An 84,223-nucleotide genomic window follows, 5' to 3' on the forward strand; every position below is an offset into this window, starting at 1 on the left:
CAATCTTTGCGATTGCCGAGTCGAAAGGCAGATCCCACATTGCACCATGTCCTCCGGCGTAGAAGATGGCTTTATATTCTTCAGGTTTTACCTGAGAAGGTTTGAGTGAATGGCTGATTTTATTGTGGTAGTATTTATCCTCCCAGAATTTTTTGTTAATGGGATCATTCAGGTCAAATCCATCCACAGGTGGATTACCGCCCTGTGGGCTAAGGAAATCAATCTCATATCCAGCCGCTGTTAAAACCTCCCAGGGATGTGAGACTTCACCGAGATAATAACCTGTTTTTTCGCCTGTATTACCTTTTATATTGTGGCTAGTAACTACAAATAAAATTTTTGGTTTTCGATTTGTTGCATAGGAATGCATCACCACTAGGGTTAATAAAGCCGAAAATATTACTATCTGTCTAAAGAGTTGTTTTGCTTTCATATCGTTTTGATTTTCTTTTTGTTGGAACAAATTTCTTGATTTCGTATGGTAATTTGCCGTGACCTACATCACAAAATTAAAATTCACCTCCCCATTCCCACCATTCACCGAGTTTTCCAGTCCGTTAATCTAAAGCCCATAGGCTAGGGGCGTATTGTGTTGTAGTTTTGAGTCAACAAATAAGAACAACAGAACTAACACTATAAAATAAAGACATTATGAAAACGCTAGTAAAAACATTCGTAGCAGCAGCCCTAATCGCAGTATCAACCTTCGCTATGGCGGCAGATAAAACAGTTTCAAAAACTGAAAAAGTAACCGTTAATCTTTCCACAGCAGACTTTGCTCTTGAGCATTATGTTGCTGTAACTACTGAAGGCGAGTCGGCAGGTGTAGAGCAGTTATTCGCGACAGATTTCAATCAAAAAATCCAAGCTTCCAACGCACAATCTAACGGTCGTAGTGCAGTTGTCAAATCCTTGAAAAAGCAAAAAGGGGAGAAACTAAACTGTGTAGTAAGCACCAATATCCTCGAAGAGTCAGGGGATTACATGATTGCTAAGGTGACTTTGAAATTTGAAGACTTCACCAAGACTGATTTGGTGACTTTGGTACGTGAAGGTAATCACTGGAAAGTATCTAGTTCAGTCAACTCCTATAAATAGTCTCTAATAACTAGTGGTGAGTCCAGTCAACTCAGGGCTGACCAAAGTGAATCATATGTTTATTTAAGGCCACCTCGTGAGACGTGGCTTTTTTACGTCAAAAGGGCCTGATTCTCATCAGACCCTTTCTCTTAGCGTTTAATTATACAGTAATTTTTATGTTTCCTATCGTTTCCTCTTTTTTGTTTCGTCATCCAATGTTTTTGAAGACAATTGGATTTTCACTGTACGACGCCAATTTTTATGTTGAACCTTTCTTTCGAAAGGCAGCTTGTAGCCGTTTTGTATAGTAATAACAATAGCTGATTTGAAATAGTTTTATTGGAGTAGATTTTTTTGAAAAAGATCCGACGCTAATGCATATTGTGCTATAGTCTGGAATGGTGTAAAGATAGAAGCGCTCAGGAAAGCTTCATCACAAATGAAGAACCGACACCGATATCCAATTTTTGTACAAAAACGAACCATTTCTGAACAAATCAATACCATAGCGGAAAACTGCGGTGGCTATTTTTGTGTCGTACCCAATAAATCAATTTGATTAAACAACACCAATATCCAATATAGGATAAACTATAGGAGGGGCTGTTGCAATAGACTTAAAAATTATGTTCAGATACGAAATGATAAACAGACAGATAATATCAAATAGGATAATTAAAAGTATTTTTATCCTCTTATTTTGTGCTTCCGCGTCGCCTGGTTTTTCTCAAAAAAATAAAGTTCAAGGCAGTTCGCGCAACTCGGGGTATATCTTATTAAAGCCAAAATACGATGGTCATTCAGTCTTGCGCAACCCTTTAAATGGTTGGGTAATGTATGCGCCCCGCAATGCAGACGATTCGTATTGGGATATCGAATACTTTGTACCCGCATTGGGTAAAAAGGTAAAGGTCATCGACTATGCTTCGGCATGTTATGTACGCACAAGCTGGTCTTCTCTGAATCCCAGTGATGGTGTTTATGCCTGGGATGATCCCAACTCTAAAATAGGAAAGCTGATTAAAGGTGCGCAAAAGAGAGGACTTCCCATTGCACTGCGAATTGTGGTAGACGGTCGCGACCAGGGTCAAAATACGCCCAAATTTGTGTTTGACCACGGTGCCAAATATTATCTGGAAAATGAAAAACATCCCGATAGACAAACACCCTTTCCCCAAGATGCGGTATTTAGAAAATACTACAGCAAATTTATCACAGCCCTGGCCAAAGAATTTAATGATCCTGTAAAAACTTCTTTTATTGATGCCTATGGCTTGGGAAAGTGGGGCGAAGCACACTTTGTTGTCTATGAAGATCCAAAAGTGGCAACTTCCGAAAGTACTGAAAAAATAAAGGCAGAAACCTTGGATTGGGTAACCAGTTTATATGCTAACACATTCAACAAAGTACCTTTGGTTATTAATTACCATCGTTTGGTAGGGCATCCCGAAAGCTGGGGATCTGTAAACCCAAACAGTGAACGCTTATTGGAAAAAGCTATTGATAAAGGCTATAGCCTGCGCCAAGATGCTTTTGGCATGACCGGCTATTACCAGGACTGGGAAAAGAATTTTGCTAAAAAATGGAATTTTAAACGCCCTATAATTATGGAGGGCGGTTGGATTATCGCTCCAGGCAAGCACCGTTATTGGACCGATCCGAGTGGAAAATATAGAGAAGGGCACGATGAGGATGTGAGGAAAGGAGAGTTCGACCTCTCGGCTGAGGCCCATGTCAATATGATGGATTTTCGAGCGGGTGGAGAAACTGAATCCTGGTTTAAATCCTTTGACCTTGTCCAACGGTTTAATACAGAAGGGGGGTATCGCGTGTACCCAGACCAGATCAACTTGCCTCAAGATATCAAATCCGGTGCGATAGCGCTAATTTCCCATCGTTGGCAAAATACAGGCTGGGGTTATTTACCCAATAATATTCCACAGTGGAATTTCAAATATAAAGTGGCCTTTGCCCTGTTAGATGCCAAAGGGAATGTGAAAAAGGTCTTTGTAGATCATCAGAGTGAACCATCGGCATGGTTGAAAGGTGCTCCGAAGAGCTATGAACTTAACACAAAAATAGATCTACCTGCCGGAATCTATAGCTGGGCAGTCGCTATTGTCGATACGACAAAGGATAATAAACCGGCAATTCAGCTAGCCATTGACGAGGCTCCAACGATTCAGGGGTGGACAAAACTGTTAGCATTGCGGGTAAAATAACTTGACGAAAATTGTCACGATTGCTTTTTCGCCGCGCAATAATAATCGTTATGTATTTGATCAATACAGCATTTTGAAAACGAGGAAATTTAGTTGCTGAGCACATGCGCTTAGCATTTTATTAAGAATTAACACCTAATTATGATAAAACTGATCAATGTATATTTGGTATTGTCCCTGTTTTTTAGTCTGATCGCCGTTAACGTTGTCGCTCAGCAAAATATGACCAACGTTTATAGTAGGCGCCTGCAATCATTAAATGGAAAATGGGACGCTATTGTAGACTTATACGACCAGGGAAGAAAAAACCAAATCTACCTGAATAAAAAACCGGAAAACAAAGTCGATTTTTATGAATACGCTTTCGAGAATGGTCTCCGTTTAAACGTGCCTTCAGATTGGAACAGTCAAATGGCCGAACTTAAATATTACGAAGGTACCATCTGGTATGGGCGCAAGTTTGATGTGGTGAAAGAAAGTAACGAAAGGCTGTTCTTGTATTTTGCTGCTGTAAATTACCGTTGTCGCATATATCTCAATGGACAAGAGATCGCACAACATGAAGGTGGGTTCACCCCATTTCAGGTTGAAATAACGGATGTTGTTAAAGAGAACGATAATTTTTTGGCCGTTGAGGTCAATAATACCCGTCGGGCAGATGCCATTCCGGCAATGGCCTTTGATTGGTGGAACTATGGCGGCATCACCCGCGATGTCTTTTTAGTCAGCACGCCAAAAGTTTTTATCGACGATTATTTTGTTCAATTAGACAAAATCCAAGCAGATAAAATCAACGCCCATGTAAAGCTTTCGGATAAGTTGGCCAATTCCTCCATTACCATCGAAATACCGGAACTACGACTAAAACAAACGCTCAGGACAGATGCTCAGGGAGAAGTAAATACCTCATTTACGTCAAGAGAAATTAAACGCTGGTCGCCTGCTGCACCTAAGCTGTATAATGTGAAGATTTCAACGCAAGATGACCAGATAGAGGAGGAAATAGGTTTTCGCAATATTTGGGTAAAAGGGGAAGATATCTTTCTGAATGGCGAAGCTATTTTTCTCAAGTCCATTTCATTTCATGAGGAAATACCGCAACGCAAAGGTCGTGCTTTTTCACAGGCAGATGCGGTAATGCTGCTTTCGGAAGCTAAAGCTTTGGGCTGTAATATGATTCGTTTGGCTCATTATCCGCAAAATGAACATATCGTGCGAACGGCCGAAAAAATGGGTTTCTTGTTGTGGGAGGAGATCCCGATATGGCAGGGTATCGATTTTGAAAATGAATCGACCAAACAAAAAGCAGGTAAAATGATCCGTGAAATGGTCGCTCGTGACAAAAATCGTTGCGCACTCGCCTTTTGGGGAGTAGCCAACGAAACCCAGCCGTCCGAATCTAGAAATGCTTTCATCAGACATTTGATTGCAACATGCAGAGCCATGGACACGACACGACTTATTATCGCTGCATTTGATCTGGTGCATTTTAATAAGGAGAAAGAAATGTTTGTTATGGACGACCCCTTTATTAAAGAACTGGATGTGGTAGCCGTCAACAAATATTTGGGTTGGTACCACACCTGGCCAGTTTCTCCTGACAGAGCTGTATGGGATGTGGCAAAAGGGCAGCCTTTAATTATTTCTGAATTCGGAGGCGAGGCCCTGTATGGCAAAACGGGCGAAAAAGATGTTGTCAGTTCATGGAGTGAAGATTACCAAGCGACCTTGTACAAAAACAACCTGGAAATGTTTAAGCATATCCCAAACTTGCGCGGAACTTCACCTTGGGTATTATTTGATTTCCGTTCGCCATTCCGTTTTCATCCGACCAATCAAGATGGCTGGAACCGAAAAGGACTGGTCTCGGATCAAGGCTATCGCAAAAAAGCCTGGTATCTAATGAAAAAATATTATGAGAATAAATAAAACGTCAATCCTGGCGCTTCGAAAACAGTCCTTAAAGAAGATTTCACAATGATAATAGCTATTCGGCCTGGCGCGCAAAAATAGGTTACTGAAGAGAATGAAAACACATAAAAAATCGAAATATAAAATGCACGAATACAAGATAAGTATATACAAATACGTTAAAATGATATGCGTACTGGGGCTCTTAGTGCAAGCAACGTTGTTAAAGGCGCAAGATGTCATCGATTTATCGGGTACTTGGGGCTTCCAGACCGATGTAATGGATTTTCGCAGGGGGTCGCTGTCTCCCCGTTATAATCACGTTTTACAAGGAACAATTAAACTTCCCGGTATTACCGATGATTATCAGATAGGATATCAAAATCCCTATAAATATATTGACCGTCTGACCCGAAAGTACGAATATATGGGGCCGGCATGGTACCAGCGTGATATCGAAATCCCTGCCGACTGGAAAGGGAAGAAAATATTTCTATATTTTGAACGTACCCACTGGTTAAGTTCAATTTTTGTAGATACCAAAGAAGTTAGCAGCATCGATTATGTGAGTGTACCCCACAACCACGATCTAAGTAGTTTTTTAAAACCCGGAAAGAAGCATCGCATTACCATTTGTATCGATAACCGATTTCAGTACAACACGCATAAATGGAACCATGCACATACTGAATTTACACAGATTAACTGGAATGGTATCTTGGGAGACATGAAACTGCTGGCCATAGATCCAGTTTATGTGGAAGACCTTCAGGTATACCCAGATATCACCGATCAGTCCATAAAAGTAAAATTACGGGTAAATAATGCGACTAAAAAACAAGTAAAGGGCAAGATTTCTTTTGCTATCGCCGGAACAAACTACAGCCTTAAAAATGAAATCGCTTTGGCAAGTACCGATTCGGTTACGTATGTAGAGACGAATATTCCCTTAGGTAAACAGATTAAACTGTGGGATGAGTTTAACCCAAATCTCTATCGGATCAGCTGCCAGTTGACTACGTCCGATGGCAAAAACAGCTATCGGCATGAAAAATCGACCACCTTTGGCATGCGTGAAGTGAAACAAGGGAAAAACCATGTGCTGCTCAATAATCGCCCCATCCATTTAAGAGGCAATGTAGAAAATGCAGTGTTTCCAAAAACAGGTTATGCTCCGCTCGACGATGCCTCTTGGGAACGAATTATGCTGCTCATGAAGGAATACGGCATGAACCATTTACGATTCCATTCCTGGTGTCCTCCGGCGGCGGCCTTTCGCATGGCTGACAAGCACGGAATATATTTTGAGGTGGAAATGCCTATGTGGGGCAAAGATGCCGAACCCGACGAAGCCAGATATAACTTCTTCCGCCGGGAAATTAAAGCTATTTTAAAAGAATACGGCAACCATCCTTCCTTTGTTCTGTACTGCAACGGCAATGAAATTACTGGCAACTTCGACTTTATCGAGGAATTGACCGCCGAAGGCAGAAAGGCTGATCCCCGCCATCTTTATAGCGGTTCTACGGCACGAACGCGGGTTAAATCAGATCAATATTACGTGTCCCAGCAAACCAACAAAGGGGCAGTAAAGGTTTACGAAGGCCAGCCGGGAACCGATTGGGACAAGAATGTGGAATCTGATGTTGATGTGCCCGTCATTTCACACGAGTCAGGACAACGTTGTATCTACCCAAATTTTGATGAGATAAAGAAATATGCCAACAGCCCCGTAGAAGCACGCAATTTCGAGGTATTTAGAGATCTATTGCAGAAAAATGGCATGCTGGACCAGGCAAAGGATTTCTTCAGGGCATCTGGTGCGTTGACCGTCCTGGAGTACAAAGCGGTGATCGAAGCCTTGTTGCGATCAGGTAAATCTGCCGGTTTTCAGCTGTTGTCGATGAACGATTTTCCGGGACAAGGATACGCTCCCGTAGGCATTTTCGATCCTTTCTGGGACTCCAAGGGTTTGGTTACCGCTGAAAAATTTAGGCAGTTTTGTGCGCCAACTGTCACCTTATTGCGCTACGATAAAAGTAGTTTCTTCAACACCGAAACATTTAGAGGTAAAGCCGAAGTATATAATTTCAGCAATTCCGCTATTGAAAACGCAAAAATTAAATGGTGGTTGACCGATACCGCTGGCAAGGTATTGCAAAAGGGAACCCTGAAAAAGCAAACCATTGCCAACGACAGTGTATCGCCGGTAGGTAAATTTGAGATTCCCCTAAAAAACATCAGTAGCCAAAAGGTTACGGTTCATCTCGCGGTAAATGATACTATTAAAAATAGTTGGGACATCTGGGTATATCCCAAACATCAAGATCTGATGCAGTCTACAGCTAACGTATTGTACACCGATGTTTACGATGATGTTGCAAAAAGGCAGTTGGCCCAGGGCAAAACCGTGGTTCTTTATCCTTCGCCAGATAAGATAAAAGGACGGAAATCACTATTTCACAATCATTTTTGGAATCCTATTATGTTTGCTTGGGCACCCATGACGATCGGCAATCTGGTCCATCATAAGCAGGCCATGTTTAAGGATTTCCTTACTTCATACCATACCGATTGGCAATGGTGGGATATCCTGAACCATGCAAAAGTAATCGAAATGCAACATGCACCACAACAACTGCGTCCCTTTATACAGGTCATCGACAGTTACGACAATAACCAAAAATTGGGTATAGGTTTCGAAGCCAAACTGAACGGTGGGAAACTGTTGGTAATGGCATTGGATACCAAAAATGATATGGATAACCGTCCCGCCACCCAACAATTGTTGTACAGTATCGATAATTATGTGAAAAGTGCGAAATTCTCGCCGCAAGTGGCCGTGGATGAAACTTTTATTCAGTCATTTTTAACAAAATAAAAAGAGATTAACGATGGTAAAAGCAGTTTTATGGCCTATAGTGGCTTTTTTTTTAAGTCAAACCCTAATGGCGCAGGAAATTAAGGTAGAAGGGAAAGCCTCTGTATCGCAGGTTTATAAAAAAACTGTTGAGGCCGAAAGTGCATTATCTTTTAACGATTTGGACATCGAATCGGGCTATGTGCTTTATCAGACCGAGATAAATACCGATACCGAAAGCGAAGAACTGGAATTGGAAAACGTACGTGATTATGCCGTGGTCTATGTGGACGGCAGGTTACAGGGGACCCTGAGTGATCAGGACAAAACATTGACCATCATAGCAGAGCCGGGCAAACATACGCTCCAATTTTATGTAGAGAACATCGGACGAATCACCTATGGGCCAGAGATTACAGACAATTCAAAAGGACTGTTTGGTACCGTTAGTTTAGCCGGAAACGAACTTCAAAACTGGAAAATGATCCCATTAGATGTGCGTAATTATCCACTGAAGGATTTGGTTTTTGAACAAAAGGCAGTGAACGGCGGTCCCGGTTTTTACCGAGGTCGGTTTGAACTCAATCCGTCAAGCAAGAGCTATCTCAATATGACAGGTTGGGGAATGGGAGAGGTCTGGTTAAATCAAAAATATTTGGGGTCCTACTGGGAAGAAGAAAAACAACAGTCGATATTAATCCCTTCGGAACATTTAATATCCGGTCAAAATGAGCTAGTGATCTTCGAACTCAAAAACAATCAGCAAAAGAAGATAAGTTTGTCCCCAATACCTGTTTTTAAATAAATTGGCCCCGTGGGCTTCAGTTGGATCTGACTTGTCCAAAGGAGCTTAAACCGAAATTTCAACGCAGCTCTTTGCGTAATAAAAAGAGAATCGTAGCTTAAAAGAAATATTGTCAAAAAAAAAGCTCGGTGTTGACAACAACCTGGCATGCACAGAAATCTTTGATTAATCTAAATAGCTTTAGTAGCATCGGTAAATGAAAAAATACAGTCTGATCATTTGTTTTATCGTTTTTTGGGGGCAATCTGTTCTCGGTATTGATCTTTCGAGGTACAGGTTTCATCTGATGCCCGAAACTTCGTATTATGGCGGTATACAAAGCATTGCAAAAGACAGTATAGGACGTATCTGGTATACCGGACCCGATGCACTTTTTATGTACGATGGCAATAGTTTTTATCAGTTAAACGAGATTGTTTCTGCTATGAGACCAAAGCAGAAATGGGGCTATGGTTCTTTAATTCGGGATAAAAAAGGAAATCTATTTTTAGCTTCAGGACAGGGATTATTAAAATTCGATTACGAACGCTTTTCTTTTCATGTGGTGGTTCCTGGAATGATCCGTTCGGTTTGTGCACATAGCGATGGTCAGGTTTACATGCTGTCGGACAAGAGTATACTGCGCTATAATCCACAAAATGAACAAACGGAAAGCTTTTTATTGCCCAAAAACAAGTCTTTTCAAAATATATTGAGTACCCAAGACCAGGTGTTTTTAACCCAAGGCGCAATTGTGCATAAGGTAGAGATGACTAAAAAACGCCTGGCTCAGTTCGCCGATTTCGGAGGTTCGGCAAATCAGGTGAACGATGCCGTTGCATACCAGGGCTTATATTATTTTTTAACACAACGGGGCGGAATCCATGTAACAGATCTGACAGGTACCTTAAAGCAGAAGATCCCGGTAAGCGTGGCGGCAAATTCATCTGTTTTAACCAAAAAACTGTATCTGGATCAAACCGGCGTGATCTGGGTGGCTACACAAGCCGGATTATTTTTTTATGACCCTGCCAATAAAAGCAGCAGCGCCTTACGGATGAATCTGAACGATCCCTATTCATTACCTAATAACTCAATATGGACAATTTATCCAGATCCGGACCAAGGGGCATGGATAGGTACCTACGGTGGTAAAATAGCCTATTGTTCACTTTACGATTCCAGAGTGCGTTACTTTAAGCCTAGTCCGGGAGGCCTAAATCACCCCATTGTCAGTAGTTTTCAGGAAGATCATCTGGGAAATATATGGATTGGCACCGAAGGGGGCAGCCTGAATTACTGGAATAGAAAAAAAGATCAGTTTATTCGGCCCGAACAATCGCAGCGTAGTTCGTCAACTCCCCAAATGATTAAACGCCTGAAATTTGATGAAGCGAGCAAAAGACTATTGATTTCTGCCTATAATGGTGGTATCGGCGGTTATGATGTAGACAATCAACGTTTCAGCAGTTTTAATTTCCGTTCGCCAGAAAGCCAGCAACCGCTGACCGTTTATGATTTTGTAAACGATAATGAAGGCACCTGGTGGATGACAGATCCCGATAAGTCATTTTTATACCGCAAAAAGCGGCTAGGCAATATCGAAATGGTAAACGTCATCGACGCCAAGGGTAAAAAATTGAACCTGGAAGTCGAAGCCTTATATTTGAATAACCAAAATCAGCTCTGCTTAATTAGTCATCAAGGATTTTTTATTGTAAATCCCCATACGTTAAGCGTGTTGAAGCATTACATGGTTAACGATACTTCCTATTCCTCAAATTACCTGTGTAGCTATATATTGACCTCAAATGGTGAAGTATGGCTGGGAACATTGGGCAAAGGCGTAAATGTGCTCAAAAAAGATGGAACCTACATCAATTATAGTACAAGTAACGGATTCCCGGCCAAAATGGTATTTGGTATATTAGAAGATAACGCCACGAAAAATGTCTGGTTAAGTACCAGTGAGGGTCTTTTTTGTTTCAATAGGAAATCCCGACAATTTGAAAAAGCACGATTCTATCAGGAAAATAACATTGGTTCATTTTATATTCATGCCGCTTACAAAACTTCCAGGGGTGAAATGCTTTTTGGTGGCACCAATGGGTTTTTACTTTTCGATCCTGCATACCTCAAGAAAAATCCGCAAAAACCAAAGGTTTTTTTTACAGGATTTCTGGTCAATAATAAACTCGTGAAACCAGATGACGGCTCATCAATCTTATCGAAAGACATTGGTAGCCTTTCCAATCAAAAAGGAGATAAGATAAGGCTTTCCAGTAGCCAGTCCAATGTCGAAATTAAGTTTTCGGCAAATAGTTATCTATCTGCGGATAAAAATCAGTTTGCTTACCGGATGTTGGGGCTTGGCGAAGATTGGCAAATTAGTCATCCCAACCAGAAATCCGTACAGTTTCTTAATCTTCCGGGTGGAGATTACACCTTTGAAATCAAGGCTTCCAACAATGATGGACAGTGGGGCGATCAAATATCCAGATTGTACATCCACGTCGATCCCCCATTTTTCTTGTCCTGGTGGGCCTATTGTTTCTATGCAGCTCTTGTGTTTGCCTTGCTCTTTTTTATTATGCGATATTATAGCGATAAAAGAGTGTTTAAAGAGCGGCTGGCACTCGAGCGTTTAAAAGAGCGGAATATGCAAGAGCTGAACCAGGCACGCACCGACTTTTTTACCAATATCTCGCACGATTTAAAAACACCGCTAACTTTGGTGTTACAGCCGCTTAAACAACTCAAAGCAACGATTGAGGCTAATGATACTGCTTACGTTTACATGGATTTAATAGAACGGAATGTCTCCAGAATACAACGTATGATTAGCCAATTGCTGCGCTTTCGCGAAATTGAAAGTCAAAAAATAACGCTCAATCCGCAGATTGGCGATTTTATCAATTTTGTAAGGGATATATTTGGACTATTTGAGCTATATGCCAATAAAAAGGGCGTTGAAACCAATATTTCAGCCTATAAGGACAAGCTTTATCTCGCTTTTGATTACGATATCATCGAAAAAATATTGACCAATCTGTTTTCCAATGCTTTAAAATATACACCTGATAACGGGTATGTGGGGGTACGTATCTATAACGCCACGGCAGAAGAAAAAGAACGCTTATCGTCCTTAGATACGACAGATATTGAATACATCTCTATTGAAGTTTTAAATACCGGTGATTGTTTTTCGGAAGAACAGATTGCGACACTCTATACTTCTTTCAACCGCTTGACTTCCCATCGGCCTACTTTTGAAGAAAGTTCAGGACTTGGCCTTGCCATTGTAAAAGAACTGGTGGATGTGCTGGGAGGTAAAATATGGATGGTCAATAAGACCGATAAAATTTCATTTACCATTACCTTACCGTTAAGAAAGCAGGCCGGTTCAGGAGATATGCAGTCTAATGTGTATGATTATACCGTTTCTGAAATCGATGAGATCATCACCCAGGATACAGCAGCGCCTGAAAGAGGAACCGTCAGTATCAAAAAGACAGATAATATCCTGCTCATAGAAGATGACCAACAGCTTCGCGTCTACTTGGAGCAGCGTCTGGCCGAAAAATATAATGTATATACTGCAAGTGACGGAGAAGAAGGTTTAATTAAAGCTGAAAAAATATACCCGCAACTTATTATCACTGATCTAATTATGCCAAATCGGAGCGGTTTGGAAGTCTGCCGCAGCCTTAGACAAAATTTTAAGACCAGCCATATTCCTATTATCATGATTTCAGGTACCGGAGATGATAACCAGAATAAAATAAAGGCATTGGAATATGGGGCAAATGTATTTATTGATAAACCCTTTCATGTCGACTATCTACTGCAACAGACTGAAACCATTCTTAGAAATCAGCAGGAACTAAAAGAAAAATACAGCAAACATATTCAGGTGGATCCCTCCAATGTTACCGTCACCTCCATGGACGAGGAACTGTTGATTAAGGCCATTCAGGTCATTGAAGAAAATATTGACAATGCCAGTTACTCCGTGGAAGATTTTGTAGCAGATATGAATGTGGGAAGAACCATTCTCTATCAAAAAATTAATGATATTGTAGGCATGTCGATCAAAGAATTTATTTTGAATATGCGCCTGAAAAGAAGTGCTTACCTGTTGGAGAAATCGGACTTGACCGTAGCGGAGGTTGCTTACCAAACTGGGTTTAACAACGCCAAATACTTTAGTGTCTGTTTCAAAAAACAGTTTGAATTAAGTCCTTCGGAGTTTAAGAAAAAGGTTTCCAGTGGAAAGAAATAAGAAAAATAACCAATAATCGACCGATAAAGCCTTTCTGACTAGGTAAAGGCAATCCATATTTTTAAAAATCCTAACGATGATGAAAATTAAAATTTTTAGAAAAGTACTTCTGCTCACCTGTTTTATTTGCTTGTGTAATGTAATTTATCTGGCAGCAGCCGTCACCCACAAAGGGGATGAGACTTTTATCAGTCCCAATAAATATAAAACAGGTACCCAATCAGAACGCATTCAAAAAGCCATAAATGAAGCAAAAAACACGACTGGAAAAGTAGTCATCCCTAAATATGATGCGGTAGCGAAAAAAAGTGTCTGGCTCATTGATCAGGCCATTTTGCTTCCCGGTGATTTTGAACTCGAATTGAATAACTGTACCATTAAGCTATCGGATAAATGTCGGGATAATTTTATTCGTTCGGCAAATGTCGGACTGGCAATCAAAGACATAACCCCCTCAAAGAATATCAGGATTATTGGAAAAGGAAATGTCCTTTTAGAAGGAGCTGATCATCCCAGAGCTACAGGTGACCATAATAAAACCTTGTCCCTCAATCCCAGCGGATTTGGGCAATCTTATGGTACCGATGCAGGTAAGCCCGGAGAGAACCAAAAAGGCGGATGGAGAAACCACGCCATTATATTGGCTCACACCGATGTATTTGAGGTTAGCGGCATTACATTAAAGGATTATCATGGGCATGGGCTGGTATTGGAACGCTGTACAAACGGTAAGGTAAGCGATATTACGTTTAACGTGAGGCAGGCAGTAACTGTTGATGGAGCAGACAAACAGATCTTGAACCAGGACGGCATAGGCATACGTTTTGGCTGTAAAAATATTCTTATTGCGAATTGCAGAGGTAAAAGCGGTGACGACTTTATTAATATAGGGTTGACAGATACTGGAGTGGGAGCAGGTGAAGAAAATGTAAATGTGGTCAGTGGGTCGATATATCGGGGCGCAATCGACAACATTTCGACTATTTATCTCCAGAACTGGCAGGACTTCTACTCCATCTCACATCGATCCATACGGATTATGCCTGTGGGAAAACTTCGGATAAGCAATGTTTTTATCGAAAATATGGTCATCAGTCCGCTAGCACAGCAAGGTTTGGTGGTCGAGTATGGCGAGCACGTGCAGGGCTTATTTGTACGAAATTTAATCAGTCATCAGCCTATAAAAGCCAAAGGGGTCGCGCAGGCCAGTTTCCGTGATATCATTTATAAAGGCCGGGGTGAAGCTATCGATGTGCAACCAAGTGATATGGTTATCCTAGATCATCTAATGCGTATAAAAAACGAATAATAAAGTGCTCCTAATCTCCATTTTAGAGCGAAAAACACCTGTTTTTGCCTTTTGTACAAAATCAAACCATTTTCGTACAAAAACGAACCCTTTGAATTGGTGACGATTATAGTTTTGTCTTAACCAATTTTAAAAAGGAAAATATGTGTATAAAAATTCCTCCCGACCACGTGATCAGGCTCACGCAGGGTAATCCGAACTTTACAAAAACCAATAGCAAGGCTCAACGGAATTTTATGTTTCGTCACTAAGTCCGAAGACGAAGTCTTGCCATCAGCATTGCGCATGCATTTATAGCAATGAGATGTTATGTATCACAAAAATTTAAATTAAAAAAGCCTATTGAAGCAGACCTATTTTAAAATCATATTCTTTACGAGAAAGGGAAAGTAAAGAACGCAAGTAAATTTTAAACCAACCATTATAAATCAATGATACAAAAAATACATATCTGGCTCAGGAGCTGGATAATGAGCGCCACCCTATCGGTGGTAGCGACCAATTACGTTTATTCGCAAGCAACAGATCAAATAAATGTCAAAGGTCAGGTGACCAATGAGGCAGGAGAAGGACTTAAGGGTGTTTCGATTATGATTAAAGGGGCGAAAAACGGGGTACAGACAGATGCAAATGGTCATTATACCATTCGGGCGTCACGCACGGCTACGCTAGTATTCACCTATATCGGTTTCAATAACCAGGAAATAAAGGTCAATCCATCGGGAGTCAATGATGTAAAATTGTCGGGAAATAATGTTCTGGATCAGGTTGTTGTCGTCGGTTATGGTACCGCCAAGAAAAAAGATTTAACAGGAGGCTTGGCTGTCGTCGGAAAAGAGCAGCTAAGCATGGTATCTACCTCCAACCTGATGGATCGTTTGGTGGGACAGGTGGCGGGCTTCTCCATTACGACCGGCGAAGCTGCACCGGGAGCATCACAAACCCTATTGATAAGGGGAGAAAATTCAATATCGGCCAACAATAGTCCATTGATTATCCTGGACGGGATTCCCTACAGCGGATCCCTGGCAGATATCGATCCAAACAACGTCGAAAACCTTTCGATCTTAAAAGATGCCTCGGCTTCGGCTATTTACGGTTCGCGTGCGGCCAATGGGGTTATTCTGATACAAACCAAAAGGGGTGCATTGGGTAGAGCGCAGGTAAATTACAAAGGTTTGATCGGCATGGCCGAGCCCATGCAACGCATCAATGTCATGGGCCCAAATGAATACATCCGCTTTCAACAAGACATTGCCCGTATCAGGCAGGGATATACCGGTGCTTTGTTGGATCCTATTGCAGGCGATATTATTAGCGTAACGGAGCGTGGCAATTATGCGAAAGGTATTACTAACAATTGGCAGGATTACGTCTTTCGGAAAGCCATGACCATGGATCATCAGCTGAGCATTTCCGGTGGTACAGAGAATACAAAATATATGGCTGCTCTGGCAGCTTTAGACCAAGAAGGTGTGGTGTACAATTCCAAGTTGTCACGTTTAAATATAACCACAAATGTAGATCAGACTTTTAATAAGTGGTTAACGACTGGTGTTGGCCTGCAATATACCCGGAAAAGCGACGGTGGTATTACGCCCAATTTGGAACATGCCATAAAACAAAGTCCTTATGGCAGCTATAAAGACGAATCGGGAAAGTATGTGCCCGAGCCCATGGAGTATTCATTGATTGTCAATCCGATGCGCAACGTCAATGCCATTCAGGATAGGTATAATAACAACTTCTTTCTTTCTGGCTATGCCAATATTTTGCTACCTGTAGAAGGGCTCTCCTTACGATCAAATTTTGGTTATAATTACCGGAACGGATTTACCGGAACCTATTACGGGCGCAATACCTTTGAAGGCAGGGATCAAGGTACGCAAGCCGGAGGTAGTGCTTCTATTAACAATTCCAATTATAACGATTATACCTGGGAAAACCTGCTCAAATACGAGCGGCAGATCGGCGATCATCGTTTTGATGTGACGGGTTTATTCAGTATGCAAAAAACAAAAAGCTGGTCAACAGCCCAGAGCGGAGCAGGTTTTGTAACCGATGATACCGAATACTTTATGATCGGTTCGGCCAGCCGTCTAGTTTCCAACAGTGCTTCTTTATCGGAATCTGCGATGCTGTCATACATGGGCAGAATAAATTATGCCTATAAAGGTAAGTATCTATTGACCCTGACAGGACGTACAGATGGGGCCTCGGTATTTGGTATCAACAATAAATACGCATTCTTCCCAGTTGCCGCTGCGGCATGGCAAATTGGAGAAGAGCGATTTCTGAAAGATAATGCCAAATGGCTGGATATGCTGAAAATCCGTCTTTCTTATGGCGCCAACGGTAACCAGGCGATTACACCATACCGTACTTTAGACCGCCTATACTCCAATGTAAAATATATCTGGGGCGATGATGGTACTGCCGTTACGACAGCCTATTTGGCCGGTGATGGTGTGGGGAATCCTAATTTGAAATGGGAAACCACCTATTCGACCAACCTAGGGCTGGACTTTCAGTTATTTAATAACAGACTGGGGGGAACCATTGATGCTTATCTCTCTAAAACAAAAGATTTACTGATGACCCGCACTGTACCTATCATGAACGGGTATAACCGAATTTGGGACAATATTGGTGCGACTCAAAATAAAGGGATTGAGGTCACCTTAAACTCAGCGAACGTGAAAGGAGAAAATTTTCAATGGAATACAACGGCTGTATTTTCCTTAAATAGAGACAAAATTGTCGAATTGAGAGGGGATGGTATTGATGATATTGCCAATAACTGGTTTATTGGTCAACCATTAAGAGTATTCTACGACTATAAAATGATCGGCGTATGGCAAAATGGAGAAACCATTACTGTTGATGGGGCAGCGCCCGGAGCAGCCAAGCTGTACGATCGCGATGGTAACGGCAAGATAGAAGCCAGTGACCGAGTGGTCATCGGATCTAAAAATCCACGTTATACAGCTTCTTTAGCCAACCGGTTTTCCTACAAAAATTTTTATGCATCCGCGTTGGTTACAGGTGTTTTTGATGTATGGCGCGATGATCACATGGCCAATCTAGGGGCCTGGACTTTCGGAATTACCAACTATGTACACGATGCCAATTATTGGACACCGGAGAACCCCAATGCGACAATCGTTTCTCCGGGCTATCTCAATCCATTGGGGCACGGCTATTATAAAAAGGTGAGCTACGTACAGGTGAAGAACATCACCTTTGGTTATAAATTGCCACACAAAATTGCTAAAAAGATAGGTGTTAATGGTATTGATATCAACGCCAGCGTCAACAATCTCAATACGATTTCTAATATCAGAGAGGTACTCAACTACGACAACACCTGGATGGCCTCTTATCCAACAGCACGTTCGTATATGTTTGGCTTAAATGTAAACTTCTAATCGAATAGGACATGAAAATGAAAAATATTATCACAACAAGTTTGGGGCTTATCGTATTGGTTACCTTAGGAGGCTGTAAGAAGTTTCTGGAGGAAGAGCTGAAAACTGAACTGGCGCCGTCCAATACCTATACAAGCACCTACGGTTTCGAGGTGGGGAGCGCAGGTTTATATACGCTCACGCGATCAGAATACAATACCTATGGTGAGGGTGGCGCCTTTATCCACAATGGTGCCTGCCCATACGAAGCCTTGCAAGTCTCTACGGATATCGCCGATGCCATCAATAGCGATGGCTCGCTGACGGCTTTTGCCAACCTTACACTTACGGCCTCAGAGCGGTTTGTGGGAACCTACTGGAATTGGGCTTACAATCTTATTTCATCGGCAAACCTGATGTTGGTCTATTCCGAAAAAAATACCAATTGGGATACGCCGGAAGATAAAGCACGCTTTCAGGCTGAGGCCCGCTTCTTTCGCGCTTATGCCTACCGTACCCTGGTTTATCTCTACGGCGATGTCCCTTATGTGGAAACCATTCTGTATGATTTTCAGCTTAATTTTACCCGTACACCAAAAGCCGAAGTCATCAGACATATGGTAGACGACCTGAAGTTTGCCGTGGATAACCTACCTACCAATCCCGACGGTGTCAAAGAAGGGAAGCTGACCAAATGGGCGGCAAGCCATTTGCTGAGCGAAATCTATCTGTTGCAGGGCAATCATGCCGAAGCCGAAAAAGCCGCATTGGCGGTCATCAATAGCGGTTATTATACCCTCATGAAAAGCAGGTACGGTGTCAATGGCAGCAAACCGGGCGATGTATTTAGCGATCTATTTCTGGAAAATAATCAAAATAGAAAAAGTGGCAATAAAGAAAGTATATGGGTATTGCAATTCCAGTTTAACACAATCGGTGGTGGTACCAATTCGGATGACTGGACCCGCAGGGCATGGATACCCAATTATTCGACCATTACAGGATTTGTTCTGGCTGACACCCTGGGCGGCCGTGGTATCGCACAATTAGTGCCCATGAAATGGTGGGTAGGCACTACGGGTACAAATGCTTCAGGCAACGTGGCCGGTATTTTTGAAACAAATGATATCCGTAATTCAGGTTATAACATTAAACGCAACTGGTATTACAACAACGCGAACGAGGCTTCACTATACGGCAAGAAAGCTAATATTACCGAACAGACCTGGTTTACGACAAAAAGTTTATTTCCGGCGATTACCAAATTCTTTTACGGACGTACTGAAAATTTAAGTTTGACCGGTAGTTATAAAGACCGCATGAAATTCCGTTTAGCGGAAACTTACCTGTTGCTTGCCGAAGCCTATCTGGGGCAAAATATGCCTGATAAAGCTGCGCAAGCCGTCAATGAGGTGCGGAAAAGAGCCGGAGCATCCGAAATCACGGGCGCACAGATGAACATGGATTTCCTGCTCGATGAGCGTATCCGCGAATTAGTTGGCGAAGAAAGCAGAAGGTTTACCCTGGTGCGTACCAATACTTTGGTGGAGCGTGTCAAAAAGTATAATAATACGATCAAAGATAAAATCACGGACAACAATATCCTGTGGCCTATACCACAGGTGATCAGGGATGCAAATACAGGAGCGCCATTCCCTCAGAATCCGGGTTATAATTAATGGTAGTGGGAAGCTGTCTAAATAGTATTCGTATTTTCGGCAGTTTCCCCATCTGATGACAAATAGTAGCTGCGCCAGTCAGGCGAAAGATACGAACCAAATGTTAGTAAACATATAAACCAATGAAAATCATCAATTATTTATACAAAGTTTTATTTTTCATAGGCATGGTACTATGTCAGTTATCGTGCAAACAGGAAATACAGGATATACCCAAAGTCAATGAAACGATGGAACTTCAGCCCTCGTCCGAAATTATTACGCTGGACGAGGTCAATATGACCAAAGATATTGTCACATTTAACTGGAAGCCCGCCAGGGCGCAGTCAGATGATCATTTGGTCAGCTACAGTACGATGTTGGATGTGGTGGGAAACAATTTTGGGACCGGTACAGCCATATTCAACTACGAAGACGATAATGTATTCAGCAGAAGCTTTACTTCTGAACAATTACAAAATTGGGCAAACGAAAAGTGGGGCATATCCGCAAATAAGAGCTTTACGCTAGAGTTTAGAGTCGTTGCCCAATGGGAGGGCGGCGCTACTTTTGAGGCCCCCGAAGTACGGACCGTAAGAATTACAATAAACCCGATCAAGACAGTTGTTTTTGATGCTGATAAAGTGTTCTTGAGCGGAAGTGCCGTTGGTGAGAGCAAGGTGGAAATGCCAAAAACATTGGAAAATCTGGATCAGTATGCCTATGTATTGAACTTGCAGCCGGGCGAACTCGAAATTCCGGTCGAATTTAATGGAGAGACCAATTATGTCGTAACCTCCGATGGAAGCGGTGAACTAAACGATGGAAATGCCGTTGGTATTAAGATGAGAGAACGTGTATTCTCCTGGAAAATAGCAACTGCTGGAGAATACCGTGTCGTGGTCAACATGCAGAAGGCCACAGCAACAATCTATTCACCGGCAAAAGCGCTTGCTCCCAAAATAGTGACATGGACAGGAGACCAGCCTTATACAACTACTGTAGCCGATTTGTGGATGCACGGAAGTATCAATGGCTGGGGAACTCCTGTAAAAATGGATTGTCAGGTAAGTTTGGCCGATCCGCAGGTTTTAGTCTATACCGGTGGTAAAGTTGGGACTACCAAGTTTATCGTGACTGGAGATAACAGTAATAACAAAAACCTGGCTTACGCATTTAGTGCTCCGCTCACGTCTGCGGGTGTGGCCCAGACCTTGACGCTCACCCTGGGAAAAGCAACCGAACTGGGCGGGGGCACCGCGAGCGCAAATCGCAATTCTTATTTCACTATTCCGGCGACGACCAATGTGCTGATTTTTGATTTAAGAAACATGACAATTCTGGCGTTAAAACGGTAAACGGTCGTATAAAAGCGCATAAATTAACTTTAACATTTTTGAAAGTGAAAAATATAAATTATAAAAAAGCCTGTCTCAAAGCATTTACTGTCATGCTTTGCTTTCTAGCAGTGTCATGTAAGAAAGAAGGCGCCGATACTGAAAGAGCATTGTCGGGAACCTTGGTGAAACCCAGTTACAACAGGAGTTCCATGTTTCGTAACCCTTTAAACGGTTGGGTCATGTACGCTTCAGCTTCGGGCAATTCCTCTTATTGGGATACCCAATTCTATGTGCCTGACTTAGGTAAAACGGTCAAAGCGATTGACTATGCATCAGCCTGTTATATCCGTACCAGCTGGCGCACCTTTAACCCTGCAGACGGCGTATATGCCTGGCGGGATCCCAGTACCGCAATCTATAAAATGATCAAAGGGGCACAAGATAAAGGTCTGCCAATTGCCTTTCGTATCGTCGTCGACGGTCGAGACCAGGGAGCAAATACGCCGCAGTTTGTGTTCGATGCAGGCGCCAAGTATTATGTCGCCAATACTTCTTTTCCGGATAGAAAAACACCTGTGCTGCAAGATCCTATTTTTCGGAAATATTATAGCAAGCTGATCGAAGAATTGGCGAAAGATTTTAACGATTTAAATAAAACCTCCTTTGTCGATGCCTATGGACTCGGCTTGTGGGGTGAAGGGCATAGTGTCATTTATGAAGATCCTAATAATCCCTCCGGCCAAAATATTGAGGTGATCAAAGAAGAAGTTGTTGATTGGATTTCAGATGTGTATTCGAAGAACTTTACAAAAGTGCCTTTGCTGATCAATTATCATCGCTTAGTTGGCGACCCTGCGGGCAATGGAGCTCCTAATCCTAATTCAGAGAAGCTGTTGAATAAGATGATCAGCAAAGGATATAGCCTGCGTCAGGATGCCTTTGGAATGACCGATTATTATCAAAGCTGGGAGAAGAATTTTGCCAAGGTCTGGAATTTTAAACGCCCAATTATTATGGAAGGCGGTTGGATTACCACGGGCACACACCGTTACTGGACTGATCCAAGTGGTAAATACAGGCAAGACCATCCTGAAGATGTTCGGCAGGGCGAATTTGACAGCTCTTTGGAAGCTGCAGTAAACATGATGGATTTCCGTATCGGTGAAATTGAAAGCTGGTTTACCAAGTCCTTTACCTTATGTCAGCGTTTTATTTCTGAAGGTGGCTATCGCTTATATCCCGATCGTGTTTATTTACCAGAGAAAGTCAATTCGGGTACAGAAACGACAATTAACCACCGCTGGCGGAATATGGGCTGGGGGTATTTTCCAAACAATATTCCTCAATGGAACTATAAATATAAAGTAGCCTTTGCGCTTTTAGATGAAGAAAATAATGTGAAAGAAGTTTTTGTAGATGATAAAGGAGAGCCATCAACCTGGCTTAAGAATAATCCAATGGCGTACGAATTAAAAGCTAAGATCGGCGTTCCCGCTGGAAACTATACCTGGGCCGTAGCCATTGTAGATACCACAAATGAAAATGAGCCGGGAATAAAACTTGCCGTGAATGGTGATCTGACCAGTACCGGATGGTTAAAGCTATTGAAAGTACAGGTACAATAAAAAGTACCAAATGACAATCAAAAACAGCCGCCACTACTTATTTGGTGGCTGTTTATCGTTTCCTCTTTTTGGTTTCGTCATCCAATTTGTTTTGAATACTATTGGATTTTCACTGCTCTACGCCAATTTTTATGTTGATCCTTTCTCTCGAAAGGTAACATGTAATTTGACGAAGAATTCTTAGACACAATAAAAACTTCAGTTAAAAAAGTTGATAAACAAATTATTGATTCTCAATTGAGATATGTGCCAGTATGGATTCAGAAAGAAATATGCTTTATCAATCCTAAAATTATGTGGTTAAATCTTAACACGGAACAAAAGAGTCTTGTTCTAGATCAATTAAGCAGTATAATGGGATTGCCAGTTTTTGTTATTGAAAAAGACTGGTGGGTCTGCATGCGTGAAAATATGATAGTGGGAGAAAGTCTAACATAGGAGGATCTTCTAATAAGTATCAGAAAAATTCAAGATAGCATGAATTGTTAAAGGGCAAAATAGCGAAATATTCTAAGCGATTAAGAAAATATAGTCACGATAAAATAACCTTTAGATATCACAGCAATCTATATGATTCTACTAAATTTTTAGACGCTTTTGATATTATAACTGATAAAATATACAATAAATCATACTCAGATTAAAAGCTGCATGGCAAATTATAGCTCCCCAAATAGCTCCTGATTTCACCTTGAAGAAGTAAAAAAGTCTGCTCACAAAATACATTGACAAACACCAGATGAGTGCGGGTATGAAAAGAAAATGCCAACCGCCGTGCAGGTATACTAGTCCGAAATGTGCAATGTGGGTTAAGGCAAACGCCGAGCTATCTAGTATTGACGCTCCACGATTTCCAAATCTCGAAACAAAGGTTTCATGAACTATTCCTCTAAAATAAAGTTCTTCACCAAAGGGACTAAATAACATTCCTGTACCAGCCATGATGAGGAACATTTGCCTTTTTGCCTCTATCGTTAAATCTGGGGGAATCTTATAAGAATTCGCGATATATACATACCAGTTTTGATAACTGTCCTGATAAAGTGATTTACCCAAGAGGAATAACAAATAAGCATATAAGCAACCACAAATAAAAGCTATGCACAGCCACGTATAATTTTTAGGTCTGTTCCACCCAATGGCCTTCATACCCTTTTTATTCAAGAACATGAAAGGAACAATAAAAGATAACAGCATTATTAAACCAATAAAACGATAATCGGCATATTGATTAGCGTGGAGCACCATAATAAATCTTGGTACACAAACTATTAGAATTAGAAATAAACCAAATTTCCAATTGAAGTTTAGAATATTATTCCAAAAGCTTCTTAAATAAGGGTTCATAAAAGGTATATTTTTAATGGGTTGCTGTAAGATAGCAAAAAAACTTTCTCTTTTCACCTCCCCATTCCCGCCATTCACCGAGTTTTCCTGTCCGTTGGTCTAAAGCCCATAGGCTTGGGGCAGATTGTGTCGTAGTTTTGAGTCAACAAATAAGAACAATACTTAAGAATAATACTACTAACACAATAAAATAAAGACATTATGAACCATCATGAGTGTATTCAAAAGGCACTCATGATAGCTTTATCATCAAATAAAAAACAAATAATTTCGATAAAAAACTCTAGTAAAAACATTCGCAGCAGCAGCCCTAATCGCAGTATCAACATTTGCAATGGCAGCTGACAAACCCGCATCGGAATCTGAGAAAGCAAACGTTAACCTTTCCACAGCAGACTTTGCTCTTGAGCATTATGTTGCGGTAACTACCGAAGGAGAGTCAGCTGGCGTAGAGCAGTTATTTGCCGAAGATTTCAGCCAAAAGGTTCAATCGGCAAATGCCAAGACCAACAGCCGCGATCAAGTCGTAAAATACTTGAAAAAACAAAAAGGAGCGAAGTTAAACTGTGTGATAAGCACCGATATCCTCGAGGAGTCGGCAGATTATATGGTCGCCAAAGTGACCCTAAAATTTGAAGACTTCACCAAGACTGATTTGGTGACTTTGGTACGTGAAGGTAATCACTGGAAAGTATCCAGTTCAGTCAACTCCTATAAATAGTCTCTAATAACTAGTGGTCAGCTCGATTACAAAAGTTGACCACTAGTGAATCATATGTTTATTTAAGGCCACCTCGTGAGACGTGGCTTTTTTTGTTTCTATACTTTTATTTAGCACTTTATCTTATCTTAAATAATTTTATCAGGGATTTGATTTAATTGTGAAACTAAATAATTAATAGGGGCGGTCAATTCAGATTGGTTACAAATGAATTGCTCAATAACGCCATAGGTTTCAAACGTTGATATATTAAAGCCATCTTCGATGTCATTATAGTAAATTATTTGATTTCCAAATAAAGCAACCTCCCAAAACCCTCCACCTTCATTTCCAAATAATTTTTCTTGCCACTTATGAGGAATGGCTTTGATGAGATTCCAAAGGTTTAACGCTTTATAATCCATTTTCAGTTCTGCCTGTAAAATAAGAAGTTTTATTTTGTCGATTGATATTGGTGTCCACATGCTCAAAAATAATGAAATTTAAAAAGAATTATATGAGAATAGGTGTACTAGAACCAAGCAGAAGCAAAGCCTATTCAACTTCATTGACGATATGTTCCTTCAAGTTAGCATAATTAAGCAAGCCTCCGCGTTTCACCCATCTTTGTAATATTTAGCTTTTTCTTTTTGAAATTCCGCAGCTAGATTCTATTCAAGTGTAAGGTTTTGACACTAGTAACAAGCAGGAAATGCATTTTCTCCTATCCAATCCTCAGGTTCATATTATGGAGGCAGACGCATTAACCTGTATACTGGGTTGATATCATAGAAGTAAATAATAAAGATTGAGAGCGATTAGGGGCATGCAATACTTTTTTGTACATACACTATATGATCGTTTGTAAACTAATTAAGCTTATCAAAAACATCTTAAAGGTTGTATTATCACAGCTGAAAAATTATAAAGAGCTTAACCTTAATGAAAGGAGGGATATGTCGGTTCCCTAAAATAAATACAATTAGACTTAAAAGAAAGCGGTATTTTGATCAGATCAAGAAATAAGAGTATTGGTTTTCATGCTGATAGAACGATACTGGCCAACACCTAAGAAACAGAGATTTTTGGTGATATAAAATTTGCCTCTAATCTATTGACCATAAAATAAAAAAATGTAGGATTTTTAAATGTCTAACCCATAAAAATAAACCAAATTAAATTTTAAAATGATGAAAAAAATAATCCCATTTATATTAATCACAGTTTTCTTTATTACTGCATGCAAAAAAGATTTACACCCTGTAGATCCAAATACAGTACATACCCCCGACGGTTTTAGTAGTGATAGAACAAGAAACTTAAATATTGTTTATTTTGTACCCAATGATTTAGATACGTTACCTGACTATCAACGAAGGCTCAGTGATATCATGTTATGGGTCAGACAATTTTATAAAAATGAGATGACCCGAAATGGATATGCAAATAAAACTTTTGGAATGTTTGTCAATAGTGACAGTCTTGTCAAGATTATAACAATCCGGGGTAGTAAGCCCAAGAGCGCCTACCCCTATGAGGGGGGGAGTGGAGCTGTAGCGGAGGAGGTTAATGCATGGTTTGAAACTCATCCCTCTGATAAGACGAGCGATCATACCCTTATTATAATTCCGAGATATGAATTTAGACAAGACGGTATAGCCACTGGAGGACCGTTTTACGGGACGGGGAAGTGGTGTTATGCATTAGACTATGAGGATTTTAATATCGCCAATATCGGTTTGGCCAATAATCAATTTACAGGTTGGTTTGGTGGTTTAGCTCACGAACTGGGACACGGGTTAAACCTTCCCCACAATTCAGAGAAAGTTTCTGAGAAATTAACACTCGGTACCGCCCTGATGGGGTATGGCAATTTTAGTTTGGGTAAGGAGGGAACAATGCTAACTGCTGCAGACGCAGCAATTTTGAATGCAAATCAAATTTTCAATAAAGACAGTAAAACTTATTACAACACCGCGAATGCGGAAATAGATCGTATTCACGCCCAATATGATGCTGCAAAAGAAGCTATTGTTGTGTCCGGCAAGTTTCATTCATCAAATAAGATTAATAGTATTGCATATTATAATGATCCCGAAGGAGGCGGAGACTATAACGCGATAACATGGGAATCAAAAACAATTGGTATAGATAGCTTTTATGTTGAAATGAAAACTTCGGATTTACAATACAAAGGAGACTCGTTGTACGATTTAAGGCTAAGATTTATCCATGAGAATGGTATAATTTCTACCTTTACTTATAACTATAAATTCATAAATAATATACCGATAATAAATTTTAGTACCCGTTCAGAACTAAGCAAACAAGGTTGGCAAGTACATTCTTTTAGTTCTGAAGAAATAGCTGAAGAAGATGGAGCCGCAGCAAATCTCATTGATGGAAGTTCTTCGAGCTATTGGCATTCTCGTTGGTCGACCAATGAAACTACATTTCCTCATGAATTAATCATAGATTTAGGAGCAATCAAAACAGCCCATGGACTCAGCTACACACATCGCAATGGATTGTCACGTGCAGTTAAAAATATAGAAGTTTCCTATAGTGCCGACGGAGTTAGCTTTAACCAAGTTGGAAACTACGAGGTTCCCAATCTCAATGGACCACAGTATTTGGATTTTATGGCACCAATGTCGTTTAGGTTTCTTAAAATAAAAGCCATTGATGCTTGGGACGGAGAACAGTTTGCAGCAATTGCTGAGCTCGGTCTTTATTGATAAAGTGTTAAGTTTTTATAGCATCAATGTTGATTCTTTACATCAACATTGATGTTATAGTATTAAAGTCAATCAGACTTTATTCCAGAAAACTCAAGTTCCCTCACAGCAACGACACTTTTCTCAGGTTGAATTCCTTCAATTACGAGGCGCATGTAACGAACCCCTAGTTGCTTTATGCTCTTGGAATTGTAATCTTGCCCCGACGAGGATAAATGGCTGCATATTGGTGACCATGTAAGCCCATCGATAGACGATTCCAAGGTATAAAGATACCAGTCACTATCCTTCCCCCAATAAATCCGATAAGAATCTAAATCATACTTCTCTCCCAGATCAATAGAAATTTTAATCGGGAGTTTTAGCTCATCTGCTCGCCAGAAACTAGTGAGGTTTCCATCAGTTATTACCTTTAGTGAGTCGATTGGGATTCCATCTATTTTAACGGCGGCAGTTGAAAGGTTTAGCTTTTCTCTTTTGTGCGCAGATGTTGCCGTATTCCTATTTTCAGTATGAGGATTATCATACTCATTCACCCAGGTATACCGCTTCCCGTCGGGAACCTGATTCTTATTTTTAGGAATACTTGCTATTATACCAGTTGCGGATTGTAATCCATCACTGCTTGCATTAATAATAATTTGACCGGCTTCAGTCGTTGTACGAATAAGTGCATAGGCTATGCCACCTTCAGTAAATTGTGGAGAAACCTTTGTATGAGGATTATTTCCACCTATCAGACGACCTTTTCCTGAGACAACCAACTTAATTGGAATTGTATCTGCTTGCTCAGGTGAGCTTACCAAATTTCCTTTTTCATCACAAATTTTAATATAAACTGGTATCATATCCGATCCTCCTGCATGAGGAACGATGCCTTGATCAGCGAATTCTATTTGCAGATGGTGGGGTGACGTGGCAGTTGAAACACGATGGGTACAAACGACTTTTCCACCCAATATTCCCTCCGCTTCCAGTTCTCCTGATTCGTAATCTGTTAGCTCAAAACGAAAGTACGAGCTACCTCCCTTTTTGTAAATAAATGGCGCCGTTACCGAATTGTTTTCTCTGTTTTTTTCGCCCACAAGTTTGTTATTTCGAAAGAGCCTGACAGTGTCACAATTTGAGAATACGATGATATTAGCATCCAGATCTTTTCTTGCATTGTGACTCGCTATATGTACAACAGGACCATAAGCGGGATTTCTGGCACCCTGCATCGCTTTCATTTGATAGTAGCCAAATTTCGGATATCTATCCAAATCAACTACTCCACTGAACGCAGTGACCGGATCATAACCGCGGGTATAATCGTTGAAACTCCAAAGGAAGTACCCACTTATTCGAGGATTTGCGTCTAGACCTGCATGATCCCAATAACCTCCGAGAGATTCTTCTTTTTCTCCATTGAGTGCATTCTGTCGTAATATTGATTGGTTGATTAATCCTTTATCGCCGTAAAGTCTCGAAGCACGGAGTCCATTTTCTTTACTTGGATCTGCAAACCATGCATCTCCCCATTCCCTTGTCAATGAAGGGCTTTTGGGGAATGGGTCAGTTCCATCAGGATCAACTACCTTATAAAATACGTCGTAGAAAGGTTGGCTTCTACTATTGAGGTCATCGGCTGTAAATAGTTGATCACCGGGTAACTCATCGTGGGCGATCTGTACCGCCTTCATCATCCAGGACGCTGGAGTAGGAGACTCGTTGAGCGATGTTTCCCATAAAAAAATAGAAGGATGATTACGGTCTCTCCTGATCATTTTGCGAATATCACGATATGTACGTTCGATAAATAAATCATCTTCATTAAAATATTGCCAACCCGGTTGGCATTCGATCACCAATAGACCTAGAGAATCACAAGCATCAAGAAATGCTGGCGATGGTGGATAGTGCGCGGCTCTTACCGCATTGAATCCTCCTTTCTTCAAGAGCATAACATCGCGATATTGCATCGAATTGCTTGCCGCATCTCCTACATAAGGGAATGCTTGGTGCCTGTTGGCACCCCGAATGTAAAGTTTATCGCCGTTTAAATAAAAGCCATCGGCTTTGCCGGTAGGAGAACGAAAGCTGAATCTCCTTATACCTATCCATGTATTTACCTCATCAATTAAAATATCGTTGGCATAAATGCGTGAAACCAGTTGGTATCGGAATGGATGATCGGGAGACCATAACTGCGGATTAAAAACCTCGAGCTTTTGGACAAAAGTAGAATCACCGGGAGAGATATTTGTTCTGCTATTGGTCTCTGATACGATTTTCCTGGTATTATCTAATAGTATTGTCTCCAAACGCAATTTGGATATCAAATGGGTATTGCTGTTTACGATATGCGTTCGGCAGTTAACTGTTGCCTTTTCTTTAGTAAGCGCCGGAAAGCTTACCAGAATTCCACCTCCAGCAATGATATCGGTTTCCATAGGATCCGAAATATAGGTTTTATCGGTAATGATCATTTTTACTTCCCGATAGATCCCTCCATAATAATTAAAATCTAGTTTCTGCATAGGCTTGCCGGGGGGCGTTGACGCATCATCCTTATTGCTGACGCGTATTGCGAGCACGTTATCTTTATCATATTGGATGTACGGCGTTATATCAACCACAAAGCCTAGGTATCCGCCAGCATGTTCTGCAATTTTTTTTCCGTTAAGAAAGATTGTACAGTTAGTTTGGACGCCTTCAAATTGAAGTACGGTTCTTTTATTTTGCATTCCGCCGGAAAGACGAAAATAACGGCGATACCATCCCGTACCTTGAAATACGCTGCCGCCGTTGTGTTTTGGCTCCAAACGCATAACATGCGGAATACTTACCGCTTCCCATTTGCTGTCATCATAATCTATCTCCATCGCCTGGTCCATATCTCCTCGATAAAATGCCCAGTTGGTATTCATATCAAGCAGTGTTCTTGCAGACCTTTTTTTCATTGCAAACAGCGATGAACATATACCCCATAATATTAATGAAAGCAAGATGTACTTTGTTTTTTTCATGTAAAAAATATAGTTCCACTTTAGTTTCTGCTAAAAGCTGTCAGAAAAGCACTTTGTTAGTGGCGAAAATGTATGATTAGTCTATTTTTCTTTGTAAAAAATGAGCCATCAGCGCTAAATATTTTAAGCTGATGGCTACGATTTACTAATTTGGATAACCTGGATTTTGTGTTAGATTACGATTTACATCAGTTTCTTTTCGGGGGATTGGCCAGAGATAATCTCTTTCACTGGAAAAAGTCCGAGATTCAGCCTCCACATGTTCACCCGTAAGCAATAAAGCTCCGTTCGTTGGATCGACGGTACCTAGTCGTGTACCATATACTTTTCCTTCACGTACTTGTGGCCCGATTTTCCAACGCTTTATATCAAACCATCTTAAACCTTCTAAAGCAAGTTCTACGCGGCGTTCTCTTCTTACCAGTTCGCGTAAGGTAGTTTGATTAGCATAAATAGATCTATCAACTTTGGGCATTCCGGCCCTTTGTCTTACGGCATCAATAGCGTCATACACACTGTTGTCTATGCTTGCACTTTCTATTTTTGCTTCAGCATATGTCAGCAATATCTCCGCATAGCGTATAAGAATCATATTTAAACCCGTATTCCATAAATCCGGATAGTCAGATAGATTAGACGTGTATTTCTTATATAAATAGCCCGTTTTAGAATTATTACTTCCGTTATAGTAGTCTCCAGAACTCCGTTCAATTGGATTATAATATTTTCCTTCGTAGAATTGTCCCGGATAGACGATAGATGCTGTAAGGCGAGGATCCCTATTTTTATAAGGATTGTTTTTGTTATAATTGGCATCTGGATCATCAATCGTTTTTCCATTGGCCATTTCATAAGCGTCTACTAAAGATTGCGTCGGATCAATCGAGCCCCATCCACCAAAAGTTGAGGATGGCATAATGCCAATGTTGCCGTTGGAATAGTCATTTTCCTTATATTGTATGTCAAGGATAACCTCATTGTTATTCTCATTCTGTATTCGGAAAACGTCTTGATAGGAAGAGAAGAGAGAGTAGCCCATTTCCATGACTTGCTTGCTAGTAATGATACAATCTGCGTATTTACCGCTATACAGCTCTAAACGTGCTTTGAGCGACAAGGCTGCTCCTCGGGTAATTCTGCCCACATCGTTAGCAGAATATTTCACAGGAAGTTCTGGCGTGATCGCCTTCAATTCGTCGAGGATATATTTCTGGATCTCAGAGACAGCAATACGACTTACCGCATTTGCTTCATCTTGGCTCAGTGTTTTAGTGACAAGTGGGACATCACCGTAAAGTTGGGTCAATGTAAAATACTGATAAGCGCGTAGGAAACGTGCTTCCGCTTTCATTCGGGTTTTCAATGCTTCGTCCATAGGGGTTTTATCCACGTTTTCTAGAAACCAGTTGGATTTCTGTATCGTGCTATATGACGGAGACCATCTATCAGTGATCCAAGTGTCTGAAGGACTCCCGGACCCATTTCCCAAGCTTGTATAACCTTCCCAATAATATTGGCTGTACACATTGTCCGATAAAGCATCCATGTAAAGTACGTGATATCCGTCGCTCCAGGAGTTATAACAACCATTAAGGGCTACTAATGCATCATTCTCCGAAGACCAGAGCGATGAATTGCTGTAGGCATCTTTGGGATTTCTGTCCAGAAAATCTTTCTGGCAACCCGTAACAGTTATACTGAGAAAAAGAGATAATATTAAAGTTTTTTTCATGTGTAATGCGAATAAGAGTTAAAAAGTGACATTTAGGCCCAACGTATGTACTTTGACCTGAGGATAATAATATATGCCACTACTAGAGGAAGCCTCCGGATCGATCCAGTCTTGAAGTCCGCTGAAAGTCAATATATTTTGACCGCTATAATAGATACGGGCACGGCTGATTCCCAATTTTTTGATTAAGCTGGTGAAGTTGTATCCTACCTGTAGATTTTTTAGCCGGATATAGGAAGCATCTTTGACCCAGAATGAAGAAGGATTGTCTATTGCATTATTTTGATTTTGGGAATAAAGGATCCGAGGAAGTGACGCTCCGGGATTTTCGGGGGTCCAAGTATCCAATAACGCAGATGTAGGCTTTCCTGCGGCGTCACTGACTTCGCCTAGCTTTCCTTCCATATACGTATTTACACGAGCGGCCCCTTGAAAGAATAGCGTAAGGTCGATATTCTTATATGTACCGCCCAATGTTAGTCCGAAAGTGGTCTTGGGGTAGTAATTGCCTAAATATTGTTTATCGTCGCTATCAATTACTTTGTTGCCGTCAATATCACGGTATTTTAAATCCCCGGCTCCGGTCCGATTGCTTTGAAAAGCATTCTTTTCTACCTCTTCTTTCGTTTGGAAAATTCCTTCTGCAATATAGCCATATAGCGAATTGATAGGATAGCCTACTTGTTGTATAGTTGTATTTGTTAGGTAAGGCCCCGTACCATATAGATCGGTGATCTTATTATCGATAAAAGAGATGTTGAACGAACCATTGTAGGCAAAGTCTCCCTTATTGTCTTTGTATCCAAGGACAAATTCCCAACCTTTGTTTTGTACAGCACCAGCGTTTCTCGTTGGGGGTTTTAATCCATATACGCCACTGACGGGTACATCCAGTATAATGTCATTTGTTTTCCGATTAAACCAGTCGACAGTCAGATCCAGTTTTCCTTTGAAGAATGACGCATCGATACCTGCACCATAAGTGGTCGTGCTTTCCCAGCGAAGATCGGCATTGGCACCACTAGTCGGGGCTACGCCCGTTGCTATAGTAGGGGAGGCTCCACCAAATGTATAGTTTTGATCAGAACTGATCACGGTGATGTATGGGTAATATGGCGCACTGGGAAAATCACCATTAGCTTTGACTTCCTGATTACCGAGTTTTCCCCATGACCCACGGATTTTTAAAGCAGATATAGATTCCTTTACTGGCTCAAAGAAATTTTCTCTGTTCAGATTCCATCCAGCTGAGAATGAAGGAAAAGCGCCCCAGCGGTGTTTTGGTGAAAAACGAGATGTTCCATCATACCTCAAATTTGCTTCAAATAGGTACTTACCCGCAAAATCGTAATTCAATCGACCAAAATAAGAACGCAATGCCATTTCATATCCATAACCAGAGGCAGTTTGTCCGGCGGTCGATCCGAGATTTATTTCACTCAGCTCATTGTTGAGAAAGCGCTGTCTGTAAGCACTATTTTCAGTATATTGTGTAAGCTCTTGAAAATAGCCTCCCAATACCTTTATATTATGATCTCCAAAGCTTTTTGTATAATCTAACAAGCCCTGGAGTGTTGTCCTTCGGAAGGTTGTATTTTTATCGGTAAGTTTATTTGGTCCTTGATAGAAGGTTTTGTCTCCTGCGGCATTGTAATACTGAATGTCAGCAATAAAAAACTTATTTTGTGCTATGGAAGATACAAAGCCTAGTGTAGGTTTAAAATGGAGACCCTGTAGGACCTCCCAGTCTGCACCGACATTTCCAACAAAATCATAATAGTTTTCGCGGTTAAAAGACGGTGATTCCAGCCAAGCAAGTGGATTTCCATCGGCAATGCTTCCATAGTGGCCATTTTCATATTTATAAGGAACCATTGGAACAATTCGGTTGATTTGTCGAACCACCTGAGTGAATCCCGATACCCCTGGCATGCTTGATTGCGGTTCCTGTAATGGCGAGTAAGTATAGGCGAGATTGCCGTGAACTTTCAGTTGGTCATTGATTTTTGATTCCAGATTAAAACGGGAAGTATAACGCTTCGCATTTGTTTTTTCCATAAGACCATTTTGATCAAAATAACCAAGGGAGAGCATGTACCGGGACTTGTCGTTTCCGCCGTTTACACTCAAGTAATGATTTTGTTGCACCCCATTGCCCCTATAAGCAAGATCCAGCCAATCCGTATTGGGATAATTATAGGGATCAGATCCATTCTTGAATGTTTCAATTTCTTCTTCCGTATACCGCGGTTGTTTTCCTTCATTGCGGAGAGCCTGATTATAGAGTCCCGCGGCTTGCCAAGATGGCAAATAATCAAAAAGCCCGGTTGCACTTTGTTTGCCGACATAGGTGTTATAGGTCAGGATAGTTTTTCCTTCCTTACCTTTTTTCGTCGTGATTAAGATTACCCCGTTGGCTGCCCGAGATCCGTAAATAGCAGCAGATGCTGCATCTTTCAATACCGATATACTTTCTATATCATCAGGGTTGACATTGTTCATAGTAGAGATCATTCCATCAACGACAACCATCGCACCAGCATTATTGAGTGTTCCAATGCCACGCACACGTATTGTGGCCGCGTCACGTCCCGGCTGTCCAGAACTTGCAGCGGTGACCGTGACTCCTGCCATTGTTCCCTGTAATGCATTTCCGACGCTTGTGACAGGACGGTCTGTCAGTTGAGAAGCACGAACGGTGGAAACTGATCCCGTTAAATTTTCTTTGCGCTGCTGACCAAATCCGACTACAACTACTTCCTGAAGATTAGCCTGGTCCGATTGCATAGTGACATTAATAGCTTCATTTCCATTAATCGCTATTTCCTGGGATTTATAGCCTACATAGCGAAAGATAAGAATACCTTCGTGAGGTATTTTCAGTTGGAATTTTCCGTTTGCATCGGTCGTTGTTCCAATTCCATTACTGCCTTTTAACATGACATTTACCCCTGCTAAGGTTTTTGCCGAATCACGTACTGTACCCGTAGCAATTAGTTGCTGAACCCTAGGTTCAAATGATGCCACTTCCCTCATTTGAATTACGATGGTATTGTTTTTTAATGTGTATGTTATCGGCTGTTGGGCAAGACATTTGTCAAGCGCTTCACGAAGCGGCATATTGGTCACGTTGATATCTAAGCGTTTACTTTTCTCCAATACGTCATTTTTGTAGACAAAGTCGTAACCAGTCTGCTGTTTAATCGCGTTGAATATAGTCTTCAGGGGAGCCTTTTCCATATGGAGTGTTACTTGCTGACCATTGGCAGCCAAAGACGATTGCAGAAAGGCAGCGGTTAGAATAATACATGTTAGGTATATTTTCATAAAGCCTTTTTTTAAAATAGATCCAGATGTTCCATTTATTAGGTTATAGTAACCTGATGTGTTAGCAACATTGGGATAAGGGGAAAGATCCCCTTTGGTATTAGTAAACATCATTTTATTTTAGGATTAATCAATTAAAATTAATTTGGTCAGGATTCTAACTGTCTAAAGATATAGGTAGCATTCGGTCACTATTTAGGAGAATCCATAGCTTGTTTTTCGTCTACGGTTTGATCATAATCCTCCTTCCTTTTAGGTTAAAATGAATACCGGTCAGTTTTAGTACGTCCAATACTTCCTGTATATCTTTTGAACGTGAGATTGATCCTCCAAGCCTTGTTTGATCTATATTTCCTTTGTAGATGATCTCAACGTCATACCAGCGTGAAATCTGTCGCATGATTTGTTCTAGTGGCATAGCGTCGAATGTAAAATCACCTCGCTTCCAAGCGATAGATTGAGCGATATCCGCTTCTTGTATCGTAATACGTCCATTGTTTAAGATGCTTTGTTGTCCCGGTTTTAGTGTTTTTGAATCATAAATAGACTTTGCAGATATCTTTACACTGCCCTCTATTAGGGTTGTTTTTATATCCTGTTCATCAGTGTAGGCATTAATATTAAAGATGGTCCCCAACACCTCGACCTGTTGTTTCGCTGTCTCAACGATAAAAGGAACTCTTTCCGTTTTCGTGCCCTCTTTGGTTTGTTCCGCAACCTCAAAATATGCTTCTCCGGTCAACTTTACCCTTCTCTCGTTTCCAAAGAACCGGACGGGGTAGGTTATTGACGATGAAGAGTTTAACCATACTGATGTCCCGTCGGAAAGTGTGACTTTGAATTTCCCTCCTCTTGGCACTATGATCGTATTCATTTCCATAATGTGGTTGATTTGATTCGTATTTGTATAATCCAAGGCTCCCTTTTCTTTCATTAAGATCGTAGCCCCAGTAGCAAAAGAGATATTTCTAGTATCCATACTATCCAGATTGACAGTAAGTCCGTTGGCTAAGAGTAAGATTGCTTTGTCTGACCCTGGTTGAACAACTGATATATTGGTTGCTTCAATTTTTTCTCCGCTCTGATATACGAATAGGTATATGGCTCCTAAAACGGCAATAGCCATAGAAGCGGCGATACTCAATATCCGTCGTAACGGACGGAAAGTTCTTTCGAGCATACGCTGATCATGATCAGTAACCTTTACATCTATCTTTTTCCATAGGTTATATTCTTGAATTTCTCTGCTTCCATGTTTTACTTCGTCCCACTCTTTCTCTTTCTCTTGCGATTCGATATATTTATAAAATGAGAATAGCTGCTTTTTCTCATGTTTGTTTGCTTTGCCCTTTATATATCTTTTGATGATATGTTGTATACTCTGTCTATTTTTCATCTCCATGTTATTAGTGTATGTTCAAAAAAAAAGCACCAACCCCTAAGAGTTGATGTTTTTATTGTATGTTCAGGAATAAATTATCTGAGGATATCCAGTATTGTCAATAGCAAAATCGGCAAAGTCCAAGGTGAGAGGTATTTTCTCATTTTTTTAATGGCCAATGTGATCTGGTTTTCAACTGTTTTTGTAGATATATTGAGTCGAGCTGCTATTTCTTTATTGGTCAGGTGCTCTTGTCGACTTAAGTAAAAGATCTTACCACATTTTTCGGGTAGTTTTTCAATACTAATTTTAAGTGCTTCTTCAATCTCTCTGTAGCTTTGTTGCGTGTCAAAAAACTCGGCTGGCAATTTCGATAATTCTATGACAAAGTTGTTTCGACATTTTTTGTTATTTATGCATTTGAAGACTTGAAACCGCACTGCGGTAAATAAATAAGATTCCAGATTCTTAATGGCCAAATTTGAACGTCTGATCCAGAGCTGAGAAAAGATTTCTTGAATAATATCCTCACAGACTTCTTTATCACGAAGTACATTGTAAGCCGCCAGATATAATCTATGCCAGAACCGGCCATATAGTTTTTCGAAAGCTATTTTTGAACCGCGATAGAGTTCTTCCAGCAGTATAATGTCTTCATGCGGTAACGTTTCTTTCTTTTCAGAAATATGAATACATTCGTCATGTTTTCGACCTAAATCCATATCAAATGATTATCTCCAGTGTTAATAGCGTGGTTGAAACTTATTAAAGATTAGGTTTGGATTTTGATGCAATCACTACCTCTGTCTAGATGCGGTAATGGTATTGCGGATCCACCACAAACATGGATAATTTGCTAGATAAAAGCTGAAAAATGCTCCCCCCAAGAAGTACTCTATTGTTATTAAATTATTGGTTTTTAGGTATATATTTTTTTTGTGGGCGTGCTTTTATATTGGTATATACATTCTTGTATATATAGGTTATATGGACATCATTTTTAATTGTCACTCTCATCTACCCGGCCTCTTATCCAAATGATTAAATCCTCCTCTGGTGATAATCCAAGTTTCTTTCTCAAATTATAGCGATTATTTTCAATTGTCTTCGTAGCCTTAAAAGTATAGTCCGCAATTTCCTTGGTTGAAAAGCCGAGATAAATATAAGCGCATAGAATTAATTCAGTCGATTTGAAATTGGTATCGATACTAAGCATTTGTTTCAAAAATCGGGGATGAACCTCTTGGAATCGTGCCCAAAAAACAGGGGAATTTTTCTTCGCTAGTTGGATAAGTTCCGAAAAGGATTCATTTACCTTAAGTTCTAAAGTTTCTATCATTTGCTTTTTTTCTTCAATTTCGTTCTCTTTCGCAGAAATAAGTTTTGTCTTTTTTCGCTTGAATTGGTGGTATTTCCACGCAAGTATCAAAAGTATCACAGAAAGTGATACGATAAATATTAATTTAGATCTGTTCTCACGGGCTGTGGCTTCGTTTTCACTTTTTTCGATATTATCCAACACTGCTTGTACCCTGACTCTATTTTTATTTTCATCAATCAGTCTTGCTGCTGAGGATAATTTCAGATATTTTTCTTCTTCCTCTATTTGTCGAACTCTACTGTAGCTTTTTGAGATCTTAAGATATAGGTCTGAAGACGTAGACCTGTCCCATGTTCTTTTACGCTTGTCAGCAACAGCATCCAGATAAAAAGCAATGGCTTTTTTGATGTCTCCAGTTTGTGTGTAATAATCACCATAGATTTCTAAGAAAAGAGTTAGTGGCTTATTGTCTATTTGTGCCTGAGCAAAGGCAATCTTTATAAAAGGGAGCGCGGATGTTGGGTTGAATTGCTCGATATACATCATCGCCTTATAATAGTTTAAATAGGCTTTAGTCTTGTATATTTTTTTCAAATGTCTATAAGAGCTATCTGGCACTTTCTGTGCTTGTTCAATAGCCATTGAGCCATAGCGATGGGCAGATTTATAGTCACCGATGAGTGTATAGGAATTGCCTAGAGAGGCAAGACTAAGTGCGGCAATCATCATAGATTCAGGCGATTGCCCCGGGAGGGTTAAATCAAGTATTTCTTGGTCTTGCTTAGCCTGCTGTTTATAGAGATGAAGTCGGCTGTAGTGGTGTGATTTTAGTTGTAAGAGGTTGGATTTTAGTGTTTTATTTTTGTTTACGGAACTTTCTGCGAGCCCCTTGTCGATATATGGATATGATTTTTCGTATTCTTCCAGGATATTTAAGGAGCGCGCAATATAAAAGTAAGCTTCTGCTTTGCGCTCTGAATCTTTACTGTCCTCTACCATGATGTTTGCCTGTTTGGCATATTCCAACGATGTGAGGGGATCGTCATCGATAGCCCCGTCAGCTTTTGTCAACAGGTCGTCAATCTTAGAATTGTCCCCATCGCTGCGGATACACGAAAAAGTACTTGTACTGAGTAGCAATACTAGAATTGTCCAGTGGCTCTTAATAATAGTGTTTAACATATTTCTAATCTACATCTGTGAGCTTATGATTTCTATTTGAACGCCACAAAACTATATCTGGTTGATTGATCTATAATCTGATTTTTATATTTTTTTGTTATCTCTTAAAAAATTAAGGAGATAAGTTTTATGGTTTGTCGGCTATACGTTACTTTGGTAGTAAAGTTATGATATTTCAAAATATAATTATAAAACATAATAGGACACTACTATAATTGTTTAAATACAGGTGCGTAATTTTTTATCAAAAAAAGTTTAATCATTGAGGTTCAAACTTGAATTGTCTTGAGAATGAATAGCGGCAACATAACCCTAAAGAGTAATTCGCTTCATCCCTCCATTCCCGCCATTCACCGAGTTTTCCTGTCCATTAGTCTAAAGCCCATAGGTCAGGGGCGTATTGTGTCGTAGTTTTGAGTCAACAAATAAGAACAATATAACTAACACAATAAAATAAAGACATTATGAACCATCATGAGTGTATTCAAAAGACACTCATGATAGCTTTATCATCAAATAAAAAAACAAATAATTTCGATAAAAAACGCTAGTAAAAACATTCGCAGCAGCAGCCCTAACCGCAGTATCCACATTTGCAATGGCAGCTAACAAACCAGCATCAAAAACTAAAAAAGTAACCGTTAACCTTTCTACAGCAGACTTTGCCCTTGACCACTATATTGCGGTTACGACCGCGGGGGAACCTGCAGGAGTAGAGCATTTATTTGCCGAAGATTTCAGCCAAAAGGTTCAATCGGCAAATGCAAAGACCAACAGACGCGATCAAGTCGTAAAATACTTGAAAAAACAAAAAGGAGCGAAGCTAAACTGTGTGATAAGCACCGATATCCTCGAGGAATCGGCAGATTATGTGGTCGCCAAAGTGACACTAAAATTTGAAGACTTCACCAAGACTGATTTGGTGACTTTGGTTCGCGAGGGTAACGACTGGAAAGTGTCCAAATCAATCAATTCGTATAAATAAGAGCCATCTCAAATAAATATATATGTTGTAGAGCCATATCGGAAGATGTGGCTTTAATTTTTACTGTTGGTTTTTATCTTTTTCAAGCAGAAGTATAAAATCCAAATATGTTTTTTTCTTTGAAAAATAGATATCATCCAATAAGCTTTTATATGCTGCAATAGCCTGCAGCAGAATTTGAAGATTTTCCTCATTGTACTGGTCTACATTAAAGTATAACAAGTCCGTAGCAATATATTTATTTAGTGTAGCCAACAAAGTTGCATCCATTGGGGGGTGTATGTTGTCCTGCAGTGATAGAAGCTTGGCTAATTTATTTTTGAAAACCTTTTCTCGTCTTTTGAGGTCACTCACTCTTGCTTCGATTTCCCCAAATGGCAAGGTCTGAGAGAGAAACGCAGTATTTTCATTCATGTCGTCATAAATCGCCTGCGACTCATCAAATGTTTTATGGAAAGCAGCAAAATCATAATATTTCTGATCAAATTCTTCTTTACGGTTCTGTGCAATGGATAGCTGTAAAAAATAATGATGTATTTGATGATTATAGCCGTCTACTTGGCGCGTTATATCTTGGATGTCTTTATCAATTTTTAACAATAGCTCATCGGCATCGATATCCCGGTATTTTTTACCATCATAATCGAAGGTTTTTAGTTTAATTTCCCCCTTGTGTATTGCTTCCACAACATATTTGTCATTTTTCAGACTGTTGAGCTCATAGAAGAGGTCAATTCTGTCATCTGCAAACAATTCGTCAAATGTTAGTCCAATATGCTCTTTTGCCGCTAATTGATCCCCTTGTAGTATAGGGTTGTTGTAATCGTAGAAATCGTTAAATTTTGGATTGATAGTATATCTGTTGATTTGACTTTCAAAATTATCTTTGAATGTCTGGAGTTCAAAAACTGCTGGGGCCTGCTGATATTGGATATTCGAAAATAGCTTGTTAGAAATTTGATCTGCTATTGCAGCACCATTTGCAAGCAAGGCAATAGCAGGTTTATTCGAAACATCAGTCTTTATGATATCAAGTTTCCACAGGGCTTTCACTCGTTCTTCATCCGTTGGATGTGAGGCCCATTGATTTTCGAGATTCAATTTCGATTTATCATATCTTTTTAATGTCGCCAGTTCGATCTGAGGGAAGCCTTCTTGAACCCGATACCTACATCTCTCTGCAAGAAGTTGCATCACACAATGTTGTTCGCGATAAATATTATTACTGCGAATATTATCAGCGATCTTTCCATCATAAAAATTAAAAACATAATTTAACGCATGATTTGCAAAACCCAATCGCAATAAAGAGTCTGCTAAGGCTTTGGAACCAGCTACATGTGCTGCAATTTCATCTGCATGAAATTCCATTTCCCGGGATAATGCCAAATAATTTAGATTAACATATTTGTAGAGGTATTTCAAGATGTTTTGAATCTGCTGGATAATAAAAACCGATATACCGATAAAAATAGCAGAATAGCCACTCACATTTCCCCATGTTTCAAATGTGCGATCCAGCGACTCATTTTTATATAGCATATTGTAGATGATTTGATTGACATGATAGACATAACTACCAACTTTCATACTTTTCTGTGAAAAATGTCCGAATTCATGTGCAAGAATGGCTTTTAATTCCTGTTCAGTTACAGCATTTATTAAGCCCACACCGATCTGTAGATTCTTTCTTATGGGAAGGAACATGCTCCAAAAACTCGAATCATAAAATACCGAGGCGTTAACATCATGAGATAGGAATACCTTCTTTGGGAAACTGGTGCCAACTTCGTCGACAATCTGATGGATTAAGGAAAATAGTTTCGGTTCATCCTGTTCAGTAATTTTGGTCAGATGGCTCGTATCTACTTTTGTCGAAGCAAATATAAATTTTACAAGAAAAAATAAAACCGTGAGACCGGAGGCAAACAGCCCTAGACAGGCAACTGCTGTTAGGAACATCGGTTTGGAAGTAAAAATTAATACACCTAACAGGGTAAAACCAATCGTAATTCCTATTGCAAATAGAAGCAGGAAAATATAGGTAAATGCAAAAACGAAAATAGATAAGATCGTTTTACGTGCATGTTTTTTAAAACTTGCTGATACTAGTACTTTCATAAAGCTGTTAACAGTGATAAATTTGTTAATTGACTGATATAAAACTAAAAAATAATATCCATTTATTTGATATAGCCGTAGATCTAGTTTATAATCAGTTCACCTCCCTATTTCCACCATTCATCGAGTTTTCCAGTCCGTTAATCTAAAGCCCATAGGCTAGGGGCGTATTGTGTTGTAGTTTTGATTCAACAAATAAGAACAACAGAACTAACACAATAGGATAAAGACATTATGAACCATCATGATTGTATTCAAAAGGCACTCATGATAGCTTTATCATCAAATAAAAAACAAATAATTTCGATAAAAAACTCTAGTAAAAACATTCGCAGCAGCAGCCTTAATCGCAGTATCTACTTTCGCTATGGCAGCTGAAAGCCCAGGTTCAAAATCAGCAAAAGCAAATGTTAACCTTTCAACGGCAGACTTTGCTCTTGAGCATTATGTTGCGGTAACTACCGAAGGAGAATCAGCAGGAGTAGAACAATTATTTGCTGAAGTTTTCAGCCAAAAAGTTCAAGCTTCCAATGCACAAAGCCATAGCCGTAGCGCGTTGATCAAATCTTTGAAAAAACAAAAAAGAGAGAAACTAAACTGTGTGGTAAGCACCGACATACTTGAAGAGTCGGCGGACTACATGGTTGCCAAAGTAACTTTGAAATTTGAAGATTTTACCAAAACAGACCTAGTGACGTTGGTTCGTGAAGGTAACGACTGGAAAGTGTCCACATCAATCAATTCATACAAATAGGAGCAATCTCAAATAAATATATAAATATTGTAAAGCCACCTCGAGAGATGTGGCTTTTTTACGTCAAAAGGGCCTGATTCTCATCAGACCCTTTCTCTTAGCGTTTACTTGTACAGTAATTTTTATGTTTCCTATCGTTTCCTCTTTTTTGTTTCCTCATCCAATGTTTTTAAAGACTATCGGATTTTCACTGTACGACGCCAATTTTTATGTTGGTCCTTTCTGTCGAAAGGTAGCTAATAGCCGCTTTGTATAGGAAGAACAGTAGCCGATGTGAAATAGTTTTATTGGAGTAAATTATTTTTGATAACTTGAATTAGCTTGTGTTGCTATGCTTAATCCGTTTATAGTATGATAAGAATAATTAGTCTTGGCGGTATATTCTTTTTTTTAGGGGTTTCATGTTCTGTTCGTTGATTAGCTTCCATATTGCAGTTAGAGGAGAATACTAGCGGTAAACTCCAACTCAACGGATATTACTATACAAAGTTAGATAGCGATTTTTTGATATCTTTTTTTTGCATGAAAACGGAATAGTCTATCAGGTTGAAAACCCCAAAGTCAAAAGTAGGTTTCATAGTATCGATGGGAGGTATTCGAAAAGCTATGTTGGTGATAAAAAGAATGCTTACGTCTATATATCCTGCTATTCCTAAGCAGAAGCAGTGGCAGGAGTAGGTTTAAAGCGGACTCCTAAGAATGGATTTTACTTACAGATTAACTCATGACATGAATACAGAGAAGATTACAGCGTTAGAAAAGAGATGGACAGAATTGTTAAAAGGTCCTAAAAAATCAGATCAGACTGAAATTGGAAGAACAAAAATTACTGCCGCTGAATTGCAGCATCAATTGCTTCAAAATGAAGATTATCAAAAATGGCTTAGGGAAAAAGAAAGGGTTCGAATAGCGCTTGAAGAAGCTTATGCTGAAGATGAGAAGCCATTAGTTGAAGATTTGAGGCAAGTCGGGGTCGATGTAAAATCTGTGTGGAATTTAGTAAATACCAAATCAAGTTATAAATCAGCTATCCCTGTTTTGTTGGCGCATTTACCAATGCAATATCATTTAAAAAACAAAGAAGGAATAATAAGAGCATTAGCAGTGAAAGAAGCGAGAGGGATAGCTTGCAGTGCCATTCTTGAAGAATATCACAAAACTCCAAAACACGACTTTAATTATCGGTGGCTTTTGGGCAATACCATGGCTGTCATTATTACTGCGGATTATATTGAAGATGTGATAGCTGTTGTCCAGGAAAGAGATAATGGCGAGTCAAGGCAGATGTTTGTTAAAGCATTGGCAAATATGAAGTCTCCGAAGATTAAAGATATATTTGAACAATTATTGATAGATAAGTGTGAAGTAGTAAACAAGGAAGCTCAAAAAGCTCTAAAGAAAATAAACAGAATAACTGATGATTAGGCTGATTTGAAGCAGATGTTTTTAAGACAAATGGTTGAGAATAAAGTGATCTTTGTGTTTAGCCGATGTTTTGCGAAAAAGTATTTTGATTAACTTGTTTTGATGAATCATAAGCTTATATAGTGAATAGATTTCTACTTTTTAAAAATTAAAATAATGAAACTTGTCGATTTAGTACGATATTTTAGAAATGGTGGTAGTTATGACAATTTTTGCCGACTTCAATCTCTGGACGTTAATTCCGAGGTGATTGAAATTTATATGTTAGAACCAGTTAATTTAGATAGCGAACTAGCATTTTTTGCAATAGAAGATACGGAGGGAAAAATTGAATATGTGTTTAATGATAAAACATATTCTAATCTCTTTGATTTTTATATTTTTCAGGATTCAATTGAGGAATTTAAGACAAATGGAGATTCAGCAATAACCGATGAAGAAATCGCTTGTAGGTTATTGATGTATGGGTTAAATGATGCTTAGGCATCTGACGAGTCAAGACAGATTTTTGTTAAAAATTTTTGGATATTGTAGTGAATAAAGTATTTGGTTGCCAATTTGGTCATTACCTATTAATATTTGAATATCCGAGAGTTGGAACGACAGATTAATAGCTCCGTCTTTGAACGCGCAATGATTGGACATGTAAAACTCTCGTCACTGCCGAGAGAATTTAAGCAGGTATTAATAAAGCGTTTAAAGATAGCTACGTTTCTGATTTTTTAAATTTTCCAGAACCCTATAGTGAAGGAGAGCTTCAAAAAGGGCTGCTTCAGCAGATGAAAGATTTTATTCTTGAGTTAGGCCGAGACTTTCTATTTATTGACCAAGAATATAAAGTACAAGTGGGAAACTCTGATTTTTATATTGATCTACTTTTTTTTCATAGAGGATTACAGTGTTTAGTGGCATTTTTTGTTGAACGATTATGGCGGACAGTTAAATATGAAAATGTATATTTACAAGCATATGATAGCCCTAAGGCACTACGTTCTTGATTAAAAGATTGCTTTGAATTTTATAATCATGAGCATTTTCATCAGTGGATAAATTATGATAAGCCAAAGAGCTTATATGAGCAAATAGAAGCAGCCTAGAAATGAAGATAATTATATAAAAGACAGAAATTACTGTTTAAGCTAAAGAGCGGAGCTTACTTATGAAAAATAGACATTATAAGATTATACTTAACAGGCCTGAATATGAAACTTTCGAATAACGAACATAACTTCTATAGCGAAATCAGAGACTTGCTTACAGAGGCACGGAGCCAGGCCTATCGTGCTGTCAATACCATTATGGTGCAAACTTATTGGCAGATCGGTAAGCGTATTGTGGAGCAAGAACAGCAAGGCAATAGCCGTGCAGGCTATGGTGATTTCATAGTATCAGGCCTTTCTAAGTATTTGTCAGATGCATTAGGTAAAGGTTTTTCAGAAGCCAATTTGTGGAACATGAGGCAGTTCTACCAAGTGTTCCCTGAATTTGACCAATTCTCTACGCAGCGCGTAGAGAATTCACAATCCGTTACGCAGCGCGTAGCGAATCTTAGCTGGACAAATATTCGTTTGATTATGAGGATCGACGACCCCAGTGAACGGGACTATTATATCAAGGAGGCCACAGGGCAAAATTGGACATCCCGTGTATTGGAACGGAATATCAAGAGCGGTTACTATCGTCGCTTACTTTCTACCCAACAAGCTCAAGCACTTTCTGATCTGGAGAAATATAATCCGGCCGATTTTATTAAAGACCCTTATATCGCCGAATTTTTGGATGTGCCTGAAGATTTGACTGGAAAAGAGTCTATTTTAGAAAAAGCATTGATCAACAATTTGCAAAAGTTTCTACTTGAATTGGGAAAAGGATTTTCCTTTGTCGAGCGTCAGATGCGCATCAGTACGGAAACTTCCCATTTTTATGTGGATTTAGTTTTCTACAACTATCTGCTCAAGTGCTTTGTGGTAATTGATCTGAAGACAACCAAGCTCAGCCATAGTGATATTGGCCAGATGGATATGTACGTTCGTATGTTTGATGCACTGAAGCGTGGAGAAGACGATAATCCGACTATTGGCATTATCCTTTGTGCCGAGAAGGATGAAACTATCGTAAAATATTCCGTTTTAAAAGAGAATAAGCAGCTGTTTGCTTCGAAGTACAAAACGGTATTGCCGAGCGAAGAGGAATTGGCAGAAATGATTGCGATGCGCAATCGCAAATTGATTGAAACACGAGGGGATAATAACAAAAAAAAACGAACATAAAAACTTCACAATTTCGGTAGCCTTGAATATTCTTTTAAAAACTGGTGTCTTAAGGTTATCAACCGGTATGTTAAAAGGTAAAGATGAGCAATATGCAAATTTTGCACATTAGTGATTCAGATAAACTTGTTAAGTTCTATAACCTCGACATCATTCTCTCCATAAACTACCATGTAAATTACCATCATCGCACCGGCAGATTCTGTTATCGGGCTATGGCGCGCTTATGAGCGTATATCTTAAAAGCATTTGCGATAGCTGGGGAGATGAGATTTTAACAAGCTAACGAAAATTGATCAGGCTAAATTTTTTCACCTTCCTATTCCCACCATTCACCGAGTTTTCCCGATCGTTGGTCTAAAGCCCATAGGCTAGGGGCTTATTGTGTCGTAGTTTTGAGTCAACAAATAAGAACAACAGAACTAACAATATAAAATAAAGACATTATGAAAACTCTAGTAAAAACATTCGCAGCAGCAGCCTTAATCGCAGTATCAACCTTCGCTATGGCGGCAGATAAAACAGTTTCAAAAACTGAAAAAGTAACCGTTAATCTTTCCACAGCAGACTTTGCTCTTGAGCATTATGTTGCAGTAACTACCGCAGGCCAGTCAACTGGTGTAGAGCAGTTATTTGCCGAAGATTTCAGCCAAAAAGTTCAATCGGCAAATGCAAAGACAAACAGTCGCGATCAAGTCGTAAAATACTTGAAAAAACAAAAAGGAGCGAAGCTAAACTGTGTGATAAGCACCGATATCCTCGAGGAATCGGCAGATTATATGGTCGCCAAAGTGACCCTAAAATTTGAAGACTTCACCAAGACTGATTTGGTGACTTTGGTACGTGAGGGTAATCACTGGAAAGTATCCAGTTCAGTCAACTCCTATAAATAGTCTCTAATAACTAGTGGTCAGCTCGATTACAAAAGTTGACCACTAGTGAATCATATGTTTATTTAAGGCCACGTCGGGAGATGTGGCCTTTTTATTTGTATAGACGGAGGTTATTATCAAAGCGTCATGCGTTAAAAAGAGTTAATAACATTGCTAAATGTTCAGTTATATAATATTTTTATTGTAAAACAAATTGAAAATGAGTGGACTACAGTTGCTCCTGCTATTGCTCTTTATCACAAACTTATCTTCTGCACAAGATCTGAAAGGTACTATTAAAGATAAGCATTCGGGTGATATTCTTATAGGTGTTTCGATCAAAGTAGCTTCGCACAGCACCCATTCCGATGGCTATGGCAGATTTATATTGTCAGACATTAAGCTTGGAGATACAATCACCTTTTCTTCAATCGGATATCGTGAGGTTAAGTATAGAGTTGGTAACAGCAATCTTGATCATTTGGTCATATATATGGAGCAGGCAACAATTTTGTTGGCTGAAGTAAAGATCAATCCTTTAAGAAATTATAAAGCTGATTCCTTAAAGTTTCGGAAAGAATTTGCCAAGACCTTCAATTATAGCAAACCCAAATTTAAAGATATTTTCATCACCAAAAACTATTCTTCAAATGTCCCGAGACATCCTAATCAAGCAAGCAATAGTACCGCCTCGCTGATTAGTGTTGATGTGCTTTCTGTTATTTCTTTGTTAGGGAAAAAAACTAACCCCCAATCCAACCTCCAACAGAAATTGATAAATGAAGAAGGAGAGCGGTATCTTGATAATAACTTTTCAAAGCGTATGGTTCAAAATTTGACGGGCCTTAAAGGGGACTCTCTACAAACTTTTATGCAGTTGTACCGTCCGAATATTGACACAGCAAAATACATGTCCGACTATGATATTATCCTGTACATCAAAAGGAGTTATCAAGAATATATCAAGCCTTAAGTAGCTTTATCGTCTGAACTGCTCTTTTTTTGTTTTGATAATGTCATGACTACTATTGCTATTTGGGATATGAGCATAATTGAAAGGCCACGAGTAAAAGAATCAGTTCCTACATTTATACAGCGAAAAAATATCCATAATGCCTCCAAAAGCATCAAGCAGTACATTAGTTTTCTAAAGATTGATTCCATGATTTTTGAATTGGTAACTTTCCTATACATCTTTCTTACACCAATTTAAGCAAATAAATACTGTATTGCAAAGTTTTAAAAAAGAGAACTTTGAGTTGTCCATTAACCTCCCTATTCCCACCATTCACCGAGTTTTCCCGATCGTTGGTCTAAAGCCCATAGGCTAGGGCATATTGTGTTGTAGTTTTGAGTCAACAAATAAGAACAACCATCATGAGCATAGATGGAGTAACTCTAAAATTTGAAGACTTTACCAAGACAGACCTTGTGACTTCAATAATTAGTTGTCGGCTCGGTCATACCGGGAGCTGACAACTAGTGAATCATATGTTTATTTAAGGCCACGTCGTGAGATGTGGCTTTTTTTATGTCCAAATATTTTGATGTTAAGCAAAAACGATTACTGTTTTTGCATAATCCCATATTGTTTATTTTCTGCATTTACATTTATCTGATTATTCCAAATACGTTTTGTAAGTGCTTTTAAAGATCTATCTCGTTGAACAGGATGACGTCCGGGACCAGTAAAATACTCATATTCATTGTCGATTTTTGAATACCAAATATTGCCTATATCTTCTTCTTTGAGGGTGTCTATTTTTGTGATTCTTTTAAAGTTCTCTAACTTTTCTTTGTTTAATCCAATCACGTCATAACGTTGTGTTTTATCTTGACAGTCTACCTGGATATATCTTATCCCATTCCAGCACATGCAATCTTTGTCTGAAGGTGGGAAAAGAAATGCTAGTATAATACAAGTAACTATACTAGACCCTCCTAATAAAAGCTTCCGTTTACTTACTCTCAAAAAACTAGAACTAAGCTTTTTAATTGGATTTTCGTGTTGATCGGATACCTTGTCAACATCTGGTAATTTATGTGTTCCGGCAGAATTTGAGAACTCAAGATCAACCATTTTAGAAGGCTCATCTTTTAAAATATCGGGCCTTTCCTTACTGGATTCATAAGTTTCTATAATATCATTTTTGCTGGATTGAGATCCACTTTCCTCTGATATATCATTATTCATGTTATTGAGATGCTGTTTTTGGGAACGGTTATCGCTTATTTTGTTAATTGTTCCCTCCGAAGACTCTTCAATATCTGTGATACTGGATTCCCCCACAGAATGTTTATGATCATTATTTCCTTTTATCGATATGACTTTACTTTCCTCATTTTCTTCATTGGCAAGTTGGCGAAGTTCTCTCCATCGGTCATATGGTCTCGGTTCAAAATCAATAAACAGCGCAAGCAACCAGATAACATTGTCCATTGGTTTATTGGTCCGTTCTTGGATAAAATCCTGTAATGGACGAAATTTATCCGCCCCCGCTTTTTTAATTACTTTTTTTAGGTTGTCGACGGTTCCATCAAAGTCAAATATCTTGGCTAAATCGGATAGGTCTCTATCGAATTCCCCATTTTCTAATCGTATTAAGAACGCTCTCATGAGCTCGCCCCGCGATGCCCGTTGCAAGTGAACAAGCTTTTCTTGGTTTTTCTTCTCATAAAAAGCTTTTAATACTTCTTCGTTATATAGGTCAATTTCAAACATCATCACAAAAGTAAATTAACAGCGTTTCGGAAAATACGGGAAACCGTATCATTTCATATGCGCAAAACTATCGGAAAATCATCGGAAATCTAGGCGAACTAAGGAAGCCCTTGGATACTGTGGGATTTTCAGGGAAACATCGGAAATCCATGATAAAAAGGGTTTTAACAGCTATAACTTTGTTCTCGAAGTCAGATGATAGATCTTTTAAAATATACAACTAAGATACTAAACTGATTTCACAATGAGAAGATATCGCGGTAGACATTAGCCGGTTTGGGAAGCAGCTTCTGCCTCCCGCGATTGACACTCTTACTTCCCAAAAAATTCAGAAGGCCTTCTGAAAACATTTGTAGCAATCCCGTGCATGGTGCACGCGGACCTACCAGGTTTTTGAACTTTTAAATTTTTAGGAAAATGTGGTACTTAATTTTAGCTCTGTTATTTGGCAATGGTGGCAACTGTGATACACCGAAAGACAGTGGTCAAACTACTGTGACACCTTATGGAGATCGTGGTGGAGAAACGGAAACTCCTCGCCCTCCTAAGGGATAAAACGAACAACATTTTTAATAAAAAGGTAGCCTTGTGCTACCTTTTTTTGTATATGTATTTTATTACCTCAAAATTGTCAATATCTTAGAGATAAATTAGCCTGATGTGAAGTATCTATATTTATACTGTATTACTATTTTTATGTTTTCTTGTGTCAGTCCTGACAGGATAAAAGAAGATAAGGCCGTTAACCCAGACTATGACAAGGCCTATGAGTATATTGATGCTGGAAAAACTGACAGTTCCTTTTTCTTTTTTGATAAAGCAAGGCAGGTATTCTTGGATAATAAGGATAGTCTTGGGGTAGCGAAATGTCTTGTCAATATGGCAATTACACAAAAAGATCAAAGTGATTATTTTGGTGCGCAGGAGACAGGTCTTCAAGCTGTTTCATATATGAATGTTAATAATCCCAAGCATCATATTTACCTCAGTACAAATTACAATAATCTAGGAGTAGCTAGTTCTGCTCTCGGCCAATATAAATCTGCTTTATCTTTTTACGGGCTAGCGCTTAAATTTTCTAATGATTCCAGCAATACATTTAGCTATCAGAATAATATAGCTCTTTGCTATCAGAATCTTCGTCAATATAATAAAGCAATTGAAATTTATAACAATCTGCTCGAGAAAACAAAAGAAAGTCCAAAGCGCTATGCGAGAGTACTATCTAATTTGGCGCGAGCTAAATGGCTCCAGAATTCCAATTATCAAAGCGAAGCAGAACTTTTGGAAGCTGCTGCTATTAGAGAACAGGAAAATGACCTTTGGGGGTTAAATGCTAGTTATTCTCATTTGACTGATTACTATACAAACAGCAATACGCAAATAGCTTTGCTTTATGCGCAGAAAATGCATACTGTAGCCAGAGAGATAAAAAGTGTTGACGATCAGATTTATGCCTTAGGAAAATTGGTTGAGTTGACACCTTCATATGACGCAAAAGAGTATTTTAGAGAGTATCAGCATCTTTCTGACAGCATCCAGCAAGCCCGTGCAGCCGCCAAAAATCAATTTGCACTGATACGCTATGAAGTTGAAAAAAACAAAGCTGAAAATCTAAGACTAGAAAAAGAAAATGCTGAAAAGCAAAATCGTCTTATCCGACAACGCGTTATTACCGGTGCAAGCATCTTTTTGCTTGTTTTAGTTGCTGGTGGTGGTACCTTATGGTACAAACGACGCAAGCAACGGCTCGAACTCGAAGCTGAGAACAAAGTCAAAGAGACCCAGCTCCACCTCTCCAAAAAAATACATGATGTCGTTGCCAATGGTATCTATCGTGTCATGTCCGAGATTGAGCATAACGAAGAGGTGGATCGCGATGGTGTACTTGACAAATTGGAAAATATGTACCATCAGTCACGTGATATTTCGCATAATGTCGAACAGCAGACCATAATAGAAGTACCTTACAATGAACAGCTGGCCTCCCTGCTCAAGTCCTTTGCTGCAGATCACCGTCGCGTGCTGATCGCTGGTAATGATGCTGAACAATGGGCTGAAATTAGCAAGCGCATTAAAGAGGAGGTAAAGCATGTGCTACAGGAACTTCTGGTCAATATGAAGAAGCATAGCCAGGCCGAGCAGGTTGTCGTCCGCTTTGAAAAATCAGATCAGCAGCTCACCATATATTATAAAGATAACGGTGTGGGAATGCCAGCCGAAAAATCGCAGGGAAAAGGTCTGGCAAATACGGTTTCCCGTATTGAAAGCCTCGGTGGCAAAATTATCTTTGTCAGTGAACCGGGAAAAGGGCTCGACATTACGACCACTATCCCACTATAATAAAAAGACAATAATGTATGTTTAAAAAAGTACTCATTGCCGAAGACCACGAGATAGCCAACATTTCAGTGCAGAAAACCCTGCACGACCTGGGTATTCACAATACCAAATACGTGTACTATTGTGATCATGCCCTTACCTGGATCAAAAATGCCATCCGCGATGGCGAACCCTACGATCTACTGATCACCGATATCGAATTTGAAGACGACGATAGTCCACAGGAGATCAAAGATGGTCTTTCGCTGATCAAAGCCGTTAAGATGGTACAACCCGATATCAAGGTTATTGTGTTGACTGCCAAAGACCGGTCGGCATTGATCAACGAGATGTTTCGAGAGAATCAGATTGACGGACTTGTACGCAAAGCCCGTCGGGATGGTCAGCATCTGCGCGAGGCACTCCAGACTGTTTATCAACATCGCACCTATCAGTCGCCCGATAGCAAGAAGTTTATTCAGGAACAGAATTCGCATGAGTTTACTCAATTTGACCTGCATATCGTGAAGTTGCTCTATGAAGGAATATCCCAAAAGGAAATGCCTGAATACCTTCAGCAGCGTGATATCCGACCATCGAGCCTCAGCAGCATCGAGAAACGGCTCAACCTGATGAAAGATGTTCTCGGCTTTACCAAAAATGAACAGCTGGTGGCCCATTGCAAGGAGCTGGGCTTTATATAAAGATATTTTTATCTCCTTACGGTTTCCCGTAATCGATCGTTATTGTATTGCATTAGGTTTGTATGGACGGATTTATAGCAGGAAATATATTTTTCGTTACATAAAAATATCCAATGCATTCAGGATATTTAGCGCTATATGTTAACCAATTTTATGAAAAGAGAAAGGCCATCGGAGGATAGCCTTTCTTTATTATTGGCATATTTCGTTCTTATAGCTGTTTTTTAGAAAAGGAGCTAAATTGCATTATTTTTTTTATCTTACAGATAAATTTTCGATCAGCTCGCTTATCCAAATAATCAATTCGTATGAAAAAGTTTTCACAGCCAGTATCCATCTTTTATTTCCTTGCGTTTTCATTTTGCTTGCTCATATTCAGTTCCTGTTCCAAAGAAGAAGTTGCCCCCAAAGAAGGGTTAATTACGCAGGATCTTAAAAATATAACCTTAAATACTGGTTTTACAGATAATGTGATTCCTATCAAAGCAGATAGATGGGCTGTTTCCTATGTCAAAGATGCACTTACAGGTGAGATCTTGAAAGATTCGATGGGCAATGCGCTCAAATTGGAAGGTGTGGGGACCGTTGAAATGGAAGCGGGATGGTTAACCTTGGAAAAAACGGCCAGCAATGAGCTAAAGCTCACGCTGCAAGAAAATTTCAGTGACCAGCCGCGGAATTTTGTGATAGGCATCCAATCGTCCGATAGACAGGATGAAATAACTTTTAGCCAATCTAGGGGTGATGAATACGAACTGATCAACAAGGAAATTGAAGAAATAGAGGGTAGTCGCAAAATATATGTTAGCAGTGAAGGGTGCAGTTCTCTGACAGTAAGAAATGATTCGGATCAGGAGAAAAATGTAGAGACGCTTGAAATCTTTAAAGACGTCAAATACAGCTCTGAATTTTCGAGTAACAGCTACGGTGCTTTTGACTGGATCAATAAAAACGATGCAAGCATTTTTATGGATGAAGTATTGATAGATGATGTTAGTCATTGGCAGGGGAAAGTCCTCTATGTCAAAGGGAAGACCTTTGAAAATTATATCAAACCGGGAAATAGCCAAACATTAGCGCTCAAACCCCATCGGAGCCTCTCTGTTCGCGGTGAGTTTACCTACCTTGAGCGGAGTTGCAATTATACCTTTACCATAAAAAATAAAAATTCAGGGCATCGTTTTAATGTCAAGGGTGTCTGGAAGCAAAAGGTCCCGTTGATCTCCCATACGATAATAGAATAAGCAGATCGTTAAATAAGCCATATTTTATCTGTACGGATGTTACTGGATATTTACTTAGCTTGGTTCATTATTTTTATTCGAAAACGTATTGATTGAATTTAGCGCATAGTAAGCGATTCCATTGTCGGGGTATTCTTCAAGAATTTCTTCGTAGAGTGCCTTCGCTTTTTCTGCCTGCATTGTCTGTGAGTAACAAAATGCGATATTACAAAGTCCCATTTCCCGATAGCACATTTTTGAAGAACTCAATACCGTAATTACACGGTACTTATCCACCCATTTGTTTCTCGTAAAATAATCAACACTCTTTTTAAAATGTGCTATTGCCGTTTCAAAGTCGTTTTGTTTGAGTGCTTTCATTCCTTTTCGATGGCTTCTAGGGACGGTCATTCGCAATACAATTGCTAAAATGGAAAAGATAATGACGCCGATGAAAACATCATCTGTCTGAAAGATATATTCGAAAGTGAATAAAAAAGCCAAGGTTATCGCAAATACAATTGCAAATGCAGGCCAGGATATTTGTCGAACAATAGGAACATTTGAACTCATATTATCAAGATCTAATTTTGGTTGTCATGTAATACTAAATATACTGAATGAAATCATAAAATAGACTTCCTTTTCTTCTTTAAGTGGTTGCATCCCATGTATTGTCTAATTTTTTATTTCTCACATATTTTTTTAAAGTCTACGGTTTCCCGTAAAGTATGCTCTAGCAAACCGGCTAGTTTTGTTCACAAGGAGATAATAACCTGACAACTCGAAGAGCAGAAATAGTTCGGTAGAAATTCTTGTCAAAAGTTGAATAAAACTTGAAAGGTTTATTATTCTAGATATGTGAAGCTTTTTATTAACAGATAAATATGGCTATTAACCTACAAAAGGGACAACGGATAGAAGTTGGACTTACAAAGATTACAATAGGACTGGGATGGGATCCTAATCAAGGAACAGGGAATGATTTTGACTTAGATGCATCCGCCTTTATGATTGATCAATTCAAACAGATACCAGCTGAACCTTTCTTTATTTTTTATGGAAATACAGATTCTCCAGATGGCGCACTTCATCATACAGGCGATGATCCAACAGGTGGTAACAGTGCGGATGGCGATGATGAAAGTATTCAAGTTGATTTATCAAAGGTCGATGCCCGAATTATGGAGATATCCTTTGTGGTTACCATCCATGATGCGATTGCCCGCAGGCAAAATTATGGACAGGTAAGAAATTCCTACATACGAATCGTAGATGATAGCAATGGACAAGAAGTTGCGAAATACGAATTAGGAGAAGATTTTTCTCTTGAAACTGCCGTTAAGTTCGGGCGTCTTTATCGTCGCAATGATAGCTGGAAATTTGAAGCTTCTGGTATGGGCTATAAAGAAGATCTAGCCTTCTTCCTGTCAAAATATTATAAAGGACAAATTATAAAATAATATAAATTATGGCTATTAACCTAGAGAAAATCACCCTTGAAAAGAAAGGTGACTCGCATTTTATTGACTTATCAAAAAAAGGTAATCCAATTACACAGGAGATCAATATCAATTTGAATTGGTCAAAAGGAACAAAAAAGGGAATATTTGGAAGTTTATTCAGTAAGGATATCGACCTGGATCTGGGATGTTTCTATGAGTTGAATAACGGAGAGAAAACCGTTATCGATGGTCTTCAGTTTTCCGGTGGCAAGGGAGGGACCAAGGATCGTTTGACCCGGCAAGGACGTTATGTGGCTGAACCCTGGATATGGCATACTGGTGATGATAGAGGGGCTAGCTCGGGTTCTGGAGAAAATATCATTGTAAATCCGGCTGGACTAAAAGACCTGAAACGGATGGTTATCTACTGTTTCATTTACGAAGGGGCAGCACGTTGGCAAGAAACAAATGGTGTTGTCACTGTAAAGGTCCCTGGTAATGCGGAAATAGAAGTACAGATGGGAGCACAATCCAGTCACAACAAATTCTGTGCGATTGCTGAAATACTCTTTTCTCAAAATTCAATCACTGTCAGAAAGCTGGTGACTTTCCATACTTCGCATGGAGACTGTGACAAGGCTTACCGATGGGGAATGCAATGGACGGCCGGATCAAAATAGGAAATCATTATGGTTATTGATACGTCATTATTTGAACACTATTCCTTTGATCTATGGCTTACACTCATCAAATCAAATCCTCATTTCAAACAAAAGAGAAATATGTTGCTACGGGATTTCTTTTGCGTCGATAAAAAGATCGAGGATATAGGTAAAGTCGTCCGGCATTACGATATTTTGAGTAATCAGATCAGTGAGATAACAGGAAAACATATAGATCGCGAGTTTATCTACTGTTTGATTTTAAATGAATTAGGAATTGATCTCGATACAGATCTCAAAGAGCGTTTGACGGAATTCACGAAGGAAGTCGATATTCTTTTTTGGGAATATAAGCCTCTTCTCCTGAATGATAATCAGAAAAACGTATTCGAAACAATAGTTTCCAAGGGGAAGACTCTAAGTCTTTTAAGCAATACTGCATTTCTGGACGGTACCGTGTTACGTCAGGTACTCGAATATTATGAGCTATCGGATTTCTTCTCTTTTCAACTTTATTCAGATGAAATAGGGGTTTCCAAGCCAAATAATACAGCTTTTGAACTTGTTTTCCAAAAAATAAGACAACAGCGAACGATCAAGAAAAAAGATATTGTCCATATAGGTGATAATCAAAAAGCAGATTATAATGGCGCTATCAATTATGGTTTTAACGCAATATTAATCCAATAAATTATGATGTACAGATATAGTTTACATCATGTTGAACATCAGCATGTATGTCCTTTTTCAGAAATGGAATACAGTCGCTTTAAGTTTGGAGAGACGATTTATGCTGAGAAATTTGCAAAAGAACTCTGTAAGGGTTTTTTGGAAAAGCATAAGAATTTGATTCTCGAACAAGAGGAGATTGTTTTATTGCCCAGTCCTTATCATTCCATTCCTACAGCTTCTAATTTCTTATGCTTTTATTTCAAGAGAGAGCTAAATAGATTTTTGTTTCTGCATGGCAAGGCCGCATGCAAAGAAAGTAAGATCCATCGCAAACAGACTTATGTGGAAGACTATGGAAATATGGACTCTGAACAACGCTTGAAACTTATTGCCAACGATACCTATCATTTGGATCGGGATTTTATAGCAGATAGGTTCTGTATTTTTTTAGATGATATCAAAATCACTGGAAGCCACGAACTGACAGTTGAAAAAATACTAAAAGATCATAACGTGCAGGGGGCTTTTTTCTTTGTCTATTATGCTGAGCTCGTCAACCAGTCTATCCATCCCAATATCGAGAATACGTACAATTATTTTGATGTCAAATCACCGGGCGACCTTGTACGGATCATTAACAGTAGTAGTTTTCACTTTAATACACGCTTGGTTAAATATTTACTCTTGTTAAATGAAGTAGATTTTTTCCAGGTCGTCAATCAAATCCCGGTAGAAAAAAGCTGTGAATTGTTCGATCTAGCAATTAGCAATAACTACCATACTATAGTGCATTACCAACAGAATATTATAAAACTAAAACAACATAAATCATGGCAATCAATTTACAAAAAGGGCAAAGAGAGAACATCAATGCACCCAAATTTACAATCGGCCTAGGGTGGGACACCAATAGTTCTTCCACAGGAAGCGCCTTTGACTTGGACGCTTCGGTATTTATTCTTGGAGAAGACAAAAAGATCCTTTCAGATCAACATTTTATTTTTTACAATAACCTAAAATCTCCAAATGAGGCAGTAGTTCATACTGGTGACAATCTTACAGGAGATGGGGATGGAGACGACGAGCAAATCATTGTAGATCTAGCGAAGATTGAAGATACAGCGACAGAAATATGCATCGTCATTACCATTCACGATGCAATATCACGAGGCCAGAACTTTGGACAAGTACGCAATTCCTTTATGCGTATTCTCGACACTGTTTCCAATGAGGAACTATTGAAATACGAATTGGAAGAGGATTTCTCCATAGAGACTGCTGTCGAGTTTGGCCGTATTTATAAACGGAATGGTGAGTGGAAATTTGAAGCTGTGGGTATGGGCATGAAAGGTGGGTTGGAAGATTATTTAACGAAATACAATTAAGAAATGGGAATTAATCTTCAAAAAGGGCAACGTATCAACCTTCAAAAGGGTAATGGTACAGTATTGCAAAATGTTTGTGTAGGTGTGAACTGGGGAGCTATTGAAAGGAAAAATTGGCTCGGCGGAACAGAGAAAGAAGCGGTAGATCTAGACGCCAGTTGTATTCTTTTCGATGAAGCTAAAAATAATGTTGATGTTGTGTACTTCGGGAGTTTACGATCTAGAGATGGAGCCATTAGTCACAGTGGCGACGATTTGACGGGAGACATGGATGGCGATGATGGCTTGGATAATGAAATCATTACGGTTGATTTTTCTAAGCTTAATAGTCAAGTAACTCATGTCGCGTTTGTGCTCAACAGCTATCGTGGGCATGATTTCGGGACTATTCCTTTTGCCTCTATCCGGATTTATGAGGGTACACCTTCCCGGGTCAATGAAGTATTTGCGACCTACAATATTGCTAAAGGTGAGGGCTTTTCTGGGCACGTCTCCATGGTATTGGGCGTATTTTATAAACGCAATGGTGAATGGAAATTTAATGCCATTGGAGAGCCTACTAAAGACCGTAAGTTGGAAGAGACTATTAAAACCGTTCAGCAAAAATTTTTATAGCCATGAGAAGACTTCCCGTATATCTATTATTGGATACTTCTGGTTCAATGACCGGAGAACCAATTGAAGCCGTTAAAAACGGTGTACAGATGATGATGCATTCCCTACGTCAAAATCCTCAAGCCATCGAGACCGCTTTTGTCAGTATTATCACTTTTGACTCTGACGCTAAGCAGATTGTACCCTTGACCGATTTGGCATCCTTTCAGATGGTTGATATTAAAGCCTCAGGTGTGACTTCCTTGGGAGCAGCCTTGGCCTTACTTGCTGATAAACTGGAAACAGAAGTAACCACGACCACACTGGAACAGAAAGGTGACTGGAAGCCACTGATTTTTGTTATGACCGACGGTATCCCAACGGATAATTGGCAGCAAGGGTATAGCAAACTAAAGGCTGTTAATAAAGGGTTGATTGTCGGTTGTGCAGCAGGACAGGGGGCTGATGATGCTATTTTAAGACAAATTACTAATTCTGTAGTACGTCTTGACAGTGCAGATTCAGAAAGCATCTCAAAATTCTTTCAATGGGTAACGGCTTCCATATCCACTACGTCGACCAAAGTTGAGGAATCAGGCAAAGAGGTAACTGGATTGGATCAGCTACCACCACCGCCATCGGAGTTAGTTATAGTAGCTTAGTTATGAACAGACGATTATTAGCCTACTTTCTGCTCGACACCTCAGGATCTATGCGTGGTGAGCCCATACAAGCATTGAATAATGGCTTTAATGGACTCATTAGTATGCTCCGTACGGATCCACAGGCGATGGATTCCTTGCATATCAGTGTCATTACCTTTGATCGTGAAGTTCATAATCTAGTTCCTTTGACCGACTTGGCAAGCTTTCAACCAGTAGAAATACATTGCCCCGAAAGCGGCCCAACTCATACAGGAGAGGCACTCGAAATGCTGCTTAAAATGATAGACAATGAACTGGTCAAGGGATCGACCGAACGAAAGGGTGACTGGAAGCCTTTGCTCTTTGTTTTCACCGATGGAAAGCCATCCGATATTCAGAAATATCGGATGTGCATTCCCAAAATCAAAGCAATGGATTTTGGAATTATTGTTGGTTGTGCAGCTGGTCCTAAAGCCGAAGTTTCTTTTTTAAAGGAGCTGACGGATGAAGTTGTCAAATTGGATACCACCGATAGTAATACATTGACAACCTTCTTTCGATGGGTGAGTTCATCAATTGAAATGGGCAGTAAATCTCAAGGTACTGGCGAAATTCTGACACTTCCACCTCCACCGAACGAATTGAATATTATCATTTAAAACTTTGAATTAATCATGAGAAGGTTACCTGTATATTTCTTGATAGATGTATCTGAATCTATGGTCGGCGAACCTATAGAACAAGTACAAGATGGTATTGGTACCGTCATTCAGACACTCAAAACTGATCCTTTTGCACTCGAAACTCTATGGATATCCATCATTGGCTTTGCCGGTAAAAGCAAGGTCATTACACCCTTACAGGATGTGATCACTTTTTATCCGCCAAAATTGCCCATTGGTAGTGGAACCTCGCTGTCCAGTGGATTGACAGAACTGATGCGTTCAATTGATAACGAGTTAATGCCGACGACCTATGAACGAAAAGGTGATTGGAAACCCATTATATTTTTGTTTACGGACGGTGTACCGACAGATGATACAGAAGAAGCCATCAAAAAGTGGAATACAGTATACCAACGCAAAGCAAATCTAATCGCGATCTCAATAGGAGATAATACCAACTATGGATTACTGGAGCAACTGACCCCACATGTGTTGCGTTTTAATAATAGCGGTGCGCAGTCATACAAAGAGTTTTTTAAATGGGTGACAGCTTCCATCAAAGCGACAAGTGAGCAAGTGACCAATAGTAATACTGATACAATAAATTTATCGAAAAGCACTCCTGAGGTGATTGAGAAAGTTGATACAGTTAGAATGCATCAGATCGTGGATGATAATTTTGTCGTGGTTAATGCAAAATGTTCAAATATCGATAAGTCATATCTGATCAAATTTAGGCGTGATATGGAAGATTCAGGTATCATGGACTTATCTACCCGAGTTTATCGTGTACAAGGAGCTTATAAAATAGATGAAAACGCCTATCGTGATTATTCTGGACCTGACAATTCTAACTTGAAGGTATCAACCGACGAGCTGTATGGTAATCCCAATTGTCCTTGTTGCGGTAACCAATTTGGTCTCGCCAGCTGCTCCTGTGGTGGAATACATTGTATCAAAGGTGATGGCGAAAATACATGCCCTTGGTGTGGCAATATTGGTTTTTATGGTGCCTCAGGTGGCGGATTTGATATTAATAGAACTTTAGGTTAATCGTGGAAACAATTTTAAAACAACTGCTGGACGAATTTAACGTGGAGCAGAGCAAGGTCGTTGATAATACTCTGGCCAAACTGATGCACAATGCGAAGATCAATGCATTGGCCAAGGATATTTATTCATCAAAACAGCAGATAATAGCGATATTTCAAATGTATAGAGAGAAGGAAGAATTTAAAGAAGCGCAATTGGTCATTACTAATGCTAATGCGAAAAAACACTATATGTATAGTTTTGATCTAGCTCAATTTCCCAATATTGGCATCCAAAAGATCAAAAATCTGGATAAAGTTGGTTTAACCTTTGATCCGGAGACTTCGAGCATCTCTGGAGTGCCAAACATGGCACTTACGATAGATTTGCACTTGGTTTTTATTAATACCTTGGAAGAAAATCCAACGGAAGACATTAAGATCATTCCATTTATTGTCAATGCTGATCCTAAGGACCTATGGTTAAATAAACCGAGCAATCAAAATGATCTATACGCCAAAGCAGACAGTGATAAATATGCTGGAGCGTTTCTCGACAAGCGGATAGTTGTTGCCTCACAAAGAGGACGCTCGCATGCACACGAAGGGTCTTTTCGGGATGATCATTTTTATGTGTCTGCACTGCCTGAAGCCTGGTCTGTCGTGGCCGTTGCGGACGGAGCCGGTTCGGCTAAATTTTCCCGGCAAGGATCCAAAATAGCAACAGAATATCTTGTTAAGACATTCGATAACGAGGTTCTTCTACACGAATTAAACGATTTATGCTTGGCTTACTATACTACTGCACCCGCTAAAGCAGTTCCGCCTGCACCAAAAGATGATCAACCTGTTTCTGAGGCCACAACAAATATTGCCGATGAGCCAATTGGAGAGATTGTTAAAGCTGAAATGGCTGCAGAAGAGTGTCTTCTCAAGGTCAAATCTTCGATCATCAATATCCTTTACAAATCCGTTCGCGATGTACATGCAAAGCTAGGAGAGTTTGCCAAACAGGAAGATATTCTATTGAAAGATCTCAATACTACATTGATTTTTGCACTTGTCAGAAAATTTGATTTTGGCTATGTGGTCCTGACATTTGGTGTTGGCGATTGCCCGATCAATGTTGTTATAGGCGATCTACAGGAAGTGCATTTACTCAATATACTCGATATCGGTGAGTTTGGTGGGGGCACCCGCTTTATTACCATGCCAGAGATCTTCAGTCACACTGATATGCCATTACGATTTGCGATCAATAGATTTGATAATTTTTCAAAATTGATATTGATGACGGATGGGATATATGATGCCAAATTTATTACAGAAAATAAACTGGAAGATAAAGAAACTTGGAATACCTTTCTACAAGATCTAGGTGGGCAAAATGAAGACGGTGCAAAGGTAGATTTTGTGACAGACGAACATATTAAGGATCAGTTATTGACCTGGCTTGATTTCTGGAGCAAAGGCAACCATGACGACAGAACACTAGCCATAATCTATTAACCGATGAAGACGATAACTATAAAATCCATTATTGATCCGTCTCGGACTTACAAGTACATAGATGACGGCAGCCCCAAACAAGGCGGTGTTAAGGATGTCTATTTCGCACCCAATAGAAAGTACGTGGTTGCTTTTTTTCGAACCGCCCTTGACTTCAATCAACGGGATCGGATAAAGCGTATTGTCACTTTATACTTAGACAATATTAAGAATGGTAGTGCAGGTGATTATTTCTTGCAGGAAATCTACCGCTGGCCTTATGACGCGGTAGAACAGGATGGCAAGACTGGCGTCATTGTACCTATCTATGATTCCAAATTTTTCTTTGCAAAGGGTTATGGTGCCAATGCGATGATAAAAGGAGGCGAGAAAGTTGGAAAATGGTTTACTGCACCGTCCTTTCGTCATCAACAATATCCACTCGCCTTAGATAAATCCGAATTGGGCGATTGGCTGAGTTATTTCCAAATTGCTATTAATATTTGTCGGGGCATCAAGAAAATGCATCAAATGGGGCTTGCTCATTCAGATCTATCCTATAATAATGTGCTTATTGATCCTGTTAGTAAGTCTGCCAATATCATTGATTTGGATGGTTTGGTTGTCCCCGGGTTATATCCTCCTGAGGTGATTGGTACAGCCGATTTTATTGCCCCAGAGGTATTAAAGACCAAACACCTAAAACTTAACGATCCCAATCGTATACTGCCTAATCAAAAGACAGATCTCCATGCCTTGGCAGTGCTGATTTATATGTATTTGTTGCGACGGCACCCATTGCGGGGTGGTAAGATTTGGGATCTCGATGCCGAGAAAGATGAACTGATGGCGATGGGAGAGAAAGCCCTGTTTGTTGAGCATCCTACTGATCGGATGAATGCTGTTAAGACCGATCAGCTGAGAAAATGGGAAACTTTCTGGGGAAACCCTAATAAGCTTTCCTATACCAAAACGGGCCCTTATCTGACCGATCTTTTTAAGCGAGCTTTTATCGATGGACTGCATAACCCTATGCTGCGGCCCATTGCCAACGAGTGGGAGACCGCATTATTGAAAACAGTCGATTTGATTCAGCCTTGCAGTAATCCACAATGTGATGAGAAATGGTACGTATTTGACAATTCTACCAAACCTATCTGTCCTTTTTGTGGTACAGCGCACAAAGGAAGTCTTCCAGTCATCGATCTCTATTTCAAATTTAAAGACACTGTGTGGAAACCCGAAGGGCATCGGTTAATGGTTTATCACAATCAATATCTTTTCAAATGGCATGTATCCCGTAAAGTGATAAGGAACGAAAGCCTTACCGCTGAGGATAAGAATCCAGTTGGGTATTTTACTTATTACCAGAATAAATGGATGCTTGTCAACCAAGACCTTCAGGGGATGAAGGATCTAACTGAGCAAAAAGATATCCCAGTCAATTCAATGGTTGAATTGACTGACGGCAAAAAGATTCTACTGTCCAATGAGGAGGGGGGAAGACTATTATATATCACGATTACTAATCAATAATTAAATAAAATGGAACAGAGTATTTTACAATTACACCCTGGTCTAATCTGGGGATTTGGGTTGACAGTCATCATTATGCTGTTACTAGATTTGGGTGTTTTCAACAAAAAGAGCCATATTGTATCTTCCAAAGAAGCGACGATATGGACAGTAGTTTGGATATCGCTGGCTATGATCTTCTCCGGTGTAGTCTATTATGTATTCAATCAGGATGCTGGAGGACATGCTACTGCAATAGAAAAATTTACCCAGTTTCAGGCAGCTTACTGGATTGAAAAGGCTTTGTCAGTAGATAATTTATTTGTGTTTATCTTGGTGTTTTCTTACTTCAGAGTGCCACGTGAATTACATCACAAAGTACTGTTCTGGGGGATTTTGGGGGCGTTGCTCTTTCGGGCGATCTTCATCTTTGCAGGCGTGGGCCTGATTAATGTGACATATCTCAATCCGATACTGGATTTCTTTGGTGTGACCGCTCTACCGTGGAATATCAATCTTGTGTTGACAGCCTTTGGTTTGTTTCTAGTTTTTGCAGGTATCAAATCCTGGGGCAGTGGGGATGACGACGAGGACCAGGATTTTAGCGATACAGCAGGTGCGCGATTGGTGAAGAAGTTCTGGAAAGTATCAGACAATTATGATCAGGGAAAGTTTTTTACTGTTCAGAATGGGATGAAACTTGCTACACCGCTTTTGGTCGTTGTAGCTGTGATTGAATTTACTGATGTCTTGTTTGCTGTGGACTCTATTCCTGCTATTTTCGCCATTTCTAAGGATCCATTTATTCTCTACACATCCAATATTTTTGCCATACTTGGATTGCGGTCGCTCTATTTTCTACTATCCAATTTTATCCATATGTTCAGCAAACTTCCTTACGGGCTCTCTGTGATCCTAACCTTCATTGGTGTCAAAATGATTATCTCGCCTTGGTATCATATTCCATCGCCAATTTCATTGGGTATCGTAGGTGGAATACTGATCCTATCGGTTGTGGTATCCATTCTATTTCCTGACAAGGAAGCTGGTGAAAAGCTCTCGGCATAATGAAAGAAATAGTTAGTCTTGAAAAAATATGGCAACTCCTGTTTGTCATCTTTTTCATATTGTTTTTATTTATTAATTGCGGGAGTGAGGCAAGAACGGAGGGAAAAAAACAAAATTTTAGTGCCAGTGGGAAAGAGAAGTCTACTCTTTCACTTCAGGAGGAAATGATCAACCGATGGCAACAAAAAGAAGTTTATGTTACTAAGGTCATTGATGGCGACACTTTCTGGGTTAATAATGGTAGTGAAAAATTTAAGGTCAGATTTATAGGAATTGATGCTCCAGAGACGCGCAATTCCCGAGGGAAACTAAAGGGACCTTATGCAAAGGAGGCAAGAGAATATGTGCAACAGCTAACCGAAAATAAGTGGGTTAAGCTCGAACTTGATGTTCAGAAAAAGGACAGATATAAGCGGCTGCTGGCCTACATTTATTTGCTGGATGGTACATTTCTGAACGCGGATTTAGTAAAAGGCGGATTTGCTGTTGTAGATACCTATCCTCCCAATGTAAAACATACAGCCCTTTTTGTGAAGCTTCAGCATGAGGCGAGAGAAAGTAAGAAGGGGGTATGGGCATTAAAGTAAAATGTGTCACTACGGGAAACCGTAAAATAGGATGCACTGATCCCATTATTTTTGATATATTATGAAATTGATAAGCCTATTATTTATCATCCTGTTGCAGTTTGATGGTACCACAGCTTCGCTAGCGAAAGAAAGTTCAGATAAGAATACAGTATACGTTTGTGGTAGTGGCAAAGGGAAGCGATATCACCTCAATGAAAACTGCAGAGGATTAAAGTCATGCAGTGCCAAAACTATCAAGACAACACGGGAGCAAGCACAAAAAGAAGGTAAAACCCTTTGCGGTTGGGAAGATTAAAGAAACCATTTATTGCTAACAAAACTATTTTATTATGGATTTTAAAGATGAGATTCGTCAATTTGCCAAGCGCGTTGACCGACTTTTACCACAGATCAAAACAGAAGAGGCTACAAAGACATCCTTAGTAATGCCATTTTTGAAGATATTGGGATACGATGTGTTTGACCCGTTTGAGGTACAACCAGAGTTTATTGCCGATATTGGCATCAAAAAAGGAGAGAAGGTTGATTATGCCATTTTACGTGACGATAAACCTGTCATATTAATTGAATGCAAACATTATGCGGATGGGCTTGACCCCCACAATTCACAACTGTTCCGTTACTTCCATACGACCGAAGCAAAGTTTGGATTGTTGACCAATGGCGTAGAGTATCGTTTTTATACTGATCTCGTGACACCCAATAAGATGGATGAAAAACCATTTTTCGAATTCAAGATTATGGATATCAAAGACAATGAAGTATCCGAATTACGCAAATTCCACAAAACAGAATTTGATCTCGAAAGCATTTCCAGCGTTGCTAGCGAATTAAAGTACTTTAACGAGTTGACTATTTTAGCAATGGGGGAGATGCAAAACCCAAGCGATGATTTTGTTCGTTTTTTTGCGAAGCAAGCCTATCCAAGTGTTGTTACGGCAAAGGTTTTGGAACAGTTTACGCCATTAGTAAAACGGGTGTTTACACAGATTGTGAACGACCAGATCGCCGAAAGACTAAAAAGCGCACTCAAAAAAGAAACTGAAGCCGAAGAAAAGAACGCTGCAATTGCACCGACAGAACCCGATGCCTTGATTGTCACCACGGAGGAAGAGATTGAGGGATACCTGATCATTAAATCTATTTTGCGTAAAGAGATCGAGGTAGGTCGCATATTTATGCGTGATAATCAGTCCTACTGCGGCATCTTACTAGATGATAACAATCGCAAACCGATCTGTCGATTCTATTTTACGCCCAATCGCCTGCGTATCGGGTTGTTTGACAAAGACAAAAAGGAGGCTAAATATGATCTGGACTCACTGGATGATATTTACAAATATTCAGAGCAGATCGTGGAAACCGTCATTAACTATTAATCAGCTGTGTTATGAAAAAGTATCTATTGTTATTTCTTATTTCATTTTCATCTATGGCCTGTAAAAAAGCTGAATCGGAATACGATACATATGGTTATGAAACAGAATGTGATGAATGTGACATTAACTATGTTGATGATCTAGGGACTACGGTGTATGTGAATGGTCATAAAGGAACATGGAAGAAAGATTTTCCACGCTCGGTATTCACAGAGATGAAAGTGATCGTCACTGCGCGACAATCGAATTCGAATACTGTGTCTGCTCATATTATAAAAGACGGTAAGCGGCTGGTTTCGAAGTCAGGCAATTCCAGTGTTACTGTTAGACATATCGTAAAAAGTTCGGGATCAACTAAACCTGTTTCGGGCATCTGTGGTGTTCCAACCCAAAAAGGAGGACCGTGTCAGCGAAAAGTGTCAGGTGGGGGAAGGTGCTGGCAACACAAATAAAGATTCAGGACTGAATAAAGGTTGTTCAATAAAGCCTTATTGAACAATCTTTAAAAAGCCAATTACCTACATTCGGAGAGGTTTAACAGATTATTGTTTACAGTTGAATCAGCTTCTGTTTTGAGATATTTGGTGCCGGTCTGGGTTTCAGCTGTGATAACTTTTACATTATTACCTCTTCCATCGCTAACGTAAGCACGTCCATTTTGATTTTTAATCCAATCGTAAATTTGTAGACGTGTGCTTTTACCGGTTGTTTGATCGTTTTCGTTGACCCATCCCAAATGTGTTATGGCCAAGTTTGGATTTTCATGATTTCCATTGTCTTTGTTGATACACGTAATTCTAATTGCCATTTTTATAAAAATTATAGTGAACTTATTAACAGTAAACCTATGGAGTTTGAACGTAGTATGATTACGGTATTCCGTAACCACACTAGTATATGATTTTCTCAGTTATTTTAGGCTTTTTGTATTGATTTAGTTCGCAAAAATACAGATAGATATGCTTTTTAAGTTCCATCCCTGAACTGTTTACAACAACCTCTCCGCGATCTCCGCCTCGCCAACCACTACACCGCCTTGCAGGTACATCATCCGCTCACCACTTTTATAATCTGTGATTATGTCAAAGTGACCATTACAGGTTTTCATGCGTGAAAGCAATGCTTTCCTACCTGCCCTAAAGCCTTCATGTTTAGTTAAGTCAAATACATATTTAGAGCAGCTATGCCTAAATATACACTTACGTCTTCTTTCCGGTGGGATGATCAACCAATACAACCGGATCGCGGTCAATAGGAGAGACTTCATGGCCTTGAAAATACCACCATCTGTCTTGCCGTCGTATATCCAGGTTTATTATTAAAGCAACCATTTTCGGCGTGTACATAAGTTGTCACGCTTTCTAGTCTCACATAGTTCCATCCGCCTGATGCACCCTGATTAATCAGGGTTTCTAATTGTTTTGCTACTTGATCCGATGTGCCTGTCCTTGGGTCTATCGATGCTACAAAAGGTACTACTTTGTATTCCATAATATCAGTATTTGATCGGGTTAATGATTTACTTAAAGCTGTATAATAAAAGAATAAAAATAAATGTATTTTGAGTTTTATTACAATCCATTTTACAATATTGTCAATTTTAAGAATAAAAAATTACAGATTATTACGGCTTCCCGTAAAAGTTATACCTGTGCACAAGGGTATGGAGTTCTGTACTTTAACCTACAAAAGCCTCTGCTAAAGGCAAAAATGGCCCGACTGGAAGGCACATTCCATAAGTTAATGAATAGAATCTCCAAAACAGACTTCTTATCTGGACCAACAGCAAAGATTAGATCTGATAGAAATAATTGTATATCTTAAAAATTTGTTCAATCAAATAGTTCTATTAGAAATTTCTACATGTTGCTTTTTCGATCCTTGGAAATTCTTTTTTTGATTCGCTTTTTAACGTATATCCTATTTCTAATAGAATCTTTTTATCAGAATTGTTTTTAAATACATTTTTTACCTTAAATAAATTCACTCCTTTTTGCGCTTCATAAAATTCTTCGCTAATATGAACATAGTTTTTAGGATTTTTTTGTTCCGAAAAAGAGATGGATATGTATGCAATTTCCTCAATGATATTTTCGTCAATAAACTTCAAAGACAATTCAAGGGTATCCGATTCAAGATTGGTTGGACAATTAAAAATAAATTTATCAGATGTCCCTGAAAATGTAGTTCCTTTTCTTTTCTCAGCAATACTATTACTAAGTTTTTTATTATATTTCTGTATTACATTTAAATCATCGGTGTTATTGTTCAACTTACGACCAATTTCGCTTTTCGTTTCATTTTTAGAGCCAATAATTTTCTCAATATTTTCGATATTATTTTTATATTGAAGAAGTAACTTGTTTTGTTTATTGATGCTATCAATAAATCTTTGATTTTGTTTAATCAATAATCTTAACTCATCTTCGTCTAGGCTATCTATACTTTTGTTCGTGTCAATGGAGAAAGTGGTGTTGATTATTTTCTTAATATTTTTACTATCTTCTTTGAATATATCATCATAATATAAATTTATAGTTATTGCAGTACTGAGAAATAATCCAACTAAACTAATAACCAAATACCTGTATTTTTTTATTTTAGTGATATTTTTAGCTGTAATAAAAGTATACAAAGCGATTATCAGCATTGAAACAGCTGCAGATATGTATATGTAATAAATGCTAGTCATTATTCGATTCTTCTATATTTTTATTATTTCTCTTCAACATGGCTAATAACGTCCCACTCCAACTTATCCCAGCAAAGATTGAGGACTTTAAAGAGCTAGGATCTAATAGAACATATGCTAATAATGATCCTATTATTGGTAAAATAAAAAAATCAATCCTTATATAAAATGATTCAGATTTGTTAGGTATAAGTTTTTGAATAAACGGTATAGTTCCTTTAAAATCGTCATTGTAAAGTGATAGTAGGTGGGTACACAACGCCCCTATCCAAGTTTGGAATAATATTATCCTGAAGTTGCTACATTTGGCTGGACATTAAGTTAAGAGAATTTAATAACTTAACAGACTTATGTCAAGAGAAAGAAAAGTTTATACCAAAGAGTTCAAACTGATGAGTGTTGAACTGAGTAACACGCGTAGCGACCTTAGCGCGCTGGCCAGGGAATTGGATATTAGCCCAGCATTATTGTATAGATGGCGAAAGGAACATTCTGTAAAACAAGGGAGTAGTTTCCCTGGGAAAGGAAAAGTTATCCTGAGTGAGAGTGAACAGGAGTTAGCACGCTTAAGAAAAGAACTTCGGGATACACAGATAGAACGGGATATCTTAAAGAAGGCTGTAAGCATCTTCTCCAAGAACGACACCAAATATTCAGGTTCATAAGGGACAATAAGGAAATATTTTCAGTCGAGAAGATGTGTCAGGTGTTCAAGGTGAGCAGAGCGGGCTACTACAACTATTTAAAGGGTGTCCCTTCAAAAAGAAGTATTGAAAACCAACAGATTACTATGGAAATCCAGGATGCATTTGTAAGGAGTAAAAATACTTATGGCAGTCCCCGTATTACCAGAGAACTACACAAAAAGAATATTAAAATATCCAGAGTGAGGGTAGCCAAACTGATGAGAAAGGTAGGGTTAAGAAGTATTGTCAAGAAAAAATTTAAGGTAACTACAGACTCCACGCATAAGTTTTCGGTACCGGATAATATATTGGACCGTGATTTTAAGCCGGGAACACTTGGTGCAGTATGGGTATCAGACATCACCTACATCAAAACGCAGCAGGGATGGTTGTATCTGACAACGGTAATCGATCTAGGAGATCGAAAAGTAATCGGATGGGCTTTAAGTGAGACTATGAATGCGGTAGATACGGTGATTTCTGCTTTTAAAATGGCACAAAAAGCAAGGCCAATCACCCAGAAACTAATATTCCATTCTGATCGTGGCGTACAGTATGCCTGTCATGAGTTAAGCTCTATGCTGGAAAAAAATCCACTCATCATAAGAAGCATGAGTAGAAAGGGAAATTGCTGGGATAATGCTGTCGCTGAAAGTTTTTTCAAGACACTGAAAGCGGAATGTGTATATCAGCATAAATTCGCTCACAGGGAGCAAGCTGCGCTTATTGTCTTTGAATATATTGAGATTTGGTACAACCGAAAAAGGCAACATTCTGCCTTAGGCTACTTATCACCAGAGGAGTTTGCTAGAAAAATAAATAAACAAAATATTGCAGCTTAACTAGGTGTCCATTTTATTGTTGCAATTCCAATCCCATTAAAATCGTTGAACAATTCCAAAATAAGTTGTTATATTAATTGTAATATTATAGCGTGTAAAAAGCTGGTTTGGATATAAAATCAATTATTAGTTATATTTAGTCTATCATACCAGTTTTCGTTGCTAACTTACAAAAAAAATGAGATTGAAGTGGGGGATTTCAGATTTAATAATATCATTTATTTTAGAAATTATAAATAGTGGATGAAAAATTATTTGGACACTCTATCGTTATAAAGCTTCGGCGGTCGCTTTTCTTTATTGCGCGAAAAGCAATAATAATAGGTAGCTTAATTGAATCTTTTTCAAGGAAATTGCTTTTATTTTTTTGCTATCTTGCCAATCTGTTTTTATCGAAAGAATCAGTGCTCTTTTCTCTTGTTTGATCATGATTCAAACATAAGTCTTCTATCGTTGCTATAATATTATAAATTATTATGTTTAATCTCCCGACCTAACCATACTTTGTATTTTTTCCATTGATTATAGTGAATAATCCATTCGCTAATCCATGGTATCATTTCGCAAAGTGATATATTTTTGTGTGGTATCTTATCGATGATGGGATGATATAGGCATAAAGAATTATCATGATAAAGATGTATATCATCGTTATATTTTATAGTATCATCCTGAATAAAAATTCGATCATAGCGATATGTGTTAAATGGGGAATAAGAGAGCAAGATTTTATAAGACTTGCCCCCAATATTTAACTTTCCTTTACCTATAAGTTGTTTACGATTTTTATCAATAGAGAGTTTTAACCAGTTAAAGTGTTTCTCTACAAAATACTTTTGGACAAATAAAAATGTATACCAATCTTTTTGATGTTGTTTCTTAGTATTTTCCGCCAAAGTTGTGATGATTCCCATTTTTATATCCATTTGTTGAATTTATATTTCCATTTGGTGCGGTAAATGCAATATTTGCAGCTATTAACCCCGATGATTTCGCTAACGAATCCTTAGTTGAATGCGAAAAATTTTTGAATTGTTCGTTAAGCGATTTTTTATATATGCCTTCTCCAAATAATTCGATATAATCATTGCCACTCGTCTCAAATGAATGTTTTAAATTTTGCCACTTCTTATGAAAATCTTCCACAAATCCATAGAAGCTTCTATAGTGTGCGCTTGTCCAGAAGTCGGTAAAGTCTTCTTGGGAATTAACGGGGTTGAATATCTTAAATCTTCTATTTGTTCGAATTGAGTCCAGATAGCCAGTTTTTATCTTTGAAACGATGTTGTCCATAGCTTCAAAAATTGAGTTTTCAGCTGAATAGAAATGTGCAGCTAGCGTTGTGATGACGATACTAGAAACAGGATAATCTCTTTTCTCGAAATAAATATCGCGATATCTTTTAAGAAGCTGCACTACCCTTTGCAGTGGGGTTTTTAAATAAGCTTCCTCAGGTAGCCGTTCGGTCTCTATTTGAGCCTTCAATAAGACATCGGCATACCTACCAAGTAAAGGTTCTTTTGCAGAATTCGCTATGTTTAAAAACCAATTAGCAAATCCCTTCGGATTTCCTGAAGACCAGTCGTGAAGAGCTTTTTCAGGAATCATTATCATTTCTTTTTCCGATACGTTAATCATACAAGCTGGAAGTATGTCCATGTGAAAGTCGCTTTTGTAGTTAAGTCGTACGCATCTCTTTTTTTTCTCTAGAATCGTTCTGTAATATCCATCCTTTTCCAATGCCTTAACTAATGCATTATATATCTCAGAAGGAGAATGTCGATAGAACGGATCATAGATATGTAGAACTACATCTAAATCAAAATCTGCGTCATTAATTGGGCGCACTGTTGCTCCAATTCTTTTCGACCCCTGCGCATATACCTCAATTACCAAACCATCAAAAAAGTCTTTATCATTTTTTAAAAGTTCCGATACAGCATTGTATGCGGATTCCATTCTTTGTATACGAGTATTATCTAATTGTAACTCTTGAGCTATTCGAGCTAAAAGTTCCTCTCTTTGAAGAATATAATTGTTAAAAATGTCTACCATATTTAAAAAGTTTGATTTATGAGTAATTTAGTGTGTTGGCCTATTCGGGCGACTTGTTTACCATTTTGCAACAATCGCAACTGTTCTATATCATCACAACTTACGACTGCATATCCTTTAGATAAATCCAAGGGATGTTTAGAGATATCTATAAGTGCTTTTTTTTGTGCTTGATCTGGTAAAAGCTCAAAAACGTCAAAGACGAGAATTTCATAACAATTGAAGTATTCACTCCATGATAAGTTTTTAGAATATCGCCGAATATGTTTATGGTTAAAATGTTGAAATACATTTGAGTCTAAAATCCCGTTATGAAGTAATTCCTCGACAAATTCTCTACGTGGTTCAGTTTCTCTTTCTTGACCTTTTTCAAACCATTTAAGCACATCTAAGACATTTTTACCTTGTACAGTAAATCGTAAATCAGCGTTACTTTTTTCATCTACATCTAATCCGTTCTTTTTGTTATCAGGTGCATATCCCCAAGAATTAAATAAAGAATCATCTCCATAACGTTTGTATGCCCCTCCGACAGGTTGAAGTTGGTTTTCTATTCTACGATTTAAAACCAGTAGATATTTGTTCGTGTCAGGAATTTGTATCTTATACAAACCACTCATTGAAAACCTTATCTGCTTTTTTTTATGTTGTCCAATTTTTGTTTTCCAATATAATTCTAATTGCTTACGGTTCTCCCAAACCACACTAGCGCCTTTAGTAATTAGACTTTCACCTATTGTTGTAATTAACCCCATGATTTTATATTTAAATTAAAATTTCTATTCATTGTAGTATACTTTGAAAAGTGTGTAGTAGACTGTCTTATTTTTTCTGTTATTTGTTTTTCTATATTGAGTGTATTATATTTAATCTTTAAGTTATGTTAACCTCTATTATAGTCATAACCGGAAGGTTTTTAAATTACACCATTGGTGTAAAAAAATATTTTTCGGGTTATTAACAATTATGAAATTAGGCAAGTATTATTATCACAACCAGAAGAAGACTGATCAGCTGACCGATACAGAATGGAAAATTGCTTTAAAGAAATGTAAGGAACATCTCAGATGGAGGATGAAACAGAAGACATTGTCTGGGGCGCATAGCTCAAGTAATTTGGGTATGGAGGCAATCGATTATTATTTGGGTATAGCTTTTGAGAAGATATTAAGTGGAGAATGGGAGTGGAAAGATGAATACACTTTGGGCCAGCAGATGATTCGAATTGCAGATAGTGCAATAAGTAAAAGCGTTGATAAGATAAAAACTGAGAAACATGAGGCTTTACAAATAAAGTATATTGATGTCGAGCATGAGTTTTATGATTTGGCCGAACCTCCAGATGATAACAATAATGAAGTGACTACTGAGAATCTTAAGACAATCGAGAACGCTGTGGCTGGCGATCCGCAGCTCGAGTTAATGATTGAAGCGATAAAAGAAGGATGCAAAAGAGCAGAAATAGCAGCGCTGCTGGATTTGAATGTTCGGCAATTTGATAAGCTCAAAGAGAAATTAATACGTAGAGTGAAGCAATACGGTGAAAAAAGGAAATAACATGACTTCTAAAAATACTAAACAAATATTAAGTGACTTATATGGTCTTATGATGGAGATTAACTATCACCGTTCAGACGACGATGTTTTAAGTGAGTTACAGGAAAGACCGGACCAACAGCTTGATAAGCATTTGATTCAAATTAAAAGATTAAAGGCTAAACTAAAAGCAAGTGCGAATGAGAACAGGTTTAATAAAGTTCTTGAATATTTGGAAAAGTTAAAAAATAAAGGATTAGAGGAGATAAAAAAATCATTAAGCCCCGAAGAACAAAGTAAACTTGTTCCTTTATTTAGGAAGTTTGATAACCTTACAGAAAAAGATGAGAAGGATATATTAGAGGATAGTGAGTTTTTATATTATATAGAGTTATTAAAGGATAAATTGGATTCTGATGAAAATGCCTGAAAGTACTGCCTTAGGATTACAAAATAGTTTAGGATGGATGTCACCAGATGATTTTACACTGGATGAAATAGCTAGTTCATTAAATATCGTAATTAAAGAAAAAACTTTGGCGGGGGCAGAAGGTAGAATATTAATAAAGGGAGACTCTGGTGTTATTACAATTGATAGCTCAATTTGCTCAGAAGGAAAGAGAAATTTTGTTCTAGCACATGAAATCGGTCATTTTTTAATGCATAAAGACGCTGTGGCCCTGTTTTCGGAAACGGATATGACATTAAATGAATGGTATAAAAAAGGTAATCAAGAAAATGAAGCAAATTGCTTTGCTACAGAATTTTTACTGCCGCGAAGGTTATTTGTTTCACTAGTTGAAAGTAAACGACTTTCTTTGTCCTTGATTGAAGATCTGAGTTCCTATTTTCATACTTCTATTCTTGCTACATTTCTGCGATATGTTGACTTAGGAAAATTTCCTCTAATGGTTGTATTTATAGAAAATGGTATAGTTAAATGGAAAAGAGCGTCTAAAGATTTTCCTTTCACATGGATTCCTAAAGATTTTAGACTACCAGTTTATACTGTGGCAGGAGATTTGTTTTATAATAAGACTATTGAAACTAAACCTCAGAAGGTTGACGCAGTCGAATGGTTCAGTGAGGACTTTGAGATTAAAAATAAATCCGATTGGAAATTATGGGAGCAATGCTATCAAGTGGGGGCAAATTCAATAGTTAGTTGCCTTTGGACATATTAAATTATTAACTCGTTAATCATTAATACACCATACCATGTTTAATTAAGCTTCCTCTGCCGCAACATCCACTCATAAATTTCAGTATTGGTCTCATAAAGATATTGAATTCCGTGGCCTTCACCTGCAATGCGATGGAAGATGATATTCCCCTCGCATTTATTAAGAAAATCGGCTATTCGTTCTGTTTCTTGTTTGGAGATTTCGTCATCTGCCGTGCCGTGATAAGTCAGGATTGGAATGTCTTTAAGGGTACAAATTCGAGTGGTGTCGTTATCATTTATTCCTCCGCATAATGGAACAATAGCTGCGATTTTTTCGGGGTGATCCAATGCTGTAATGTACGTTCCGTAGCCGCCCATACTTATTCCGGTTACATAAACACGGCTTTTATCGACGCGGTATTTGGAGGTAACTTCATCATATAGCGAATCAAACCAATTTTCCGTAGACCAATACTTCCCCTCTGGACATTGCGGAGCGACCATAATAAAATCGAATTCCTTTCTTTGATCTACCAAATAGGGGAGACCATAGATCTTTAGTTTTTCTAAATTATTTCCCTTTTGAGATCCACCGTGGAGATAGATAACCAATGGATATTTGGACTTGTCTGTATTATAGCTTTTAGGCAAGTATGTTAAATGCTTATAATTGGCTTTTGGTTTTTCTTGAGCAATTGACTGCGACATAAAGAAGCTGAAAACGATTAATATGAGCAGGTTAGGATAGAGATAAAGCTTCGTTCTGAAGATTTTGATAAGTGATTGGAAAGTCATATAAAGAAGATAATGGGTTTACTAATTTTTTAATTCTGTGCTAATGCTGCAATACATTCCTCCCGTATTTCCCAGAGCTCATCTAATGTATATGGAATTTTATTGATATCGATCCAGCGTGCTAAGTAATCTTTGTGATATTGAACTTTATAGTTGGTGATTTGATCCGGGCTAATTTCGACTTCTTTTAAAAGGTTCAGCTCAAATTCGACAACGTTTACACCAATGCCAGTAAAGTCCAACATCTGATTTTCATTTCGTAAATAATTGTGGGCTTCTGGGATATATTTTAGATCATATTTGGTTAGAACATCCTTGATAGCAGGGGTATTCTTACTATTCATGGTGAAAATTCCCAACATAAGCCTTAGACTGCTGTTACCGTTTTCATCAGCCAATCTTTTCAAGAGTGCATGTTTTGTACTGCAAGTTCCACATAATTCATCAAACAAAACCAGTGCATTATTTTTATTGTGATTACGTTTATAATCGAGGTTCTCTACCCAATAACAAGCTTGCGCAAAGCTGTTTATAGCTAAATTGTTGAATGATCCGGAAACAATTCCATTCTTGCCGTCAATTTCAAAATTAGGTGCTCTCATTCTTTATTACAATTTTATTTGTTTCGCTATTATAGATCATATTTAAGTGCCTGTTCCAATTACAAAACTCATCACAGGTAAACTCAAGTATAGGTCCACTCCAAGTTGTGAACTTGATGTCGTCCATCTCAATTGGGCTAGAAATAGTCTCTTTATGCTGTATACTATTTGTGATTCTTGTTAGGTGATAATAGTCTGAGACAATAAAATCGCCGAAAGGTGTTGCCGTTAAGTTTCGATATTGTGGATGTTCCTCTAGGTCCACTAGATCTCCATTGATGCTATTAAGTTGATATAGGTAATCTGAGGTCAAAATCAAGACGATATTTTTTATTAAAGAAATCGACACATCTGTCGGAAAACCTCTAAAGACACCACACCATTCTGAATAATCATCGTTTATAAATTTGATATATGTCCAATCCTGGGAATTCCATGGGCTATCATTATCATAGATTCTCTCTTCGTATTCTCCAGAATAAGGACGGTTTACTATTTGGCCTTCAATGATCATTTTTGTATTTACCTGTTTATTTTTTCCATCATTTTAGTTTGTCTGACGAGATATAATAATGCTCCTTCATGATTGGTTATATTGAATTTATAACCTAATTTAAATAAAGTTATTTAGCTAATACTAATGAAAAACAACAATGAATGTATTTCTCCAGTTGATATCTGCTTCCTTTATGGAATCCCTCATGTTTTGGTATCATTAATATCTAGCTTTTTTATGATGTCTCTTACTAGTCACTAGGTTAAGTAATGGTATATTTGTGTCAAACGGTAAAATTATGTCTCGATCAGTACGGAAAACTAAAATATTCGGAATTACTACCACGGAGTCTGAGAAACAAGATAAAAGACGATGGAATAGGACTTTTAGAAAATTTTGTCGGAAATTGGTGCTTTCCGGAAAAGAGGCTCCTCATAAAATTCATAGTGTTACTGAGGTCTGGAGTGGCGCAAAAGATGGAAAGCGGTATAATCATAATGCCACAAAAAGAGATATGAGAAAATAGCTGATTATTCTCACGTTCCTCTGTTTCAAAGATTGTCGATTATACTTTGAATAAAAGCATCAGACGCTAAATTTTTAACAGTATTTTTATTGAGTATACCATTCTGTTCTTTTAAGACATACTCACTAGTTTTAAACCACTGAATCGGTATTCCGTCTATTTTTTTATCTGGCAAATAAGAATAAGTGAAATTCAGTTTTTCGATGCCGGAGACCAATTTCTTTACTTCATCGGCGTAATTTTTCAGTTGTGACACGCTTAGGCTATCTTCGATCCTTTTTGTCAACAAAGTGTTTTCAAACAATCTTGATTCGGTAAGTTTAATTACTTCAATAAAAGAAGCGATCGACGAATCATCAAAACCATCCCACCAATAATCACGTAGTTTCTCATTTTCAGTGTCAAAATAAATTTTCCGTTCTTCTGCCGTTATAAGAAATCCTGGACGTATATAACTTTCTTCGGGGATATCTCCCCAGACAGCGCCCCAGCTGGTGGTTTTAGAATAATAGAAGGTTCCAGTAAAGGCGTTTTCTATAAATCTGCTAATTGTTAAACCTAAAGACAAATAAAAGCCGTTTTCTAGTTTTCTTGAAAAATCCTTGCGCACCGGACATTGATTCCTTAAAATATACATATCTAGTGCTTCTAAAGGAGCCTTGACTTTAGAGATTAATTTTGCTTTTGTTAATTTCAATTGGTCAATTTAATTATTTCTAAAGTAAACAAACCTCCCATTCTCATCTTTCTTACTTGTCAATTTAGGCGTTCCTTTTGTACCGTTACATGCCTTTAATGCATTTGCAAGAAACAATGGACGTATTGTGCCACCAAGTTCCTTTTCATAGTCTTTGAGAATTTGTAGAGCATTTTTAGATTCGTTAAAATATCCTGTGGAGATTTGATGAAGTACCCATTCTTTAACCGATTGTTCTGAGATTATACTGGGGGATTCGAGTAATAAATCTTTTGACTCGGCAGATAAAGTGCCTATAAGTTCTATTCGACCATCTTTGAAGAATCTTTCAGCTTTATAAACAATCGGGGCCGATTCATTCCCTGCTACAGATATTTGAATTGTATAATCTGTTTGAGTTATATCTGGAACTATCTGCTCAATACTACAATCGAAAATCTCACGGAATATATTATTAAATGGTACGGAGTAAATCAAGGTATGGGTGGGATCTTCAGAGTCACGAACATAAAAGTCGCGTTGGCCCATGAGGAAAGAAAGTTCGAATTGGCTATAACCTCTTTTCTTCCTCAAAAGAAATATATTGAGCATTTTTTCGGCCTCTACTCGTGGCATGGCAGTAATATTAATTATTTCAAATTTGAGATCAACTAGCATAAAATTGGCCATTTCTTTCACCGCAAAGATACTAATCCTTTTTTTGCTTACTGATAAGGATGTATGTATTAAGGTCGCCTTTAAGCACTACTTTGAGTCTTTTATTTTTGCCTTTAACAGCACGCTCTAATGGACGCGTAAAGTCTTTTGCTTCCCAGTTTTGATTTTGGACCTCATTAGCTTTTATCACAATTTCATTTAAGGACTTTGCTTTTTTGAAAAAAGTTTGGTCTTCTATTAACGCATTTAGGGTGGGCGCTGGACCTACGCCGGGTGGAATAGGAGGAATTTCTTTGAGGACTTTATCGTTAGATAAAATCTCTTTCGGATAGAAATCATATATAGTATATTGCGTTTTAATAACTGTGCTATCGCCTGAATCTTTAAGTTCCTGTTGTCTCAATTTGGCAATTTGAGAAAAGTATACGGCAATTTCACTCAAAATTTCATCATTGTATTTTGAGTTATGGGCGCTGCTTTCAATATGTCCAATGTATTTCTCTCCTTTCTCTAAAAAGTTTGAAAGTTCCTCCGCAACGATATTTAAATCTAGTCTTATAAGTCTTACTTGTATAATCAAATAAAGCTCTATAGGAAATAAAAACCAATTATTTTTAGCCATAGCTAAAGGAAGTAATAACATATTTTTATGTTTTATGTCTTAAATAATTTGATTTTTAAAAACCACTTTTGTATCTTTGTTTTAGAAAGATATTAGATCTGTCATCTATATAGTTTAGGTGTTTAAATCAAGAGTCTTGCGCCTGTAATTTCTCACGCCACAACGCAAGGCAGTAGTTTAAATACCCACGTCTATACTTTTATGCTATATTTGCATGTAAGATAGATGTGGGCGCTACTGTAAATCCGTGTTGTGTAAGGCGTGAGAACTTTATTTCAGGTACGGTTTGTAGCCCCACATTTATCATTAGGCGACCTACCGACAAGACTCGTTACCAATAAACGAGTTATGAACAAAAAACAAAGATCAAAAAACATCATCGCAGCCCCCGAGTAGCTCGGCTGGTTTGGCCAAATTAGATTTGGCTTCACTTGCCATGGATAGCGTAACGCCAATATTATACACCTTCGTGACCCCTCAATCAAACGCGATCTGGCTTCCCGAATTAATTAAGTTATTATTAATGTGACCTGAGTAACATCAGGCTCCCAATAAAAAACTGATTTCGGTCGGAGAGGGGATCCTATTGTCTTAGGTCAAGGTTTTAAAAATTGAAAAATGGAAAAGTTTTTCTCTGATGTGGTGGATTTTGATCTTACCCTACATGAAGTGTATGAAAAGGTATATGATCCTGTAAGACACATCGTAGATTTTTGGAATGTTTATGATATAAACGTTTGTCGCGAATATCTTTTCGAACTGCTGATCATGTATTGGGGTAATCCCCAAAATAAGAAGCGAAGGTTTACTACAGATCAGATGACAGCATTTATCATCGCGTTGATGCGAATGCAGATGAGCTATTATATGGCAGCTCAAAAAATATAGACCTAAGTAAGATAGACTGGTCGCTATTGACAAATAATAAGATAGCAGCGGAGGAACTTGAAATGAGCAAAAAGATTCATGAGTTCTTCCACAGATCATCGCATTAACCACTAACAATTAAATTATGAATACGATAAAATTATTGACACCAGTCAAGATATATATAAATACCTACATCTGCCAAGCACTGACCAGATACTCGAGCAGATCACACTGTAAGGGTACTGGTCGAGTGCTGAAAAAAAAGATTTCTTCGAGCGGCCTTCGGGCTTTGTTCGGCTGGCCTTCGGACCTGCTTCGTACCTGTGTCGGCCTCTCTTCGGGAGTGCTTCGGCTGCTGTTCGGCTGTTCTTCGGGACGTTCCCGAAGCGCAGTCGAAGCGGACTCGAAGCCGAGCCGAAGCGTAGCCGAACATGTCTCGAACAAGCCCCGAAGAGGTCCCGAAGCGTTGCCGAAGAGCACTCGAAGAAGGGTTGGAGCGTTAGCTTCTTCGGACCTTTGCCTGACCAACTTCGCCCCAACTTCTGCCTTTCAGGCAGTGGGCCGTCGGTCTTCCTCGAATTTTCCTTTGATTTTTCCCGAGGGTGACCCGAAGCCCACCCGAAGAAATTCCGAGCAACGCTGGGAGAAAGGCAGAAGTTGGTCAGGAGTTGGTAGGTACTTAAATGGTCTATTCCTCGCCACGAAAGGTACTGTTAATTCACCGTTAAGCTACCGAGAGTGTACCGAAAGGGTACCAAAAAGGTACTGGGAATGTACTAAAGAGCTACCGGAGATATACCAAAGAGATACTAAACAGGTACGAGCTGTCAGTAGCTCGCTGGTGGCTCTTGGGTATAAGTCTGATACTACTGTAGCACAGCCTGCAAAAGGGGATGATATCGGATTGGTCAATGGAAGAGGGAATTGTCGTTTTAAATTTAATGGTTTTAAGGTGTTTTGTGGGGTTGTTGTCTGTTTTGTCGACTCTTTTGTTGTTGATGGTATTTCAATGGCTCAGAGGGCTTTAAAATGCTTTTCTTATTTGTTCGATTATAAAAACACTTTTCGCATGTCGCTGACATGCTTGGCTTTAGTTTTTCGATCATCTAATTTTTCTTTTAAGGCATTAAAGAGCATCAGCGCTCTTATGGTACTAGCTCTGATGGTTTCTATGTTTAGTTTATCGGCTCAGACGCCCCGCAAGGACAGCGGGGCCGATGGGCTATCTCAGATCCGGGCGCTTGCAATAGGGGATACCATTCCAGAGAATTTGTGGAACCTCAAAATGCCTGTATTTAACGATAGTAAAGGACGGTCAACAATTTCGCTTAGTGATTATCAGAATCATAAACTGATTATCTTAGATTTTTGGGCTACCTGGTGTACCAATTGTCTCGAAAGCTTTCCCAAATTGGATAAATTGAAGGCCACTTTCAAAAACGATTTCGACGTGCTGCTGGTCAACTGCAAACGGACGCACGATGATCAGACACGAATTGATAAGGTGCTCCAAAAATACAAAGATTCTTATCAGCTAAATGTTCAGTTTCCTTATCTCGTAGGAGATACGATATTCAATGCCGTATTTCCGCATCGCGGGATACCGCACGTTGTATGGATCGGCAATGACCGTGTCGTCAAAGCAATTACCTACACAACCGAACTTCAAGAGGCTAATGTCCGTCAGATTTTGGAAAACAACAAGGCGAGTTTCTATATGAAGGACGATTTTAAGTATAAAGTCGAAGATAGTGTGACTACGGATACGCTCAAATTATTCTCCTCTTACCTGAGCAAACGTCGGGAAGGGATCCGAGAAATGGGCGTGCAGATAAAAGAAAAGGGAAATGAAAAGGAATTTACATTTCTTAATACATCGGTAGCCATGCGCATTTATGAATACCTAAGCGAATCAGGGCATCGTATAGACCGCAATCTCTGGGTCTTTGATGACAATGTTAGTAAAGAAATCCGTAGGAAGCTCAAGACACCCCAGCGTTACACAGATGAATATTGCTATTTTTTGCGTTACCCGAAAGACCAAACTAATTTTGATCCGTACCGGAAAATGATCCATGATATTCAAGATAATTTTGGGGTTAGATGGGAAATCCGGAAAGAAGTGATCGATGTGTGGCGCATTGACTCTACGCCTAAAATCCGACAATTCAAAACCAAGGGCCAAATACCACTTGAAGCAATTGATGCCCTGAATAATACAAAGTTTATTCG

General features: G+C 38.9%; 71 protein-coding genes and 1 pseudogene (1 of these 72 only partly in view). 47 read left to right on the forward strand and 25 right to left on the reverse strand.

Annotated features, from left to right (window positions below):
* A protein-coding gene (locus HMAT_RS18800; RefSeq protein ID WP_199768708.1) for a type 1 glutamine amidotransferase domain-containing protein crosses the window boundary here: on the reverse strand, positions 1–433 show its 5' portion. 326 nt of this gene lie to the left of the window's left edge; only the first 433 of its 759 coding nucleotides appear in the window; it begins with the start codon at positions 431–433; the stop codon falls past the left edge of the window.
* 218 nt (positions 434–651) lie between these two features.
* Between HMAT_RS18800 and HMAT_RS18805 the strand changes: the two genes are divergently transcribed.
* From HMAT_RS18805 to HMAT_RS18855, 11 genes are all read left to right on the forward strand, one after another.
* Positions 652–1,098: a nuclear transport factor 2 family protein gene (locus HMAT_RS18805; RefSeq protein ID WP_104384386.1), complete on the forward strand. Its 447-nt coding sequence runs from the start codon at positions 652–654 to the stop codon at positions 1,096–1,098.
* Positions 1,099–1,706: 608 nt separating this feature from the next.
* A complete protein-coding gene (locus HMAT_RS18810) occupies positions 1,707–3,302 on the forward strand; it encodes a DUF4832 domain-containing protein (protein ID WP_233789450.1) in 1,596 nt (531 codons plus the stop codon).
* Between the two features lie 141 nt (positions 3,303–3,443).
* A complete protein-coding gene (locus tag HMAT_RS18815; protein ID WP_104384388.1) occupies positions 3,444–5,231 on the forward strand; it encodes a glycoside hydrolase family 2 protein in 1,788 nt (595 codons plus the stop codon).
* A 166-nt stretch (positions 5,232–5,397) separates the two neighbouring features.
* Complete coding sequence (locus tag HMAT_RS18820) at positions 5,398–8,094, forward strand: sugar-binding domain-containing protein (protein WP_104384480.1); 2,697 nt, start codon at positions 5,398–5,400, stop codon at positions 8,092–8,094.
* A gap of 67 nt (positions 8,095–8,161) precedes the next feature.
* Positions 8,162–8,878 carry a hypothetical protein gene (locus HMAT_RS18825; RefSeq protein ID WP_233789452.1) on the forward strand — a complete coding sequence of 239 codons (717 nt, stop codon included), beginning with the start codon at positions 8,162–8,164 and terminating at the stop codon, positions 8,876–8,878.
* A 196-nt stretch (positions 8,879–9,074) separates the two neighbouring features.
* Entirely contained in the window at positions 9,075–13,139 is a 4,065-nt protein-coding gene (locus HMAT_RS18830; protein ID WP_199768709.1) for a hybrid sensor histidine kinase/response regulator transcription factor, read from the forward strand.
* A gap of 76 nt (positions 13,140–13,215) precedes the next feature.
* Complete coding sequence (locus HMAT_RS18835; protein WP_158655992.1) at positions 13,216–14,448, forward strand: glycosyl hydrolase family 28 protein; 1,233 nt, start codon at positions 13,216–13,218, stop codon at positions 14,446–14,448.
* A 431-nt stretch (positions 14,449–14,879) separates the two neighbouring features.
* Positions 14,880–17,876, forward strand: a complete 2,997-nt coding sequence (locus HMAT_RS18840) for a TonB-dependent receptor (protein ID WP_104384392.1) — start codon at positions 14,880–14,882, stop codon at positions 17,874–17,876.
* Positions 17,877–17,887: 11 nt separating this feature from the next.
* Positions 17,888–19,534, forward strand: coding sequence for a RagB/SusD family nutrient uptake outer membrane protein (locus HMAT_RS18845; RefSeq protein ID WP_233789454.1), 1,647 nt, complete (start codon positions 17,888–17,890; stop codon positions 19,532–19,534).
* A 122-nt stretch (positions 19,535–19,656) separates the two neighbouring features.
* Positions 19,657–20,871: a SusE domain-containing protein gene (locus tag HMAT_RS18850; RefSeq protein ID WP_199768710.1), complete on the forward strand. Its 1,215-nt coding sequence runs from the start codon at positions 19,657–19,659 to the stop codon at positions 20,869–20,871.
* Positions 20,872–20,915: 44 nt separating this feature from the next.
* Complete coding sequence (locus HMAT_RS18855; RefSeq protein ID WP_233789456.1) at positions 20,916–22,478, forward strand: DUF4832 domain-containing protein; 1,563 nt, start codon at positions 20,916–20,918, stop codon at positions 22,476–22,478.
* Positions 22,479–23,081: 603 nt separating this feature from the next.
* Here the strand turns inward: HMAT_RS18855 and HMAT_RS18860 are convergent.
* A complete protein-coding gene (locus HMAT_RS18860; protein ID WP_104384484.1) occupies positions 23,082–23,825 on the reverse strand; it encodes a CPBP family intramembrane glutamic endopeptidase in 744 nt (247 codons plus the stop codon).
* 334 nt (positions 23,826–24,159) lie between these two features.
* Between HMAT_RS18860 and HMAT_RS18865 the strand changes: the two genes are divergently transcribed.
* Positions 24,160–24,546, forward strand: coding sequence for a nuclear transport factor 2 family protein (locus HMAT_RS18865; protein WP_104384393.1), 387 nt, complete (start codon positions 24,160–24,162; stop codon positions 24,544–24,546).
* 128 nt (positions 24,547–24,674) lie between these two features.
* On the opposite strand, the gene HMAT_RS18870 is transcribed toward HMAT_RS18865, so the two are convergent.
* Positions 24,675–25,010: a hypothetical protein gene (locus HMAT_RS18870; protein WP_233789458.1), complete on the reverse strand. Its 336-nt coding sequence runs from the start codon at positions 25,008–25,010 to the stop codon at positions 24,675–24,677.
* Between the two features lie 702 nt (positions 25,011–25,712).
* On the opposite strand from HMAT_RS18870, the gene HMAT_RS18875 reads away from it, so the two are divergent.
* Positions 25,713–27,263, forward strand: a complete 1,551-nt coding sequence (locus tag HMAT_RS18875; protein ID WP_104384394.1) for a discoidin domain-containing protein — start codon at positions 25,713–25,715, stop codon at positions 27,261–27,263.
* 68 nt (positions 27,264–27,331) lie between these two features.
* On the opposite strand, the gene HMAT_RS18880 is transcribed toward HMAT_RS18875, so the two are convergent.
* From HMAT_RS18880 to HMAT_RS18905, 6 genes are all read right to left on the reverse strand, one after another.
* A complete protein-coding gene (locus tag HMAT_RS18880) occupies positions 27,332–30,205 on the reverse strand; it encodes a glycoside hydrolase family 2 TIM barrel-domain containing protein (protein WP_233789460.1) in 2,874 nt (957 codons plus the stop codon).
* 211 nt (positions 30,206–30,416) lie between these two features.
* Entirely contained in the window at positions 30,417–32,003 is a 1,587-nt protein-coding gene (locus HMAT_RS18885; protein WP_104384396.1) for a RagB/SusD family nutrient uptake outer membrane protein, read from the reverse strand.
* Positions 32,004–32,021: 18 nt separating this feature from the next.
* On the reverse strand, positions 32,022–35,330 hold the full coding sequence (locus HMAT_RS18890; RefSeq protein ID WP_158655994.1) for a TonB-dependent receptor: 3,309 nt from the start codon (positions 35,328–35,330) through the stop codon (positions 32,022–32,024).
* 223 nt (positions 35,331–35,553) lie between these two features.
* Positions 35,554–36,726 carry a FecR family protein gene (locus HMAT_RS18895; protein ID WP_158655995.1) on the reverse strand — a complete coding sequence of 391 codons (1,173 nt, stop codon included), beginning with the start codon at positions 36,724–36,726 and terminating at the stop codon, positions 35,554–35,556.
* A gap of 80 nt (positions 36,727–36,806) precedes the next feature.
* Complete coding sequence (locus HMAT_RS18900; RefSeq protein ID WP_104384399.1) at positions 36,807–37,433, reverse strand: RNA polymerase sigma-70 factor; 627 nt, start codon at positions 37,431–37,433, stop codon at positions 36,807–36,809.
* Between the two features lie 278 nt (positions 37,434–37,711).
* A complete protein-coding gene (locus HMAT_RS18905; RefSeq protein WP_158655996.1) occupies positions 37,712–39,103 on the reverse strand; it encodes a LuxR C-terminal-related transcriptional regulator in 1,392 nt (463 codons plus the stop codon).
* Positions 39,104–39,812: 709 nt separating this feature from the next.
* On the opposite strand from HMAT_RS18905, the gene HMAT_RS18910 reads away from it, so the two are divergent.
* On the forward strand, positions 39,813–40,199 hold the full coding sequence (locus tag HMAT_RS18910) for a nuclear transport factor 2 family protein (RefSeq protein WP_104384401.1): 387 nt from the start codon (positions 39,813–39,815) through the stop codon (positions 40,197–40,199).
* A 60-nt stretch (positions 40,200–40,259) separates the two neighbouring features.
* Here the strand turns inward: HMAT_RS18910 and HMAT_RS18915 are convergent, their stop codons facing one another.
* Complete coding sequence (locus HMAT_RS18915; RefSeq protein WP_104384402.1) at positions 40,260–42,320, reverse strand: M48 family metallopeptidase; 2,061 nt, start codon at positions 42,318–42,320, stop codon at positions 40,260–40,262.
* 367 nt (positions 42,321–42,687) lie between these two features.
* Here HMAT_RS18915 and HMAT_RS18920 point away from each other — a divergent pair, with 367 nt between their 5' ends.
* The 7 genes from HMAT_RS18920 (at position 42,688) to HMAT_RS18950 (ending at position 48,614) form a co-directional block, all read left to right on the forward strand.
* A complete protein-coding gene (locus HMAT_RS18920) occupies positions 42,688–43,074 on the forward strand; it encodes a nuclear transport factor 2 family protein (RefSeq protein WP_104384403.1) in 387 nt (128 codons plus the stop codon).
* 729 nt (positions 43,075–43,803) lie between these two features.
* The gene (locus HMAT_RS18925) at positions 43,804–44,499 is read left to right on the forward strand and encodes a HEAT repeat domain-containing protein (RefSeq protein WP_158655997.1); all 696 of its coding nucleotides are present in this window, start codon (positions 43,804–43,806) and stop codon (positions 44,497–44,499) included.
* Between the two features lie 156 nt (positions 44,500–44,655).
* The gene (locus HMAT_RS18930) at positions 44,656–44,982 is read left to right on the forward strand and encodes a hypothetical protein (protein ID WP_104384405.1); all 327 of its coding nucleotides are present in this window, start codon (positions 44,656–44,658) and stop codon (positions 44,980–44,982) included.
* Between the two features lie 200 nt (positions 44,983–45,182).
* Positions 45,183–45,497: a PDDEXK nuclease domain-containing protein gene (locus HMAT_RS27800; protein WP_199768716.1), complete on the forward strand. Its 315-nt coding sequence runs from the start codon at positions 45,183–45,185 to the stop codon at positions 45,495–45,497.
* Between the two features lie 204 nt (positions 45,498–45,701).
* Positions 45,702–46,769, forward strand: a complete 1,068-nt coding sequence (locus HMAT_RS18940; RefSeq protein WP_104384406.1) for a YhcG family protein — start codon at positions 45,702–45,704, stop codon at positions 46,767–46,769.
* Positions 46,770–47,215: 446 nt separating this feature from the next.
* On the forward strand, positions 47,216–47,662 hold the full coding sequence (locus tag HMAT_RS18945; RefSeq protein ID WP_104384407.1) for a nuclear transport factor 2 family protein: 447 nt from the start codon (positions 47,216–47,218) through the stop codon (positions 47,660–47,662).
* Positions 47,663–47,861: 199 nt separating this feature from the next.
* Positions 47,862–48,614 carry a carboxypeptidase-like regulatory domain-containing protein gene (locus tag HMAT_RS18950; RefSeq protein ID WP_104384408.1) on the forward strand — a complete coding sequence of 251 codons (753 nt, stop codon included), beginning with the start codon at positions 47,862–47,864 and terminating at the stop codon, positions 48,612–48,614.
* Positions 48,615–49,205: 591 nt separating this feature from the next.
* Here the strand turns inward: HMAT_RS18950 and HMAT_RS18960 are convergent.
* Positions 49,206–50,366, reverse strand: coding sequence for a hypothetical protein (locus tag HMAT_RS18960; protein ID WP_158655998.1), 1,161 nt, complete (start codon positions 50,364–50,366; stop codon positions 49,206–49,208).
* Positions 50,367–51,023: 657 nt separating this feature from the next.
* On the opposite strand from HMAT_RS18960, the gene HMAT_RS18965 reads away from it, so the two are divergent.
* From HMAT_RS18965 to HMAT_RS18975, 3 genes are all read left to right on the forward strand, one after another.
* Positions 51,024–52,706: a tetratricopeptide repeat-containing sensor histidine kinase gene (locus tag HMAT_RS18965; RefSeq protein ID WP_158655999.1), complete on the forward strand. Its 1,683-nt coding sequence runs from the start codon at positions 51,024–51,026 to the stop codon at positions 52,704–52,706.
* A gap of 17 nt (positions 52,707–52,723) precedes the next feature.
* Entirely contained in the window at positions 52,724–53,389 is a 666-nt protein-coding gene (locus tag HMAT_RS18970; RefSeq protein WP_104384412.1) for a response regulator, read from the forward strand.
* 308 nt (positions 53,390–53,697) lie between these two features.
* Positions 53,698–54,633: a BACON domain-containing protein gene (locus HMAT_RS18975; protein WP_104384413.1), complete on the forward strand. Its 936-nt coding sequence runs from the start codon at positions 53,698–53,700 to the stop codon at positions 54,631–54,633.
* A 54-nt stretch (positions 54,634–54,687) separates the two neighbouring features.
* Here HMAT_RS18975 and HMAT_RS18980 read toward each other — a convergent pair whose 3' ends face one another.
* Positions 54,688–55,185: a tol-pal system YbgF family protein gene (locus tag HMAT_RS18980; protein WP_104384414.1), complete on the reverse strand. Its 498-nt coding sequence runs from the start codon at positions 55,183–55,185 to the stop codon at positions 54,688–54,690.
* A gap of 314 nt (positions 55,186–55,499) precedes the next feature.
* On the opposite strand from HMAT_RS18980, the gene HMAT_RS18985 reads away from it, so the two are divergent.
* The 16 genes from HMAT_RS18985 (at position 55,500) to HMAT_RS19060 (ending at position 68,202) form a co-directional block, all read left to right on the forward strand.
* Positions 55,500–56,075, forward strand: coding sequence for a TerD family protein (locus tag HMAT_RS18985; RefSeq protein ID WP_104384415.1), 576 nt, complete (start codon positions 55,500–55,502; stop codon positions 56,073–56,075).
* 8 nt (positions 56,076–56,083) lie between these two features.
* A complete protein-coding gene (locus HMAT_RS18990; RefSeq protein WP_075991480.1) occupies positions 56,084–56,737 on the forward strand; it encodes a stress protein in 654 nt (217 codons plus the stop codon).
* Between the two features lie 9 nt (positions 56,738–56,746).
* Positions 56,747–57,409: an HAD family hydrolase gene (locus tag HMAT_RS18995; RefSeq protein WP_104384416.1), complete on the forward strand. Its 663-nt coding sequence runs from the start codon at positions 56,747–56,749 to the stop codon at positions 57,407–57,409.
* Positions 57,410–57,412: 3 nt separating this feature from the next.
* Complete coding sequence (locus tag HMAT_RS19000) at positions 57,413–58,288, forward strand: phosphoribosyltransferase family protein (RefSeq protein WP_104384417.1); 876 nt, start codon at positions 57,413–57,415, stop codon at positions 58,286–58,288.
* Complete coding sequence (locus HMAT_RS19005) at positions 58,222–58,776, forward strand: TerD family protein (protein ID WP_075991483.1); 555 nt, start codon at positions 58,222–58,224, stop codon at positions 58,774–58,776. Before HMAT_RS19000 ends, HMAT_RS19005 begins: the two co-directional genes overlap by 67 nt.
* A gap of 3 nt (positions 58,777–58,779) precedes the next feature.
* Positions 58,780–59,391: a TerD family protein gene (locus HMAT_RS19010; RefSeq protein ID WP_075991484.1), complete on the forward strand. Its 612-nt coding sequence runs from the start codon at positions 58,780–58,782 to the stop codon at positions 59,389–59,391.
* Positions 59,392–59,393: 2 nt separating this feature from the next.
* The gene (locus HMAT_RS19015; protein ID WP_104384418.1) at positions 59,394–60,032 is read left to right on the forward strand and encodes a VWA domain-containing protein; all 639 of its coding nucleotides are present in this window, start codon (positions 59,394–59,396) and stop codon (positions 60,030–60,032) included.
* 2 nt (positions 60,033–60,034) lie between these two features.
* Positions 60,035–60,673, forward strand: a complete 639-nt coding sequence (locus HMAT_RS19020) for a VWA domain-containing protein (RefSeq protein ID WP_046674353.1) — start codon at positions 60,035–60,037, stop codon at positions 60,671–60,673.
* A 15-nt stretch (positions 60,674–60,688) separates the two neighbouring features.
* Positions 60,689–61,732 carry a TerY-C metal binding domain-containing protein gene (locus tag HMAT_RS19025; protein WP_104384419.1) on the forward strand — a complete coding sequence of 348 codons (1,044 nt, stop codon included), beginning with the start codon at positions 60,689–60,691 and terminating at the stop codon, positions 61,730–61,732.
* Between the two features lie 2 nt (positions 61,733–61,734).
* Positions 61,735–63,219: a PP2C family serine/threonine-protein phosphatase gene (locus HMAT_RS19030; RefSeq protein ID WP_199768711.1), complete on the forward strand. Its 1,485-nt coding sequence runs from the start codon at positions 61,735–61,737 to the stop codon at positions 63,217–63,219.
* Positions 63,220–63,222: 3 nt separating this feature from the next.
* Positions 63,223–64,734 (forward strand): helix-hairpin-helix domain-containing protein, encoded by a 1,512-nt coding sequence (locus HMAT_RS19035; RefSeq protein WP_104384420.1) that lies wholly within the window; start codon positions 63,223–63,225, stop codon positions 64,732–64,734.
* 9 nt (positions 64,735–64,743) lie between these two features.
* Positions 64,744–65,781 carry a TerC/Alx family metal homeostasis membrane protein gene (locus tag HMAT_RS19040; protein ID WP_104384421.1) on the forward strand — a complete coding sequence of 346 codons (1,038 nt, stop codon included), beginning with the start codon at positions 64,744–64,746 and terminating at the stop codon, positions 65,779–65,781.
* Positions 65,781–66,368: a thermonuclease family protein gene (locus tag HMAT_RS19045; RefSeq protein ID WP_199768712.1), complete on the forward strand. Its 588-nt coding sequence runs from the start codon at positions 65,781–65,783 to the stop codon at positions 66,366–66,368. The genes HMAT_RS19040 and HMAT_RS19045 overlap by 1 nt, the downstream gene beginning before the upstream one ends.
* Before the next feature lie 61 nt (positions 66,369–66,429).
* The gene (locus HMAT_RS19050) at positions 66,430–66,666 is read left to right on the forward strand and encodes a hypothetical protein (protein WP_104384422.1); all 237 of its coding nucleotides are present in this window, start codon (positions 66,430–66,432) and stop codon (positions 66,664–66,666) included.
* Positions 66,667–66,700: 34 nt separating this feature from the next.
* Positions 66,701–67,750: a type I restriction endonuclease gene (locus HMAT_RS19055; protein ID WP_104384423.1), complete on the forward strand. Its 1,050-nt coding sequence runs from the start codon at positions 66,701–66,703 to the stop codon at positions 67,748–67,750.
* Positions 67,751–67,761: 11 nt separating this feature from the next.
* The gene (locus HMAT_RS19060; RefSeq protein ID WP_158656000.1) at positions 67,762–68,202 is read left to right on the forward strand and encodes a hypothetical protein; all 441 of its coding nucleotides are present in this window, start codon (positions 67,762–67,764) and stop codon (positions 68,200–68,202) included.
* A 62-nt stretch (positions 68,203–68,264) separates the two neighbouring features.
* Here HMAT_RS19060 and HMAT_RS19065 read toward each other — a convergent pair whose 3' ends face one another.
* The 4 genes from HMAT_RS19065 to HMAT_RS19085 form a co-directional block, all read right to left on the reverse strand.
* Positions 68,265–68,558, reverse strand: coding sequence for a DUF3892 domain-containing protein (locus HMAT_RS19065; RefSeq protein WP_104384425.1), 294 nt, complete (start codon positions 68,556–68,558; stop codon positions 68,265–68,267).
* 180 nt (positions 68,559–68,738) lie between these two features.
* Positions 68,739–69,017, reverse strand: coding sequence for a membrane protein insertion efficiency factor YidD (gene yidD, locus HMAT_RS19070; RefSeq protein ID WP_104384426.1), 279 nt, complete (start codon positions 69,015–69,017; stop codon positions 68,739–68,741).
* Positions 69,014–69,241 carry a hypothetical protein gene (locus tag HMAT_RS19075; RefSeq protein ID WP_104384427.1) on the reverse strand — a complete coding sequence of 76 codons (228 nt, stop codon included), beginning with the start codon at positions 69,239–69,241 and terminating at the stop codon, positions 69,014–69,016. Before HMAT_RS19075 ends, yidD begins: the two co-directional genes overlap by 4 nt.
* A 358-nt stretch (positions 69,242–69,599) precedes the next feature.
* On the reverse strand, positions 69,600–70,442 hold the full coding sequence (locus HMAT_RS19085; protein ID WP_158656001.1) for a hypothetical protein: 843 nt from the start codon (positions 70,440–70,442) through the stop codon (positions 69,600–69,602).
* 350 nt (positions 70,443–70,792) lie between these two features.
* On the opposite strand from HMAT_RS19085, the gene HMAT_RS27805 reads away from it, so the two are divergent.
* Positions 70,793–71,107: a transposase gene (locus HMAT_RS27805; RefSeq protein ID WP_371412054.1), complete on the forward strand. Its 315-nt coding sequence runs from the start codon at positions 70,793–70,795 to the stop codon at positions 71,105–71,107.
* Positions 71,065–71,970, forward strand: a pseudogene (locus tag HMAT_RS19090) (IS3 family transposase); the annotation flags it as partial. The gene HMAT_RS27805 and the pseudogene HMAT_RS19090, both read left to right, overlap by 43 nt.
* Positions 71,971–72,434: 464 nt before the next feature.
* Here HMAT_RS19090 and HMAT_RS19095 read toward each other — a convergent pair.
* The 3 genes from HMAT_RS19095 to HMAT_RS19105 are packed head-to-tail and all read right to left on the reverse strand — an operon-like array spanning position 72,435 to position 74,780.
* The gene (locus HMAT_RS19095) at positions 72,435–72,884 is read right to left on the reverse strand and encodes a hypothetical protein (protein WP_158656002.1); all 450 of its coding nucleotides are present in this window, start codon (positions 72,882–72,884) and stop codon (positions 72,435–72,437) included.
* Positions 72,850–74,025 carry a nucleotidyltransferase gene (locus tag HMAT_RS19100; RefSeq protein WP_104384432.1) on the reverse strand — a complete coding sequence of 392 codons (1,176 nt, stop codon included), beginning with the start codon at positions 74,023–74,025 and terminating at the stop codon, positions 72,850–72,852. The genes HMAT_RS19095 and HMAT_RS19100 overlap by 35 nt, the downstream gene beginning before the upstream one ends.
* A gap of 2 nt (positions 74,026–74,027) precedes the next feature.
* A complete protein-coding gene (locus tag HMAT_RS19105; protein ID WP_104384433.1) occupies positions 74,028–74,780 on the reverse strand; it encodes an HU-CCDC81 and SPOR domain-containing protein in 753 nt (250 codons plus the stop codon).
* A gap of 211 nt (positions 74,781–74,991) precedes the next feature.
* On the opposite strand from HMAT_RS19105, the gene HMAT_RS19110 reads away from it, so the two are divergent.
* From HMAT_RS19110 to HMAT_RS19120, 3 genes are read left to right on the forward strand one after another with little or no spacing between them, the layout of a single operon-like run.
* A complete protein-coding gene (locus HMAT_RS19110; protein WP_104384434.1) occupies positions 74,992–75,582 on the forward strand; it encodes a hypothetical protein in 591 nt (196 codons plus the stop codon).
* Position 75,583: 1 nt separating this feature from the next.
* Positions 75,584–75,991 (forward strand): hypothetical protein, encoded by a 408-nt coding sequence (locus HMAT_RS19115; RefSeq protein WP_158656003.1) that lies wholly within the window; start codon positions 75,584–75,586, stop codon positions 75,989–75,991.
* On the forward strand, positions 75,978–76,745 hold the full coding sequence (locus tag HMAT_RS19120; RefSeq protein WP_104384436.1) for an ImmA/IrrE family metallo-endopeptidase: 768 nt from the start codon (positions 75,978–75,980) through the stop codon (positions 76,743–76,745). Before HMAT_RS19115 ends, HMAT_RS19120 begins: the two co-directional genes overlap by 14 nt.
* A gap of 38 nt (positions 76,746–76,783) precedes the next feature.
* Here HMAT_RS19120 and HMAT_RS19125 read toward each other — a convergent pair whose 3' ends face one another.
* The 6 genes from HMAT_RS19125 to HMAT_RS19155 all read right to left on the reverse strand — a co-directional run bounded on the left by HMAT_RS19125 (position 76,784) and on the right by HMAT_RS19155 (position 81,142).
* Positions 76,784–77,434: an alpha/beta hydrolase-fold protein gene (locus tag HMAT_RS19125; protein WP_233789461.1), complete on the reverse strand. Its 651-nt coding sequence runs from the start codon at positions 77,432–77,434 to the stop codon at positions 76,784–76,786.
* Between the two features lie 116 nt (positions 77,435–77,550).
* The gene (locus tag HMAT_RS19130; RefSeq protein WP_104384438.1) at positions 77,551–78,123 is read right to left on the reverse strand and encodes a hypothetical protein; all 573 of its coding nucleotides are present in this window, start codon (positions 78,121–78,123) and stop codon (positions 77,551–77,553) included.
* Positions 78,110–78,637: a hypothetical protein gene (locus tag HMAT_RS19135; RefSeq protein WP_104384439.1), complete on the reverse strand. Its 528-nt coding sequence runs from the start codon at positions 78,635–78,637 to the stop codon at positions 78,110–78,112. The genes HMAT_RS19130 and HMAT_RS19135 overlap by 14 nt, the downstream gene beginning before the upstream one ends.
* Before the next feature lie 533 nt (positions 78,638–79,170).
* Complete coding sequence (locus HMAT_RS19145) at positions 79,171–79,842, reverse strand: hypothetical protein (RefSeq protein WP_104384441.1); 672 nt, start codon at positions 79,840–79,842, stop codon at positions 79,171–79,173.
* Between the two features lie 9 nt (positions 79,843–79,851).
* Positions 79,852–80,520: a hypothetical protein gene (locus tag HMAT_RS19150; protein ID WP_158656004.1), complete on the reverse strand. Its 669-nt coding sequence runs from the start codon at positions 80,518–80,520 to the stop codon at positions 79,852–79,854.
* A gap of 10 nt (positions 80,521–80,530) precedes the next feature.
* The gene (locus HMAT_RS19155) at positions 80,531–81,142 is read right to left on the reverse strand and encodes a hypothetical protein (RefSeq protein ID WP_104384443.1); all 612 of its coding nucleotides are present in this window, start codon (positions 81,140–81,142) and stop codon (positions 80,531–80,533) included.
* A 597-nt stretch (positions 81,143–81,739) separates the two neighbouring features.
* On the opposite strand from HMAT_RS19155, the gene HMAT_RS19160 reads away from it, so the two are divergent.
* Together HMAT_RS19160 and HMAT_RS19165 are read left to right on the forward strand one after the other, a co-directional pair.
* Positions 81,740–82,009 carry a hypothetical protein gene (locus tag HMAT_RS19160; protein WP_104384444.1) on the forward strand — a complete coding sequence of 90 codons (270 nt, stop codon included), beginning with the start codon at positions 81,740–81,742 and terminating at the stop codon, positions 82,007–82,009.
* Between the two features lie 124 nt (positions 82,010–82,133).
* Positions 82,134–84,223: TlpA disulfide reductase family protein (locus HMAT_RS19165; protein ID WP_158656005.1), on the forward strand; the 2,090-nt coding region annotated here is incomplete at its 3' end.

It is taken from the genome of Sphingobacterium sp. HMA12, from assembly GCF_002933815.1.
Taxonomy (GTDB): Bacteria; Bacteroidota; Bacteroidia; order Sphingobacteriales; family Sphingobacteriaceae; genus Sphingobacterium.

What these genes read in the sequence shown, in the direction of transcription:
- HMAT_RS18805 (WP_104384386.1), top strand. Translation starts at nt 652, where the DNA reads ATGAAAACGCTAGTAAAAACATTCGTAGCAGCAGCCCTAATCGCAGTA.
- HMAT_RS18810 (WP_233789450.1), top strand. Translation starts at nt 1,707, where the DNA reads ATGTTCAGATACGAAATGATAAACAGACAGATAATATCAAATAGGATA.
- HMAT_RS18815 (WP_104384388.1), top strand. Translation starts at nt 3,444, where the DNA reads ATGATAAAACTGATCAATGTATATTTGGTATTGTCCCTGTTTTTTAGT.
- HMAT_RS18820 (WP_104384480.1), top strand. Translation starts at nt 5,398, where the DNA reads ATGATATGCGTACTGGGGCTCTTAGTGCAAGCAACGTTGTTAAAGGCG.
- HMAT_RS18825 (WP_233789452.1), top strand. Translation starts at nt 8,162, where the DNA reads ATGGCGCAGGAAATTAAGGTAGAAGGGAAAGCCTCTGTATCGCAGGTT.
- HMAT_RS18830 (WP_199768709.1), top strand. Translation starts at nt 9,075, where the DNA reads ATGAAAAAATACAGTCTGATCATTTGTTTTATCGTTTTTTGGGGGCAA.
- HMAT_RS18835 (WP_158655992.1), top strand. Translation starts at nt 13,216, where the DNA reads ATGATGAAAATTAAAATTTTTAGAAAAGTACTTCTGCTCACCTGTTTT.
- HMAT_RS18840 (WP_104384392.1), top strand. Translation starts at nt 14,880, where the DNA reads ATGATACAAAAAATACATATCTGGCTCAGGAGCTGGATAATGAGCGCC.
- HMAT_RS18845 (WP_233789454.1), top strand. Translation starts at nt 17,888, where the DNA reads ATGAAAATGAAAAATATTATCACAACAAGTTTGGGGCTTATCGTATTG.
- HMAT_RS18850 (WP_199768710.1), top strand. Translation starts at nt 19,657, where the DNA reads ATGAAAATCATCAATTATTTATACAAAGTTTTATTTTTCATAGGCATG.
- HMAT_RS18860 (WP_104384484.1), bottom strand. Translation starts at nt 23,825, where the DNA reads ATGAACCCTTATTTAAGAAGCTTTTGGAATAATATTCTAAACTTCAAT.
- HMAT_RS18865 (WP_104384393.1), top strand. Translation starts at nt 24,160, where the DNA reads ATGGCAGCTGACAAACCCGCATCGGAATCTGAGAAAGCAAACGTTAAC.
- HMAT_RS18870 (WP_233789458.1), bottom strand. Translation starts at nt 25,010, where the DNA reads ATGTGGACACCAATATCAATCGACAAAATAAAACTTCTTATTTTACAG.
- HMAT_RS18875 (WP_104384394.1), top strand. Translation starts at nt 25,713, where the DNA reads ATGATGAAAAAAATAATCCCATTTATATTAATCACAGTTTTCTTTATT.
- HMAT_RS18880 (WP_233789460.1), bottom strand. Translation starts at nt 30,205, where the DNA reads ATGAAAAAAAGGTCTGCAAGAACACTGCTTGATATGAATACCAACTGG.
- HMAT_RS18885 (WP_104384396.1), bottom strand. Translation starts at nt 32,003, where the DNA reads ATGAAAAAAACTTTAATATTATCTCTTTTTCTCAGTATAACTGTTACG.
- HMAT_RS18890 (WP_158655994.1), bottom strand. Translation starts at nt 35,330, where the DNA reads ATGAAAATATACCTAACATGTATTATTCTAACCGCTGCCTTTCTGCAA.
- HMAT_RS18895 (WP_158655995.1), bottom strand. Translation starts at nt 36,726, where the DNA reads ATGAAAAATAGACAGAGTATACAACATATCATCAAAAGATATATAAAG.
- HMAT_RS18900 (WP_104384399.1), bottom strand. Translation starts at nt 37,433, where the DNA reads ATGGATTTAGGTCGAAAACATGACGAATGTATTCATATTTCTGAAAAG.
- HMAT_RS18910 (WP_104384401.1), top strand. Translation starts at nt 39,813, where the DNA reads ATGGCAGCTAACAAACCAGCATCAAAAACTAAAAAAGTAACCGTTAAC.
- HMAT_RS18915 (WP_104384402.1), bottom strand. Translation starts at nt 42,320, where the DNA reads ATGAAAGTACTAGTATCAGCAAGTTTTAAAAAACATGCACGTAAAACG.
- HMAT_RS18920 (WP_104384403.1), top strand. Translation starts at nt 42,688, where the DNA reads ATGGCAGCTGAAAGCCCAGGTTCAAAATCAGCAAAAGCAAATGTTAAC.
- HMAT_RS18925 (WP_158655997.1), top strand. Translation starts at nt 43,804, where the DNA reads ATGAATACAGAGAAGATTACAGCGTTAGAAAAGAGATGGACAGAATTG.
- HMAT_RS18930 (WP_104384405.1), top strand. Translation starts at nt 44,656, where the DNA reads ATGAAACTTGTCGATTTAGTACGATATTTTAGAAATGGTGGTAGTTAT.
- HMAT_RS18940 (WP_104384406.1), top strand. Translation starts at nt 45,702, where the DNA reads ATGAAACTTTCGAATAACGAACATAACTTCTATAGCGAAATCAGAGAC.
- HMAT_RS18945 (WP_104384407.1), top strand. Translation starts at nt 47,216, where the DNA reads ATGAAAACTCTAGTAAAAACATTCGCAGCAGCAGCCTTAATCGCAGTA.
- HMAT_RS18950 (WP_104384408.1), top strand. Translation starts at nt 47,862, where the DNA reads ATGAGTGGACTACAGTTGCTCCTGCTATTGCTCTTTATCACAAACTTA.
- HMAT_RS18960 (WP_158655998.1), bottom strand. Translation starts at nt 50,366, where the DNA reads ATGATGTTTGAAATTGACCTATATAACGAAGAAGTATTAAAAGCTTTT.
- HMAT_RS18970 (WP_104384412.1), top strand. Translation starts at nt 52,724, where the DNA reads ATGTTTAAAAAAGTACTCATTGCCGAAGACCACGAGATAGCCAACATT.
- HMAT_RS18975 (WP_104384413.1), top strand. Translation starts at nt 53,698, where the DNA reads ATGAAAAAGTTTTCACAGCCAGTATCCATCTTTTATTTCCTTGCGTTT.
- HMAT_RS18980 (WP_104384414.1), bottom strand. Translation starts at nt 55,185, where the DNA reads ATGAGTTCAAATGTTCCTATTGTTCGACAAATATCCTGGCCTGCATTT.
- HMAT_RS18985 (WP_104384415.1), top strand. Translation starts at nt 55,500, where the DNA reads ATGGCTATTAACCTACAAAAGGGACAACGGATAGAAGTTGGACTTACA.
- HMAT_RS18990 (WP_075991480.1), top strand. Translation starts at nt 56,084, where the DNA reads ATGGCTATTAACCTAGAGAAAATCACCCTTGAAAAGAAAGGTGACTCG.
- HMAT_RS18995 (WP_104384416.1), top strand. Translation starts at nt 56,747, where the DNA reads ATGGTTATTGATACGTCATTATTTGAACACTATTCCTTTGATCTATGG.
- HMAT_RS19000 (WP_104384417.1), top strand. Translation starts at nt 57,413, where the DNA reads ATGATGTACAGATATAGTTTACATCATGTTGAACATCAGCATGTATGT.
- HMAT_RS19005 (WP_075991483.1), top strand. Translation starts at nt 58,222, where the DNA reads ATGGCAATCAATTTACAAAAAGGGCAAAGAGAGAACATCAATGCACCC.
- HMAT_RS19010 (WP_075991484.1), top strand. Translation starts at nt 58,780, where the DNA reads ATGGGAATTAATCTTCAAAAAGGGCAACGTATCAACCTTCAAAAGGGT.
- HMAT_RS19015 (WP_104384418.1), top strand. Translation starts at nt 59,394, where the DNA reads ATGAGAAGACTTCCCGTATATCTATTATTGGATACTTCTGGTTCAATG.
- HMAT_RS19020 (WP_046674353.1), top strand. Translation starts at nt 60,035, where the DNA reads ATGAACAGACGATTATTAGCCTACTTTCTGCTCGACACCTCAGGATCT.
- HMAT_RS19025 (WP_104384419.1), top strand. Translation starts at nt 60,689, where the DNA reads ATGAGAAGGTTACCTGTATATTTCTTGATAGATGTATCTGAATCTATG.
- HMAT_RS19035 (WP_104384420.1), top strand. Translation starts at nt 63,223, where the DNA reads ATGAAGACGATAACTATAAAATCCATTATTGATCCGTCTCGGACTTAC.
- HMAT_RS19040 (WP_104384421.1), top strand. Translation starts at nt 64,744, where the DNA reads ATGGAACAGAGTATTTTACAATTACACCCTGGTCTAATCTGGGGATTT.
- HMAT_RS19045 (WP_199768712.1), top strand. Translation starts at nt 65,781, where the DNA reads ATGAAAGAAATAGTTAGTCTTGAAAAAATATGGCAACTCCTGTTTGTC.
- HMAT_RS19050 (WP_104384422.1), top strand. Translation starts at nt 66,430, where the DNA reads ATGAAATTGATAAGCCTATTATTTATCATCCTGTTGCAGTTTGATGGT.
- HMAT_RS19055 (WP_104384423.1), top strand. Translation starts at nt 66,701, where the DNA reads ATGGATTTTAAAGATGAGATTCGTCAATTTGCCAAGCGCGTTGACCGA.
- HMAT_RS19060 (WP_158656000.1), top strand. Translation starts at nt 67,762, where the DNA reads ATGAAAAAGTATCTATTGTTATTTCTTATTTCATTTTCATCTATGGCC.
- HMAT_RS19065 (WP_104384425.1), bottom strand. Translation starts at nt 68,558, where the DNA reads ATGGCAATTAGAATTACGTGTATCAACAAAGACAATGGAAATCATGAA.
- yidD (WP_104384426.1), bottom strand. Translation starts at nt 69,017, where the DNA reads ATGAAGTCTCTCCTATTGACCGCGATCCGGTTGTATTGGTTGATCATC.
- HMAT_RS19075 (WP_104384427.1), bottom strand. Translation starts at nt 69,241, where the DNA reads ATGGAATACAAAGTAGTACCTTTTGTAGCATCGATAGACCCAAGGACA.
- HMAT_RS19085 (WP_158656001.1), bottom strand. Translation starts at nt 70,442, where the DNA reads ATGACTAGCATTTATTACATATACATATCTGCAGCTGTTTCAATGCTG.
- HMAT_RS27805 (WP_371412054.1), top strand. Translation starts at nt 70,793, where the DNA reads ATGTCAAGAGAAAGAAAAGTTTATACCAAAGAGTTCAAACTGATGAGT.
- HMAT_RS19095 (WP_158656002.1), bottom strand. Translation starts at nt 72,884, where the DNA reads ATGGGAATCATCACAACTTTGGCGGAAAATACTAAGAAACAACATCAA.
- HMAT_RS19100 (WP_104384432.1), bottom strand. Translation starts at nt 74,025, where the DNA reads ATGGTAGACATTTTTAACAATTATATTCTTCAAAGAGAGGAACTTTTA.
- HMAT_RS19105 (WP_104384433.1), bottom strand. Translation starts at nt 74,780, where the DNA reads ATGGGGTTAATTACAACAATAGGTGAAAGTCTAATTACTAAAGGCGCT.
- HMAT_RS19110 (WP_104384434.1), top strand. Translation starts at nt 74,992, where the DNA reads ATGAAATTAGGCAAGTATTATTATCACAACCAGAAGAAGACTGATCAG.
- HMAT_RS19115 (WP_158656003.1), top strand. Translation starts at nt 75,584, where the DNA reads ATGACTTCTAAAAATACTAAACAAATATTAAGTGACTTATATGGTCTT.
- HMAT_RS19120 (WP_104384436.1), top strand. Translation starts at nt 75,978, where the DNA reads ATGAAAATGCCTGAAAGTACTGCCTTAGGATTACAAAATAGTTTAGGA.
- HMAT_RS19125 (WP_233789461.1), bottom strand. Translation starts at nt 77,434, where the DNA reads ATGTCGCAGTCAATTGCTCAAGAAAAACCAAAAGCCAATTATAAGCAT.
- HMAT_RS19130 (WP_104384438.1), bottom strand. Translation starts at nt 78,123, where the DNA reads ATGAGAGCACCTAATTTTGAAATTGACGGCAAGAATGGAATTGTTTCC.
- HMAT_RS19135 (WP_104384439.1), bottom strand. Translation starts at nt 78,637, where the DNA reads ATGATCATTGAAGGCCAAATAGTAAACCGTCCTTATTCTGGAGAATAC.
- HMAT_RS19155 (WP_104384443.1), bottom strand. Translation starts at nt 81,142, where the DNA reads ATGTTATTACTTCCTTTAGCTATGGCTAAAAATAATTGGTTTTTATTT.
- HMAT_RS19160 (WP_104384444.1), top strand. Translation starts at nt 81,740, where the DNA reads ATGGAAAAGTTTTTCTCTGATGTGGTGGATTTTGATCTTACCCTACAT.